The organism is Lihuaxuella thermophila, assembly GCF_900110165.1.
GTDB lineage: Bacteria > Bacillota > Bacilli > Thermoactinomycetales > Thermoactinomycetaceae > Lihuaxuella > Lihuaxuella thermophila.
Window position 1 is genome coordinate 1 of the sequence record NZ_FOCQ01000014.1, and the last position, 111,804, is coordinate 111,804.

General features: G+C 49.5%; 107 protein-coding genes and 1 other annotated feature. Of the genes, 81 read left to right on the forward strand and 26 right to left on the reverse strand.

From position 1 onward, the window contains the following. Positions 1-107, forward strand: a 107-nt coding sequence (locus tag BMW55_RS14600) for a zinc ribbon domain-containing protein (RefSeq protein ID WP_139179510.1), incomplete at its 5' end; no start/stop codon positions are given. A 68-nt stretch (positions 108-175) separates the two neighbouring features. Here BMW55_RS14600 and BMW55_RS14605 read toward each other — a convergent pair. Continuing rightward, positions 176-1,033, reverse strand: coding sequence for an AraC family transcriptional regulator (locus BMW55_RS14605; RefSeq protein ID WP_089970904.1), 858 nt, complete (start codon positions 1,031-1,033; stop codon positions 176-178). A gap of 201 nt (positions 1,034-1,234) precedes the next feature. Between BMW55_RS14605 and BMW55_RS14610 the strand changes: the two genes are divergently transcribed. The 30 genes from BMW55_RS14610 to BMW55_RS19980 all read left to right on the forward strand — a co-directional run bounded on the left by BMW55_RS14610 (position 1,235) and on the right by BMW55_RS19980 (position 35,590). Further along, entirely contained in the window at positions 1,235-1,501 is a 267-nt protein-coding gene (locus BMW55_RS14610) for a VOC family protein (RefSeq protein ID WP_089970908.1), read from the forward strand. 506 nt (positions 1,502-2,007) lie between these two features. Next, a complete protein-coding gene (locus BMW55_RS14615) occupies positions 2,008-4,296 on the forward strand; it encodes a DUF7408 domain-containing protein (protein WP_089970910.1) in 2,289 nt (762 codons plus the stop codon). Beyond that, on the forward strand, positions 4,293-5,255 hold the full coding sequence (locus BMW55_RS14620) for an ABC transporter ATP-binding protein (RefSeq protein ID WP_089970913.1): 963 nt from the start codon (positions 4,293-4,295) through the stop codon (positions 5,253-5,255). The genes BMW55_RS14615 and BMW55_RS14620 overlap by 4 nt, the downstream gene beginning before the upstream one ends. Continuing rightward, positions 5,227-6,117 carry an ABC transporter permease gene (locus BMW55_RS14625; protein ID WP_089970916.1) on the forward strand — a complete coding sequence of 297 codons (891 nt, stop codon included), beginning with the start codon at positions 5,227-5,229 and terminating at the stop codon, positions 6,115-6,117. The genes BMW55_RS14620 and BMW55_RS14625 overlap by 29 nt, the downstream gene beginning before the upstream one ends. A gap of 13 nt (positions 6,118-6,130) precedes the next feature. Continuing rightward, entirely contained in the window at positions 6,131-7,756 is a 1,626-nt protein-coding gene (locus BMW55_RS14630; protein ID WP_089970920.1) for a coiled-coil domain-containing protein, read from the forward strand. A 62-nt stretch (positions 7,757-7,818) separates the two neighbouring features. Next, positions 7,819-8,772: an AAA family ATPase gene (locus tag BMW55_RS14635; RefSeq protein WP_089971226.1), complete on the forward strand. Its 954-nt coding sequence runs from the start codon at positions 7,819-7,821 to the stop codon at positions 8,770-8,772. Then, positions 8,769-9,683, forward strand: a complete 915-nt coding sequence (locus BMW55_RS14640; protein ID WP_089971230.1) for a DUF58 domain-containing protein — start codon at positions 8,769-8,771, stop codon at positions 9,681-9,683. Before BMW55_RS14635 ends, BMW55_RS14640 begins: the two co-directional genes overlap by 4 nt. A 38-nt stretch (positions 9,684-9,721) precedes the next feature. Further along, a complete protein-coding gene (locus BMW55_RS14645; RefSeq protein ID WP_170839958.1) occupies positions 9,722-11,239 on the forward strand; it encodes a vWA domain-containing protein in 1,518 nt (505 codons plus the stop codon). Further along, positions 11,214-11,519, forward strand: a complete 306-nt coding sequence (locus tag BMW55_RS14650) for a hypothetical protein (protein ID WP_139179511.1) — start codon at positions 11,214-11,216, stop codon at positions 11,517-11,519. Before BMW55_RS14645 ends, BMW55_RS14650 begins: the two co-directional genes overlap by 26 nt. Beyond that, the gene (locus BMW55_RS14655) at positions 11,509-14,373 is read left to right on the forward strand and encodes a VWA domain-containing protein (protein ID WP_089970929.1); all 2,865 of its coding nucleotides are present in this window, start codon (positions 11,509-11,511) and stop codon (positions 14,371-14,373) included. Before BMW55_RS14650 ends, BMW55_RS14655 begins: the two co-directional genes overlap by 11 nt. 187 nt (positions 14,374-14,560) lie before the next feature. Then, positions 14,561-15,253, forward strand: a complete 693-nt coding sequence (locus BMW55_RS14660; protein WP_170839959.1) for a DUF3891 family protein — start codon at positions 14,561-14,563, stop codon at positions 15,251-15,253. Between the two features lie 373 nt (positions 15,254-15,626). Beyond that, positions 15,627-17,162: a spore germination protein gene (locus tag BMW55_RS14665; protein ID WP_425283869.1), complete on the forward strand. Its 1,536-nt coding sequence runs from the start codon at positions 15,627-15,629 to the stop codon at positions 17,160-17,162. Next, positions 17,143-18,267 (forward strand): GerAB/ArcD/ProY family transporter, encoded by a 1,125-nt coding sequence (locus BMW55_RS14670; protein WP_170839960.1) that lies wholly within the window; start codon positions 17,143-17,145, stop codon positions 18,265-18,267. Before BMW55_RS14665 ends, BMW55_RS14670 begins: the two co-directional genes overlap by 20 nt. 113 nt (positions 18,268-18,380) lie before the next feature. Continuing rightward, positions 18,381-19,352 (forward strand): Ger(x)C family spore germination protein, encoded by a 972-nt coding sequence (locus tag BMW55_RS14675; RefSeq protein WP_089970941.1) that lies wholly within the window; start codon positions 18,381-18,383, stop codon positions 19,350-19,352. Positions 19,353-19,858: 506 nt separating this feature from the next. Continuing rightward, on the forward strand, positions 19,859-20,251 hold the full coding sequence (locus BMW55_RS14680) for a VOC family protein (protein ID WP_089970944.1): 393 nt from the start codon (positions 19,859-19,861) through the stop codon (positions 20,249-20,251). Positions 20,252-20,355: 104 nt separating this feature from the next. Then, positions 20,356-21,264, forward strand: coding sequence for a TIGR01777 family oxidoreductase (locus BMW55_RS14685; protein ID WP_089970947.1), 909 nt, complete (start codon positions 20,356-20,358; stop codon positions 21,262-21,264). Between the two features lie 45 nt (positions 21,265-21,309). Next, on the forward strand, positions 21,310-21,783 hold the full coding sequence (locus tag BMW55_RS14690; RefSeq protein ID WP_089970950.1) for a GNAT family N-acetyltransferase: 474 nt from the start codon (positions 21,310-21,312) through the stop codon (positions 21,781-21,783). A gap of 947 nt (positions 21,784-22,730) precedes the next feature. Further along, positions 22,731-23,681, forward strand: coding sequence for a hypothetical protein (locus BMW55_RS14695; protein ID WP_089970953.1), 951 nt, complete (start codon positions 22,731-22,733; stop codon positions 23,679-23,681). Beyond that, positions 23,678-24,310, forward strand: a complete 633-nt coding sequence (locus BMW55_RS14700; protein ID WP_089970955.1) for a class D sortase — start codon at positions 23,678-23,680, stop codon at positions 24,308-24,310. Before BMW55_RS14695 ends, BMW55_RS14700 begins: the two co-directional genes overlap by 4 nt. Before the next feature lie 2 nt (positions 24,311-24,312). Further along, positions 24,313-25,215: a conjugal transfer protein gene (locus BMW55_RS14705; protein ID WP_170839962.1), complete on the forward strand. Its 903-nt coding sequence runs from the start codon at positions 24,313-24,315 to the stop codon at positions 25,213-25,215. Between the two features lie 3 nt (positions 25,216-25,218). Beyond that, entirely contained in the window at positions 25,219-25,479 is a 261-nt protein-coding gene (locus BMW55_RS14710; protein ID WP_089970959.1) for a hypothetical protein, read from the forward strand. Next, entirely contained in the window at positions 25,476-25,874 is a 399-nt protein-coding gene (locus BMW55_RS14715; protein WP_089970962.1) for a TcpE family conjugal transfer membrane protein, read from the forward strand. The genes BMW55_RS14710 and BMW55_RS14715 overlap by 4 nt, the downstream gene beginning before the upstream one ends. Next, positions 25,871-28,366 carry an ATP-binding protein gene (locus tag BMW55_RS14720; protein ID WP_089970965.1) on the forward strand — a complete coding sequence of 832 codons (2,496 nt, stop codon included), beginning with the start codon at positions 25,871-25,873 and terminating at the stop codon, positions 28,364-28,366. Before BMW55_RS14715 ends, BMW55_RS14720 begins: the two co-directional genes overlap by 4 nt. Positions 28,367-28,437: 71 nt before the next feature. Then, positions 28,438-29,916, forward strand: a complete 1,479-nt coding sequence (locus BMW55_RS14725) for a CD3337/EF1877 family mobilome membrane protein (RefSeq protein WP_089970967.1) — start codon at positions 28,438-28,440, stop codon at positions 29,914-29,916. 22 nt (positions 29,917-29,938) lie between these two features. Then, the gene (locus BMW55_RS14730) at positions 29,939-30,523 is read left to right on the forward strand and encodes a Tim44 domain-containing protein (RefSeq protein ID WP_089970971.1); all 585 of its coding nucleotides are present in this window, start codon (positions 29,939-29,941) and stop codon (positions 30,521-30,523) included. After that, positions 30,507-31,661, forward strand: coding sequence for a peptidoglycan DD-metalloendopeptidase family protein (locus BMW55_RS19845; protein ID WP_089970974.1), 1,155 nt, complete (start codon positions 30,507-30,509; stop codon positions 31,659-31,661). Before BMW55_RS14730 ends, BMW55_RS19845 begins: the two co-directional genes overlap by 17 nt. An 83-nt stretch (positions 31,662-31,744) precedes the next feature. Further along, the gene (locus BMW55_RS14740; protein ID WP_089970977.1) at positions 31,745-34,351 is read left to right on the forward strand and encodes a type IV secretory system conjugative DNA transfer family protein; all 2,607 of its coding nucleotides are present in this window, start codon (positions 31,745-31,747) and stop codon (positions 34,349-34,351) included. Between the two features lie 124 nt (positions 34,352-34,475). Next, positions 34,476-34,790, forward strand: a complete 315-nt coding sequence (locus BMW55_RS14745; RefSeq protein WP_089970980.1) for a hypothetical protein — start codon at positions 34,476-34,478, stop codon at positions 34,788-34,790. A 197-nt stretch (positions 34,791-34,987) separates the two neighbouring features. Continuing rightward, the gene (locus BMW55_RS14750; protein WP_089970984.1) at positions 34,988-35,305 is read left to right on the forward strand and encodes a hypothetical protein; all 318 of its coding nucleotides are present in this window, start codon (positions 34,988-34,990) and stop codon (positions 35,303-35,305) included. A gap of 99 nt (positions 35,306-35,404) precedes the next feature. Then, positions 35,405-35,590: a hypothetical protein gene (locus BMW55_RS19980; RefSeq protein ID WP_089970987.1), complete on the forward strand. Its 186-nt coding sequence runs from the start codon at positions 35,405-35,407 to the stop codon at positions 35,588-35,590. A 342-nt stretch (positions 35,591-35,932) separates the two neighbouring features. Here the strand turns inward: BMW55_RS19980 and BMW55_RS14760 are convergent, their stop codons facing one another. Then, on the reverse strand, positions 35,933-36,112 hold the full coding sequence (locus tag BMW55_RS14760; protein ID WP_089970988.1) for a hypothetical protein: 180 nt from the start codon (positions 36,110-36,112) through the stop codon (positions 35,933-35,935). A 255-nt stretch (positions 36,113-36,367) separates the two neighbouring features. Here BMW55_RS14760 and BMW55_RS14765 point away from each other — a divergent pair, with 255 nt between their 5' ends. From BMW55_RS14765 to BMW55_RS14800, 8 genes are all read left to right on the forward strand, one after another. Next, on the forward strand, positions 36,368-38,011 hold the full coding sequence (locus tag BMW55_RS14765; RefSeq protein ID WP_425283870.1) for an ATP-binding protein: 1,644 nt from the start codon (positions 36,368-36,370) through the stop codon (positions 38,009-38,011). Further along, positions 37,981-38,682 carry a response regulator gene (locus tag BMW55_RS14770; RefSeq protein ID WP_089971239.1) on the forward strand — a complete coding sequence of 234 codons (702 nt, stop codon included), beginning with the start codon at positions 37,981-37,983 and terminating at the stop codon, positions 38,680-38,682. The genes BMW55_RS14765 and BMW55_RS14770 overlap by 31 nt, the downstream gene beginning before the upstream one ends. Positions 38,683-38,836: 154 nt before the next feature. After that, positions 38,837-39,850 carry a tripartite tricarboxylate transporter substrate binding protein gene (locus BMW55_RS14775; RefSeq protein WP_089970991.1) on the forward strand — a complete coding sequence of 338 codons (1,014 nt, stop codon included), beginning with the start codon at positions 38,837-38,839 and terminating at the stop codon, positions 39,848-39,850. Between the two features lie 64 nt (positions 39,851-39,914). Then, the gene (locus BMW55_RS14780) at positions 39,915-40,361 is read left to right on the forward strand and encodes a tripartite tricarboxylate transporter TctB family protein (RefSeq protein WP_089970994.1); all 447 of its coding nucleotides are present in this window, start codon (positions 39,915-39,917) and stop codon (positions 40,359-40,361) included. A gap of 30 nt (positions 40,362-40,391) precedes the next feature. After that, positions 40,392-41,918, forward strand: a complete 1,527-nt coding sequence (locus BMW55_RS14785) for a tripartite tricarboxylate transporter permease (RefSeq protein WP_089970997.1) — start codon at positions 40,392-40,394, stop codon at positions 41,916-41,918. Between the two features lie 160 nt (positions 41,919-42,078). After that, positions 42,079-42,582 carry a hypothetical protein gene (locus BMW55_RS14790; protein ID WP_089971000.1) on the forward strand — a complete coding sequence of 168 codons (504 nt, stop codon included), beginning with the start codon at positions 42,079-42,081 and terminating at the stop codon, positions 42,580-42,582. 143 nt (positions 42,583-42,725) lie between these two features. After that, a complete protein-coding gene (locus BMW55_RS14795; RefSeq protein WP_089971003.1) occupies positions 42,726-43,877 on the forward strand; it encodes a type III polyketide synthase in 1,152 nt (383 codons plus the stop codon). Beyond that, the gene (locus BMW55_RS14800; protein WP_089971007.1) at positions 43,862-44,431 is read left to right on the forward strand and encodes an isoprenylcysteine carboxyl methyltransferase family protein; all 570 of its coding nucleotides are present in this window, start codon (positions 43,862-43,864) and stop codon (positions 44,429-44,431) included. Before BMW55_RS14795 ends, BMW55_RS14800 begins: the two co-directional genes overlap by 16 nt. 118 nt (positions 44,432-44,549) lie before the next feature. On the opposite strand, the gene BMW55_RS14805 is transcribed toward BMW55_RS14800, so the two are convergent. Then, positions 44,550-45,977, reverse strand: a complete 1,428-nt coding sequence (locus BMW55_RS14805) for an alanine/glycine:cation symporter family protein (protein ID WP_139179512.1) — start codon at positions 45,975-45,977, stop codon at positions 44,550-44,552. A gap of 311 nt (positions 45,978-46,288) precedes the next feature. Further along, positions 46,289-46,543, forward strand: a binding site (T-box leader). A gap of 82 nt (positions 46,544-46,625) precedes the next feature. Here BMW55_RS14805 and cimA point away from each other — a divergent pair. Both cimA and BMW55_RS14815 read left to right on the forward strand, forming a co-directional pair. Then, positions 46,626-48,209, forward strand: a complete 1,584-nt coding sequence (gene cimA / locus BMW55_RS14810) for a citramalate synthase (RefSeq protein WP_425283871.1) — start codon at positions 46,626-46,628, stop codon at positions 48,207-48,209. Positions 48,210-48,373: 164 nt separating this feature from the next. Further along, a complete protein-coding gene (locus tag BMW55_RS14815) occupies positions 48,374-49,210 on the forward strand; it encodes a YitT family protein (RefSeq protein ID WP_425283873.1) in 837 nt (278 codons plus the stop codon). 20 nt (positions 49,211-49,230) lie between these two features. On the opposite strand, the gene BMW55_RS14820 is transcribed toward BMW55_RS14815, so the two are convergent. The 3 genes from BMW55_RS14820 to BMW55_RS14835 all read right to left on the reverse strand — a co-directional run bounded on the left by BMW55_RS14820 (position 49,231) and on the right by BMW55_RS14835 (position 51,887). After that, positions 49,231-49,650, reverse strand: coding sequence for a hypothetical protein (locus BMW55_RS14820; protein ID WP_089971013.1), 420 nt, complete (start codon positions 49,648-49,650; stop codon positions 49,231-49,233). Then, entirely contained in the window at positions 49,647-49,982 is a 336-nt protein-coding gene (locus tag BMW55_RS14825; protein ID WP_089971016.1) for a hypothetical protein, read from the reverse strand. The genes BMW55_RS14820 and BMW55_RS14825 overlap by 4 nt, the downstream gene beginning before the upstream one ends. A gap of 420 nt (positions 49,983-50,402) precedes the next feature. After that, complete coding sequence (locus BMW55_RS14835; RefSeq protein ID WP_089971021.1) at positions 50,403-51,887, reverse strand: FAD-dependent thymidylate synthase; 1,485 nt, start codon at positions 51,885-51,887, stop codon at positions 50,403-50,405. Positions 51,888-52,053: 166 nt separating this feature from the next. On the opposite strand from BMW55_RS14835, the gene yunB reads away from it, so the two are divergent. From yunB to BMW55_RS14885, 8 genes are all read left to right on the forward strand, one after another. After that, a complete protein-coding gene (gene yunB / locus BMW55_RS14840) occupies positions 52,054-52,806 on the forward strand; it encodes a sporulation protein YunB (protein WP_170839963.1) in 753 nt (250 codons plus the stop codon). Between the two features lie 147 nt (positions 52,807-52,953). Further along, a complete protein-coding gene (locus BMW55_RS14845; RefSeq protein WP_089971027.1) occupies positions 52,954-53,973 on the forward strand; it encodes an ABC transporter ATP-binding protein in 1,020 nt (339 codons plus the stop codon). Further along, the gene (locus tag BMW55_RS14850; protein ID WP_089971031.1) at positions 53,939-54,919 is read left to right on the forward strand and encodes an ABC transporter ATP-binding protein; all 981 of its coding nucleotides are present in this window, start codon (positions 53,939-53,941) and stop codon (positions 54,917-54,919) included. Before BMW55_RS14845 ends, BMW55_RS14850 begins: the two co-directional genes overlap by 35 nt. 84 nt (positions 54,920-55,003) lie before the next feature. Then, complete coding sequence (locus tag BMW55_RS14855) at positions 55,004-56,611, forward strand: ABC transporter substrate-binding protein (RefSeq protein WP_089971034.1); 1,608 nt, start codon at positions 55,004-55,006, stop codon at positions 56,609-56,611. Between the two features lie 81 nt (positions 56,612-56,692). Beyond that, positions 56,693-57,703 (forward strand): ABC transporter permease, encoded by a 1,011-nt coding sequence (locus BMW55_RS14860; RefSeq protein ID WP_089971037.1) that lies wholly within the window; start codon positions 56,693-56,695, stop codon positions 57,701-57,703. Positions 57,704-57,709: 6 nt separating this feature from the next. Further along, complete coding sequence (nikC, locus tag BMW55_RS14865; protein ID WP_244527583.1) at positions 57,710-58,630, forward strand: nickel transporter permease; 921 nt, start codon at positions 57,710-57,712, stop codon at positions 58,628-58,630. A gap of 1,515 nt (positions 58,631-60,145) precedes the next feature. Then, a complete protein-coding gene (locus tag BMW55_RS14880; RefSeq protein WP_089971049.1) occupies positions 60,146-60,937 on the forward strand; it encodes a TIGR00266 family protein in 792 nt (263 codons plus the stop codon). A gap of 153 nt (positions 60,938-61,090) precedes the next feature. Further along, the gene (locus BMW55_RS14885) at positions 61,091-61,807 is read left to right on the forward strand and encodes an NAD-dependent deacylase (protein WP_280139789.1); all 717 of its coding nucleotides are present in this window, start codon (positions 61,091-61,093) and stop codon (positions 61,805-61,807) included. Between the two features lie 66 nt (positions 61,808-61,873). On the opposite strand, the gene BMW55_RS14890 is transcribed toward BMW55_RS14885, so the two are convergent. Together BMW55_RS14890 and BMW55_RS14895 are read right to left on the reverse strand one after the other, a co-directional pair. Continuing rightward, a complete protein-coding gene (locus BMW55_RS14890) occupies positions 61,874-63,652 on the reverse strand; it encodes a menaquinone biosynthesis decarboxylase (RefSeq protein WP_089971053.1) in 1,779 nt (592 codons plus the stop codon). A gap of 130 nt (positions 63,653-63,782) precedes the next feature. Then, a complete protein-coding gene (locus BMW55_RS14895) occupies positions 63,783-64,289 on the reverse strand; it encodes a GNAT family N-acetyltransferase (protein WP_170839969.1) in 507 nt (168 codons plus the stop codon). Between the two features lie 632 nt (positions 64,290-64,921). Between BMW55_RS14895 and BMW55_RS14900 the strand changes: the two genes are divergently transcribed. Together BMW55_RS14900 and bcaP are read left to right on the forward strand one after the other, a co-directional pair. Further along, entirely contained in the window at positions 64,922-65,158 is a 237-nt protein-coding gene (locus BMW55_RS14900; RefSeq protein WP_089971058.1) for a glutaredoxin family protein, read from the forward strand. 183 nt (positions 65,159-65,341) lie between these two features. Further along, positions 65,342-66,748: a branched-chain amino acid transporter BcaP gene (bcaP, locus tag BMW55_RS14905; protein ID WP_089971061.1), complete on the forward strand. Its 1,407-nt coding sequence runs from the start codon at positions 65,342-65,344 to the stop codon at positions 66,746-66,748. 126 nt (positions 66,749-66,874) lie between these two features. Here the strand turns inward: bcaP and BMW55_RS14910 are convergent, their stop codons facing one another. Continuing rightward, positions 66,875-67,924, reverse strand: coding sequence for a M23 family metallopeptidase (locus BMW55_RS14910; protein WP_425283872.1), 1,050 nt, complete (start codon positions 67,922-67,924; stop codon positions 66,875-66,877). A 108-nt stretch (positions 67,925-68,032) separates the two neighbouring features. Beyond that, positions 68,033-68,992: an ABC transporter substrate-binding protein gene (locus BMW55_RS14915; protein ID WP_089971064.1), complete on the reverse strand. Its 960-nt coding sequence runs from the start codon at positions 68,990-68,992 to the stop codon at positions 68,033-68,035. A 179-nt stretch (positions 68,993-69,171) separates the two neighbouring features. On the opposite strand from BMW55_RS14915, the gene BMW55_RS14920 reads away from it, so the two are divergent. The 3 genes from BMW55_RS14920 to lipA all read left to right on the forward strand — a co-directional run bounded on the left by BMW55_RS14920 (position 69,172) and on the right by lipA (position 72,296). Continuing rightward, complete coding sequence (locus BMW55_RS14920; RefSeq protein ID WP_089971068.1) at positions 69,172-70,185, forward strand: FecCD family ABC transporter permease; 1,014 nt, start codon at positions 69,172-69,174, stop codon at positions 70,183-70,185. Then, the gene (locus BMW55_RS14925) at positions 70,182-71,234 is read left to right on the forward strand and encodes a FecCD family ABC transporter permease (RefSeq protein WP_089971071.1); all 1,053 of its coding nucleotides are present in this window, start codon (positions 70,182-70,184) and stop codon (positions 71,232-71,234) included. The genes BMW55_RS14920 and BMW55_RS14925 overlap by 4 nt, the downstream gene beginning before the upstream one ends. 153 nt (positions 71,235-71,387) lie before the next feature. After that, a complete protein-coding gene (gene lipA / locus BMW55_RS14930) occupies positions 71,388-72,296 on the forward strand; it encodes a lipoyl synthase (RefSeq protein WP_244527584.1) in 909 nt (302 codons plus the stop codon). A gap of 43 nt (positions 72,297-72,339) precedes the next feature. Here the strand turns inward: lipA and BMW55_RS14935 are convergent, their stop codons facing one another. Continuing rightward, complete coding sequence (locus BMW55_RS14935; RefSeq protein ID WP_170839964.1) at positions 72,340-73,011, reverse strand: YhcN/YlaJ family sporulation lipoprotein; 672 nt, start codon at positions 73,009-73,011, stop codon at positions 72,340-72,342. A 132-nt stretch (positions 73,012-73,143) separates the two neighbouring features. Between BMW55_RS14935 and BMW55_RS14940 the strand changes: the two genes are divergently transcribed. Then, positions 73,144-73,419, forward strand: a complete 276-nt coding sequence (locus BMW55_RS14940; protein WP_089971080.1) for a YutD family protein — start codon at positions 73,144-73,146, stop codon at positions 73,417-73,419. 65 nt (positions 73,420-73,484) lie between these two features. Here the strand turns inward: BMW55_RS14940 and BMW55_RS14945 are convergent, their stop codons facing one another. From BMW55_RS14945 to BMW55_RS14965, 5 genes are all read right to left on the reverse strand, one after another. Next, positions 73,485-73,742, reverse strand: coding sequence for a hypothetical protein (locus BMW55_RS14945; RefSeq protein WP_342027763.1), 258 nt, complete (start codon positions 73,740-73,742; stop codon positions 73,485-73,487). A 51-nt stretch (positions 73,743-73,793) separates the two neighbouring features. Next, the gene (locus BMW55_RS14950; RefSeq protein WP_089971083.1) at positions 73,794-74,066 is read right to left on the reverse strand and encodes a DUF3055 domain-containing protein; all 273 of its coding nucleotides are present in this window, start codon (positions 74,064-74,066) and stop codon (positions 73,794-73,796) included. A gap of 173 nt (positions 74,067-74,239) precedes the next feature. Continuing rightward, on the reverse strand, positions 74,240-74,863 hold the full coding sequence (locus BMW55_RS14955) for a MerR family transcriptional regulator (protein WP_170839965.1): 624 nt from the start codon (positions 74,861-74,863) through the stop codon (positions 74,240-74,242). Between the two features lie 168 nt (positions 74,864-75,031). Beyond that, positions 75,032-75,601, reverse strand: a complete 570-nt coding sequence (locus tag BMW55_RS19870) for a spore coat protein (protein WP_342027764.1) — start codon at positions 75,599-75,601, stop codon at positions 75,032-75,034. A 56-nt stretch (positions 75,602-75,657) separates the two neighbouring features. Next, entirely contained in the window at positions 75,658-76,569 is a 912-nt protein-coding gene (locus BMW55_RS14965) for a DUF4349 domain-containing protein (protein ID WP_089971090.1), read from the reverse strand. Positions 76,570-76,661: 92 nt separating this feature from the next. Between BMW55_RS14965 and BMW55_RS14970 the strand changes: the two genes are divergently transcribed. The 8 genes from BMW55_RS14970 to BMW55_RS15005 all read left to right on the forward strand — a co-directional run bounded on the left by BMW55_RS14970 (position 76,662) and on the right by BMW55_RS15005 (position 83,459). Further along, positions 76,662-77,096, forward strand: coding sequence for a DUF86 domain-containing protein (locus tag BMW55_RS14970; RefSeq protein WP_089971093.1), 435 nt, complete (start codon positions 76,662-76,664; stop codon positions 77,094-77,096). 59 nt (positions 77,097-77,155) lie between these two features. Then, entirely contained in the window at positions 77,156-77,800 is a 645-nt protein-coding gene (locus BMW55_RS14975) for a helix-turn-helix transcriptional regulator (protein WP_089971097.1), read from the forward strand. Positions 77,801-77,857: 57 nt separating this feature from the next. After that, complete coding sequence (locus BMW55_RS14980; RefSeq protein WP_089971102.1) at positions 77,858-78,589, forward strand: class I SAM-dependent methyltransferase; 732 nt, start codon at positions 77,858-77,860, stop codon at positions 78,587-78,589. Further along, positions 78,586-79,350 (forward strand): TIGR01457 family HAD-type hydrolase, encoded by a 765-nt coding sequence (locus BMW55_RS14985; protein ID WP_089971106.1) that lies wholly within the window; start codon positions 78,586-78,588, stop codon positions 79,348-79,350. Before BMW55_RS14980 ends, BMW55_RS14985 begins: the two co-directional genes overlap by 4 nt. Before the next feature lie 14 nt (positions 79,351-79,364). Further along, positions 79,365-80,330: an MBL fold metallo-hydrolase gene (locus tag BMW55_RS14990; protein WP_089971110.1), complete on the forward strand. Its 966-nt coding sequence runs from the start codon at positions 79,365-79,367 to the stop codon at positions 80,328-80,330. Between the two features lie 316 nt (positions 80,331-80,646). Further along, positions 80,647-81,438 (forward strand): SDR family oxidoreductase, encoded by a 792-nt coding sequence (locus BMW55_RS14995; RefSeq protein ID WP_089971113.1) that lies wholly within the window; start codon positions 80,647-80,649, stop codon positions 81,436-81,438. Between the two features lie 56 nt (positions 81,439-81,494). After that, positions 81,495-82,577 carry a phosphotransferase gene (locus BMW55_RS15000; RefSeq protein WP_170839966.1) on the forward strand — a complete coding sequence of 361 codons (1,083 nt, stop codon included), beginning with the start codon at positions 81,495-81,497 and terminating at the stop codon, positions 82,575-82,577. A 606-nt stretch (positions 82,578-83,183) separates the two neighbouring features. Then, a complete protein-coding gene (locus tag BMW55_RS15005) occupies positions 83,184-83,459 on the forward strand; it encodes a DUF1450 domain-containing protein (protein WP_089971120.1) in 276 nt (91 codons plus the stop codon). Positions 83,460-83,490: 31 nt separating this feature from the next. Here the strand turns inward: BMW55_RS15005 and BMW55_RS15010 are convergent, their stop codons facing one another. Then, positions 83,491-83,874, reverse strand: coding sequence for a DUF3899 domain-containing protein (locus tag BMW55_RS15010; protein ID WP_089971124.1), 384 nt, complete (start codon positions 83,872-83,874; stop codon positions 83,491-83,493). A 182-nt stretch (positions 83,875-84,056) separates the two neighbouring features. Here BMW55_RS15010 and BMW55_RS15015 point away from each other — a divergent pair, with 182 nt between their 5' ends. The 11 genes from BMW55_RS15015 to opp4C all read left to right on the forward strand — a co-directional run bounded on the left by BMW55_RS15015 (position 84,057) and on the right by opp4C (position 97,834). Then, complete coding sequence (locus BMW55_RS15015; RefSeq protein ID WP_089971128.1) at positions 84,057-85,712, forward strand: peptide ABC transporter substrate-binding protein; 1,656 nt, start codon at positions 84,057-84,059, stop codon at positions 85,710-85,712. Between the two features lie 388 nt (positions 85,713-86,100). After that, entirely contained in the window at positions 86,101-87,717 is a 1,617-nt protein-coding gene (locus tag BMW55_RS15020; protein WP_089971131.1) for a peptide ABC transporter substrate-binding protein, read from the forward strand. 112 nt (positions 87,718-87,829) lie between these two features. Next, positions 87,830-88,756, forward strand: a complete 927-nt coding sequence (locus tag BMW55_RS15025) for an ABC transporter permease (RefSeq protein WP_089971137.1) — start codon at positions 87,830-87,832, stop codon at positions 88,754-88,756. 50 nt (positions 88,757-88,806) lie between these two features. Beyond that, positions 88,807-89,691: an ABC transporter permease gene (locus BMW55_RS15030; RefSeq protein ID WP_089971262.1), complete on the forward strand. Its 885-nt coding sequence runs from the start codon at positions 88,807-88,809 to the stop codon at positions 89,689-89,691. A gap of 13 nt (positions 89,692-89,704) precedes the next feature. Next, positions 89,705-90,721 (forward strand): ABC transporter ATP-binding protein, encoded by a 1,017-nt coding sequence (locus BMW55_RS15035; RefSeq protein WP_089971140.1) that lies wholly within the window; start codon positions 89,705-89,707, stop codon positions 90,719-90,721. A 25-nt stretch (positions 90,722-90,746) separates the two neighbouring features. Further along, positions 90,747-91,751, forward strand: coding sequence for an ABC transporter ATP-binding protein (locus tag BMW55_RS15040; protein WP_089971263.1), 1,005 nt, complete (start codon positions 90,747-90,749; stop codon positions 91,749-91,751). A 337-nt stretch (positions 91,752-92,088) separates the two neighbouring features. Next, positions 92,089-93,078: an ABC transporter ATP-binding protein gene (locus tag BMW55_RS15045; RefSeq protein ID WP_089971144.1), complete on the forward strand. Its 990-nt coding sequence runs from the start codon at positions 92,089-92,091 to the stop codon at positions 93,076-93,078. Further along, positions 93,075-94,073 (forward strand): ABC transporter ATP-binding protein, encoded by a 999-nt coding sequence (locus BMW55_RS15050; RefSeq protein WP_089971149.1) that lies wholly within the window; start codon positions 93,075-93,077, stop codon positions 94,071-94,073. The genes BMW55_RS15045 and BMW55_RS15050 overlap by 4 nt, the downstream gene beginning before the upstream one ends. Before the next feature lie 93 nt (positions 94,074-94,166). Next, entirely contained in the window at positions 94,167-95,834 is a 1,668-nt protein-coding gene (locus tag BMW55_RS15055; protein ID WP_170839967.1) for a peptide-binding protein, read from the forward strand. An 84-nt stretch (positions 95,835-95,918) separates the two neighbouring features. After that, a complete protein-coding gene (locus BMW55_RS15060; RefSeq protein WP_089971156.1) occupies positions 95,919-96,881 on the forward strand; it encodes an ABC transporter permease in 963 nt (320 codons plus the stop codon). A gap of 14 nt (positions 96,882-96,895) precedes the next feature. Continuing rightward, positions 96,896-97,834 carry an oligopeptide ABC transporter permease gene (gene opp4C / locus BMW55_RS15065; protein ID WP_089971159.1) on the forward strand — a complete coding sequence of 313 codons (939 nt, stop codon included), beginning with the start codon at positions 96,896-96,898 and terminating at the stop codon, positions 97,832-97,834. Positions 97,835-98,182: 348 nt separating this feature from the next. On the opposite strand, the gene BMW55_RS15070 is transcribed toward opp4C, so the two are convergent. Together BMW55_RS15070 and BMW55_RS15075 are read right to left on the reverse strand one after the other, a co-directional pair. Then, the gene (locus BMW55_RS15070) at positions 98,183-99,460 is read right to left on the reverse strand and encodes an Nramp family divalent metal transporter (RefSeq protein ID WP_089971163.1); all 1,278 of its coding nucleotides are present in this window, start codon (positions 99,458-99,460) and stop codon (positions 98,183-98,185) included. Positions 99,461-99,597: 137 nt separating this feature from the next. Continuing rightward, on the reverse strand, positions 99,598-99,819 hold the full coding sequence (locus BMW55_RS15075) for a NifU family protein (RefSeq protein WP_089971166.1): 222 nt from the start codon (positions 99,817-99,819) through the stop codon (positions 99,598-99,600). A 308-nt stretch (positions 99,820-100,127) separates the two neighbouring features. Here BMW55_RS15075 and cysK point away from each other — a divergent pair, with 308 nt between their 5' ends. The 4 genes from cysK to BMW55_RS15095 all read left to right on the forward strand — a co-directional run bounded on the left by cysK (position 100,128) and on the right by BMW55_RS15095 (position 102,935). Continuing rightward, on the forward strand, positions 100,128-101,054 hold the full coding sequence (gene cysK / locus BMW55_RS15080; RefSeq protein ID WP_089971170.1) for a cysteine synthase A: 927 nt from the start codon (positions 100,128-100,130) through the stop codon (positions 101,052-101,054). Positions 101,055-101,058: 4 nt separating this feature from the next. Beyond that, a complete protein-coding gene (locus BMW55_RS15085) occupies positions 101,059-102,192 on the forward strand; it encodes a bifunctional cystathionine gamma-lyase/homocysteine desulfhydrase (protein WP_089971173.1) in 1,134 nt (377 codons plus the stop codon). Between the two features lie 17 nt (positions 102,193-102,209). Continuing rightward, positions 102,210-102,530, forward strand: a complete 321-nt coding sequence (locus BMW55_RS15090) for a YuzD family protein (protein ID WP_089971176.1) — start codon at positions 102,210-102,212, stop codon at positions 102,528-102,530. A 165-nt stretch (positions 102,531-102,695) separates the two neighbouring features. Then, positions 102,696-102,935 (forward strand): DUF1450 domain-containing protein, encoded by a 240-nt coding sequence (locus tag BMW55_RS15095; protein ID WP_089971179.1) that lies wholly within the window; start codon positions 102,696-102,698, stop codon positions 102,933-102,935. 43 nt (positions 102,936-102,978) lie between these two features. On the opposite strand, the gene mqnE is transcribed toward BMW55_RS15095, so the two are convergent. Further along, on the reverse strand, positions 102,979-104,082 hold the full coding sequence (gene mqnE, locus BMW55_RS15100) for an aminofutalosine synthase MqnE (protein WP_089971183.1): 1,104 nt from the start codon (positions 104,080-104,082) through the stop codon (positions 102,979-102,981). 670 nt (positions 104,083-104,752) lie between these two features. On the opposite strand from mqnE, the gene BMW55_RS15105 reads away from it, so the two are divergent. Together BMW55_RS15105 and BMW55_RS15110 are read left to right on the forward strand one after the other, a co-directional pair. Next, positions 104,753-104,992, forward strand: coding sequence for an aspartyl-phosphate phosphatase Spo0E family protein (locus BMW55_RS15105; RefSeq protein WP_244527585.1), 240 nt, complete (start codon positions 104,753-104,755; stop codon positions 104,990-104,992). 89 nt (positions 104,993-105,081) lie between these two features. Next, positions 105,082-105,438, forward strand: coding sequence for a HesB/IscA family protein (locus tag BMW55_RS15110; protein WP_089971189.1), 357 nt, complete (start codon positions 105,082-105,084; stop codon positions 105,436-105,438). Between the two features lie 345 nt (positions 105,439-105,783). Here the strand turns inward: BMW55_RS15110 and BMW55_RS15115 are convergent, their stop codons facing one another. Both BMW55_RS15115 and BMW55_RS15120 read right to left on the reverse strand, forming a co-directional pair. Further along, positions 105,784-106,362 (reverse strand): Rossmann-fold NAD(P)-binding domain-containing protein, encoded by a 579-nt coding sequence (locus BMW55_RS15115; RefSeq protein WP_089971192.1) that lies wholly within the window; start codon positions 106,360-106,362, stop codon positions 105,784-105,786. Positions 106,363-106,560: 198 nt separating this feature from the next. After that, a complete protein-coding gene (locus BMW55_RS15120) occupies positions 106,561-106,980 on the reverse strand; it encodes a hypothetical protein (RefSeq protein WP_089971195.1) in 420 nt (139 codons plus the stop codon). An 801-nt stretch (positions 106,981-107,781) separates the two neighbouring features. Between BMW55_RS15120 and BMW55_RS19985 the strand changes: the two genes are divergently transcribed. Then, a complete protein-coding gene (locus tag BMW55_RS19985; RefSeq protein ID WP_139179514.1) occupies positions 107,782-108,054 on the forward strand; it encodes an IS3 family transposase in 273 nt (90 codons plus the stop codon). Between the two features lie 963 nt (positions 108,055-109,017). Here the strand turns inward: BMW55_RS19985 and BMW55_RS15140 are convergent. The 4 genes from BMW55_RS15140 to BMW55_RS15155 all read right to left on the reverse strand — a co-directional run bounded on the left by BMW55_RS15140 (position 109,018) and on the right by BMW55_RS15155 (position 111,367). Beyond that, on the reverse strand, positions 109,018-109,383 hold the full coding sequence (locus tag BMW55_RS15140) for an RHS repeat-associated core domain-containing protein (protein ID WP_089971211.1): 366 nt from the start codon (positions 109,381-109,383) through the stop codon (positions 109,018-109,020). A gap of 258 nt (positions 109,384-109,641) precedes the next feature. Then, positions 109,642-110,607, reverse strand: a complete 966-nt coding sequence (locus BMW55_RS15145) for an RHS repeat-associated core domain-containing protein (RefSeq protein ID WP_139179515.1) — start codon at positions 110,605-110,607, stop codon at positions 109,642-109,644. Beyond that, the gene (locus tag BMW55_RS20030) at positions 110,508-110,963 is read right to left on the reverse strand and encodes an RHS repeat domain-containing protein (protein WP_089971265.1); all 456 of its coding nucleotides are present in this window, start codon (positions 110,961-110,963) and stop codon (positions 110,508-110,510) included. Before BMW55_RS20030 ends, BMW55_RS15145 begins: the two co-directional genes overlap by 100 nt. A 65-nt stretch (positions 110,964-111,028) precedes the next feature. Next, the gene (locus BMW55_RS15155; protein WP_089971220.1) at positions 111,029-111,367 is read right to left on the reverse strand and encodes a hypothetical protein; all 339 of its coding nucleotides are present in this window, start codon (positions 111,365-111,367) and stop codon (positions 111,029-111,031) included. Between the last annotated feature and the right edge of the window lie 437 nt (positions 111,368-111,804).

Here is a 111,804-nt window from a genome sequence, read left to right on the forward strand (position 1 = left end):
ATTGGACATGCCCGGAATGTGGTGTTCATCACGATCGGGACATCAATGCCGCCAAAAACATTCTGCAAGAAGGTTTAAGATTCATCGCCGTGGGGCCCACGGCTTGAGCTTGGTCTATTTCTCCCGGTTGCGGGAGATTACCCAAGAATCCCCTGCCTTTAGGCATGGGGAGTGGTCAATTGACTGGAATCCAGATTTCAGAATAATAATCAGAGTGATAGGGATCTCCGTCAGGATATACTTCTAATTCAGGCGTACCTGCATGCTCATGTCCGCTTGATGGAAACCATTCTGAAAAAATTTGTTTCCATGCATTTGTCATCGCATGTGGCATCGGGCCATGAACTTCAAATACAGCCCACTTGGATGCAGGGATTTGCAAGGTTAACAATCCGTCAGGAGCTTCGCCGTCATATTCTGTGGCTACCCAATAATCGATGACTTTCTTCTCATCGTTATAATTGGCAGTGACTCCTAATACACCTTTGATTTGACCATTGTTCAATTGAAATAATAAATCACTGGTTCCATTGGCATTTACTTCATTCCATAGTTTCGGAATGTTCACATGGTTTTCTCCGTTGACGCAGGAAAACTCCCGCTTAATCCCGACTACTTGGAAACTGTCTCTCTCCACAATTTTGTATTGCATTGGATCTACTCCTTTCAAACTCACCTGGATCATCAGGCGGTTATAGGATTTCAGCTTTCCCATGTGTTTTCGTGCTTCACTGGGTGTCAATCCGTGTTGTCTGCGAAAAGCTTTTGAGAAAGCCTCGGGAGTGTCGTAACCATATTTGTAGGCAATATCGATTATTTTGCCATTTGTTCTGGATAGTTCCTGAGCGGCTAGGGTTAATCGCCGGCGTCGAATATATTCGCCAACAGATATGTCGGTTAAGATCGAAAATACACGCTGAAAGTGATATACCGACATATTCGCTTGTTTCGATATATCTTCGATCCTTATATCCTCCAGCAAATGTTCCTCTATATAATTGATGGCTCTTTGTAATGATTCCACCCAAGCCATGGTTCTCACTCCTCATATAGATCCTAACAATCTGGTCGATTAAAATCCTGTCTGTTTATGCTTTGTTTTGTCAAACGTTCATATGCAAAGATTGTTAGTGCAAAGAGTTGGGACGCTGAACCCGACTCTTTTTCTGATTACCGGAATAGATCGTGCGACGGATGCTCCTTCTACCTCAACCCGCGATGGGTAAGTTCAGAAATGAAAATTGGGGAAAGCACCATATTTTTTGCTGATACTTCCCATGACGGGAGCTGTGGTCCGGGTGTATGCGGTGAGTTAAAAAACGATGGTCTTGTACCGATCCAAATGTTTATTTATGTAGAAAATGTTGCTGATGTTTATAAAAGGGCAATGGAAGCGGGAGCGACCTCCATCATGGAGGTATCAGAAGAAGAGAGGAACGGACAAATGGCAGGCATCGTTGATCCATTCGGAAATCTTTGGTGGATGAAATCAATGAAATAAGAAAGTTTGTATGAGTCAAGCGATTTTTACTGAAACCAGATATCGTACACTTCTTCATTTACTCATTACACAATGGGGTGCACCTTTGGGAACAATGAAAGCCAGGCGTCGTGTGAAAACATAAAAAAGCATCTATCTTGTGGACCAGTAGATAGATGCTCGGTTTGGTACTTTTACACTTATTTTATCAAGCACAAGGATCTCCTTCCAGTGAAGGGGATCCCTTTTTCTTTGATTTTTATGCAGGACTGTTTTTGGGGCGGAGGGAAGCATAAAACTCATTGGTAGCTAACCGATCTGACCTGTTCCTGTCATGTGAGTTTTGATTGGTGGTACAAAAAGAGCGGCAAGTTTCGAATAATATAAATAAGTCTTCTAATATTTTGAGGGAAAATATTCTAATTCGTTGTGAAAAAATGATAGGATGAAAAATGCAGATATACCGGAAACTTTTAATAAATTTTTTCGTCCTAACTATGGGAAGGGTGTGGAAAAGGGTGATACATATGTTAAAAGTCCGGTCCTGCTTCCGGAACTGGTTGTTGTTGCTGATCGCAGGCTGGATGTTGGTCCTGCCTGCCGGACAGTTGGAAGCGGCACCGCAAAAAGTGGATATCCGAGTAGAGCCTGGCTGGAAAGGAGAGTACAAAGGGGAATTTGTACCGGTCAGAATTCAGCTTTCCGCAAGCGGAAATGTGAGCGGGGAAGTGTCTGTCGAACTTCCCAATCAAAAGTGGTCTCAGCAAAAGCCTGTCGCTTATCCGCTTGAAAAAGTGGAATTGCCGGCCGGATCGACGAAAGAAATCACCTTGATCGTTCCAAATCAACTGGCGCGGCCGGATGCCGTCATCGTCTTTAAGTCGGGGCAAGTGTTGATGGGCAGTCAAATCATGGGCGGCAAACGATTGGGAAACAATGATTTGACCATCGGCATTTTAAGCGACGATCCCCAGTCTGCTGCCCCATTCCACAAAGCGGTTGGAAGCGGAACGAAAAATAAGTCTATACATACGTATCCCTTGAATGCAAAGGAGATTCCGAGCCAGGGGCGGGCCCTGTCCGGGTTTGATGTACTCATCATCAACCGTTTGGCTTCCGAATCGCTGACTCCCGCCCAAATCAGGGCGATTCACTTGTGGGTCAGCCAAGGCGGGAAATTGTTGATCGGGGGCGGGAATCAGGCCTCAGCCAGTGTCAGAGGTCTGGAAAGCCTGCTGCCCGTGGAATTAACGGGAAAGACGGTTTCCGTCAGCGATTTGAGTTCCTTGTCCTTATGGGCAACTCCGCCTCAAGGGCCGCTGACCATCAGCCAGAGCAAACTGAAGGAAGGAAGCCGGTTGCTGGCGGCGGGCGGCGGTGAAGTTTTGCTGGCTCAGCGCGATCTTGGACAGGGCAAAATCTATTATGCCGGTTATGATTTGGCCACCGAATCCCTGATTGATTGGCCGGGTAATGAAAAACTGTGGGGGCAGGAAGTCCTGTTTGTAGGTTTGGGGCAGAACCATCCGCAAGGCCGAATCGGAGGAGCCTTTGAGGATCTGTGGGGGCTCAAAACGGCCCTCAACCAGATGCCCCATTTTCGATTGCCGAGTATCAGCACATTGATCGTTGTATTTGCCCTTTATCTTCTCCTGGTGGGTCCCGTCATCTATTGGATCTTTGCGCGCATGAAAAAGCATGAATGGAATTGGCTGGCTGTTCCGGTGATTGGAATTCTCACCGCCATGGGGCTTTTTCTCTATGGAAACCATTTGCGTGGTAATGCGGTACTCGTCCACAATATTGGGATTGTACATGCGGATGATCATGGCGGTGCTTCGATTCATGGGGCTACGGCGATGGTGTCGCAGGAAGCGGATGATTATGTGCTGCAGGCTGCAGACGGGTTTCTCTGGCCGTTGGAGCTTGAATCATTTTCCCCGAAAGCGGACGGCGGGCATGGGGTGAGTTTTCAAAACGGGGCCTCGATTCAATATAAGAATGTTCCCCAATGGAGCAAACGGGATGCCTATGTGGAGCAAGTGGCGCAGATTGGGGGAGAATTAACGGGAACCATCACCAGACAAAATCATCAGCTCATCGGTGAGGTGAAAAACGGAACCCGTCTGAAACTGAAACAGGTTCAGGTAATGATGGGAAGCAGAGCTTTGCTCATCGGGGATCTGGCGCCGGGAGCCGTCAAGCGCTTTACAGCCCCTGATTCGATGAACTGGCAGACCCGCTTGCGACCGGAACAGATGGGACTGAAAGACCGGGAGCTCGAGTTATACCGGCAATTCCTGTTCAACCCGGCTTTGATGCCGGTCTCCAATTTGGACGTAATCGGCTGGACGGAAGAACCTTTGCTTCATGTAAGGGTAAAAGGCCGGAAAATCAATGAGTCCAACCTCTATCTGGTCAAAGGCATCATGCGCATGGAAGCTGATGCTTCAGGCAAATTAATGTTGCCGTTCGGGGTGATTCCCTCCAGGGTGATTGAGTCCACGGATCGTATTTACGGAGATGGTTATACGGAAACGATCGCCATGGAGAACAGCGGAACGATCACCTTTGAATATGCCCTGGATTCGTATCGCTTTGCGCAAATCGATCGCCTCGATGTCCAATCCGCAGGCAGAACGGAGGAAATTTACGATTGGAAAAGCGGAGAGTGGAAACCGGTCAGCGCGATGAACCCGAAATCCCCCTCCAGCTATCTCTCTCCCGACCATCGTGTTCGCATTCGCATACAAATACAGGCACACCAGATGTCGGGCAAACCGATGATCGCAGTGGAAGGGAGGGTGAAAAAATGATCCGGACGGAAAACCTGTGCAAGAGCTACGGGAAGTTTGAAGCGTTAAAAAATTTGAATCTCACGGTTGATAAAGGAACGGTCTATGGATTTATCGGGCCCAATGGCGCCGGAAAATCGACGACGATGCAGATTTTGGCCACTCTGCTCAAACCGACTTCCGGGCGTGCCTGGGTGGGAAATCTCGATGTAGTCGAACAGGCGGATGAAGTTCGCCGCATCATCGGCTATATGCCCGATTTTTTCGGGGTGTACGATAACTTGACCTCTCTGGAGTATCTGGAGTTTTATGCGGCTTGCTACGGGATTCACAAGCATCTCCGGCGCAAAATCGGTTTGGAACTGCTGGAGCTCGTGGGGCTCGCAGAGAAGCAGGATACGTATGTCGACAGTTTGTCGCGGGGGATGAAGCAGCGATTGGGATTGGCCCGTACGCTAGTTCATGATCCCGAATTGCTCATCCTGGATGAACCCGCTTCGGGGCTCGACCCGCGTGCCCGGATTGAATTCCGCGAAATATTGAAAGAGCTGCGGGTGATGGGGAAAACGATTATGATCAGTTCGCACATTTTGCCGGAACTGGCCAGCTTGTGTGATGTGATCGGGGTGATGGACCAGGGGGAGCTGGTAGCCAGCGGTTCGGTGGAAGAGATCACGGCACATGCCCGGCAGGGGCGCACGTTGGAGATCCGGGTATTGGGCGGGTTGGAAGAGGCGAAGGAATATCTGGAAACATCCCCTCAAGTTCTCTCCGTTCACCTGGAGCAGGAAAAAATCCTGGCGAAAGTGAGCGGGGATGAATCCGTACAGGTGGAGCTGTTGAGCGGGCTGGTAAGCCGTAACATCCCGGTAGTGAGATTCTCGGAAACATCCATGAACATTGAAGATGTATTTTTGCAGGTGACAAGAGATTCCCAGGGAGGGAAGGAGCATGAATCGATTGCGGCAACTGTGGAGTAATCCGGTTCTCGCCAAGGAGTTTCAATGGCGGATGAGAGCGAAAAAAACTCCGTGGATCATCTTTTTCTATCTTTTCATCATGGGCGGGATTATCCTTTCCTTTCTGTTTTTATTTAAAAAGAGTCAGAACTGGTTTGATCCGAATGAGAGCATCTACCTCTTTACCGGGTTGTCGCTTGTTCAGCTGATGATGCTGGCGTTTGTGATTCCGGGCATCACGGCGGGACTGGTCAGCGGGGAAAGGGAGAGACAAACGTTGCCGATCTTGCTCACAACCACGTTGTCCTCCAGCAAAATCGTGCTCAGCAAGTGGGTGGCTTCACTCAGTTTTATGGTTCTTTTGATCATCGCCTCTTTACCTTTGTACATTATTGTCTTTCTGTTCGGGGGAATTTCGCCTGATCACGTGGTAAAGGTGTTTGGTCACTTTTTTGTGACGATGATCTTTTTGGGGAGCATGGGTATTTTCTTTTCTTCTCTCATCAAACGGACGGGACTCGCCACAGTGATGGCCTATGTCACCGTGGCGCTGATCGGGATCGGCCTGCTGATTGCTCTATACTTGATCCTCACCATTCACTACAGTTTGCACCCGCCTGTCCAATCGCCCGCGTCTGCTCCCGTCATCGCGGAAATACTGGCGGGTTTACACCCGGGAATCACATTGATCTACGCGATGTATTCGGACTTTGATTTTGGCGGATTGAAACCGGTGATCAATCTTTATGATTTTTACCTCGTCACCTATTCCGTTTTGTCGGTTCTTCTCCTGATCGGCAGTGTATATTTCCTGTCGCCGGTTCGCTTTAAAGTGTGGAAATGGGTCTTCAGACCCAAAAACAAAGAAATCAAGGCCTCATGAGGGGGCGGAGCGCATGAAACGAGATGACAGGCTGCCCGGGTGGTTAAACAAGCTCGTAAGCGGCCGGAATCGTATTTGGAAAGATCGGATCTGGCGCTGGGCAAAAAACGGAGCATGGGCGGGTTTAGCAGCGGGATGCGGCGTACTGTTGCTGGCCCGCGCAGTTCCGCTGGCTCATCCGGGCCTGATGGCTGGATGGCTGGGGTTGCTGGGAGTCGTGGGCGGATGCATGGTTGGCATATGGAAACGGCCAGGTTGGACAGAGACGGTTTCTATCCTCGACGATCGGCTGGATCTTGAAGACCGGCTGGTCACTGCCTGGCAGATGCGCAATGCTCCGGGGGATGTAGTCGCTCTGCAGAGGGAAGATGCTCTCCAGCATTTGCAGGAAAAGCTTCCCTCGTTAAAAGAACGGATGCCCTTTCGCTGGGGAACGAGAAAGGAAGGGATCAGTGCGCTCGGTTTAACCGCCCTGTGCACCCTTCTTCTCCTGTTGCCCAATCCGCTGACGGAAATCGCCCGGCAGCAGGAGAAAATCAGACTGGTCATCGAAAAAGAGCGGGATGCAGTGGAAAAACAACAAGAGAAAGCAGCCGAAGCAGCGAAGGTTAGTCCGGAAATGAAACGATCCTTGCAAAAAGAGCTTGCCCAACTCTTTGAACAGTTGGACAATAGCGAAACACTGGAACAAGCGGCTGAAAAAATGGCGGAAAGCCTCGAAAAGTTAAACCAATTAAAGCAAAAAATGGAACAGGAGAAAGCTCCCGCCGAAGAGATGCTTCAGCGGTGGATGGAAGAGGGCAAATTGGCAGCGCTCGGAAAAGAAATGGCGGAAGGAGGCGGAAAACCATCCGCTTCGACTGGGGAAGCAGTAAAAAAAGTGCTCTCGGACTTGACTCCTGACGAAAAAAAGAAGCTGGCCCAACAATTGAACGAGCTGGGGCAAAAGTGGGCACAGAGCGATTCAGCTTCCGCACGTGAAGCGGCCAGCCATCTCCGGCAGGCGGCCCGGGAACTGGCTGGCAACTCCCCGGCCGCGCCCCGGTCAGTCGCACAGGCGCTTTCCTCTGCCGGAAATGTGATGAGCCGGCAACAGGCGGATGAACAGATAATCAGTCAGAGCCAGCAGCTATTGCAAGCAGGCAAAACCGCCATCGCAGCCGCATCCGGAAATCGAGCGGCGTTGGGAGGAAATACAACGGACAACCGGCTAACCGGCGATGTCTCTACAGGCGGCTCCACCTCAAACAACGGTGCGGGGACAACTCCGTCCGGTACGGGTAATGGCTCGGGAACCGGAAATACGGGTGGTTCAGGTTCTGGCAATGGATCAGGGACGGGGTCCGGCATTGCCGGCAGCAACGGGCTAGGGGCCGGGCAAGGAGCAGGCAGCCGCCATGTGTTGGTTCCCTGGTCCAGAGTGAGCGGCGGAGGCCCGCGGGATACGGTGGGCGGCCCTCAAGGGGAAGGCACGGAAGAAGTGGGTCAGACATGGTCCACGTTGCCCGGAATCAGCCGACCTTATGAGGAAGTGTACAGAGAATATCAGTCAGAGGTCCGGCAGGCGTTAGAGCGGGGAGACCTACCTCCCGAATGGCAACAGATCATCCGCGATTATTTTTCATCGATTGAACCCTAGGGGGGATTCCATTGTCATCGGAAGTCAACTGGAAACAGAAATGGGAAGAACACCTGGAAGTGATGGACCAAGTAAGTGCGGCGGTCGGCCGGGTGATGATCGGCCAGCAGAATGTGGTTGAGCAGGTATTGATCGCCATGTTGGCAGGGGGACACGCTCTGCTGGAAGGCGTTCCCGGACTGGGCAAAACGTTGTTGGTGCGGACGATCGCCCAGTGCCTGGATCTTTCATTTTCCCGGATTCAATTTACTCCTGATTTGATGCCGGCAGATATTGTGGGGACCCAGATGATCACCGCAGATGAAACGGGGAAAACATCTTTCCGCTTCCAGCCGGGTCCCGTATTCGGAAATCTGGTCCTCGCCGATGAGATCAACCGGGCCACACCGAAAACACAGAGTGCCCTCCTGGAGGCGATGCAGGAGCATACGGTGACGGTGGCCGGAAAGACGCGCCCATTGCCGGAGCCTTTTTTTGTGTTGGCGACGCAAAACCCTCTGGAGATGGAAGGAACCTATGTGTTGCCGGAAGCGCAATTGGACCGCTTTCTGCTCAAGATCGTGGTCGGATTTCCATCCGAAGAGGAATTGAAACAGATTGTGACGCAAACTTCATCCAACCGGACGGTTGAGCCCGGCAAAGTGGCGGATGGCGCGCTCTTGCAGCAGATCCAAGCAACTGTTCGTGATCTGCTCGTCCCCGATGAAGTGGTGGATGAAGCGGTCCGCCTGCTCTTGATGACTCATCCGTCTCACCCCTCCGCACCCGCGCCGGTCCGACAGTATGTGCGTGCAGGGGCGGGACCGCGCGGTGTACAAGCCCTGGTCCAGGCGGCGAAAGCCAAAGCGTTTTTACACCGCCGCTTCAACGCATCCCGTGAAGATTTGGAGGCAGTCGCTCCCGCCGTGTTTCGCCACCGCATCCTGCTCAATTTTGAAGCGGAGGCGGTGGGGATTACGACAGATCAGCTGGTTAGTGAGATTTTGGAAGAGATGAAAAAGGGGAGCGCGCGATGAGCCGGTCGGCACACCTTGGGGACGGGCCGGCTTCATCTCTGTTGGACCCGGCTTTTTTGGCGAGGCTGGAGCGGTTAAAACTGGTCAGCCGGCAGTTGGTCCGCGGAACGCAAAGCGGGCAGAGGCGCTCCCGGATGTTGGGCAGCTCCCTCGAGTTCGCCGATTACCGTTCCTACTATCCCGGCGATGATATCCGGCAGGTGGATTGGGCGGCTTATGCGCGGCTGGGAAAATGGTTTCTTAAAACTTTTTTGGATGAACGGGAAACGGAAGTGCATCTGTATTTGGATACCAGTTTGTCGATGGGATGGAGAACTCCTCTGAAAAGCCGGCTGGCCGTCCAATTGATGGCGGCTTTGGGTTATCTGGCCTTGCATCACGGAGACCGGGTCAGTGCGTTTTCGTTTCGGGAGCGGGTGGAACAGCGGCTGAACTCCGTACAGGGCAGAACAGGGATGTTCAGGCTGCTCCGGTTTTTCGATGCTCTTACCTTTGAGGGCAAAGGAGATCTCAACCGGGCCCTGTCAGAACCGGGAGCCGTCCCGAAGCGGCCCGGTTTGTCGATCGTGTTGTCCGACGGATTTTCTCCCTCGGGTTATGAACAGGGGCTCGCAGATCTGCAAGGAGCAGGGCAACAGGTAAGTTTTATCCATCTCACTGCGCAGGAAGAGAGAGATCCGTCATACACGGGGGATATTCGTTTTCTTGATTGTGAAACAGGCCGGGAGAAGCAGGTATCGCTCTCCCCGCCCGTTCTCCGGGCGTACCGGGAAACTTACCGCCGTTTTTCCGCTCATGTACAAGAATGGTGCTTCCGGAGAGGGATCGTTTATGTAGCTGTTTCCGCCGAGGACCCGCTGGAAACCGTTTTATTTTCTTTGCTCCGCAGATCAGGACTGGTGCGGGCCTAATTGAATTGCACTTCACAGAAAAGGGAGGGGGTGGGAGCGTGTATTGGATTCAACCGGCGTATTTATGGTTGGCCGCCTGGTTGTTGCCGGCTATTTTGCTTCTTTACTTGCTGAAACGGAGATATCAAGACCAAACGATTTCCAGCACTTTGTTATGGGAGCATGCGCTGAAGAAGATGGAAGCCAACCGCCCGTGGCAAAAGTTGCGGCGTCATCTGTTGTTGTGGCTGCAACTGCTGGCAGCAGTTCTTCTTGTCCTCGGACTCAGCCGGCCCGCCATCCCCGCCGGGGGATTAAAAGCAAAACACACCATTCTCCTGATTGATGTATCGGGCAGCATGCAGGCCGTGGAAGGCAACCGTTCCCGTCTGGACAAAGCCAAAATGACAGCGCATCAGCTGATCGGGCAGCTCAGCCCCGATCAGACCATGACGCTGGTGGAGGCGGGAAAAACCCCCCGCGTGCTCCTGTCCCGGACGGGAGATGGAACGGCGTTAAAGGAGGCTGTGGACCGGATTCAGGGGCGAGCAGAGGCCAGCGATCTTTCATCGGCTCTGACACTGGCCCATGCGCTGGCTTCCAAAGAGAATTCTTCGGAGATTGTTTTACTCAGCGACGGAGCCGGTCTGCCGGCCGGTCAACGGCTGTTGCCCCACCGTTTCTTACAGATGGGGGCCACCGGACAAAATGTATCGATCGGTTCCATGAGCACCTTTGACCGCGGAAATCAATCCGGGGTCTTCGCCCGCCTGGATCATCATGGGAACCGTGAGGCTCAGGTGCTTTTGACTTTAAAAAATGACCGGGGACAGATCCTGGACACCCGGACCGTTTTTCTCCCAAAAAAGGCAAGCCAAACGGTTCGCTGGGATCAGCTGCCGGAGGCCGCGCTTTACCATCTTAAGATATCCTCCCCCGGCGATGCTCTTTCCTTGGACAATGAACAATGGGTCGGGTCGGACCGCGGGCGGAAAACACGGGTATTGTTATCGGGGAAAGAGAATCTTTTCTTAACCAGGGCTCTGGAGCTGACAAAAGAGGCGGAAGTGGTGCATGGTGACGCTTTGAATGCTTCCGGGGATGACTTCCCCGTCAAGATAATAAACGGAGAAAGCGGGAAACTTCCCCCGGAGGGGCATTTGCTCTTACTGAACCCTGATTCATCGCAACGGCTGGTCTCCGTCACCGGCACCGCTTCAGTCAGCGGGAATGTGTCCGTTGACACGCAGCATCCTTTGATGCAACAAGTGCCGTTGAAGGAGATTCATGTGGCCGGTGTGAAAAAAGTCAACGTTCCCGCATGGGCGAAAGTAGTGCTCCGGTCGGGAGATACTCCGCTGATTCTTGCCGGCGAGGTTAAGGGAAGGCGTGTGGTGATCTTTACCTTTGATCTTGAAAAATCAGATCTTCCTCTTTCCCGTCCTGATGGTTCAAGTGATCCATTGGCTGTCGCCCGCTTCCGGAGCCAGTGCCAGCCAGGCCAAAGCGGGGGAAGAGATTCAGCTGCCGCTTCCCCCGTGGGTTCAACAGGTGAAGATTCAAAACCCCTCCGCTGAGTCAGTGACCACACGGACAACAGGAGGGATCCTTCGCTTTATACCTGAACAGACGGGGTTGTATCAATTGACCGATGTGAAAAAAACGGAGTGGATTCATCATGTAGCGGTTCCTTTTCCCCAGGAGGAGTCGCCGATTGCCCCGCAGAAGGTTCCGACCGTTCCCTTTCACGGGAAGCAGGCTTCCGCGGAAGGTGAGCTGGAACTCTGGTGGTGGGCGGCCTTTCTCTCCTTAGCCGCAGTCGGTTTGGAATGGGTGGTGTTCAGCCGTGGCTATTAGTTGGGCAAACCCATGGATGCTTTTGCTTTTGCTTCCGATCGTCTGGGGCATGTGGATCTGGTGGAAACGGGAAGAAAGATTTGAACCGGTTAAAAAGAGACTGATTTTCGGCTCCCGTATCCTGATTTTTGTTCTGTTGGTGTTCAGCTTGGCGCGGACGCATCTCCTGTTTCCTGTCCATCATCAGTCAGTCGTATTCGTGGTCGACCGCTCGGCGTCTGTACAAAATCAGGAGCAAGTACAAAATCTGTTGCGACAGGCCGTGGCGGGCAAAAATCCTGACGACCAGGTCGCGGTCATTTCTGTCGGCGCTGAATCCATGGTGGAGCAGATGCTCACCACTGCGCGAGAAGTGGCCCCCATGTCTGCTGCTGTCAATCGGAATGCGACCGATCTGGCGGACGGGTTGCGTTTGGCCGGCGGTCTGATGCCGGCGGAGGCGAAAGGAAGAGTGGTCCTGATCACGGATGGAAAAGAGACTCAGGGATCGGCGGAAGCAGAGGCAAGGGCGCTCCGTGAACGGGGAATTCGCGTCGATGTCATCGCTCTCAGGCAAAAAGGCGGGCCGGAAGTATGGGTGACCGATTTGCAGGTTCCCAGACGCATGTATGCCAATGAACAAGCTGCACTGAAAGTCAACGTGAATGCGACGGCCGATACGGGGGCTGTGCTCCGGCTGTACGAGGGCAACCGCCTGCTTTCCGAACAGAGAGTGCGTGTTCATCAAGGGGAAAATGTGTATTCTTTTTCTTCCGCTGCACAGCAGACAGGATTTCTCCGTTACCGGGCGGAAATCCAGCCGGAACGGGATACCCTGCCAAACAACAACCAAGCGTACGGGTTCAGCCAGGTCAAAGGAAAGCCGGTGGTGTTGGTGGTAGAGGGACAGGAGGGAGAAGCGGACAATCTCATCTCCGCACTGACGGCAACCGGTATGGAAGTGGAGCGGATGACCCCTGCGGCTCTACCGTGGAGCCTGGAAGACTATAAGCGTTTCTCTTCCATCGTTCTGGTCAATATGCCGGCTTACCTGGTTCCGGAAGCGAAGATGGACGCCATCCGCATGGCTGTCAGAGATCTGGGGGTAGGCCTTGTCATGAGCGGCGGTGAGAATGGATATGGCCTGGGCGGCTGGTTTCAAACACCGATTGAAGAGGCGTTGCCTGTTCATATGGACATTCGGGATAAAAAACGGATGCCTTCGCTCGGGCTGATGCTGGTCATTGATAAATCCGGCAGCATGTCGGGTGAAAAGATCAATTTGGCCAAAGAGGCGGCCATCCGGGCCACGGAGATGCTTTCTCCCCAGGATCAGTTGGGGGTACTCGCATTTGATGACGGGAATGATTGGATTTTCAAACCGCAACCGGTCAAAAACCGCCGGGAGATGCAGGGCGCGATCGGCGGAATTCCGGCAGACGGCGGAACCAATATCTTTCCGGCGCTGGCCGACGCTTATGAAGAAATACGGAAACTCAAGGTAAAACGGAAACACATCATCTTGTTGACGGACGGGCAATCTCCGGGAGGGCAGTATCAAGAACTGACCGAAAAAATGAGCAAAGAGGGGATCACCCTGTCAACGGTGGCTGTAGGTGCCGATGCCGACCAAGGGCTCCTGGAGGCGCTCGCCCAGTGGGGGAAAGGGAGATATTACCTGGCTGATCAGGCCGACTCCATTCCCACCATCTTCAGTAAGGAAACGGCCATGGCCACACGCAGTTACATCGTGGATGCTCCCTTTGTGCCCAAGTGGACGGGAGGTTCTGATTGGTTTGCTTCTGTGAAAAAAGTTCCCCCTTTGGCCGCCTATGTGGCAACAACCCCGAAACAAACCGCGGAAACCGTGCTTGCCAGCCCCTATCCGGACCCTGTTCTCGCCAGGTGGCAATACGGACTGGGCAGAGCAGTGGCCTGGACGAGCGATTTAAATGGGAAATGGTCGAGAGCCTGGGTGGAGTGGGAGAGATTTTCTTCCTTTTGGAATCAGGTGGTCAGCTGGACGTTTCCGCAATTTGAAACGAGCGGATTGCATGTAGACAGCAGGCTGGAAGGAAATACGGTCCATCTGGAAGCCAAAGGTTCTCCCGATGCGTTTGCCTCAGTGGATCAATTGGAGATGACGGTGATCGATGACCAACTGAAGAATCAAAAAGTGATACTCCAAGCAACGGCTCCGGGGCAATTTACGGGCAGTTTTCCTGCAGGCCGGCCGGGTACCTATCTGCTTCAAGCTTCAGCAAAAGGCAAGAGCGGGCAAAGGGCATTGGGAACCTATGGAGTGGCAGTCCCCTATTCACCGGAGTACGGGTTGTTGACCGAGGGCACAGGACTGATCCGGCGAATGGCCGATGCGGGCGGCGGAGCGGTCCTGACAACCCTTTCCCATGCTTTTGCCGACAATCTGGACAGCAAATGGGGGAGACAGGATCTCTCTCTCTGGTTGTTGTTCATTGCCGCCCTTCTCTGGCCTGTGGATATTGCGGTCCGAAGAATTTCCGTCTCCAGGGAAGACTGGGATCTCTTGAAAAAGGGGTTGAACTTGTCCAGGTCCTCTTCGTTGTCCGCCTATACAGAACGGCTGGGAAATCTCCAGCAAAAAACCAGGGAGGTCGTTCAGCAGCGGACTGGCCAAAAGGTGGATCCGGCAAAACTATCAAAAGCGCTCAAGAAGGCACATCCGGAAAATACCGTCCGCTCGTCCCGTCTATCGGAAACTCCCGCAGACAAGCGGGCTTCCTCTGCCTCCCCGGGTGGGGAGACAGCTGGATCAAAGCCTTCTTCAGCCTCTGATGAAACCCACCTTTCCCGCCTGCTGGCAGCCAAACGAAAAAGGGAACAACATTTGCGTTGATGGGCTGAACAAAGGGGATAGAAGCGATAGCGGACCGGGAATACATGAAATAAAAGCAGGTGACGCAGTCTCACTTTTTTGAGGGAGACAACTGGTTTTTGAAAAGAAGGAGGACTTAGTACGCGGGGCGGCTGTCTCTTCTGTTTGATCGGGCGAACCCGGATTCATGGCGAAAGGGGAGAAAAGGATGATCGTTCGACGGAGGAAAAATCAGTTTGTCTTGATTGCCCAACATGACCACGCGCTTATTTCCGGAGAATTTGCCGCACATTTTGCCGAACCGTTTGAACACTTCGATTCCACGGTTTATGCCATTTCCCATCACGATGTCGCCTGGGTCGAACTGGATCAGGCCATTTTGTGGAACGAAGCGAAAAATCAGCCTTATTCTTTTGAAGATTATCCGCTTGCTCCTAAATTGGCCGCTTACACCAAGGGTATTTCACAGGTGGAAGAAACAGATCGGTACGCGGGTATGCTCTGCAGCAAACACTATGCTTCTTTTTTTGAGCATGCAAGCGATCCGGCAGGCCGCCGCTTCCGCGAGCAGGAGCTGGCCCGGCAAAACAACTTGTTACAACGGCTTTCTGCGCAGGAAAAAGAAAGTGTGGACAGCAACTTTCGCCTGTTGCAGTTTTGCGATGATCTCTCGTTGGCAATCTGTTTAAATGAACCGCAGCAAAACACGCATCCCTGGTATGCAGACGGGATTCGTTACCAGGGAGAGAGATACCGGTGGGTGTGGGAGGATGAACACCGTTTGCGGCTGACTCCCAACCTGTTCGCCAAGCCGTTTATCATCGAAATCCCCTGTCGAATTGTGGATGATTCACGAAACGTCATGAAGCGGGATGTTTTCCGCTATCAGATTCTCGTTTGACATGCGGCGGCTTCGTATCTCGGACAATCTCATCAGGCAGGGGTTTATACCATCCGTTCCATCACTTCTCCTGTAAAAAGTGCCCGATCGCCTTCCACACTGGAATGGCTTTCTCATGGAACAGGGAGATATCGAACAAGAAGGAGTGCCCGTTCATACGGATGATGACGGTCCAGGTCAAGATCGGGTTTTGTTTGTAAAGAATCTATCATCGAGAGTTACATAAAGACATTGGGGATCCCGGCCAAAAATGAGTCTGGGATCCTTTTTTCTTCTCCTTACCTTCATAGTGAACAGGTCAACTTGCTGGTGCATACTCAAATACACAATGGGGATAAACTAGGACAAATGAATGAGATCAGAGGAGATTTCTATGTCTTTCTTCAGATGGTTGTTAGGCAAAACGCGCCCGTCCAAACGGTCCCAGATGCCCGCAGATGCGCCTGTCCAAGTTTATCCGTCTCTGAATAAAAACTTTAAATATGTCGAAGAGATGTTTTTTCATGCCGGAGATTTGAAGAAGCGTTCCTTCCAATTCAATGAGCGCGAGGGGATGTTGATTTACCTGGAAACTGTGGCCGACGCGAAAAAAATCCAGAGGGAGATCCTCCGCCCTGTTTTGGAGACGCGAACCGGAAATTTGGAAGCGGTCATTTCTTCGCCGGGAATTCGTACGGTAAAAGATTTATCCCAAGTGGTCGAAGAGTTGGCCCGCGGCTGCACCGTGCTCTTCATGCAAGGGGAGCACCGGGCTGTGATAGTGGAGACTTCCGTTCTGTACAAACGGGGGATGAGCGAACCCGACAATGAAAGTGTGGTTCGCGGTTCGCACCAGGGGTTCATTGAAAACCTGTCGGTCAACTTGTATCAGATCCGCCGGTCCATTCCTGACCCCCATTTGACTGTCCGGTATTTCAAAATTGGAACCAAGACCAAAACCCGGATTGCCATGGTCTATATGCGCGACTTAGCCAATCCGGAGATGGTGCAGGAAGTGGAGAAGCGATTAAGGTCGATCCGGGCGGACACGATCATCTCTCCCGGGTTCTTGACCGAGTACATGGAAGATACTCCCTTTTCCCCGTTTCCCCAGACGTTATACACCGAGAGACCGGACCGGACAGTGTCCAACATTATGGAAGGACGGGTCGCCATTCTCTCGGAAGGGGATCCGACGGCGGTCATTGTCCCGGTCACTCTGTTTGCTTTTTATCAAAGCACGGATGATTATCACAGCCGCTGGATCATCGGGTCCTTTGTCCGGATCATCCGGTTGGTCAGTTTTATGATCGCTTTTCAGCTGCCGGCCGTTTACATCGGAGTCGTTTCGTTCCATCCGGAAGTGCTGCCCGTCAATCAGATCTTCACTGTCAAAGGAAGTTTGCAGCGTGTTCCTTTCCCGTCCATTCTGGAAGCCCTGTTTATGGAATTGACCATTGAGTTGATCCGGGAAGCGGGGATCCGGTTACCCAGCCGGGTCGGGCAAACCATCGGCATTGTCGGGGGTCTGGTCATTGGCGATGCAGTGGTACGGGCGGGGCTGGTTTCCTATCCCATGATCATCGTGGTTGCGGTCACCGCGATCTCCTCTTTTCTTGTTCCTTCCAACGAGATGAGTATCACGATCCGGATTCTGCGCTTTCCATTGATGGTCCTGGCAGCCACTTTCGGCTTTATCGGAATCAACCTCGGGATGATGTGGGTGTTAATGCACCTGTGTCAATTGGAATCCTTCGGAACCCCTTACTTTGCCCCTGTAATGCCGATGCGGATCAAGGATCTGAAGGATACCTTTATCCGGGTGCCGATCTGGAAACTGAACGAACGCCCCCATGATCCGCATCCGCAGCAGATGCAACAAGAACAATACTCTAGAGGATGGAAGTCACGTGGTCGACGAAAGAAGTAGGATCACTCAGGGACAACTGATGTATATGGTATTGCAGACCCAAATCGGAGTGGGAGTATTGTCGTTGCCCTTCGACGTCCAGCAGGTAGCCAAGGGCGGGGGGTGGATCTCCGTCCTGTTTGCGGGAGCGATTGTCCAGGTCATTATTGTCCTGTTGTGCGCTTTGGGCCGACGGTTTCCTTCCCGGACGTTGTATGATTATCTTCCCCGTTTGTTGGGCCGGGTTCTGGGGACAATCATGGGCTTGGCTTATACAGCTTACTTTTTAAACGTCTGTAGCGTGATTCTGGTCTTTTACCTCAACGTCATCAGTCGCTGGATCCTGACCGAAACTCCCAAGTGGGCTCTGTTGGCCATTACCGTGCTGACCGGTATGTATATGGTTCGAGGAAGCCTGCGTTCCATCGCCCGCTTTGCTGTGGCCATGGCCTTTCTGATTGTGATTTTGCTGACCATCAGCTTGTATTCCTACACGGTCAAACTTAACCCCACATACATTTTTCCCATCACAGAGGCAGGATGGATGAATATCATCAAAGGTTCCCATGAAGCCTTACTGTCCATGCTGGGTTTTGAATTGATCCTGGTCATCTACCCCTTTGTCGAAGGAAAAGCGAGCGGGAAGCTGAAAGCCCTGTCTGCCGGCAATCTCATCGCCACGATGCTGTATACCTTTCTGACGTTCACTGCCCTGATCATCTTTAGTCCTCAGGAGATCCAGCTGGTTCCGGAACCGGTCCTCTACATGTTAAAAGCCTTTTCCCTGCAAGTGGTCGAACGGCTGGACCTGATCTTTATGACTTTCTGGTCGGCCAAAGTGATCACCACTTTCACCGTGTATATGTTTTTGGTGTGCCAGGGATTAGGACAGTATTTTCATCAGGGCGACCATAAAAAAGCGGTTTTCTATGTAGGCGTGCTCATTTTTATCCTGTCCATGATCCCTCAAAATCAGGCAGATATCGAGTTGTACAACCAATTGATTTCTCTGTTAAGTTATGTCTTTATCGTGGGTCTTCCCCTCCTGTTTCTGCTTCTCTCTTACATTCTGAAACGAAAGGAAATCCCTGCCTATGAAGCCGGGCAAACCACATTGGATCGCTAGTCTGCTCATCTTGTGCCTGATATCGGGTTGTTGGGATCTGGATGATTTGAGGGATGTCCGCCTGATTTATGCGATTGCCTTAGACTCCGTTCCTGAGGGGAGATTAAAAATGACTGGGGTCATTCGGGAAACACGGTCCCGAAGAGCAACCCGTTAATGAAGTTTACTCGGCAGTGGGATACACGCCACGCAATACCCGGGATCAGCTGGGGAAGCAAATTTCGGGACGAGTTCGGACTTATAAAAACCGGATTCTGCTCTTCGGCGAAGCTCTGGCGAAAAAGAATATCTACCCTTACCTGGATGTCTTTTACCGGGATCCCAGAGCTTCGCTCAATGCGCGGATTGCTGTCGTACAAGGAAAGGCTGAGGATATTTTACATCTCGGAAAAGTGGGGAACACGTTAATTGGGCAGCATCTGGACGAATTGATTGAGAGCGCGGAAAATTTGACCATGGTTCCCCGTGAAAACGTGCAATTGATCTGCCCGGTGATGCTGGACCCGGGACAGGATTTTGCCCTCCCCTACCTGAAATTATCACCGGATAAAAATGGGGTGGCCATAGTCGGAACGGCCATGTTTCATGGTTCCCGGATGACCGGTTCGTTGAACGTCGACGAGTCGAGGTTATTTCTTTTAATGATGAATGGGATCGGTCAAGAGGCCCGGATGACCAAAATGATCCACCCCGGTGAAAGATCACCCGGCGGGTATATCACCATCGACGTACTCCGCCGCACCAAAAGGGATATGAAAGTCAAAATCAATCCGGATGGAGAGGTGGATGTGTGGGTTGATGTGTCCCTGCAAGCCGAGGTGGAGGAATATCCCCGGGATCAGCTGAACGAGCCGAATATGTTGGATAAGCTGGGGAAGCAATTGTCCGCCATCCTGACCGATGATGCCCGCAAACTGATCGCAAAAATGCAGCGTGCCCGGTTTGACGGATTTGGTGTGGGGCGGGAGTTGATTGCTTTTCACCCTGAGGTTTGGAAGAAGAAAAATTGGGACCGGGATTATCCCAAGGTCCGTTTTCATCCCCAGGTTGAAGTGGAACTGGTCCGCAGCGGGATCATCAATTAACAGACAGACGATTGGAAAGTGTCGGGTAGAGCAGGCCAATTTTGTCCCTGTCCTGTCAGGGCCTAACCCACGGGGTTTGAAATCGGTCTGCTCTGTCAATCGCAAGGCTATGGCCTCAACTCGACTATGTTCTACAAACTTGTCGACGTTTTCAATTAAATCGATATTTTTTCATGTAATCCCTTCTCTGTGCGGGTATTCAAAAGTATCATAAGGACGAGGGGGAAGAGATTGACAGACACAGGTGACCTTTAAGGCACGAATGAGGTCGAGCTTCACATCAGTGTTTGGGGGGAGAGTCCCAGTCCCAAAAAGCAGGTTTCCAAGGAGAAAAACCCGGGATTGCGAGCCGCCTGTCCTGCCGGCATCGATCTCCGAATCGTTCCGGGAGTACATGTCAGCAATTCGAAGGGCTCTCTGCCAATGGGATATTCCGGGGTGGAGTACACGAAGATTGGGCGTTTACACGGATTTTGTAATCTTGAAAACGCGGTAAGGTGAAAGCGATGAAGGTAACAGGATTCAATCATCTCACGATTCGTGTGAGTGATCTGAATAAGAGCCTGTCGTTCTACTGTGATGTGTTAGGGATGAAGCAGGTCCATCTCGGACGGACGGATGCCTACCTCGAGTGGGGGGATGCCTGGATCTGCCTCTTGGAAAAAGGGGGTCACAAGCAACCGGAGGAGTCATGGCTCGGAGTGGATCATGTCGCCTTCAGTATCCGGGAGGAACATTTTGCGGAAGCGGTGCAACTTCTCAAAGAAAACCAGGTTCCCGTCATCAGGGGGCCGTTGGAACGGGGCGGAGGGCTCTCGATCCAATTTCTCGATCCGGACGGAACGGTCCTGGAATTGTTTACGGGGAGCCTGGAAAGGAGGATGAAAGTCTGGAAATGATTTCATCTCCCCGTCCAGCACGCTCTTTTTGCAATATGAAGGCAATGGAACGGAAAGGATGATCCGTGGTTTCTATATTGTAAGGGCATTTGAGGAGGAGAAACATGCGAATCGCAATGACCGGTGCAACCGGATTGGTTGGAACGGAGCTGGCCGAAAAACTGTCCGCCAACGGACATCAAATCACAAATGTAACCCGTGGACAAAAAGGAGAAAAAGGGTTTGACCCTGTAGTGAGGTGGAACCCGGAGCGCGATGAAATCGACCCGGAAGGACTTGAGGGGCATGAGGTGGTGATTCACCTGGCAGGCGAAAATATCGCGAGCGGGCGCTGGACGGAGCGGAAAAAGAAACGCATCCTCTCCAGCCGGGTGGAGGGAACGGCTTTGTTATGCCAAACACTGGCCCGGCTCAAGCAACGGCCAAAGGTGCTTCTGTCGGCTTCCGCGATCGGCTATTACGGACTTCATCCGGCTGATGTTGACCTGGATGAGACCAGTCCTGCCGGAGATGACTTTTTGGCACGCGTTTGTGTGGAATGGGAAAAAGCGACACAGGTGGCAAAAGAAGCGGGCATTCGCGTCGTCAACATGCGCTTTGGCATGATCTTGAGCCGAAAAGGGGGCGCGATGGCCAAGATGCTGCCTGCTTTCCGCCTGGGAGCCGGCGGGAAAATCGGTGATGGCAAGCAGATCATCAGTTGGGTCGCGCTGGATGAGATCCCCCCCATCATCGAACATCTCATGAAAGAAGAATCGATCTCCGGACCGGTCAACGTGGTCAGCCCCCGGCCAGTTTCCAATGAAATGTTTACCAGCCTGTTGGGCGAGGTGCTGCACAGGCCTGCTTTCATCCCTTTGCCCGCCAGGGTCGCACGGATGTTGTTCGGGGAAATGGCGGACGCACTTTTACTGGGCGGGAGCCGGGTGCTGCCCCGGCGGTTGCTGGACAGCGGCTACCGGTTTGCCTATGCCGACTTAAAGGAAACGCTTCAACATCTTTTACAGAAATGACTTTTGCCGGGGAGTTGCAAATTACTGGAGAGAGGAGTCGTTTGCATGGAAAACCAACCAGGCGGTCTATCGTTCCGCCGGGCTCAACCGGCCGAGGCTCCCATACTGAGCGAAATTGCTTTCAGGTCGAAAGCCTATTGGGGGTATGATGCAGAGTTCATGGCAAAGGCCCGGGAGGAGCTGGTCATTACGGCAGAAGCGGTCCGGACCAATCTGATCTACACGGCTGTCTCCGATGAACAGCGGATTCTGGGCTTTTACGAATTGACGGGTCATCCGCCTGTTATCAAGTTGAGCGCGCTGTTTATAGATCCCGCCGTCATTCGGAGGGGGATCGGCCGGAAATTATTTGCACATGCGCTTAAGATAGCGCGAAAAATGGGAGCGAAAAAGTTGCTCATCGACAGTGACCCCAATGCCAAAGGGTTTTATGAGTCGATGGGAGCCGTACAGATGGGAGAAGTCCCCTCCGGTTCCATCCCCGGGAGAATGCTCCCTTTGCTGGAAATTGAAATTTGACGATTCCTCATCCGCAGGGGATTCTAGTGTAACCTCTTCTGCTGAAGAGAAAATGACCAAACAACCCCGGGGGACACGCGGTTCAAAAAGCTTTTTCGTTGCTGCGTCTCAAGTTAGACTTCCACCTAGCCGGATCGTACACATCATTTTTTGTGCATGTAAGATGATGGGCTAAGCGCGCAACCGACGACATCTTACCACCGGAACATATGTTTGTAAAGTGATTGAAAAAATAATCGGACTTGCGAGAGGGATGAACCCGCCCCCGTCCGACGGAAGTGCCAGTGGTACTTTAGCTCTCATCGATCGATAAAGCTGAGGGCTTTTCTCACTCGCAAAGTTATACAGAAGCTTCATTTACATGCCTATTTTTTTGTGATAAGGAAACATTTCTGTTTGCCAATAATATATTTAAATTTAATAAAAAGTATGTTCTGATTAACATCCTAAATCTTCTAATAATAAATATTTGAGAAGTGTTATATAAAATTTTAAATCTAACCCCCTTTGCTAACATGAGAATTACATCATGAGCAACAGGGTTTAAGAAACAAAACTATTTGTCGCAAACAACGGCTATTCATGTTTTTGGGAAAAGAAAAGTTATTTCAAGCAAATGAATGAGTTGATAAAAAAATTGAATCTGTGAAAAAGATTAAATCATATTGAAAATAAACGAGGATTATGTAATATTATAGGAAAAGAACCGCAAATAATGACAAGGCAGCTGTCGTATTCCAACGAAGAAATCGAACGGATCGCCCGTTTTTTATACTGTCACCTGCGATTTTTTGTCGATTCTCCGTCTCTCTTTTGAAGGATTTGCCGATGGGGACCCGGGTGTCAGGTTTAAAAAAACCGCAGCAAAATCGCTACTACATACCGAAAAAGATGAGAACAGCCATTAAGCGAGATGTTGAATCCCACCAAAGGAGGGCGCGGTCTTCATGAAAGACCCGAGACAGATTGTTGATGCCTTTCGCACGGATGTTCGGTCGAGAAATATATATAATGACCTGCTCAGGCAATTTGATTTGGAAAGGCCCAACCGGCGCCGCAACCGCAGAAAATTTCGGCCGCTCGGAAATCAGGGCCTCAGCAACACGGCGATCATGTCTCTTTGTTTGGTGACGGGATTGGCGGCCGGAGTCGGCACCGCTTCGGCGGATGATGAATTTATTCCGGAACAGGCACCTTTTGACCAGCCTCCCAGCAAGGTGAAAATAGACGAAGAAAAGCCCGCACCGAATGAGCGGAAAGTAGAAAGGAACCTGACCCGTTCCCCGCATCGGGAGTTGGAAAAGAAGGAGCCGGTAAGAGTCCCGAAAAGCAAAGATGTTCCTCCGGCCGAACGCGCAGACAGAACCGGGGAACTTGCTTCCGGCCATTCAGGTGGAAAAGCGGAGAAACCGCCGTCCCGAAAAGAAGAAACCAAACAGCCGGCCGGTGAGATCAAGCAGGAAGTGAAAAAAGAGAGACAACAGGCGGCTGAACATAAAGCGGAGTCCCGTGTTCCGCAGAGAAGCAGTCAGCGGGACGTTCAGCCTGAACATTCCTCTGTAAACGAAAATGTGAAGGAAGCATTTAAAGAAGTACGGAAGGGAACAAGAACCGGGAAACGGGCGGGTGAGGATATATCAGAACCTTCGAAAAATGCCGGGAGCCAAGGTTTGAAGCAAGCACCGGATTCAAATCCGGCTCATCTGGCCGTGTCGGGTGCAGCTGACAAATCCCAGTCCGTTAGCCATGCTCAAGGAACGGCGATACCCAAAACTGAGCAAGGAGGAAAGCTTCCGCAAACGGCTGGCAATGATCTGAACGGAGTGATTGTCGGCAGCGGGGCAGCCCTTTTGGGAGCTCTTTATGCTTTAAGGCGGGGCAAGGAGAAAAAATCTTGAAGCCGGACCGGATCATTGCGTTCGGATTGGTGACGCTCGGTGTGGCCTATGCGAGTTACTCCGGCGTCAACTATTATCAAAAGCTGCAAGTTGTCGAAGAAGCCCGGCCTGCGGGGCAGGCGACAGCTACCCATGCAGTACAAGCATCCTCGACAGCCGATCAGGCATGGGTCGTCGTGCCTCCGGAGAATCGTCCGAAACAAGGTGAGCATTTTGCCGATCTGATCATTCCGAGATTAAACGCCAAGATGCCCGTGATCGAAGGAACACATGAAGATGAACTGGCCCGGGGAGTCGGGCATTATGCGGGAAGCGTTCTGCCGGGCGAACCGGACAATGCGGTTTTGTCCGGCCACCGGGACACCGTTTTCCGCCGGATGGGTGAATTAAAAAAAGGTGATGAACTGCAGGTGGTCACCGGGCAAGGCACCTTTGTGTATGTCATCACCAAAATGTGGATAACCGAACCGGATGACCGCACGGTTATCGTTCCGCATGGCAAGCCTGTACTTACGCTGACGACCTGTTATCCGTTCTCATATCTCGGGCCGGCTCCAAAGAGGTATATAATCCAATCCGTACTCAAAGAAAAAATCAGCGAAGCGTCTGAGAAACAGCGAGGAGGATGAGAATGGAACGGTCGACAATTCGAAGGCGGGTCTTACGAATCGGGTTTTGGGGGTTGATCCTTTATACCGCTCTCAGCACAACACTGGTCTGGGCGATTCAGTTGGGGATGATTCCCATTCCCGAACGCCCGAAGGTGGTCGCGGAGCAACCGGAGCAGAAAACGGAGGGCTCTGCTTTAAGCGAGACGGCATTTACTGAACAATTCGTGCGGGAATACCTGTTGTGGACGCAGGGAATGGAAGAATCCCGTGCAGAACGATTAAAGCCGTTTTGGAAACCGCGCATGGATGTGCAGGGAGGACTCGATTTTAAGAGATCAGGGTGGAATTCCTATGCGCAACATGTGAATGTATGGGAGATCCGGGAGCGCAAGGACGGATCGGGCATTAAGGATGTCACCGTGTTTGCTGAAACCATCCTGACCAGAGCGGACAACCAGAAAGAGCAAAAACGGGTGGACCGTTATCTGATTGTACCGATCAAAAAAGCGGGTTCCTCGTATCTGGTCGTGGAAGTGCCGCACTTGATCGCTCCGCCGGTTGCCTCTGTCCCGGATGAACCGGAGACGGAAGAGAAGAAGGGCGAAAGCGTCAGTGAAGAAGTGCGGGGGCAAATCGAGCAGTTCATGAAATCTTTTTGGAAAGTATATACCACGGGAGAACCCCAGGAAATCGCCTACTTCCGCAAAGACAATCAGCCTCATTCGGGACTTGCCGGAATCTTGAGCTTCATGGAGATGAAAAATCTGTCCGTCTACCAGGAAGGACAAGAAGTGCGGGCAGAGTGTGATGTCTTGTTGGAAGATTTGGCATCCGGCGCGCACGTCACTTATCACTATACCTTTTATCTCGTGCAAGATGGTGACCGTTGGTATGTTGTGAGAATGGGACAAGGAGAGGAGTAACCGATGGATACTTACATGTTATGGATGTTGGCTGAAGGCCCGGGCAAAAAGCTGCAAGAAACCCTGGGCGGGGAGATTGGCTCCCTTTTCTTCCTGGCCGTTATTTTCATCAGCCTGACCTTGTTTTGGAAAAGAGCATTTACGGCCTTTTTGGGTTTTGCTCTCTTCGCGATGCTGGTCAGCGTGTTCATCTTCCAGCCTGAACTGGTGCAAAGGCTTGGTTCTGACGGATTTAGATGGTTGTTTGAGGCGTACCTGAGATGAAGCAGATCCGCGTTTACAACCAGGTTTTTCGCATTGAGAAAACGGTTTACTCCATTCAGGGAGTCAACCTTCCCCTGCCGGTTTCTTACCGTCAGTTGGCTTTTTTCGTCGGAACCTTGGTTCTTATGGTTGTGTTGAATAAATTCCCCCCCATCAGTTGGGTGGATTACTTCCTTATCAAGTTTGTGGGAATTCCGGCGGTTGTGGCCTGGTTTTTTACCAGAAAAACGCTGGATGGAAAAGCGCCGCACCGCTTTATCTTAAGATATGTGGAACATTTTTTCAGCCCGCATCACTTTGCGCGTTATCGGGAAATCGAAAAGCCCGGAGGCAACTGTTATCAATATGAAGGCGAAGTAGCATACCGACTGACACCCGGAGGTGATTCCAAGTGACGCGCATCCTCTTCCCGGTAAAATATTTTGAAAAGAATCTGGTTTTTGGCACGGATGGGTCGGTTTATGCCTATTATGAGCTTCAGCCATTCAACTATGATTATCGGTCTGTGGATGACCAACTGAGCCTCCATGGTAACCTGGAGGCTTTTTATTGGAATATCAATGCGGACACCCACGCTTTGGTCGTTCCGGAATTTCAAAGCCTGGAAGATCATCAAAAAGCGATGAACGAAAGACTGAGCGGTCCGCTGCTCGAAGCCGGCCGCCGGCACATTCAAGCCGCCATTGACCACCTGAAAGGAAAGGAGATCCACCAGCACCGCTTTTTTATGGGGATCAAGCTGAAACAAACGGAGGTCAAGGGCTTATCTTTTTTTAGCGAATTACAATACATTCTGAAAGACTTTAAACGCTATCTGCAGGGCCATTCCGGAACGGATGCCCCGGAGATCTTTGAAGAGGAAATCCAGGCGTACATGAGTCAGGAGGAGTTGATTTATTCCCGGATCAACGGTTACTTACGAGCGCGCCGGGTGGATGCGCCGGATCTGGAGTGGTTGATCCGAAGGGGGTTTTACCGGGGGATCGGCGAAACACCGCGCCGCAAGAATTGGACTCCTAAAACGATTCCCGTCGAAATCAGAGGAAAAAAAGCCAAACGCCCCACCCGGGACATCCTGACGCTGACGGAGGGCCGCTTCGACGATTCCCACGGCCGGCAGTTGATCGTCGAACAGCATGTAAACGGGAAACGGAAAAAAGGATACATGGCGTTTCTCACTCTTTCCCACATCCCGGACAAAGCTCCTTTTCCCGGAGTGGAATGGATCTATTGTCTGCAGCAGTTGTCGTTTCCGGTGGAAGCATCCATCCGGACGGAGACGATTGAATACGGGAAGGCCCTGACGCAAGTCATAAACAAGAAAAAAGAATTAAAAGCGGAAGATGAGCATGCCCTGGAAAGCGGAGAAGAAACTTCCTACCACATCCTGTCAAGCCGGCAAGAAGCCAACGAACTGGAAAGCAATCTGCGCACGGATAAATTTCCGCTCTTATATACCTCGATTGTGTTATGCGTGTCGGGTTCGACCCAGGAAGAGCTCAATCTGAGAATCCAGCTGGTGAAAGATTTGTACAGCGATTTGATGATTCAGATAGAAGTTCCCTATGGGGACCAGTGGCGGGGATTTAACGAATTTATCCCCGGTTCTAAAAAGTATATTACCGATTACGCCCACTATATGGATCCTGCAGCCGCTGCTGCCAGCATGATTGGAGCGACCCGTCAATTGGGGGACGGGCAGGGCCATTTTATCGGCATGTCGCAAAATCTCCCCGTCTTTTTTCAACATGATCGCGGGCCGAAGGACAAAAAGTTGAGCACCACCGCGTCGGCGGCCTTTATCGGGGCGCTGGGGGCAGGTAAGTCGCTGGGAGCCAATTTGCTCGCTTACCAGGCCCTTTTGAACGGGGCAAAAGTGCTGATCTTCGACCCCAAGGATGAACGCGGCCACTGGCCGGACGCGCTTCCTGAGCTCCGAGACCTTACCCGGATTGTCACCCTCAGGGCCAGCCTGGAAGACAGAGGAAAGCTTGATCCCCTGATGGGAGCGGTCTCTTCTTCGGACCAGATGGCTGCCGCCGAGACGGCCAAACGGATTTTACAATTCCTCGCCCGGGCGGCGGACGGGACCTACGAAGCGATTGTGATCGGCAAAGCGGTCGATTATGTGATCAAGCAAAATGAACCTTCGATGATGAAAGTGATCGACTGTTTAAAAGAAGGTTTGAAATCCGCGCCGGAAAAAAGATTGGATACGCTTGAAGAGATGGTGGATGTCCTTGAGTATCTGGCGACATCCGGGCAGGGGCAACTTCTGTTCGGCGACGGAACCCAGGAAGCGATCGATTTGTCGAAACCGCTCACCATCTTGCAAGTGGAAGACTTGAAATTGCCCGATGAAAGCCAGACCGATTACGGGCGCATGGCCATCGCCCTCTTGATGGCGATTTCCGACTTCTCGCGGCGTTTCTCCAACCAGTCTTCCCATGAGTTCAAGCTCGTATTGTTCGATGAATCCTGGCGCCTGGCCAAAGTGCGGGAAGGGCGGGCCATACTGGAAGAGTTGGTCCGGACTGGCCGAAGCAAAAACGCGGCGATCTACCTGATCAGCCAGAACGCCAAAGACATGCTGGGTGAAGAGATCCGTTCCAATCTGGGATGCCGGTTTGTCTTCCGCTGCCGCGATCAGAGGGAGGCGGAAGCAGCCTGTCAAATGCTCGGGATCGAACCGAACGAGATCAATGTGGAAAAAATTCGCAACCTGCCGACCGGCACCTGCTTGATGTCGGATTTGGAAAAACGGGTGAATGAAGTGGAAATACGGGTCATTGAAGAGCGCTTGTTCCGCGCGTTCGACACTCGCCCCGGTTCCAAAAACGCATTGCAGGCTGAACCGGACAAAGGAGTCGCTTTGCCATTCCGGTAAGCAGGTACATGAAGGGGGCCCTGTTTGTTGGAGAACGATAGAATGTATGGGAAGAGGGAGAACATTTTGCGATGAAAACACGAAAGTTTGGGCTGGTCTGTCTGTTCGTCCTGTTGATCACAACAGGGATCATTGGAAGCCATGCGGCAGCTTTTGCCGAAGACGCTCAACAACAATCTGAGGGATTTAATTTGCCGACCGACATATTGATCCTATTCCCGGAGGATCAGATTCAAGCAGCCAAAGCCAAAGGGTATGAGGTCAAGTTTAGTAAATATCCTCTGAGCAGATATAACTTGGAAATGGAGATTGAAGAGAGGCAGTTATGGGAAGTTAATGATTTATTAGCTGACTCTGCTTACGTGCTCATACACCGAATAAACAACTTTATATGGCAATCATTGCTGAAATGGGACTATATAGTGATTTTGCTTGTAGAAAGTGCATTTTCCCTAAACATGGTTAACCAATTTGCCGATGCGGTAGAAAAAGCAGTCCAACAATTAGCCGGTTTCAACGGATCCGGTTACGGAAGCTCAGGGATCATCGGCAACTTTCTTACCTTTATGATCATCGTGGCCGGTGCATGGATCGCCTATCAGGGAATGATCAAGAAAAAAACCACAGAAGCCTTGAACGGGATGTTAATCAGCGTTCTTACCCTGATTCTGGGATTAGCTTTTTTTGCGAATGCAGGTGGGGTGATGCGTTACTTAAATGATATCAGCAGCGGCTTAAGCCAGGAAGTGATGGGAGTAGGTATCGCTTTCCAAAATGAAATCAGCACGGAAAACTCAGTTTCTTACCCTTCGGATGTCTCTTCCATGGTGATTGCCGACAAGCTTTACAATATGTTTGTTTACGAACCCTATTTGATGTTGCAATATGGAAAAACATCAAGCGATCCAAAGCTGACAAAAGAGCGAATAGAGAAAATACTAGGCAATAAAGTCGGTAGTACGGCGAGAATGAACGCTGTAACGGAAGAGAAAAAAGGCAGTGAAGAACTAGGTTACGAGCCCAATCCGATGGTAACAACGTTCGGTACATTTGAGAGGCTCAGTTTGTTATTTCTTCTCTGTGTGTCGCATTTTGTGCTGGGGATGTTGTTTTTAGTCATTGCGGGGTCCATGATCTTGTATCAATTTCTGTTTGTATTAATCGCCTTGTTTGCGCCGTTCGCTTTTTTAATGGCGTTAAACCCCGCCTGGTCGTCCGTGGCAACCACCTGGTTCAGAAAGTTTGTGGGTTATCAGTTGATTAAACTCATCATCGGCGTGTTTTTCAGTATGCTGCTGACACTATCCCAATTTTTGTATGATGTCAATCCGCCTCAGAAGGTAGGCTATATTTGGACCATTGCCATGCAGTTAATCCTGGTCGTCGGCGTGGTTTGGAAAAGAAAAGATCTGCTGGAAATTTTGCAGGCTCCCATGGCTAAGGAAAAGAAACTGGACGGAAATATCAATATTGAAATGCCGATTAATTATGTGACCAAGTATACAGAAAAAATGGCATCCAGAGTGCAAAATCTGAGAATAAGGAAATAAGTGGTCAAGGAGGGGGCATTCATTGTTTGATACAAACTTACCCAGCGGGCGCCGCAAATTATTTTTCTTTATTTTGCTGGTTTTCACGATTGCGGGCTTTGGGACCAAGTACCTGTTATTCAAGTTTGGTTGGGTAGGTGGACAAACGAAAACACCCGAGGCTCCCCCTTCTGCACTGGAAGCCGGGCCGGCAGACCGGCAGAATGAGCAAGAACCGGCGGCTTTGACAACAGAAGATGTGGAGAAAGCCCGGCAAGCGGCCGAAATGTTCATTCGAAGTTATACAACCCGGGACGATCAAACTAAAAACGAACGGCTGCAAGCCTTAAAGCCGTTGACGACTCCTTCTTTCTATCAAATATTGCAGGAGGAAGCGGAATTATCAAGGCCGACCGGCGAGACACACTCCACCAGCTTTCAATCCTTAGGGAAAGTCGATTGCGGGGCGGTCGGCAAGTCCGTTGAGTGTTTGGTGGAAACGATTTTGCAGGAAATGCAAGGAGACCAACCGGCCATCCCGGTTGAACGGGTTTACCAGTTGACCTTAGTTGAAGAGAGTTCAGATTGGCTGGTGGAAGAGGTGGTGTTGCGTGGAAGTATCGACTAAATCCGCTGTCCGATCCCCAACCTTCATTTCGATCCCCCGGCGGACAGCGAAAGCGACTCGGAAATCTTCCCAAAGTTGGAAGGCTGCTCTGTTGTTTCTGTTGATCGCTGGATTTTTTTTCATTCTCTTTATCTTCATGTTATTCGGTACGGTGTTGATCGGCCTCTTCTCCGAACCACCGGCTCAGATCGATGCAGGCCAGTGGGAAGTGGCAACAGGATTTCCCCAGGCGGCTCAAAAATATCTGCCCATTTATCAGGAAGCCGGACGAAAATATGGTGTCCCGTGGCCGATTTTGGCTGCGATTCATAAAATCGAGACGGATTTTGGACGAAATCTCAGCGTCAGTTCGGTCGGAGCGAGAGGACATATGCAATTTATGGACAAGACATGGCTCGGATGGAGCTTTTCCGGAGGAACGAGGCTGGGAGACCTGCCGGATCACGTAAATATAACGGATCCCGACCGGATTGAAGAATACGGCGGTTATGGTGTGGACGCTGATGGGGACGGCCGGGCGGACCCCTACAATCCTGTGGATGCCATTCATGCGACGGCCAAATATCTCGCGGCCAATCATAAGCCGGGAGATGACTGGTTTAAGCGGGGAGGGGCCGTCTGGCAGTACAACCATGATTACGAAAACTATGTATTAAAGGTGAAACAATACGCGGAAGCTTTTGCCCGCCCTGTGCTTTCGGCAGCCGGTTCTGCGGCGGGAAGCGGGCAATTTTTATGGCCGGTTCCCGGCGGAAAAGTAACTTCTTCGTTCGGCTACCGTTTTCATCCGCTGAAGAAGGTGTATCGGATGCACGAAGGGATTGATATTGGAAAAGAGCTGGGTGCACCGATCCTGGCCAGCGACAGCGGTGTTGTGATTGAGTCGAGAAAGGCGGAGGGTTACGGATGGATGATTGTGATCGATCATGGAAACGGTTATCAAACTCTTTATGCTCATATGGAAGAAAAGGATGTACAAGTACACGCGGGACAAAAGGTTAAAAAAGGGCAGATGATTGCACGGGTGGGAAGCAATGGGTGGAGCACCGGTCCCCATTTGCATTTTGAAATCCGGCGAAACGGGCAGATCATCAACCCGGAGCAGGTCGTCAAGGTACATGAAACTTTACGAAAATAAAAGGATGAGCCTGGAAGAAAATAGAATCTTAAGATATCATCCATTCGTCATCCTCTTACTCCTTTTGGAAAGGTGGGGTTTGATTGTTTCCCTGGAACAATGTTCCGAAAGGCACTGACGAATCACTCAAAATGATCTTCAAAGTATTTTGCTATGTGGTGTTGATCGGCGGATTTCTATTTGGGATTTATAAGCTGTGGGTGTATCTTGAGCAGAAGCTGGACTCCGCCCCACCCGCTGAACAAGCATCCAAAGCAGTGGGCGAGAAGCTGGCTTCGTTCTGGGGTATGGTCGCCGTCTGGCTGCCCATTCTCTTGCTGATGGTCATACTCGGGGTTGTCCTGTATTATGCGGGGGTTTGGTTGTTCAGAAACCGCTATCGGAACCGGGCGGCGAAAGGGGTTAAATATTTGCGCATTCTGCCTTCCAATGATATTCGCCTGGAAATCGACAAGGTGATGACACTTTCCCGGACATTTGGCGGAATGATCCGGCCGATGCAGTTGCGCTGGAAGTTGGGTACTCCCTGGTTTCGCCTGCGTTTTGCCATCCCTCCCGACAGCCAGGAGATCGGAATTTATCTCGCCTACCCGGAAGATAAGGAAAACAGCGTTAAAGACACGATTCGGAGTGTGTATCCGACGGCAGAACTTCACGATTTGACGCCGGACAAGTTCCCCGAGCCGGAAAAAGGCGGATCGGGCGGCCATTTTATGTTCCAATTGGGACAGCGGAAAGGATTGCCGCTCGCCTCCTTGGAGCAGAAAAAACAAAGCCAGCTCGGAAATATTTTAAACTGTTTGCGACCGGGAACCTTCCTGGATATTCAGTTTGCCCCCGTCAGCTGGAGGGAATTGGAAGAGAGATCGGAAGATGTATTGGACAGTTTGAAAAACAAGCGGATGACGGATATGGACCCTGAAGAAAAAGCGAGACGAATCAGTTTGATGAAGCGGTTGACCGGACGGGAACTCACCTTCCACGTACGTCTCTCCCTCTGGTCCAACCACCCGAAAGCGGTGTCGGTGGTTCGCTCAACCGCAAATGCGATTGAAACGGCGATGAACTATGACGGGGCCATCTTTTTCTGGAAACACGACTGGTGGAATCCGATTGCGGACCGGAATCCGGTTCCGATCCCTTTTCCTTTTTCCGTGATGACATGGACCTGTGACGAGTTGGCTAATCTGTTTCACATTCCGCCGGGGGATCACTGGATCTATAAAGAGCCCGACAAAGAGGATGGAAGCGACTCGAGGGGATATATTGTCCATCTGGAGGCCAACCAACGGTCGATCAGTTCCGATGAATGGAAGGAAGGAATATTGATCGGCAAAATTAAGCATCCATTGGAAAAACGCGAAATGCGGGTCGGTTATGATCAGTTGAGCAAACATTTTGTTCTGACCGGCGCCAGCGGAATGGGCAAATCCAGTTGCGCGGTGGAGATGATCCAGTCCCTTCTGGATAATTGGTTTGAAAATCCGGACGAACATCCGGGATTTACGATCATCGATCCGGCGCGCGAGATCATCCCGATCATTGAAAACCGGCTCCGGATCGCTGAAAAGGTTGGTGTGAACATTCCGCGGGAAAAGATCCATCATTTTAATTTTTCCGATGACACCACGCATGTTCCCGCTTTAAATTTATTGCATAAAACCGAGGGGTATTCTTCCAACCATCTCGCCCAGCAGACGGCCACCGTGTTGTGTACGCTGGCCAATCCGGGAGAATCCATGCTTCGGACCCAGCGGCTGCTGGGGATGGCTGTCCAGAGTTTGCTCGAAGACAACCAACCGCATACGATTATCAGCATCGAAGACCTCTTTCGCAATGAAGCGTTTCGCAATAAAGTGATTCATAATGTCCAGGACCCTTATGTAAAAAGATTCTGGGCCAACCTGGAAGAAAAGGAATCAAAACAGGAATTGGAACACATTTTTCACCGGGTGGACCGGCTTCTGCAAAACCCCATCACCCGACGGCTCTTCTGTCAGTTGGGTATGACATTAAATATTCGGCAGTACATGGATGAAGGGCATATCGTTTTTGTTGACACCTATGGCCTGAAGGATTACCATCTCCGGGTCACGGTGGGCCATCTGATCAACCAGTATCACCAGATAGCGAAAAAACGTCCGTCCAGCGCCAAATTCCACCTCTTGATGGTGGATGAAGCCCAACTGGTCCAAATCCCCCTGATCACCGAAATTCTGCTTGAGGACAGAAAGCACGCATTTGGGATCGGACTGATTACGAGAGATATTGACCAGTTTAAAAATGAAGCGCTGCTGCAAGCGATCCGTTCCAATATCGGCATGATTATCAGCTGCGGGCAGACGGAAGGATCGGATGAGGTGGAGAGCCTGACCCGTCAGCATCTGAAAGCCAGTTTTTTGGAGCGGTTGCCTGAGCGGAATGCGGCTGTCTATATCCGGGCCAAACGCAGACAGCGGAGTGATGTAACCACTTGCGTGGTGGAAAATGATCCGCCTTACGTGTACCGTCCTGACGGAAAAGAAGCTGATCACCGAACAGCTGAAAAGGATGAGGCCCTGGAATGGGGACTGGAGTGGGGACTGGAGTTGATGCGAAACTCTTCCGAATCCCGTCCGATCAGCGAAGTGGATCAAGAAATCGGGGAGCATATGAATCAGACGTTAAATTTAAAAAAAATGGGTAATTAGTCACCAACGCAAATAAAATGTATCTGCAAAGGATGAGTAGCTTGTTCAAAAACAAAAACCGATCCCATATAAGGGATCGGTTTTATACAAAAATCTGTTTGAACAATATGGGGAGTGGGGTCACTTGTTAAAGTTGTTTTCAGCTGTTTTTAAACTGATTTCCTCATTGCTGCCATTTCTTGAAATCGTGTTTATATCTTTTTTTGTTAGTTACCCATTGCAATCTTCAGCTGTACCCATAATTGTTTTCATCGTTCTTTTTATAGGCACGTTTTTTTGGCTCTCCTTGAGTTTATCAGTCGGATGGGGTTTATTAGGTTTTTTATTGTTTTATGTAGATTTAAATGCAGGATGGATAACAGGAATTCTCATGGCCCTGGTTTTCGCGGCAGTAAGATTTTTGCTTTGGAAAGGGATGGGATGGATAAAAAAGCGTTAATCTAAGTGGAAAACAATATCTGAAAATACAATCGCTCATAAACGTACGTTTGGCGAAAAAAACGACGGATACTGGTTTAGGTAAAAAAACGGTTCCCCTTCTGCTTTTTAAAAATATTTCCATCATCTGATCTCATATCCAGCCTTCCGGTCTGTTATACTGTCATCGTAAAGATTTGGCCGGAAGGGGTTTCACCGTTGCAACGAAAATGGATGATCTATTATGTGATTGTGATTCTCGTATTTTTGCTCGGCAGATGGTTGCTTATCGAACAATTTCATTTTGATACAGGCAAGCCGTCTGAAACCGGGCGAGAGTTGTATCTTTACTGGGTGAACGGTTTTGCTGTCTTATTCTTGGGACCCGCTTTTTATTGGACCGTCCGGAAATGGACGAAAATGGTGAAAGAAAAGATTCCGTCTGCCGGATTACGGGTTTTGACCCTTTTCTACAGCATTGTATTTTTGGTCTTTCTGTTTCTGGTGGTTTATTATAGTTTGATCCTGTCTTTTTAGTCGGAAAAACATCCGGCCCCATGAGGTGTCCGGGTGTTTTTCAATCACTCCGAGATTTCTTTTTTTGGGAGTTTACAGCTCAGAGGGGAGAATCCTAACATGATCAAACTCCAACTTTTTACGAGGGATGATTTTGCCCGGATGATCGATTGGGCGGTTTCACCGGAATTTCTTGTGCAGTGGGCGGGAACCGAATTTACCTATCCGGGAAGGGCTTTTGCGCGATCAGCGAAGAGTGGGAGACGAGTATTGGAATCTGGTTGTGATGAGCATGTTGGAAGATGAATACAGGAAGCGAAATCGTGGCTAAAAAGCTGTGCGTGACTTCCCGGCTCAACGTATCGGCTGAAATTGCTCGAAAGCAGGCAGGGAGACTCTTATGATCCGCACCCGTCAGCTAACCTCGTAAGCGTTCGAAGAGAAGGGCTTCCTTCACACTAAAAGCCATGAGTGAGCGTGCTTCCTCATGGCTTTTTACTATTTTGGATCACGTGAATCGGGAACCATTTTTTCGTTTTCAGCTTCCTGGTTTTTTATTGGAATAGTGGCATCGGTTGCTGCAGTACCAGACTGCGTGAATGATTCCCGCTCGCATTTTCAAAAGCTGTGTCCCGCGAGTCACGTTCATCATCCGTTTGTTTTTGTGGGACCGTTGACAGGTTCGTCACCGCCGCCAAGCGCTTGCACTTCTTCGGAGGCCGGCGGGGCCAATATTTCTTTTTTTCTCTTCTTTGCCAAAGGAGTGGTTCCGGGGTTTGGCTCCAGTTCAAAACCGGGCCCAAATGGGGGTTGTTTTTCAAACGGCAAGTTCAACACCTCGAATGGAAAGTTTAAAATAGTATGCACAGGTTGTTATCTTTTTATAGATCCTTACAGGGGTTGCCGAAAAGGGAAGGTGAACCGGACGGCTCCATGATTCTGCCGGACCGGTTTTTTCTGATATAGGGGCGATCGGCTGGGCAGCCGGGACCATTTTTCATGACAGGTTTATCCGGTTGCGATCCAATGTCGGTTTTCTCTAACATAATGATAGGAAATTTTTTAACATAATGAGGGTTCGGGATGATGCGAATCAAATGGACATTGGAAGCTCGCATGATCGGATGGATCAGTCTGTTGCTCTTGGTAGTGGTCCTTTTGCTTGGCGGAACTTTTTATCTGTTTATGGTCAAATATATTGAAAACCAGGTGGGGAAGCGGGCGCTGAGTGTAGCGCAAACGATCGCGGAAATGCCTGAGATCCAAAGGGGATTTGCCGAGAAGGAACCGTGGAGGACGATTCAGCCACTGGTGGAAAAAGTTCGCAGTCAGACAGGGGCGGAGTTTATCGTTGTCGGGAACAGACAGGGGATCCGTTATTCCCATCCGTTTCCCGACCGGATCGGTAAAAGTATGGTTGGCGGGGATAACGACCGGGCGCTTCTCCGGGGAGAGTCGTACATTTCCAAAGCAATTGGAAGCCTGGGACCGTCGCTCAGGGGGAAGGCTCCCATCACGAATGAGCGGGGAGAAATCATCGGCATTGTGTCGGTCGGCTTTTTGTTAAGTGACATTGATCAATTGGCTCATGCCTATTTTACAAGCATCTTCTTCGTTTTAATGCTGGTATTTTTCATCGGCTTTTTGGGAGCGGCCTGGCTGGCCAAACGGGTGAAGCGTTCCATCTTTGGCCTGGAACCGGAGGAAATCTCTGCCCTCTATCAAGAGCGGCATGCGGTGCTTGAATCGGTGCGGGAGGGGATTATTGTGGTGAACGCCACAGGGAACGTTTCGCTGATTAACCGGTCGGCCGTGAAGATCCTGGAATTGCCTCCTCCGCCAAAGATCGTGGGCAGGCCGGTTCAGGACTTCCTTCCCCATACGCGTATGCTGGACGTATTGGAAACAGGACAGGCGGAGTTGGATCGCGAGGTGAATCTGAATGGAAAGGAACTGGTGGTCAGCCGCCTGCCCATTCGTGACCAGTCCCGCGTGATCGGCGCGGTTGCCAGCTTTCGCTTAAAATCGGAAATCGACCAGGTCGGCCGTGAGCTTTCACAGGTGAAGCAGTATGTGGAGGCACTCCGGGCACAAACCCATGAGTTTAAAAATACGCTTTACACGATTTCCGGACTGATCCAGCTGGAGTCTTATCAGGAGGCGATTGAGCTGATTCATCGGGAAAGCGAAGCCCATCAGGACCATGTGGTGTGGGTGATGCAAAAATTTCCCGACCCGCGGCTCGGAGCTATTTTGATCGGCTTTTACAACCGGGCGCGGGAGCTGAAAATTGATTTTATGATCGGGAAGGAGAGCTGTCTGCAAAAAATCCCCCCTTCGATCAGCCATTCCGCGTTGGTTTCCATCCTCGGAAATTTGATCACCAATGCTTTTGAAGCGGTCCTGGACGAGGAAGAATCCCGCCGCAAAGTAAGGCTCTTTGTGTCGGATCTCGGAGATTCCTTGTGGTTTGAAGTGGAAGATGCGGGTCCCGGAGTTCCGGATGACATCATTCCCGCTATATTTGAACGGGGCTTTTCGACAAAGAAAGCTCCTTCAGGAGAACGGCGCGGATTTGGACTGGCGAAAGTTAAAGAACTCGTTTCCGAACTGGGCGGCAGGATCACGATTGACACAGGTGAATGGGGCGGAGCTGTTTTCGCTGTTTCTTTGCCAAAGGAAAGGGGGTCTCAATCATGCAGGGAACAGAAACCGTTGATGTGTTGATTGTAGAAGACGATCTTCGCGTGGCTGAGATCAACAGGCGCTTTTTGGAAAAGTTGGAAGGCTTTCAGGTCGTGGGCATGGCCGCTTCCGGGGAAGAAGCCAAAGAGTGGATGGAAGTGATGCAACCTCAGCTGGTCTTGTTGGATGTTTATCTGCCGGACATGAAAGGAGTTGAACTGGTCTGGCATATCCGTCAGCATTACAGACAGACAGATATCATCATGGTCACGGCAGCCGGAGAGATCGAAGTGGTCCGGGAGGCGCTCCGCGGCGGTGTTTTCGACTATCTGGTAAAGCCGATTTTATTCGACCGGTTTAAAAGAAGCATGGAGAATTACCGCAACCATCTTCGCACGTTATCCCATCAGGGCCGGTTGGATCAGCATCAGGTGGACCGCCTGCTCCGACACACGCGGGATGAGCTTCCTCGCACGTCCTCTTCCGCCGATTTGCCGAAGGGAATTGATCCGGTGACGCTGGAAAAGGTGGTGCAAATCGTCAATGAGGATGGAGAAACAGGCCTGACCGCCGAACAGGTGGGACAACTCATGGGAGCAAGCCGAACCACCGCACGCAGATATTTGGAATACCTGGTTTCCATCCGCCGGTTAAAAGCCGATCTGGCCTACGGGACCATCGGGCGTCCGGAGCGAAAGTACTTTGCCGTCTGAATGGTGAACAAAATGAACAAAATGTTAGTTATGCATTTTATCTCTTATAAAATCATAAACTATCTTTTTATACCGGATTCTCTTACATTTAAGACAGAAATCGATTTCTGTCTTTTTCTTTTTTGTAAGCGTTATCAGTCGGGAGGGAAGTCCTTTGAAACGATTATCTGTCATCCTGCTGTCAGGAATCATTGCCGTCAGTGCAGCGGCATGCAGCCAAAAGCCAACCTTTTCGGAGCAGGGTTCGGGAACTTATCCCGATAAACCGATCACTCTGGTGGCTCCGTCGGGAGCGGGCGGAGGCTGGGATCAAACCGCCCGTTCCATCACCAATGTGTTACGGAATACGAAGCTGGTCACCCAGCCCGTCACTGTAGAAAACAAACCCGGGGGCGGGGGAGCTGTTTTCCTGGCGGAATATGCTACCCAGGAAAAAAACAACCCGTATAAACTCTTTGTCAATTCGCCTCCGATTTTGATCAACCATCTGAAAAAAGAAGGGAACAGCCCGTTTGGTTACCAAGATACCACACCGCTCGCCCAGCTGGCCATCGATTACGGTGCCTATGTCGTCAAAGCAGACTCTCCGATCAAAGATCTGCCGGGCCTTTTGCATGAATTGAAAGCCAATCCGGCCAAATATACGTTGGCAGGCGGATCGGCTCCCGGATCGATGGATCATTTGATTGCCATTTTGCCCGCTTTTAATGCCGGGGTCAATCCGAAAACGCTCAAATATGTTTCGTATGACGGCGGAGGAGAGGCGATGGCCGCTTTGCTGGGTGGAAATGTGGACATGATCGCCACTGACGCTTCCTCTGTAGGGGAATACAAAAAATCGGGCAAAGTCAGGGTACTGGCGGTTACTTCACCGGAACGCCTGGGCGGGGAATTGAAGGATGTCCCGACTCTGAACGAATTGGGAATCCGGGAGGCCGAATTTACGATCTGGCGCGGCGTATTTGGCCCGAAAGAAATGCCGGCGGATGCCAAAAAGTTTTGGGATGAAAAATTAAAAGCATTGTCCGAAAGCGAAGCCTGGAAAAAGGAGACGGAGTCCAAAGGCTGGATCGGCGAATACAAAAACTCTTCAGAGTTCACTGCTTTTCTGAAGCAGCAAGAACAGCAGATTGGCGAATTGCTGAAGGCATTGAACATGAACAAGTAACGGAAAACGCCGACAGGAAGAGGGGATGGTTTCCCTTCTTCTACTCTTTGAAGGAGGGTTGGAAGTGAGCCGGACATTTGACCGAATCGCCAGTGTTTTGTTTTTGCTGGTGGGAATTTTCTTCATCATGGAAAGCCGCAAATTGTCTGCGAGCGCTTATGGAAGCGAAGTAGGCCCGGATCTGTTCCCGCTTGGTCTTGGTATCCTCCTTGTCTTGCTCAGTCTCCGGTTGATGGTGGAAACGTTTCGTTATCCGTCGGCAGAGATGAAAACAACCAAACTGGATGTAAAGCGGTTTGGCATCATTTTGCTTGCTGCGATTCTCTATGCCGTTCTGCTGGAACCGCTCGGTTATGTCCTGTCTACTTTCCTGTTCTTAGTCGTTGCTTTTCAGACGATGGAGAAGGGAAAGTGGTTATCTACCATCGTATTCAGCGGTCTTTTTTCGTCCGGTGTCTATTATTTGTATGTGGGATTGTTGAAGGGAACCTTGCCGGGATTCCCATTATGAAATGGTAATCGGGAAGGGCGGTGAACCAAGATGAGCACATGGGAGTTTTTATATAACGGATTTTTGGTTGCCTTGCAACCGGAGAATCTGATTTATGCCTTTATCGGAGTACTGATCGGAACGGCTGTCGGCGTATTGCCGGGGATCGGACCCATGAGCGGGGTGGCTCTCCTGATTCCGGTCACCTCCACCTTGACAGCCGGAGCACCTCCCGAAGAAGCGGCGGCAAGTGCCATCATCTTATTGGCAGGAGTTTACTACGGAGCGATGTACGGAGGGTCCACAACCTCCATTTTATTGAATACACCGGGCGAGTCTTCTTCGGTGGTAACCGCTCTGGACGGATACCAGATGGCGAAACAAGGACGAGCCGGTGCAGCTCTGTCCATTGCGGCTGTCGGTTCCTTTTTCGCCGGTGTCGTCGCTTTGATCGCCCTGGTTTTTTTAGCCCAACCGCTGTCTGAACTGGCGCTGAAATTCGGACCGGCCGAATATTTCTCCCTGATGATCTTGGGCTTGTGCGCCGTTAGCGGACTGGCCGGAAGATCGATGACCAAAGCCCTGATCATGACCGTTTTTGGGCTTCTGCTGGCCACGATCGGCATCGATAATGTTTCCGGTGTTGCCAGATTTACCTACGATATTCCCGAGTTGTACCAGGGACTGGAGTTTTTGACCATTGCCGTCGGATTGTTTGCGCTTGGAGAAGTGTTTAAAAGCATCCTGGAAAGAGAGCAAAACGAGGGAGCCATCGCCAGGATCGACCGGATCTATCCGACCAAAAAAGATTTACAAGAGAGTGCTGGCCCGATTGTGCGGGGTTCGCTGCTGGGGTTTTTCATCGGGGTGTTACCCGGTGCGGGTGCGACGTTGGCTTCGTTCTTTTCGTATATCATGGAGAAAAAGATCAGCCGGCAACCGGAGAAGTTTGGAAAAGGCGCGATTGAAGGAGTGGCCGCACCGGAATCGGCCAACAACGGGGCTTCCGGGGGAGCCATGATTCCCCTGCTGACGCTGGGGATTCCGGGTTCCGGAACGACGGCGATTTTAATGGGGGCGCTGATCATGTACAATGTCCAGCCGGGACCTCTCTTGTTTGACGAGCATCCGCAAGTGGCCTGGGGACTGATCGCCAGCATGTTTATCGGGAACCTGATGCTTCTCATATTAAATATGCCCCTGGTCAAGGTATTTGCCAAAATTATTCAGACGCCGCCAAAATACCTGATTCCGATCATCATTGCCATCTCCTTTTTCGGGGTTTATGCGGTTCAGGTCCATACTTTTGATTTATTTCTGTTGATCGCCTGCGGGGTTTGCGGCTATTTTCTCGCCAAAAACGACTTCCCGCTCGCCCCGCTGGTACTGGGTCTCGTGCTGGGGCCGATGATCGAAAACAACTTGCGCCGAGCCCTTACCGCCTCCAATGGAGATTGGAGTATATTTGTGACCCATCCCATCTCACTTCTCTTTCTGGTCATCGCTATCTTATGGCTGCTGGTGCCAATCCTGTTGAAACTGCGCGGAAAAAAAGTGGTTGTCAACGAAGAGGGCTAAACGTTGATGTCATGTTCTGTTCGTCTGTGATCCATCGTTGTCGACCAGCCTATTCTTCATTGGATGGGCTGGTTTTTATTATTTTGATTTATTTGTATAGTTTAACAATTAGCTTTATACTTATATGAGAGCAAGAAATTGTCTAACCGGAGGGAAGGCTATGATCTTCAGGCCTCAGCCATTTAAGCTGTATAACGTCATTTTTCCCTTGTGGATCGCTGTTTTTTTACCTCCTTACACGCTTATACCTCTACTGGGAAATCTAATCATCGATGGACTGGTCATCACTTTCACCTTAAAGTGGAACAGAGTTTCGCTGGAACGCAAAAAGTTGTGGGGACTTATATTTAAAGCATGGGGGTTTGGCTTTTTGGCGGATTTGGTTGGAGTGATGATCGTGCTTACCACTTCTGTATTGCTGGATCGTTTGACGGGTTATGTTCTCGATTATTACTTCATTTGGGATGATCCGGTCTCGGTTGTGTTCAGTTTGCTGGTTGTAGCCGCCTGCGGTTTTCTCATCTTTCTCTTCAATCGCAGATTGGCCAAAAATGCTGGTTTGGAAGAAGGAATTGCACTCCGTATGGGTTTGGCGATGGGGATCATCACAGCCCCATGGTTGTTTTTGATCCCTTCTTCACTGATCTACTCGCAGATCAGTTAGACATGACCTTCATCAGCTTTCTAAGAGCGCCAAGATCGGGTGGCGCTGTTTTGTTTTCTTTAAAAAATGGATTTTGCATGGTGAAAGGGTGATTTGGGAAACATAGGAAAATCATAGAGTGAACCTTTGGGTGGTGGGAGAATATGCCCCGAATTATTTCCATCGGGACTGCCGTGCCTCCGTATGAGATCAAGCAAGACGAAGTGCGCAGTTTTGCGAGGCAGCTGTTTGGGCCGGCCTATTCTGATATAGACAGGAGGTTGACGATTTTTGAAAACACGTCGATTCAAAAGAGAAGATTCAGTCAGCCCCAGGTCTGGTTTGAAACGGAGCGGTCTTTTTCTGAACGGAACCGGGCTTACATAGAAACGGCTTGCCGACTGGGGGAAGAAGCCATTCTCCGGTGTTTGGATCGAACGGGTTTAATGCCGGATGACATGGACCACATTATTTTCGTATCCACCACGGGAATGGCCACTCCGAGTATTGATGCCCATTTGGTCAACCGCCTGTCCATGGACATACATGTAAAACGAACGCCCATCTGGGGACTGGGCTGTGCGGGCGGGGTTGCCGGCTTGTCCCGTGCGTATGAGTATGCCCGCGCTTTTCCGAAAAGCCGGGTGTTGCTGCTGGCTTTGGAACTTTGCGGGCTTACATTCCGGAGAAATGACATGTCCAAGAGCAATCTGGTCGCTTCCTCACTTTTTGGTGACGGTGCCGCAGCCGTACTCGTGGCCGGGCTGGAAGCGGAGATTCCCTGTCCGGTCGAAGGGCCGCAGATCGTTTCCTCGATGAGTACGACTTGGCCGGATTCTCTGGATGTGATGGGATGGGAGGTGGAGGATGACGGGTTAAAAGTGATCTTTTCCAAAGATATTCCGAGCCTTGTTCGCAATCAGGTCAGACCCGTAGTGAACGAATTTTTGGCAAGGGAGCAGCTGGATCTGGATCACGTGGACCATTACATTACCCATCCGGGGGGCATTAAAGTCATCCAGGCTTATCAAGAAGCGCTGGGGCTCCCGCCGGATAAAATGAAACACGCCTGTTGGGTGCTTGAAAACTTTGGCAACATGTCATCCGCCACCGTTTTGTTTGTCTTGGAAAAGGAATTGGAGGACAGTCATGCCTATGGGAGTTATGGATTAATGGCCGCACTGGGACCGGGATTCAGTTCCGAATTGCTGCTCATCCGTTGGGGAGAAGAGACTGCCCGTCGATCCGGAGGATGGGGCACTTGCAATCGCCGATCGGTGACAGAGGAAGGAATTCGCACATGTCCGGCTGGATGATTTTCTTGTGGATCGGGATGATCGGGCAGCGCTTGGCCGAGTTGCGGTTGGCTGACAAAAATGCCCGTTGGATGAGGCAAAAGGGCGGGTATGAATCGGGGCACGAACATTATCGATATATCGTCGGTCTCCACGTGTTGTTTTTTGCCGGGATTTTGACAGAAGTTGTCTGGTTGGGTGCAGCCCCGCCGGCAGTATGGCCGGTTCTTCTCCTTTTATTCCTGATGGTGCAGGGGGTCAGAGTCTGGTGCATTCGCTCCCTGGGGCGATACTGGAATACGAGAATCTGGATCGTTCCCGGTCATGCCCCGCAGGTGCGCGGTCCTTATCGATATTTGCGCCACCCCAATTATGCCGTCGTCCTGGCGGAATTTATTCTCTTTCCGTCGCTGTTTGGCGCGTACGGGACGGCGGTTGTCGGCACGTTCCTCAACTGGCTCCTCCTGGTTTTTGTACGTATTCCCGCAGAAGAAAAAGCTTTATCGGAAGCGACTCCTTATGAGATTCAGATGGGAGAGAAAAAGAGATTTTTTCCCTCATTCAGGCCGAGATAGAAACATGACCGCAGGCGAATCATTTCTTCGATCAAACAAAAACTTCCCATATCTTGTCCAACAGAGAAAAAACGGCCGTCCAACCTATGGTTGGACGGCCGGGTGGTATAGCGTTTTATTAACTTGCTTTTTGTTTGTTCTTGGTGTCTTCACTTTCTTCCCAGCACTCCACATTTTTTAAGCCCGGGATCCGGCTCGTATAGAAGACGGGATTTTTGCCTTCTTTTCGCTGTTTTTCATAATCGTTCAGAGCGGCAAAGGCGATTTTGCCGAGCAGTGCAATGGCAATCAGGTTGGTGATGGCCATCAGGCCCATGAAGAGGTCAGCCATATCCCAGACGATTTGCACCTGGGTGACAGATCCCCAGATCAGCATGCCAAGAACGGCGACACGGTAGATGAAGAGCCATGTCTTGCTGCTTTTAATGAACTCGATATTGGTTTCACCGTAGTAATAGTTCCCGATCAACGTAGTGAAGGCAAACAGGAAGATCGAAATGGTCAGGAAATGCTGAGCCCATACACCCAGCTCAAGGTCGAGCGCTTTTTGGGCGATTTCAATGCCGGCGAGCCCTTCTATGGTATGCGCACCGGAAATCAGAACGAAAAAGGCAGTAGAAGAACAGATGAGCAGTGTATCTACAAATACACCCAGCGATTGAATCAGGCCTTGTTTCACCGGATGGCTCACATCTGCGGTGGCAGCGGCGTTGGGGGCGCTCCCCATTCCGGCTTCGTTGGAGAAAAGACCCCGTTTGATTCCTTGCATCATTGCGGCTCCCAGCCCGCCGCCCACTGCTTCTTGCCAACCGAACGCGCTGGTGAAAATCTCTTTTATCACTCCGGGAACCACGCTGATATTCGTCAAGATCACATATAAGGCCAGCAGGATATATCCGCCTGCCATGATTGGTACAATAATCTCGGAAACTTTAGCGATTCGTTTAACTCCGCCGAAGATAATAATGCCAAGGGCAACGGTGATTATGAGACCGAGAGTCATCCGATCCATTCCGTAGGCGGATTTAAAGGCAACCGTGATCGTATTCGCTTGGACGGAGTTAAAGACAAGACCGAAACACAGCGTGATCAGAATCGAAAAGAGAATGCCCATCCAGCGCTGGCCAAGCGCTTTTTCCATATAGTAGGCGGGGCCGCCTCTGAACGTACTGCCGTCTTTTACTTTATAGATCTGGGCCAGAGTGGCTTCAACAAAAGCCGATGCGCTGCCGATCAGGGCGATCAGCCACATCCAGAAGACAGCACCTGGTCCGCCGAGTGAAATAGCCATCGCTACGCCGGCAATGTTCCCCATCCCCACCCGGGATGCGGTGCTGATGCAAAAAGCTTGAAATGAAGAGATTCCTTTAGAACCGGCAGCGGCTCCTTCTCCCAATAATCGAATCATCTCACCGATTGATCTGAACTGGACCAGCTTCATGCGAAAAGTAAAATAAAGTCCCAAACCAATCAGCATGGCGATGAGAATATAAGACCACAGCACATCATTGATTTCTGTCACATATTTTCCTAAAATTTCAACCATGTTGTCACCTCGGTTCTGCATTTGATTGGCATGTTTGTTATAACAAAATCATTTATAGCATATAAAATTGCTGTTCGTCATCATATGAAATTTACCAGAGAACCGAATGTGACATACGATTAAATATTCGGATGTATGAATATTTATTAGTTAAAAATCTATTCGTTTTAAAAATGACGGCCGCCTTGGGATTGCAATTTGTAAAATAATATTCAAAAAAAGAATCATTGACAGAGAAAGGCACAGTATCTATAATCGTTTTTAATTAATTGGGAACATTTATAAAGGTGACAATAAGACAGCAGAAGAAGAGAAAAGTGATGAAGAGGACGAGTAGAGGAGAGCGCTGAAGTACAGAGATCCGTCCCGCAGGCTGAGAGGACGGTCGTCATCTTTCTTTGAATATCCCCTTGGAGCTGTGTTTCCGAAAGGGCAGCAAGGGCCTGAGTAGGGAATGACGGTCGTCCCCGTTATCGGACGGAAGTCTGTCCATGACTTCTTGAGTCTGTTTTTCGTGAGGAAAACGGAGAAGCTGAGTGGTACCGCGGGAGATCCTCGCCTCAGCAATCATACGGATCGCAAAGGAATTGCCGGTCCGTAGATTGCGAGGCGGGTTTTTTTATTGAAGAAAATGAGGAGGCATGATGGGTGATGGAAAAAGTGTATATCTATGACACGACTTTGCGTGACGGAACCCAGGGGGAAGGAATCAGTCTGTCCGTGGATGACAAGCTCAAAATTGCCCGGCTGCTCGACCGGTTCGGCATCCATTATATCGAAGGGGGATGGCCGGGCAGCAATCCCAAAGACATGGAATTCTTTCAAAAGGTGAAAAAGCTTTCCCTGAAAACCTCCAAGATCACCGCGTTCGGAAGTACAAGAAGGCCGGGGGTGCCCGCAGAGAAGGATGAGAATTTGCAGAAGATCCTGGAATCCGGGGTCGAAACGGTGGCTATTTTCGGGAAAACATGGGATTTCCAAGTGACGCATGCGCTGAACACCACATTGGACAACAACCTGGATATGATTGAAGATTCTGTCCGCTATCTGAAATCGCACGGACTGGAAGTGATGTTTGATGCCGAACATTTTTTCGACGGTTTTAAATCCAATCCGGAGTATGCCCTCCATGCATTAAAAAGGGCCGAACAGGCGGGAGCTGACTGGATTGTTCTCTGTGATACCAACGGGGGAACGCTTCCCGACGAGCTGGCCGCCATCGTGAAAACAGTGAAGGAAAAACTCCAAACTCCCATCGGTGTCCATTGTCATAATGATTCCGAGTGTGCAGTGGCCAATTCGCTTGCCGCGGTCAGAGCCGGGGCCACACAAGTACAGGGAACGATCAACGGATATGGGGAGCGGTGCGGCAATACCAACTTGATTTCTTTGATTCCGAATTTGCAGATTAAACAGGGATATGTTTGTGTTCCAGAAGAAAAGCTCCGCTTGCTCACCTCCTTGTCACGACAGGTCCATGAGATCGCCAATGTGAGTCCGCCAAACAACCAGCCTTTTGTCGGATTGAGTGCCTTTGCCCACAAAGGCGGGATGCATGTCAGCGCTGTTTTAAAATCGCCGGAAACTTATGAACATTTGCCTCCCGATCAAGTGGGCAATGCCCGCAGGGTGCTCGTATCGGAATTATCCGGGCAAAGCAACTTGCTGTACAAAGCAAGGGAATTAAACATCGAGCTGGACAAGTCGAATCCTGCTTGTAAAAGCCTGATTCAAAAGATCAAGCAAATGGAGCATGAAGGGTATCAATATGAAGGGGCGGAAGCTTCTTTTGAGTTGATGCTCAGGCAAGGGCTGGGTGAAACGGAAGAAGTATTCTCGCTGGAATCCATTCAAATCCTTGTGGAAAAAACGGCGGATGCGCCGGTCAAGATGGTGGCTGTGATCAAAATGCGTGTATATGATGAAGTGGTTCATACCGCTGCGGAGGGGAACGGTCCTGTCCACGCTTTGGACAATGCCTTGCGCAAAGCACTCTCCTCTTTTTTCCCCGAGATTCGGAAGATGCAACTGACCGATTATAAAGTCCGGGTTCTGAATGGTGAAGAAGCCACGGCAGCCAAAGTGAGGGTATGGATTGAGTCATCGGACGGAAAAAACCGGTGGAGCACGGTGGGGGTGTCGGCCAATATCATTGAGGCCAGCTGGCAGGCGTTAAGCGACAGCATGCGTTATTTTTTGCTCTATGGTAAAGAGCCTGTCGCCATGAAGTGAGTAGGCAGGGGAACAGTTGGAAAAGATGAAAGATGAGCAAAAAGGGGATGACCTTACCGTTATCCTCTTTTTGTGATGCCTGTTTTTGCGGGTAAAGATGAGAAATTGTAACGATTTGTTCTTTGCTTTTAACGGTTATCTTTGATATAGAAGATATGTTGAAAATGAAAGGCGGTGAAACCGTGGTTCGGATTCTCAGTATTTTTCTGGCATCCATCCTTGTTGCCTTCGCCTACAATGCGTTTTTATTGCCTCACAAGGTTTTAAGCAGCGGGATTTCCGGAATCGCCATGATGATCGGCCTGTTGACTCCCGTCAACACAGGGATCGTAAACCTTGCTTTAAATCTGCCCCTCCTGATTATCGGATTTTACAAGCTGGGAAAAAGGTTTATGTTTTATACGATTTTTTCTGTCGCCGTCACCTCGGTGGCCCTGCTCTATATACCGATCAGGCCGCTCGTAACAGATCCCATTCTCTCTTCCGTTTTCGGCGGAGTGCTCGTCGGAGTGGGAACCGGCTTCATCTTTCGTGCCGAAGGTTCCGGCGGGGGATTTGATATCATCGCGTTTTTATTGACGCGAAAAAAAGAGTTTCCGCTCGGCACTCTGATGTTCGGCCTGAACGCGGCGGTTTTGTTGTTCGCCGGATTTCTCTTTACCTGGGATGCGGCGCTTTACACCCTGCTCTCCATCTATGTGACGGGCAAGATCATCGATGCGATCCATACCATCCATGTCAAATTGACGCTGATGATTATTACCAGTAAAGGCGAAGAAGTGAAAAACCGGCTGCTCAGCAATTTGGTTCGCGGAATTACCGTTGTCGATGGTGAAGGAGCCTTTACCAAAGAGAAACGAAAAGTTTTGTTTATGATCATTTCCCGCTATGAACTAGTTACAGTCAAGCGGCTCATTAAGGAGACCGATCCCCATGCGTTTGTGAATATTATGGAAACGGTTGAAGTGATGGGGTACTTTCGCAGGAATGATTCGAACTGATCCATTCAACCCGGAACTGGCTACGATTGTTCAGGTTCCGGGTCTTTTTTACCCGTATCCTTTTGTTTTGGTTGCCTCCGTTCAGGAAAATCTCTTTTTCTCGCCCGCTGATAAACATCATTGGGGTTGTGCGGCCGGGTGGCGATCCGCAAACCGACGGCTAAAAAATAAATGGCATTCTCCCCGGGTACATAGCGGTAGATCAGCCGCATATTGGGACGTTGCCTCTTGTGGGGCCGGGGCTGGGAAAAAAACTTTTTCTTGCGGTAGTCCTGGAGAGGAGGGTATTTGAGGATGGCTGCTTTATAGGGATTGCGGAGAACTTGTTCGATGGCTTTATCGATCTGGAGCAGGCATTCATGTAATCTCTTTTTTCCCAGTCTTTGAGCTAAAAAGGCGAGATCATCGCTAAACTGGGGATGGTAAACCTCATGAATCATGAAGGATTGCTCTTTTCCTTCATCGTTTGTCTCAGAAAGCGGATACGGGAGACATCGGCCGGTTTTTTGATCCACTCGTCAGCGGAAAGTTGAACCCGTTCTTTAAACTCTTCGACCAATTCGAGATCTTCATGCAGATTTTCCAGTTCATCCAGGCGATGAATCAGTTTCTCATATGTTTTAATGTCCAGGATCACGGCCCGCAGTTCATTATTGTGAATCAGCCCCAACTTTTTGCAAACGGCCAACATTTCATCAAACAGCTTCTTTTTGCTGATCTCCTTCAACTCATTGGACGAGATCAGCTCTCCCCTGTCAAATGCTTTAAACATCAGAGAAACTCCTCTCGGTTTTCCGGGATTTGTTCTGAATCATTCTGGTATTTCCATGAATGAGGAATCTTTGACCCCTTGGTTTACATCGATCCGGTTTGCTGAAAGGCCATTCACATCATCGATCGCGATTGAAGAGGCATGAGCCCCTGTTTGTTCATTCATATTCAAAAAAACAGCCCCGAATGCACGAGCATTCGGGGTCTGTCGGCTGGTCCGTGAGCAGATGTGCTGTGCACCCGGAGCGAACCAGTGTGTTATTCGTTCGTATAATTTTTTTCGGCGCCTCCCAGGTCCGAACGAAGTCGGTCCGGGTTGATATTGGCGTTGTCCAAAACGGAACGGAATGCGGACGCTACGATCCAAGAATCCCATTGCGAAGCCTTTTGGAAGGGCGGCTTCTGCCGTGTGGAGTCTCGATTACAATCGCCGCTGAGCGAATTTGGCCAGTGCGGGTTGTTTCTCTTTCAGTTCCCGATGCAGCTGTTCAAATGTTTCCCGGATATCCCACTGCGCTTCCGGCGAGGTGCGCAGGTTGATGAGGTGATACAATTCCCACAGGCTGGCCGTTGCCGTCACCTGGCGGTGATGGGCATTGGTGACGCAGTAACGGGCCGCAAGCGGATTCCATGCTTCGATCTCCCGGTGAATGTGCGCTGCTTCTTCGATATAGGACTGGAAGAGTTCCGTTAATCCGGCTTCTTTCACATGGGGCGGGATGGTGTACCCCAGGTGAATCGCAGGTGATCCGTAGCTGAAATGAGTGCGGCGGTTATGGCGGAGCAATTGATGCCAGTTGGCTTCAGAGATTTTCATTTCCATCCGGCAGGTGAGATGCTCCAGTTCACCCACGGGATTATCAAAGAAACGCAGGGAGGAAAGGGCTTCTTCCCCGATAGTTTCCAGTTCGCGCAGATCCATTTGCCGCGCTGCATGTTCCGCCTCTTCATGGGAGAGGCAGCGTTCTTTGATCAATAAGTTGACCGTAAGAGTTTCCAATGCCTCCCGGTAGCCCGGCAGATGGGTAAAGCGGGCGTGCGGACCGTTGACCGGATTTGGAGAGGGGCGGAGATGGCTCCATCTTCGCTGCAATTTTTCTCTTGTTTGCAAGAGATAATCGTTCGGTTGTACGTATTTGAGCAAAGTGGGGATCACCTTGCCGATTTCCCGTTCCATGGCCCGGGCCAACCGGCGGCACTCTTCATGTTCGCTGGATAGGAGGCGGACCAATGTGTCACGAAGAGCGCGCCCGTTACCGGTCATGCCCAGGTTGGTGAGTGTAGCCAGGGTCAGCACGTAGCGAGCGTCCTCAAACGCGATTTTCTCCACACGCAGCCGAAAAGACCGGTCGGATTCATGTTCATCTTTGGCCAGGGTTTGGAGCAGATATTCATGTAAACCCTTCATCAGCGCTTCGTACACATCAAACGCCTTTTCATTCAAGGCGAGGAATTTTGCTTTGAGCTCAGGGTGGTCGTCAAGCTCTGCCGGTATGTAGATATCTCCCCGTTTCGGCCGCTGGTAACGCTGGCTGTATTCGGTGAAGCTGTTGAAGGAATTGGCCAGCTCCAGCTCCGCGGAGGCCAGGCGGCTGATCTTTTCGATCCCGATATGAGCAACGGCATGTTCCGCCACACTGCTGTGACCGTAACCCACTACCCACTTTTCATGAAAACGGGCCGCTTTGTCCGAGTAAGCTGTTGCCATCCCCCCGCTTTGACCGGTGACTCCCAGTTCTTCATCGGCCAGCAGCTTGGCCAGATTTTCGCGAAAGCTGGCCGAACTGCGGCTCACATAAGCAAAGATAACCGCAATCACTTCTTCAGGAAGATTGTAGATCGTGTATACATTCTGATCGAGATTGGACACATACCGTGTCAAATCCACGCTTGCCTTCGTATTCATCGTTTCATCCCTCCCATCTTTTCATTTTACCAGACCGATGTGGCCGGATTGCATTTTCAAATGTTGACATTTTACCACAGGATTGAATCCTTTCGTAGATGAGAGCGGACTCCTTCTGCAAATGGACAAACCGTCCGGCATACACTTGGGACGAGGAGGGAGCCGTATGTTGTTTCGACGGAGATTGATTCGCCGTAAGCCCCGGTCTTTTCGCGTACGCAAACGGGGGAGTTTCTTATTTTTCGCCCTGGTGATGTTGCTGGCTGTCATCATTCAAATCGTGTGGATGATTGAAAGGAATCTGGAGCCCATGTTGCTTGCTTACGCGAAGACAACAGTGAAAGGGATTGCGATGGAAGCGGTCCGTCAAGGAGTTCATGATATGCAGCGTTCCCTTGGAAACGAACTGGATCAGATCATGGCTGTGGATAAGGATGCAAACGGGAGAATTACCGGTGTAAAAATCAATCAAAATATCCAGGCCCAAATTTATAACCAAATGACAGAAAGCGTGATGAAAGAGCTGAATCACTTAAAAGATCATCCGGTTGAAATCTCGGTCGGGCAAATGTTGCAAAGCAATATCTTTGCCGGGTATGGCCCGGATATTCCGGTCGAGATGTGGCTCAAGGGAGCTCCGAAGGTTTCCCTCATCCCGAAGCTGGAATCGCATGGGATTAACATGGTCATGGTGACGTTAAATCTCCATATTCACAATGAGATGGGGGTGATGGTACCGTTCAGCAAGGAGAGTATTCTCGTGGATGTTCAGTATCCGATTGCCCAGAGTCTGGTGGTCGGAGAGGTTCCTGAATACTATTTTTACAATGATCAGGGCCAGATGAAAAAAGGGGAGGTCGGGAGCCCGGCTCCTCCGCCGCCAGCCCCGGCGTTGCCGGCCACGAAACACAAAGATTGACCCAATGGGACAGAGATCGAAGACGGAAAAGGATTTATATTAAAAATATAGAATAGTGTATAATGAATTATTTTTTTGTTATTAAAATCATACGGTAATGGTTACTCCTTCGTTTTCATTCAGTCATCATCATTCGAGGTGATCCGTTTGGCCCAACCAGTGCTTGAGATTTCGCAACTGAAACTGCACTTCTTTACGGATAAAGGAAGGGTGAAAGCAGTAGACGGGGTCGATCTCGCTGTTCATGAAGGGGAGATTGTGGGTCTGGTGGGAGAGTCAGGCTGCGGGAAGAGTGTCACGTCTCTTGCCGTGATGGGACTGATTCCGCAACCGCCCGGAAAAGTGGTAGCGGGCACGATTCGCTTTCAAGGGAAAGATCTGACCAAGGCCAGTCCCAGGGAGATGCGCCGGATTCGGGGCAATGAGATGGCCATGATCTTTCAGGAACCGATGACTTCCCTCAATCCTTTGTTCTCCATTGGCAATCAGTTGGTGGAAGCGATTCGCACTCACCGTTCATGTTCCAAGCAAGAAGCGAAAAACATGGCTTTGGAGATGTTGAAAAAAGTAGGCATCAGCCGGTCGGGGATTCTGGATGAGTACCCCCATCAGTTGTCCGGGGGAATGAGGCAACGGGTGATGATCGCCATGGCCATGGTGTTAAATCCCCGTCTCCTGATCGCGGATGAGCCGACAACCGCGCTGGATGTGACGATTCAAGCCCAAATCCTGGACTTGATGAAAGCGCTTAATCAGGAGTTTGGAACTGCCATTTTGCTGATCACGCATGATCTCGGCGTGGTGGCGGAAATGTGTGACCGGGTGGTTGTCATGTATGCCGGGCAGGTGGTGGAAGAAACGGACCGGCGCCGTTTGTTCCGTAACCCCAAACATCCTTACACCCAGGGGCTCCTCAAATCCATTCCCAAACTGGAGGAGCAGAAAAAACGGTTATACTCCATTCCCGGACAAGTTCCCAATCCGCTCGGCATGCCCAAAGGGTGTCGGTTTGCTCCGCGCTGTGAATTCGCGTTCGATGTTTGCGGAAGAGCGGAACCACAGCTTCTTCCGGTCGAAGACGGCCATCTGAGCCGGTGTTGGCTGCATCAGGAACGGGAGGAGGGACGAGGCCATGAGCCAGACCACGCCATTGCTCAAAGTCAGTAACCTGAAAAAGACGTTTCCGGTCCGCGGCGGCATCTTTGGTAAGAAAGTCGGGGAAATCACGGCTGTAGATGATGTCACCTTTTCGGTGAAAAAAGGCGAGACACTGGGCATCGTCGGCGAAAGCGGATGCGGAAAGTCCACTACGGGCAGAACCGTACTCCGTCTGTATGAACCTGATTCCGGACAGGTGGAGTTTGAAGGGAAATCGCTTCTCGCGCTGGGAGATGAGGAGATGCGCCGGGCGAGAAAGGATTTGCAGATGATCTTCCAGGATCCTTTTGCATCGCTCAACCCCAGGCAAAAAGTGGCGGAAATTTTGGAAGAGCCGCTGATTGTACATAAGATGGGAGACGCCAAGGAACGAAAAGCACAGGTACAGGAGCTCCTCCGGGTTGTGGGCTTGGACAAGTCCCATGCCGGGCGGTATCCCCACCAGTTCAGCGGAGGGCAACGGCAACGGATTGGAATTGCACGGGCTTTGTCCACCCGGCCGAAGCTGATCGTCGCGGATGAGCCGGTTTCGGCCCTTGATGTATCGATTCAATCCCAGGTGCTCAACCTGATGGCCGATTTGCAGGAACAGTTTGAATTGACCTATCTGTTTATTTCCCACGATCTCAGTGTGGTCAAGCATATCAGCGACCGGGTCGGGGTGATGTACCTGGGACGGATGGTCGAACTGGCAGACCGGGATGAACTTTACCGGCAGCCGCTTCATCCTTACACACAGGCTCTGTTGTCAGCAGTACCCGTTCCCGACCCGGAGGTGAAAAAAGAACGCATCATCCTGCAGGGGGACGTGCCCAGCCCGGCTGACCCTCCGAAAGGGTGTGCCTTTCATCCGCGCTGTCCCCATGTGATGGAGATTTGCAAAGTGGAGAGACCGGCTTTTGCAGATCAAGGAGGCGGCCATTTTGTCGCCTGCCACTTGATGGACCGATCTTAAGCATAGGGCGCTTTTGAAGGAGGTGGTGATCCGAGGAATTTAGCGGAGCCCATCCTGAAAATTTGATACCAAGGGGGTAGACAAATGAAAAGGAAAGCATGGATTCTCGCATTTGCTCTTGTATTTGCCTTATCATCCATCCTGGTCGGCTGTGCAGGAAACAACACAGCCGGTTCGAAAGCCAAAACGTTCATCTATGGCCGCGGTGCGGATTCCAAAGCATTGGACCCGATCCAGGTGACGGATGGAGAATCGATCAAGGTAGCTGAACAGATTTTTGAAACGCTGGTCAAATATAAAAAGGAAAACACCGAAGTTGAGCCGGGTCTCGCCGAAAGCTGGGAAACCAGCAAGGACGGGCTCGTCTGGACGTTTAAGCTTCGTCAAGGAATTAAATTTCATGACGGCACGCCGTTTAACGCGGAAGCGGTGGCCTACAACTTCAACCGCTGGATGGACAAAAGCCACCCCGAGCATAAAGGCGGGGAATTCCCTTACTACGGCTACATGTTTGGCGGATACAAAGGGGACAAAGGACATGTCATCAAAAGTGTAACCGCGGTGGATGAGTACACGGTGAAATTTGAGCTCAACTTCCCGCAAGGTCCCTTTTTGAGCAATCTGGCGATGCCCGTATTTGGAATCGCCTCCCCGACCGCCGTCAAAAAAGATCCTGTCCAATTCAACCAGAATCCGGTTGGAACAGGGCCGTTTAAATTTAAAAATTGGAAGAAAAATGATTCCATCACCCTGGAGAAAAACAAGGATTACTGGCAAAAAGGGTATCCAAAGCTGGATCGGCTCATCTTCAAGTCGATTCCCGACAACTCGGCCCGCTTCACGGCCTTGCAGTCCGGGGATATCGACATGATGGACGGTTTAAATCCGGATGATGTGAAGTTGGTGGAGTCCAACAAGCAATTGCAATTGTTTAAGCAAGCAGGGATGAATGTCGCCTACCTGGCGCTCAACACCGAGAAAAAACCGCTGGACCATCCGAAAGTGCGCCAGGCGCTGAACCACGCGGTCAATAAAGAGGGGATTATCAAGAGCTTCTACGCGGATCTGGCCGTGCCGGCCGTCAATCCGATGCCCGACATCATCTGGGGTTACAACAAAGAGATCAAGGACTATGAATATGACCTGGACAAAGCGAAACAATTGCTCGCGGAAGCCGGTTACCCCAACGGTTTTGAAATTGAATTTTATGCCATGACCGAACCTCGTCCCTACATGCCGAACGGCAAGAAAGTGGCCGAGTATATGGCTGCGGACTTTGAAAAAATCGGGGTCAAGACCAAAATCGTCACTTATGACTGGCAAACCTATCTGGACCGTACGGGTAAAGGGGAACACGCGATGGCCCTGTTTGGCTGGAACGGAGATAACGGGGACCCGGATAACTTCCTCTATGTCCTGCTGGACAAAGACAACACCCGTACGCCGGATGCCGGAAACATCGCCTTTTATAAGAGTGATGAACTGCATGAAGTCTTAATCCAGGCCCAGCGTGAAAGCGATCAGTCCAAACGAAGTGAGTTGTATATGAAAGCGCAGGAAATCATCAAAAAAGACGCTCCATGGGTCCCGCTGGTTCATGCCACGGTTCCGTTCGCGGCCAAGGCAGGGGTAAGGGGATTTGTTCCGCATCCCACCGGCAGCCTCAATCTGCACGAAGTAGACTTGAAATAAACACAACCAAATAGAAGTGGCATTGCGCATCCGTTTGGCAATGCCACTTTTTACGGATTTCGATGGGTGGTGAAAACCGAAATGCTGGCGTATACGATTCGCAGAATTCTTATGCTCATTCCCGTCCTCATCGGAATGTCGATCATCACCTTTGCCATTGTCCATGCCATTCCCGGTGACCCTGCCAAAACCATCGCCGGGGAAAAAGCGACTCCCGAGCAGCTGCAGGAAATCAGAGAGAGCCTGGGTCTGGACAAGCCGGCATATATTCAATACTTTCACTATCTGGGTGATTTGTTGCGGGGCGATCTCGGCACCTCGCTCATTACCAAAGTGCCGATCTCCGAAGAAATCGGCCCCTTTTTGGCGGCGACTGCGGAACTTACCGCAGCCAGTATGCTGATTGCCGTCTTCTTTGGCGTCAACCTGGGGATTTTGTCCGCCTGGCGGCAAAATTCCTGGTGGGATTACAGTGCCATGTTGATCGCTCTGATCGGCGTATCGATGCCCGTCTTTTGGCTGGGCTTGATGGAACAATGGTTTTTTGCCCAGGAACTGGGGTGGTTTCCTTCCAACGGCAGAATCGATGCCCGGATGGAATTTGAAGGGATCACTCATTTTTATGTCATAGATTCTCTTCTGCGGGGTGACTATGCCGCTCTTTCCGATGTTCTCATGCACCTGATCCTGCCGGCAGCGGCACTCGGAACGATTCCGATGGCGATCATCGCCCGCATGACCCGTTCCAGCATGCTGGAAGTGATGAGGTCGGACTATATTCGGACGGCCCGCGCCAAAGGTTTGTCGGAGTTTTGGGTGATTTATAAGCATACGCTGAAAAATGCCTGTATTCCCGTCTTGACCGTCGTGGGTCTGCAGTTGGGGCTGTTGTTGGGCGGAGCCGTGCTGACGGAGACGATTTTCAGCTGGCCGGGTGTCGGCAGGTATATTTACGATGCGATCAACTCACGAAACTACCCGGTGATTCAGTCGGGAATTCTGGTGCTGGCTACGATCTTTGTCGTGATTAATCTGATTGTGGACCTGCTGTACGCCTGGATTGACCCGCGGATTCAATATGGAAAGGAGTGATCAAGGATGGCATCAGAGTCCAACATGGTTGCAGTTCCGTCGCAAAACATTCCGTCCGGCCCGCCCCTGACCGGCGGTTCCCCCGACAAAGCAGAGGCGATCAAAGATTTTTTAAGGGCTTTTTTGCGCCACAAGTCTGCGCTCATCGGCAGTATCATCGTTCTTATGTTCCTCTTGATGGCTGTGATTGCACCGCTGATCACTCCTTACGAATACACGGAGCGGAGTCAGGAATTGCTTGCCCCCCCGTCAGCCGACCATTGGTTTGGAACCGACGAAATGGGACGCGATCTTTTTACCCGCGTCGTTTATGGTTCACGGATCTCCTTGTGGGTCGGATTTGTGGCGATCTCCGGTTCGATCATCATCGGCAGTTTGCTGGGGCTGATCGCCGGTTTTTATGGTGGATGGAGAGATTCCCTCATTTCCCGTTTCTTTGATATCCTGCTCGCCTTTCCGGGCATTTTGCTGGCGATTGCGATTGTGGCCATGTTGGGGCCGGGCTTAAATAATGCGCTGATCGCCATTGCCATCATTAATATTCCTACCTTTGGCAGATTGATGCGATCCAGAGTTTTAAGCGTGAAAGAGGAAGACTACATTTTGGCCGCCCGGGCGATGGGGATGAAAAACAGCCGCATCTTGTGGAAGCACATTCTTCCCAACAGCTGGACGCCCATCATGGTTCAGGGCACGCTCGGGTTCGCCACCGCTGTGATCGAAGCGGCCGCTCTCGGATTTCTCGGCCTGGGAGCACAGCCGCCGGAGCCGGAGTGGGGAACCATGCTGTCCGATGCCCGGCAATATATCCAGCTGGCCCCGTGGACCATGATTTTTCCCGGACTCGCCATCATGCTGACGGTATTGGGCTTTAACCTGCTGGGCGACGGGCTCCGCGACCTTTTCGACCCGCGCATGAAACGTTAGACGAACATGGATTGCTCAGAACAACCCTGACAGGGCAGGAGATGGAAAGTGCCGAAATTTGGCTGCAAGAGGATCAGGTGTGGTCCACACGAAAACGAGAGGGATAGGAAGGGATTGTTGAGAAAGAGGCGGACGATGAATCCGCCTCTACATGTGCAGACTTGGTACCTGCCAGAACGGGAACCTTGAAGAATATACAAATTTCAATGGCCCTCACTCACGGATTTTCCTTCGTTTTTTTCGTAGCTAAAACAGGGCTCCAGCAATTACAGAAGTCGGCACATTTCATCATGATTGACATGAGTATGCTATTTCACGATGAAGTTTTCTTTTTTACATTTACGACAATGCTTCCAAAGCGCTTATCATCTACATAAACCTCCATTCTCCATAGCCCCGGTTTGGAAAAGCCAATCGTAGACGGCTGGCTGAAATCCGCCCCTCTGACACCCGAGAAAGGGGATAAAACTGTATGAACAATGTGTACAGATTCACTTGTTTCTTTATGAATGCCTTTGATTTTCAGTGATGCGTTTTCCATTGTGGATCGATCTCCCCAGAAATGCCATAAACATTTGGCCGGCTTGCCTTCAATAAAAGCATCGTCGCTACAAATGATTCCTAATTTCTGTGGAACCCCGATCATCTTCGAGTGATCTTTATCGTTTAATCGAAAAGTAGAACTCGGCACCCAGGCTGATTCGCTCTGATCTGTGTCAGGAGCTGACTCTTTTTTTGATTTGCAGAAGTAGTGATATCCTGACAACCGGAGACAATCAGGGATAGAATGAACAAAATAGCAATCAATCGTTTCTAAGGATTCGCCCTCCAGGAAAAGGTTTCATAATCTCCCATTCGTTAAAGGAGATTCCTTTTCCTTGATATCACGATCCAGATCATTGTTAAGAAAACAGTTGGGAGAGATTCTCCATATGAATGTTGTTCGGACTATTCCAATCGCAAGTGGGCTACTGGCGATTTCTCTTGGGTCTCTGTATGCTTTTGGGTTCTTCGGTCCCACGGAGGCAGAGGTTCGCGCGTGGGGAAAACTGTGTGCGGCCGGAGGATTAACCGTTCTTTTTATCGGTTGGAACGTGAGAAAATTGGCACCCGTCTTACGGTGGATCGCGGTATGATATTTTCGTTGTTATTGTTGGCACAACTTCCGCCGATCGCTTTATGGATGGTTTTTCACGGAAGCGGGATTAGTGATGGCACCCCGCCAAGCGATTTTGTTGCCCATTGGGCATGGGCCTTGCCTCATCTGTTATTGGCGGTCACGACCCTGCTTTCAATCAGGATGGTCTTATCGAAAAGTAGTTTCCCTAAATCACGGGATTGATGTTGGCTGGTTACTTGGGCTTCATCCACTTTAGAAACCGCAGGAAAGGTGACATGAAAAGGCGACCTATTCTCGGCCTGGTGGGTGCATTCGATTTTGCAGAAATTTTAGTATAAACCTTGTGGGGAATGATAAAATAACAGTAGTATCTGCTCTTGAGAGGATGTCGAGTGATGGCAAATGCGCACGAGATGGATTACAGGATTTACGGCGATGATATGCAGTTTGTGGAAATTGAGCTGGACCCGGGAGAGAGTGTGATCGCTGAAGCGGGCAGCCTGATGATGATGGAAGATGGCATTCGCATGGAAACCATCTTCGGGGACGGCAGCGATTCCGGAAAAGGGTTGATGGGCAAATTATTCGGGGCAGGGAAGCGTCTTCTGACCGGGGAAAGCTTATTTATGACCATTTTCAGTCATACGGGGCAGGGAAAAAAGCATGTCTCGTTTGCCGCACCTTATCCGGGGAAAATCATTCCTCTCAATCTGGCCGAATTGGGCGGGAAAGTGATATGTCAGAAGGACTCTTTTCTCTGTGCGGCTAAAGGGGTTTCGGTGGGGATTGAATTCCAGCGAAAATTGAGTACCGGTTTCTTTGGCGGCGAAGGGTTTATCATGCAAAAGTTGGAGGGGGACGGACTGGCTTTCGTCCATGCGGGCGGAACCATCCATGAAAAAGCGTTGCAGCCCGGTGAACTGATTCGTATTGACACCGGATGTCTGGTGGCGATGACCCGGCATGTGCAATATGACATTGAATTTGTCGGCGGCGTCAAAACAGCCTTATTCGGCGGGGAAGGGTTATTCTTTGCCTCGTTGCGGGGCCCCGGTAAAGTATGGGTGCAGTCCCTGCCGTTCAGCCGTCTGGCCAGCCGCGTATTTGCGGCCGCGCCCCAGGCCGGGGGGAGCAGTAAAGGAGAAGGAAGCATCTTAGGCGGCCTCGGAAACTTATTTGAGGATTAGTGATCTACAAGCGTTAAACCCTCCGTTCTTTCAAAAGAATGGTGGGTTTTCTGTTTGTTTGGGGTCCCTATCGGAAAAGAAACGGTATAATCGTTGTAGGTACTTCGTTTTGATATGTTTTTGCCTCATCTTGTGATCCGGAGGATGATGATCATGTTTGCCAATTGGTTGCGGGAATCCCGATCTACCGTTGTTTTTACCGGTGCCGGAATGTCGACGGAAAGCGGTTTGCCCGACTTTCGTTCCCAGAACGGATTATGGTGCGGAAAAGATCCCATGCTGATTGCCAGTACATATGCGCTGGAGAATAACAGAGATGAGTTTGTCGAGTTTTATCAAATGAGGATTAAGGAGATTTCCAAACACAAGCCGCATATCGGGCATCGGATTTTGGCGGAGTGGGAGAAGCGGGGACTGATTCACGGGATTATTACGCAAAATGTCGACGGTTATCATCAGGAGGCAGGCAATGAGCAGGTAGCCGAACTTCATGGGTCGCTGCGGACAGTCCATTGCACCCGATGCGGGCAAAAATATGATGCCAAACGATATGTGGAGCCTCACGGGACGGATTGTGAATGCGGCGGCTTTGTAAGACCCTCCATCGTTTTATTCGGAGAAATGCTGCCGGATGAAGCATTGACCAAAGCGGATGAGCTGATCCGACGAGCGGAACTCTGTCTGGTGTTGGGCTCTTCTCTCCAAGTGAGTCCCGCTAATTTATATCCGCAGATGGCCAAGGAAAACGGCGCCAAATTGGTGATTGTCAATCTGGAGCCGACGGAGCTCGACACCCTCGCCGATTTGGTGGTTCACGGAGAGAGGATCGGCGCATGGTTACAGCAGGTGGAAGAAGAAATGAATCGTTGATTTATTGATCAATGATAATAATAAAAAAAGCCCCGAATTGACGAGGCTTTATACATTGAATGCTTACTATTTCCCAAAATACTCCTTCCACCGTTCATCCACTAACTTCTTCACAGACGGGTCGGTTTCCAGCTCATCCGGGTAGCCGGGTTTCATCCGTGCATCCACCACGATCGGGAAACAGTAGCTGGGATGGTGGCGGATCAGTTCAGTACGGGCATAGATGTCATATGCCGGGTCGAAACGGGTAAACACCGTCCACAGGAAAGGAGTCTGCCCGGAAGCGGCCTGGATGTCATCCACCAGGAAGATAAACGGCCATTCCGAGAGTGCCTCCCCATGGTGTTCGAGCAGGCGGTCGGCCAGTTCGGGGGAGCTTTCAAATGATTCGGCTTCCAGTACCAATGCTCCTTTGCAATAGACGGCGGCGCTGCGGATGCCCGGCAGATCGGGTCCGTGATATTCTGCGGGCAGCCGGCGTTTCACCTCTCCCGTTCCGATGAGAACCGCTTTGCTTCCATGGTTGAAGCGGCGTCCGGTATAATCCAGCGTATCCATGGAGGTGTGGCCGAAAATAAACAGGTCCGTCGCCGGATCGAAGCGTTCCATGACCGTTTCAAACAGGCGCGGGAAATCGTCGAGCGGTGTGAGCTGATCGGTGACAATCAGGAACTTGGTGAGGGTGAGTTGGCCTTCCCCCAGGATGCGGAAAGCATTGGCGAGTGCTTCCCTGCTGTAGCTTTCCCTCACCACTGCGGCCGCCAGCGGATGGAAACCTGTTTCCGCGTAAGTCCACAGGTCGCGGACTCCGGGCATGGCCATCGGAAAAGCGGGCGACAACAGCCGTTGCAAAAATTCACCCATGTAGTAATCTTCCTGCCTGGGCTTGCCCACAACGGTTGCCGGGTAAATGGCATCTTTGCGGTGGCGAACTTCTTTAACATGGAAAACAGGGAACTCATGCGCCAGGGAGTAGTAGCCGTAGTGGTCACCAAACGGCCCCTCCAGACGGCGTTCATGGGCGGGAACCATTCCCGACAAGATAAATTCCGCTTCGGCGATATAGGGGTACCCGCCGCCTTCGGGCCGGACCACGGGAAGTTTTTGCCCGATGATCAGCGAAGTCAAGAGCAGCTCCGGCAAAAATTCCGGTACGGGTGCAATCGCGGATGCGATCAAGGCAGGCGGACCACCCAGATGGACCCGAACCGGCAAGTCCTGATTCCGCTTCTCTGCCTCATGGTGGTGGAATCCCCCGCCCTTGTGGATTTGCCAGTGCATGCCGGTCGTTTGTTTGTCAAAAATCTGCATCCGGTACATACCGAGGTTGTGCTGCCCGGTCACCGGATGTTGCGTATAGACAAGCGGCAACGTAATAAACGGCCCCCCGTCTTCCTGCCAGGAAGTGATCACCGGCAGCCGGGTGAGGTCCACTTCTTCCTGTCTGCATTCCAGGGCGGGTGCCTGGTGTGCGGGAACCGTTTTCAACCCCACTTTGAGCAGGTCGGCAATCAGTTTCCGTTCACTCCACAATGCCTTGGGAGTAGGGGGCATTAATTTGTGCATCAATTCAACGATCTGTTTCATCAATTGTTCCGGACGGGGGCCAAAAGCGAGATCGACCCGCTTCGAGGTTCCAAACAGGTTGGTGATGACCGGAAAGGAACTTCCTTTTACATTGGTAAAGAGAAGGGCCGGGCCTTCCTCGGCAATGACGCGCCGGTGGATTTCCGCCAGTTCCAGATGAGGGTCTACGGGAGCATGTATTTCCACCAGGTCATTTTCTCTTCTCAATTGCTCGATAAAAGTGCGTAAGTTGGTATGCAATCGACATCTCTCCTGCATTAAATTCTAAAGCCTATTATACCGGAAACTCGGGTTAAGTCCTGTATGATCCGGTTGAGTTCATAAATATGACGGAATTCAAAATAAAAAGCAGGCCCTCATCGGATTCCTGCTTTTTATGCGAACAAACCTAGATTTGTTTATAATAAAACACCGTTTCGTGAAGATCTCCGTCAGCGGACCGGGCGTAATGGGGAATTCGCCCTGCTTCCACATAACCGCATGAACGATACAGAGCGTTGGAGGGATCGCCTGCGCGTGTATCTAATACGAGTAATCTGCGATTTTCACTCTTTGCTTTCTCTTCGGCAAACTGCATCAGGATCCGACCCATTCCCTTGCGTCTGGCCTGAGGATGGACCATCAGCTTGGCAATTTCCGCACGATGATTTCCGTTTTGTCGGGTACATAAATGCAATTGGATACTGCCCACAATCATTCCATTCAAACGGGCCACCCATAAAATCACATCGGGGCTTAAGACATTGGTCCAATATTGGATGGCTTCTTCCTGGGTCACCGGCGGCAAAAAACCGATCGAAGCTCCATCGGCAACCACTTCCACCAAGAGCTGAGCCAGTTCTTTTAAGTCATTTGGCATCAGTTCTGCCACTTCTTCCACCTTTAAGCCATTCAGCAAGGGAACATCCCCTTTCATGTTCAATTAACGTCAGGTGCCAACTATTCCCTGTTCTCATTGATCCATGATATTTTGTATGGAGTCGATGGAAATCTTAGAGAATCTACTTGTGAAAAGATTGAAAACAACCTTTCATTTTAAAATAACACATCGGTTTTATCTGTCACAAGGAGTCGTGGGCATCGGAAGCGGCGGATTCAGCCCTCATCACTTCTGCCTTAGCACAGGAGTTTGCCGGGAATCACCATACACGTGTACCTGAACAGGGTGTTTGAACATCCGTTGTGTGCTTCCTGCCAATAATCCTGTGAAATGGCTGCCCAATTTACCGTATCCTGGAGTACCCTGTTTTGACCATGCTCGTTGCCTGACCCAGTTGAGAACAGGAGATTTTTCATTAAAATCATAAAAGAAGGAAGGAGTCGCCCGATCCGTTTCACTCAATATAAAAGAGGAGGCATTCAAAGATTTTTGAAAAAATACATGGAGGTCATATCACATTTCAAGGTAGTGAGTGAAACCATGCTCTTCCCATACCGGGCGATCCGTTTGTACTTGTAAATTCTCACAGAAATGATGAATATCGAAAACCGGGTTCATGATATTATTATCTGTAGAGGAGTGATCGGATGCCAGTCATTGTCTATTCCAAACCCCATTGCATTGAGTGCAATGTATTAAAGCGATTTTTAAACGATTACAAGATCGAATATGAAGTAAGAGATTGCGGAGCCCACCCGGAGTATCTGGAAGAAGTGAAGCAAATGGGATTTCTCGGAGTCCCGGTTACGGTGGTGGGCGGCAAAGCCATCCAGGGATTGCAGCCGGACGCCATCTTGGAGGCGTTAAAAGAACATCCATCTTAATGCAAAGCCTGCCTTAAATTGGCAGGCTTTTTTTATTTGTCCGGAGAAGGAAAACATATCTCTTTGTCAAATTTATAACTTTAGTAAAAATGAAAGGGGGAATCTGTTGAGAATTAAGTAAATATTTTCATCAATCCTTCTGTGATAATTTTCGAAAAAATCAAGTATCAAGGGGGTTTAACTGTGAGCCTGTGGAGAAAGAAGAGTATCGACGCACTCATTGCCAGCAGCCAACAAGGTCGAACACTTAAAAAAGAACTGAGCGCTCTGGATCTCACTTTTCTCGGAATCGGTGCGATTATCGGGACGGGGATTTTCGTTCTCACCGGTGTGGGTGCTTTAAAAGCCGGGCCGGGATTAATTCTTTCTTTTATCATCGCTGGATTGGCCTGTGCCTTCGCCGCCTTCACCTATGCGGAATTCGCCTCGCTCGTGCCGGTATCGGGGTCTGTTTACACTTACAGCTACGCGACTCTGGGTGAATTTGTCGCCTGGATTATCGGTTGGGATTTGATGCTGGAATATATACTGGCTGTAAGTGCGGTTTCCGTCGGGTGGTCCGGCTATTTCACCTCTTTCCTCGAGGGAGTCGGCATTACCATCCCAGCCGCGTTGACCGGCGCGCCGGGAGCAGGAGGCGTATTTAACTTACCTGCATTTCTGATTGTTCTGGTTATTACATTCTTGCTCTCCATCGGTGTGAAAGAATCCAAGTGGGTCAACAACGTCATGGTGGTTTTAAAACTCGTTGTTGTAGCGCTCGTAATTATTGCCGGCGTTTTCTATGTAAAACCTGAAAACTGGACACCGTTTATGCCAATGGGATTTGGAGGAGTCAGTGCGGCTGCAGCGATCGTGTTCTTTGCGTATTTAGGTTTTGATGCGGTCAGCACCGCTGCGGAAGAAACCCGTGATCCAGGCCGCGATCTGCCGAAAGGGATTCTGTGGTCTTTGGGAGTTTGTACCCTGCTCTATGTGATCGTATCTGCAATTGTCGTGGGCATTGTACCGTATCAACAATTTGAAGATCATCAAAGTGCTCCCGTCGCTTATGCCCTGAAAGTCGCCGGCCAGGACTGGGCTGCCGGGATTATCAGCGTGGGAGCCGTTGTCGGGATGATCACGGTGATGCTCGTGATGCTGTACGGGCAAACGCGGATCGGTTTCGCCATGTCCAGAGACGGATTGTTGCCCAAATGGATGTCCAGTGTGCATGAAAAATATCGCACTCCGTTTGGTTCCACCTGGTTTTACGGGTTGTTTTGCGCTTTCCTGGGGGCGTTGGTCCCGCTGGATAAGTTGGCTGAACTGGTCAATATGGGAACGATGGCTGCGTTTGTATTAATCTCGGTGGCGGTGATTGTCCTCCGCAGAACCCAGCCGGATCTGCCGCGCAAGTTCCGTTGCCCATGGGTACCGGTTATTCCTGGTCTGGCCATCATCTTCTGCCTGTATCTCATGTTGCAGTTGCCGGGTGACACCTGGGTCCGCTTCGGCATCTGGTTGCTGATCGGTCTGGTTGTTTACTTCACTTATTCGAGAAAGCATTCCAACTTAAATTCTGCCTCAGAAGCAGGAAAAGCAAGCTAAGTATGGCATGAATCAGAGAGTTGTTGTTCATCAACAACTCTCTTTTTATTGCAGAAGTACCCGTGCTGAGCCCGGCCTGCCCTTTCCTTTTATCCCGGTGCTGTACGTGACCAAATTATCGCGTGATCAGTCCACCCCCTGCATGGCGGTTTTGCTGCTCGTTTGTTTTCGCTTCTGTTTCATTTCTTTGCGCTTTTGATAGGCTTCGCGTTCCCATTTTTTCAGAAACGGATAGGGATCGTAAGAGAAAGTATTGCGTCCGTTAAATTTGTAAATGCCGTAGTGCAAATGGGGAGGGAACTTGCCGGCGGTACCCGGGGGACCGTAACCGGAAGAGCCGACCGATCCGATCACTTCTCCCGGTTTTACGATGTCACCCTTTTTCAATCCCTTGCGAAAGCCGTTTAAATGGGCAAAGTAGTGATAGTTATTGTTGGTGTCCCGAATTCCGATCCGCCAGCCTCCAAACGGGTTCCAACCGATCAGCTCCACATATCCGTAGCAAGTGCTGAGCACTGGTGTTCCGTATCCGGCAAAGATGTCGGCTCCTTCATGAATGCGCGGGCCGCCCCAACCGCGTCGGGCTCCCCAAGAGTTATGGTATGTGTAGTTGTATTGCAAAGGGATGGGGAAAGCGCGTTCCTGGAGGTCAATGGTTTGAAACTTATCAAAAACTCTCGCGATGTGTGTGATTACATCGACGGCTGTGGGATGTTGGTAATATTTCCAGATTCGTTCACGGACATCGGTTTCCGAGAGCCCGTTTTGCGTCAGATAACAGGCGATGGAATAAAGAACATCCGCATCATCGGTCGGATCTGCTTTCCCGTCTCCATTGGCATCTCGTCCAATTCCCTGAAAAAATTGAATCGAAACGGGTATCTGGTCATCCGGATCCGGATTGGCAAGTCCGGCCCACACATGGGAAGGAACCCGGATGGAAACCACTCCTTTGGGTTTGGGGGCAGAAGACATCCGTATGTTCCGTTCATATTGATCCATGGCAGCCAGATAAGTCCATGGGACACCCGTCAGTGTTTGCATGGTTTCATACAGGTATTGTCTCAGCGTTTCAGGCGCTAACGGTTGGGCCTGAGACGCTTGGCAGGGGTATGTAAACATGAACAGTGAAGAGATGATGATCATCCAACAACCCAGTTTTTTTCCCATTCCCATCACCAAATTTCCTGAACATCTGTCATTTTTTGTTATTATGCCGAATGGATGGGAAAAGTATTTTGGAAATTACAGGAATAAAAATAAGGACTGCCGTCACAGCAGTCCTTATTTTTGGTTTTTCAATTGGTTGATATAACCGTTTAATTGGTCAAGCATCAAGTTGGCCGCTTTTACACCGCCGGCGGTATTCCAGATGACATCATCCACTTTGAAAGCGCGGTTGTTTTTCACGGCATTCAGGTTTTTCCACAGCGGATCTTGTGTCCACTCTTGTTCTTGTTTGTTTCCTTTATTGTCGCCTTGGTCATAGGTGAAGTAGAACAGAATGTCTCCGTCCATCTCCGGGATGCGTTCTCTGGTAATTTCGATGGCAAAATCGTTTTTGTTCTGAATTTCCGGCCGGGCAAATCCCACATCTTTGAGGATCACGCCGGAGAAGCTGTCCAATTGATAGATTCTGGTTTTACCCGCCATAAACCGAACCATGGATACTTTTTGTTTTAAGAGATCACCGGCGTTTTTCCGTACTTCCTCCACTTTTTGCTGATAAGCGGCCAGTACTTTTTCTCCTTCGGCTTCTTTATTGAGAGCTTTGGCATACAACTTGAAGTTGATTTTCCAATCCCCGCGCAATTCATCCGCAAAAACGGTTGGTGCGATGGCGGACAACTGGTTGTATATTTTTTCCTGGCGCATTTTGTTGCCGATAATCAAGTCAGGCTTTAAGCTGGAGATCGTTTCCAGACTGGGCTGGTGTTCGATTCCGACTTCTTTCACGCCCTGGAGATCTTGTTCCAAGTGTTTGTACCAGGGGTTTCCGGTAAATGCCTTCACAGCTCCGACCGGTTTGACGCCCAGAGCGAGGGCGGCTTCAACGCCTTCATTGGTCAGAACAACGACCCGTTTCGGATGTTCGGGAACTTGCGTTTTGCCCATGGCATGTTCGATGGTCCGGGTTTTTCCTGTTTGTTCCGAAGATTGGGAGGCGGACGGTTGGCTGCATCCGACTGCGGCCAATGCAAACACAGTGAATAGGCATAACAAGGAGATGAGTTTCTTCTTCATTATGTAGTTCCTCCGTATCAAATTGATAATGATTATCATTCCATTACAAATATATGGGACAGGGCTGAAAAAGTCAACTCTTTTTTGATAATGATTTTCAAAATCGTTGACACCTCTGAGGGCATCGCATAGACTGAAGTTGGTTTTAAACGGAACGGAAAGAAGGAAAGGTGACATCATTGAATTCAGTATTAAGGAACAGATCGCAGAAGTGGTTGGGCTTGTTAGCCGGCATCATCATTGTTGTTTTATTCGCCGGGATCAGCATCAGTGTCGGTGTGACCAAGATCCCGCTCAGCAAAGTGGTCGAATCCTTTATGGAATATAACGGTTCCAATGAACACCTGATTATCCGGACGACCCGTGTCCCGCGAGCTTTGATCGCAGTGGTTGTCGGGGCCAGCCTGAGTATCGCCGGAGCGGTGATGCAGGCCTTAACGCGGAATCCTTTGGCTTCCCCGGCTACGCTTGGCGTCAATGCGGGTGCGAGTCTGTTTATCGTGTCAGCGGTCTCCTTTTTCTCCATCACTTCATTAACTTCATTAATGGCGATTGGATTTGCGGGAGCCGCCGTTGCCTCCTTCACGGTGTACTTTTTGGGATCTGTCGGCAGGGAAGGGTTGACTCCCATTAAATTAACGTTGGCCGGTGCTGCGATCGCGGCATTGTTTTCCTCCCTTACTCAGGGTTTGTTGGTGATGAATGAAAAAGGTTTGGATGAGGTGATGTTCTGGCTGACAGGTTCAGTGGAAGGACGGAAACTGGAGATGGTCCAGCCTGTTTTTCCTTATGTCATGTTCGGATGGGTACTGGCTCTATTGCTGGCCGGAAAAATCAATGTGTTGACGATGGGGGAAGATGTGGCGAAGGGATTGGGCCAGCGGACGGGATGGACGAAGCTGATGGGGGCACTTGTGGTCATTTTGCTCGCCGGAGGCTCGGTAGCCATCGCCGGGCCGATTGTCTTTGTCGGTCTGGTGGTTCCGCATGTGGCCCGGACACTGGTGGGGATTGACCACCGGTGGCTGTTGCCGTATTGCGGTGTGTTGGGAGCGCTGTTCCTGTTGGCGGCGGATATCGGAGGCCGCTTTATCATGAATGAACAGGAAATTCCGGTTGGGGTGATGACCGCCATCATCGGAACTCCATTCTTCATCTATATCGCGCGTAGAAAGGTGAGCGAACGAGCATGAAGAGGTTTATGCCCATCCGTATAGGCGGGGACCGGTTCAGTTTTCTGATGGATAAAAAAGCTGCCGGGGTGATCGGTCTGTTGAGCCTGGCTGTTTTTGCCGCCGTGGTGATCAGTGTCGGAGTGGGGGAAGTTTATATTGCTCCGCTTGATGTCATCAAGGTCTTTTTGGGGACGGGTTCTCCGTCGGACGCTCTGGTTGTGAATACGTTTCGCCTTCCCCGGATCTGCATCGCCTTTCTATCCGGTGCGGCTCTCGCGGTTTCCGGGGCTCTTTTGCAAGCAGTTGTGCGCAATCCGCTGGCCTCTCCCGATATCATCGGGATTACGGGCGGGGCATCGGTGGCGGCCGTGTCTGTCATCACTTTTTTCGCTGACAGCACCACATCTTTATCGGTAAGCATTCACTGGGTTCCTGCGGCCGCTTTTCTGGGAGCCACCGTTATTGCGATACTGATCTATCTTTTTTCATGGAAAGACGGTGTTTCTCCCTTCCGGCTGGTGTTGATCGGGATTGGCTTCTATACAGCCACCCAGGCGGCCGTCAACTTGATCATTTTACTGGGTCCCGTTTTTCGTGCCGTTGAGTCGAAAACGTGGCTGACGGGAAGCGTGTATGGAAGTACATGGGAGCAGGTGTTGACGCTCCTTCCCTGGGTCGGGATCTTAATTCCCCTGTCCATTCTGCTCGGACGCCATGTCAATGTTCAGCAGTTCGGCGATTCATTGGCGACAGGACTTGGAAACCCGGTACAAAAGCACAGGATGATGCTGTTGTTCATCAGCACCGGACTGGCCGGTTCAGCGATCGCCTTTGCCGGAGGAATTGGTTTCGTCGGACTGATCGCCCCCCATGCGGCCAGAAGATTGGTTGGCGCTTCATTTGGAGCCCTGCTTCCGGCATCCGCTCTTTTAGGAGCGCTGTTTGTGATGCTGGCCGATCTGGCGGGGAGAACGGTAATGGCCCCGACTGAAATCCCGGCGGGTGTATTTACGGCTGTCATCGGGGCCCCGTATTTTATCTATCTTTTGTTCCGCAGCCGGATGTGAGTGAGCGAATCCGAAAGAGCGCGTTCGGCTCGATGAATGGACAAATGAGGGTAGGGCTGCCGTTTTTGTGGTAATATAAACAGGGAATGAAAGGGGCATTGTCGGAAAAACGGGACAGAGCTGTCCTAAATCTGTGATACAGGAGGAATGATTGTGGCGACAGAGCGCACAAATGGGACCAGAGAGCGCAAGCCTGAATGGCTCAAGGTCCGGCTGACCACCAACGAAAACTATCAGGAACTCAAAAAAATGATGCGCAGCAAGACGTTACACACGGTCTGTGAAGAAGCGCGTTGTCCCAACATTTATGAGTGCTGGGCCAACCGGACGGCCACCTTTATGATTCTGGGGGATATTTGCACGCGGGCCTGCCGGTTTTGTGCGGTAAAAACCGGATTGCCGACAGAACTGGATTGGGCGGAGCCGGAACGTGTGGCTGAAGCCGTGGAACAAATGGGTGTTCGCCATGCCGTGGTTACGTCTGTTGCCCGTGATGATCTCCAGGATGGAGGTGCAGCCATTTTTGCAGCCACCATTCGGGCGATCCGCAAACGCAATCCCTTTACCAGTGTGGAGGTCTTGATTCCCGACTTCATGGGTAACTGGGATGCGCTCAAAGTAGTCATGGATGCGAAACCCGATATCCTTAATCATAATATCGAAACGGTTCGCCGCCGCTCGGACCGCGTCCGTTCCAAGGCCAAATATGACCGATCCCTGGAGCTTTTGAAAAAGGCGAAAGAGTTTCAGCCGCAAATTCCGACGAAATCCAGCATCATGGTCGGGGTTGGAGAAACGTTTGATGAAGTGGTGGAAGCGATGCAGGATCTGCGTGCCCATGATGTCAACATCGTGACCATCGGTCAATACCTGCAACCGACCAAGAAGCATCTCAAAATTGAGCGTTACTATACACCGGATGAGTTTGCCAAGTTGAAAGAGATCGGTTTGGCCATGGGTTTCTCCCATGTGGAATCCGGGCCGCTGGTACGCAGTTCTTATCATGCTCATGAACAAGTGAAATCCGCCGAGCGGAATGAACAACAAAAAATGGCTCAATAAAAAAAGACGGCTTCTGCTGAGAGGCCGCCTTTTTTTTTGGAAATCAATCTTCATTCGGGTTTACTTGCCTGCGTTGTTGGGGATAAATGGATTCATTTACATCCGGTGGGGTTTCATCTCCCATTTTCCGGAGCAATTGTTCCAGATCGCCCCGCACCCCCTCCACATCCGAGGCTCCGTTTAACCTCATTCCGACGCGTTGGATCTGGGAATTGAGGTTCCGGTCCGTGGTCACGTGGACTTTAAAATAGCGGGGAGTAATGCTTTCAGCGGTCCGTTTTGCCTCTTTGACGGTTTTGGTGTCCATTTTTCCGTTTTTGGTGTTGACGCCTACAAAAACATGGTCATCAGTCACGAGTGCTGTGGCTTCCTTGACATTGGGCAATACGGTCACCATCTGGGCGATATGCCGTGCCAGCAGGGAGCGGTCTACAAAAACATTGGGCCCCGCCGCCCGTCCGTCTCCGGTTTTATAGTTTTCGGGAATATATTTAAAATATCCGATTTCGTTTTGTCCCCCGCCATAAGCCGATTCTTCACCGTTGATCACATCATTGCGCACCATGCCGAAGCGGGTGTCATTGTGATGTTCCCGGTAGAGAGGCTCCTGCGCTTCGCCGGGTTTTGCTGGCTCCGGGGAAGTACAGGCGGCTGTGGACAGGATGAACAAGAACACAAGAAAACCTGTGCAAATTCGTATCATCGCTTTCGGCACACCTCCTGATGTTAGCTTTGCCTTGTGCCCGCGACCTTACGCTTCCAGTTTTTTACCGGATAATTGATGGCAGATGGATGGGCGGACATTGTGGTAACATATAAGTGACAAACTCTGTAAAGGTTGATTTAAATGGATCGGATTTACATTCAAGGAAATGAATATGTAGTTTTGACAAATTATCGCAACGGATGGAATCCGGATGCTTTCAAAAAAAGGTATTGCGATATCTTAAATAAATACGATTACATCGTCGGAGACTGGGGGTATGGCCAGTTAAGGTTAAAAGGTTTCTTTTCCGATGATCATGCCCGGGCCACGCCGGAGACAAAAATCAGTTATTTGCAGGAATACTTAAATGAATATTGTAATTTTGGCTGCGCTTACTTCGTTTTGAAGCGCGTATAAAGAACACAAAAAAGGCCTGTTCCCTCCGGAAGCGGGAGAACAAGGCCTCTTTATTATATTACCTGCTATTTGGTTTCCTCGTCGTCATCATGGGTAGGGTGGCTTCCCGGGCTTACCCGGGGCAATCCTTCATGAAATTCGCGCATCTCATACGTAAAATTCGAAGTCATATGTTGACCGGGACGCCAAGGGGATGATTTCCCCAATTTTTTTTCATGCGTGGCCGCTTCGTAGGGGCCTTCGGGAAATTCTTCGGGAATCAAATCGTTATGTAAGGATTTAACCGTAGAAAGTTCTTGATGCATCTCTTTGTTATTTTCCACCTTGATCACCCCTCATCCTTAACATGAGCGGTGAAAGGATTAATTATTCCTTCAGACAAGAGTGTACAGAAACTGTTTCAGCTCTGCCGCCTCCGCTTCCGACAGTTGAAAGGCATATTCCAAATAACCCGGTTCTTCCAAGTCATCCGGGCCGATGATGGCGAAGCGGTTGGATTGTATATTGAGGACGAGTAATTTTCCATAAAAGCGGTCGGTGAGAGTGATCGCCAAATCGAAGCGGTTGGTCTCCCCCATAAAGCTGACATATCGGGTACGGGTATTTTCGGTTTCATCATATAAAAACATCCACTCTTTGTTTGTCATCTTACTAGCCCCTTCATGTTCATTTCTACATCATTATACATGACAAACACCCGTCCCGAAACAGAACCCGGAGCATGGAGGTGGCTTCGGATGCGAAATGAACACCGCTTCCATTCTGACCCGCAGGTCTGGTCATTCGCCTGTCGTGCATCGCTTCCCACATGCAATCAGTTCTAGAACATGCCAAAAAAGCGGGTTTTCTTTTGCCTGCGCGGAAGGAGTCCCTGTTCGCTGGTGGCCGAAGTCAGGCGTTGCGTGAAGTTGACATTTCTCAGTTCGATTCTGAGCTGATCTTGTTTTTTGCGTATTTCATCAAACATTTGCTGCACCTCATTGGAGGAGACAGCGTCGTAGCTGACAGCCACCAGTTTTTGCTCCATATCTTCAAGCGTATCAAATAATCCATACATATGATCTTCCAACCGCTCCATGCGATCAAAGAGATCTTCCATCATTTCCCCGAAGTTTTCCATTGTTTCCATCAGATGATTTAATGTTTGCTCTGTTTCTGCCTTGGTTTCATTTTCTGCATGGGGATAATGACGGTCGGTTCCAATTTTTCCTTCCCGCAGGAGGTCATCCTTTACCTGCTTCATGGACTTGTGGGGTTCCTGCAGGCGGTTTTTTATTTCCGCCAATCTGAGCAAACTCTCTTCCGTCAGTACATAATGGCCTCTTTCGTTCCAGTCAGGACAAATGTATTCTTCAAAAGTATCGATCCACTTTCGAATGGTCCGCGCATGAACTTGGAGGCGTTCGGCGGCTTCGCGCGTGGTGATGTAGGCCGCTTTACTCATATTGGATCGTCCTCCTAAATACTGGTTTTTTATAGGATTTCGCGAAATTTGCATTGATTCCTTCTTTCATGCCAAAGGAAGTCAACGGTTGACAAAATTAGAGAAAAAAACAAACAATGGAACAGAAAAATACCCTCCCGAACAAGCCGGTTCGGGAGGGTAAGCAGATCAAGCATAGGGAAACTGCGTGCGATAGTTCGCAAATTGTTCCGCTTTTTTGCTGACTTGAATGGCATCGGCCGTGTCGAGTTTGTACCATCCTTTTTGATGCATCAGGTTATACAAATTTCGCTGGGCCTGGTGCACTTCATTGAGCAGCCGGAGTTGGGTCTGAAACAAGGGCTCTGTGCTCGCTTCATTCACCGCCGTGTTGTAGCCGTTGGCCAGGTATTTTTCCATGGCCAGCACATCGTTGATGAGATCCCGGTCATTCATTTCCGGCCCTTTGACCTGGGGCAAACCGGGTGACGGCTGAGTTCCCGCCGTTTGCTGCGGCGGCTGGGGCTGGTTGCCGCCTGCCTGTGGTTGGTTCATACCGGCTGTGGCGCCGGCGGCCGATTGAAGCTGTGACAACAGCGTTTCATAATGCTGCTGGTGCATTTGTCCCGTTTGATTGATCAGTTGCCGAATCTGCGGGTCCTGGCACTCTCCGGCATAATGATGGCATTTCTTCATCGCCAGCAGTTCCCAGGAGAGCTCATCGGTGAGATAATTGAGATCTTTGGTAGAAATGAGCATGAAAGTCCCCCTTCTTGGATGGATTCTTCACATAATTTCTGCCTGCGGAAGGGGAGTTATACGTCTTTTTTTTGCAAGACCTTGCGGACGGCCATGTAAATCGGAACACCCAATGCGCCCAGCAAAACGAGGATGGGAACAGCCCCGGCCATAAAGATCAGAAAGCGTTCCCCGGCCACACCTAAACCGGTCAGGCTGGCTGAAAAGGAATCGGCCATTTGTTTCGCCAGCGGTTGTTCTGCCGAAGACGGTGAAACAAAAAGCTGGGTGATCTCCACATGGACAGTGGAAAAATCCACTTTATTATTTAAATATTGCAGTCTTCCCTTTATTTGTTCGATTTCTGCCTGCGTCTGATCCAGTTGTCTGGAAATATCCAGAAGATCATCTGTTTTCGTGGCCTTATTCATCAAATCCAACAGCCGTTTTTCCATCGCCTGTTTCGCTTTCAGACGAGATTCCAAATCGACCAGCTCTTCGGTCACATCTGTACCTTGAATGTTGATTTCCGGACTGGACGTATCCAGCTTTTGGATTCCTTTGAGAAAGGGATCAAATTCGGCTTGCGGAACGCGGAAGGTGAAATTTCCGCGCTGGTATTGGTTCGTTTTTGATTCCGAACTGTTCACCAGATACCCTTGGTGCTTGGCGACCAGTTGCTCCAATTGGGTACGGATCTCTTTATAATCTTTTACGGTTAACTTCACGTTGGCGGTATAAATCACTTTTTTGTTCATTTCCGCTGACGGCAACGAGAGCCGGCTCCTGGCATCGTTCGCCTTGGCCTCCGTTGCCATTTCCCCGGTCGCACGGTCTCCGCTGCTCCCGGCCATCATTTTATCCGTCACTTTTGCCGTCTTGGAATGAAAGTGTTCGGGAGCCTGCTCTTGTGAGCTGCACCCCCAAAGCAGAAGGCTCAAGTTGAAAAGTACAACGAGAGAGAATAACCTTGGTTTATAATAGTTCATATAGCAACCCCCTGAGATGTTTTCCACAATCTGTTGACGCAAAACTACGAAGGAAAGTTGCGGGGTTGGATCAAAGCCGGAGGGACATCAAGATGGTATACGATGTGAATGTGAAGAGAATTAACAGCCAGTTAACATATCTCGGCCGATGTGCTGATGTGATAGAGAGGACGGCTCTTAAAAGCGGGGAGCCAGTCCCCAGATTTGCATTGGAAAGAGCGCTGCATCTCGCGGTTGAGTGCATGATCGATGTGGGCAGCGTGATGATTGACGGGTTTGTCATGCGCGATCCGGGCGGCTATCTGGACATTGTCGACATTCTGGAAGATGAACAAGTCATCTCTTCCGAGCTGGCTGTGAAGATGAAAGAACTTGTCCATCTTCGTGAGAGACTGGTTCGTTACTATGACGACCTTTCAGAAGACGAGATTCGTCCTTATGCCGGTGAAACCGGAGTCTATCGTGCGTTTGCTGACCAGGTGAGGAAATATCTTCAACGGGAATTGGGAGAAGAATCGGTCGAATAAACGGGTATAGAAAAGAAAGGATCTTTTACTGAAACCAAAAAGAAAGGAAGGTGAGAAGGATGAATGAAACGGGTTCCACGAGGAAACAGATTCTGTTGATGCTCAAAACCAACGGCCCCCTGACGGTAAGTGAAATGGCGGAACAGCTCGGAGTGACGGAAATGGCTGTGCGCCGCCATCTCAATACGTTGGAGCGGGACGGGCTGATCGGTTCCAAATTGCTCCGGCAGGCGATGGGACGGCCTACCAGCCAATATTTTTTAACCGACAAATCGGAAGATTATTTCCCCAAGAGTTATCACACGTTTACATTAGATCTGTTAAACGACCTCGAACAGAGTCACGGATCATCCATCATCAACCAGTTGTTTAATAGCCGGGAAAAACGAATGACGGAAACGTACCGGCCGGAATTTGAAGGCAAAGATCTTCGGGAGCGGGTGAAGACGCTGGCTGAACTGCAAGATGCAAAAGGATATATGGTGGAATGGGAAGAGCTGGAAGACGGCAGTTTTAAGCTGATCGAATTTAATTGCCCCATTTCCAGGGTCGCCCACCGGTACAATCAAGCCTGCTCCTGTGAGATCAACTGGTTTCAAAACCTGCTGGATGCCGAGGTGGAGCGTACCGAATGCAAAGCCAAAGGCGGACAAAATTGCGTTTACTATATTCGGGCCAAGAATGAGGTACGGCAAAAGCTGTGATACAATCAGGGAATCAGGGATGGAGTGCCGCCTGATGTTCTTACGGGAGGGAATCGGATGCCGCAATGGTATGAAGAAAGTTTTGGAGAAGATTATGTACTCGTATATAAACATCGCAGCCGCGAAAATGCTTCGAGAGAAGTGAACCAAATCATTGAATGGCTTGGCCTTTCCGAACGGGATCTCATTTTGGATCTGTGTTGCGGGACGGGACGCCATACCATCTCCCTGGCCGGCAGGGGATTCCGCGTTGTCGGCTTGGATCTGTCGAAAACCCTCCTTACCCGTGCGGTATCAGATGCGGAAGGACTTGCCGTTCCGTTTGTGCACGGGGATATGCGGAAGCTGCCGTTTATGGACGGCTCGTTTGATGCAGTGGTCAATTTATTTACTTCTTTTGGTTATTTCGCAAAAGATGAAGAAAATGAACAGGTGCTGCGGGAGATCGCCAGGGTTCTGAGACGGGGCGGTCGTGTGCTCATCGACTATATGAACCGGGAAGCGGTAAAGGAAAAGTTGGTTCCGGAGAGTGTTCGGGAGGAACAGGGGGCGCGCATTCTTGAGAAAAGGCAAATCGACGGAGATTTTGTGCGTAAACAAATCCGGGTGAAAGACGAAAGAGGGGAACGCACCTACCAAGAATGTGTCAAAATGTACACGCATGAGCAAATGGCCGCAATGATGGAGAAAGCCGGACTTATCATCGATCATACGTATGGCAATTTTCGCGGGGAGCCTTACCATATGCTGAGTGAGCGAATGATCTTGGTGGGTCGTGTGGAAAAATGAAAAGATACAGAGGATATTTAATTGATCTGGATGGGACGCTGTTTCGCGGGACGGAGCTGATCCCCGGCGCGCTGTCGTTTATCGAAAAATTGGCCGGTGCAAACATTCCCTTTCTCTATCTGACCAACAATTCTTCCAGACCGCCGGAACAGGTGGCGGAGAAGCTCAGAGGGTTTGGTTTCCCGGCTGAGCCCGATCAGGTCTATACATCGGCCCTGGCCACCGCCCAGTATTTGAAGGAAGAGATGGATTCCCCTTCTGTCTTCGTCATCGGTGAAGAAGGGCTGAAGCGGGCCATTCGTGAAGCGGGAATTTGTATCAACGAAGAGCAGCCGGAAGCGGTGGTCGTGGGGATCGACCGGCAGTTTACCTATGAAAAGATGAAACGAGCGTGCCTCGCGATCCGAAACGGTGCAACATTGATCGGCACCAATGCGGACCGGGCTCTACCGACAGAAGAGGGGCTTTTGCCCGGCAGCGGTTCGCTCTCGATCGGGATCGCCGCAGCTTCGGGTGTAGAACCTCTGTTTATCGGAAAACCTGAACCGATCATCATGAAATATGCGCTGGAAAAACTGGGAACATCTCCTGAAGAAACACTCGTGGTAGGCGATAATCTGGAAACCGACATCCTGGCCGGAATCCGTGGTGGTATGGATACCCTCCTTGTTTTCAGCGGGATCACGACGCACGAAATGGCCAATAAATCCCGGATTCGCGCTACTTATTATCTGGACAGCCTAAGAGACTGGAGCATCTGAGAGGAGAATCAAACATGAACCGCTGGGAAGATATCGTACAAGTTCCGTTGCCGTTGCCCTTTGCCCTGAAGATCATCCATGCCTATTTGATCAAAGGCGAGCAGGGGTACACCATTATCGATACCGGGCTCCATACGGAAGAAGATCTTTCAACGTGGAAACAGGCTCAGAAAGAAGTGGGGTGGAGTTGGCAGGATGTTGAAAAAATCGTGCTGACCCATTATCATCCCGACCACTACGGCTTGGCAGGCAAGCTGCAACAGTTAACGGGGGCTCCCGTTTATATGTCCGAAACCGATTATCAGCAGGCCAAACTGTTTCTGGACCGAGAGAGCGATATGCCTGAAATCATGGCTGATTTTTATCGCAAGCACGGGATGGGTGAAGAACGGGCCAGCCAGATTCCCGGCCATCTGCGCAGCTTTTGCCGCTGGGTAGAGCCGCATCCCGAGCCGACTTTTATCAAGGATGGAACTTCCATCCGGCTGGGGGACCGCGACTATGTGATTTACCATACACCGGGACATGCTGACGGCCATCTCAGCTTCTTCGATCCGGAGCGAGGCTGGCTGATCGGCGGGGATTTCCTCCTGCCCAAAATTTCCCCCAATATCAGTTTGTGGCCGAAGTGTAACCCGAATCCGCTGGGGACTTACCTCCAAACACTGACAGAAATGAAGAGCCTGCCGGTCAAAAAGGTGTTCCCTTCCCATGGCCCTGTCTTTGACCATTATGTCGAACGCATCGGGCAATTACAGCAACATCATGCCGAACGCCTGCAAAAAATGGAAGATTTTTTGATCCAAACGGGCGGAGCGACAGCTTTTGAGGTATGCACGTATCTGTTTGGAGCCGACTTATCGATTCATAACCTTCGCTTTGCCATGGCGGAAACCCTGGCGCATCTGGAGTATCTGCGTCTGGCTGATGAAATCACCAGGCTGGAGAAAGAGAATCGGTACATTTACTCTGTTGTTTGACCCTATTTCGAAAGTATGAAAGACCTGAGCTGCTCAGGTCTTTTCTTTCGCCTGCTTCATGATACGAAAATTGCAGGATGCACCTTTTCATCCAAGGTAGTGGACTTTAGGCTGTGGGGTTTTCTTTGAAAGTGTGCTGTGTAGAAAGCATGTTTCTGTGATTGTGCTTCCGGGCGGTCGGCCGTGTTGGACCCGTGCTTGTGAGGCCGTCGAGGAAGTAAAAGCCGGCCGCCCGGCCTACTCACTACGGGCGCAGATTTTCCATCCGGTCAGGGAACAAGAAGTGGTGACAGTCTGAGACGAAAGGGTGAAATAAATGTCGGAGAGAAGGGTAGCCCTCCTGACAGGGAGTTCGGGAGGTTTGGGAAAAATGGCGGCCATCTACCTGGCTGAACAAAAGTGGAACGTCGCGTTAAACGGTCGCCGTTCGGATGAAAGTGTGGAACAATTGGTGACCCGTTTGCGCCAATACGGCGGGGAAGCCCACTTTTTTGCCGGGGATGTCAGCTGCCGGGAGCAGGCGGTTCGCGTTGTCCGCAATGTGACTGAGCAGTTGGGGCGGATCGATTTGCTCGTGCATGCGGTGGGTCCGTTTATCCGTGAACGCAAATGGTTTGTGGACCATTCCCCGGAAGAAATTGAACAGATGATTTCGGGCAATTTGCTCAGTGCCATGTGGATGGCTCATGCGGTTTTACCCAAGATGAGAGAACAAAAGTGGGGTCGTATCATCTTCTTTGGATTTGGCCGGGCGGGCGAAGCTCCTGCTTGGCCGGACCGCTCAGTGTATGCCGCTGCCAAAACCGGACTGGTTTCATTTACCAAGACGTTGGCGGTGGAAGAAGCGCCCTACGGGATTACGGTCAACATGATTTGTCCGGGAGATATTGTCGGCGAGAAAAAAGAGATGCGCAGATCCGAAGTGGCTGGTCTGGAGGATCCTGAAACCCCGCGCGGACGACCCGGTTCGGGGGAAGATGTGGCCAGGGTTATTCATTTTCTCGCTGCAGACGCTTCCGACTTTGTAACCGGCAATATGATTCATGTTACAGGGGGCCTGGATGTGATCCATCCGGTCTCCAAAAAGCATGCCCGTTCCCCTCTCTAGGCACATGCCTCTTTTCCCCGGCATAACATATGGCAAAGAAAAAGGGGGGAGAGGCAGTGTCGAATGGGTTGAAAGAAGTGGCCGCGTGGACCGGAGAAGAAAACTTGTCCGATTTATTACATCATCATTACGGAATTCGGTTAAAAGGAGCGGAGCCGGTACGCGGCGTTCTCAAATTACAGACGGACGAAGGGCCATTTGTCCTCAAACGCGTCCGCAGCGGGGAAAAAGATCGTTGGAAATGGGTGGCCGAACTGGCCCGGCATGTAGAAATGTCCGGGTGTGAAGAGATCCGAATCCCACAGCCGCTGTTTACCGCTTCCGGCCGTCTTTATTTTCACGGTTATCGTTTCCCCTATGTCCTGCTTCCTTGGTTGGAAGGAAAACCTCTCTCTTTCAATCGGGCGGATGACTGGAGACGCGCATCCCGGGCTCTCGCTCGCTTTCATCAGAGTACGGTCGGCTTTAAGCCCGGTTCATCCGGCCGCCGATATGATTGTACAGGTAAGTGGCTGGCTGAATGGGAACATGTATGTCAGCAATTGGACATCTTCCGGCTGGCCGCCAAATGGACCCCGAATCCCACTGAAGCCGATCAATCCTGGTTGCAAACAGCTTCTTATATCAGCGGGCTCATGGAAAATTTGCTTGAATATTATCAGAAAATCGACGGAGATGAGCCGTGCCAAAAATCGATACCATCCGGCAAATGCTGCCACAATCGCTTACACCGGCATAATCTGCTGGCAGATGACGAAGGATGGATTCAGTTTGTCGACTGGAACCAGGCTGTGTTGGACATCCGACTCCGCGACCTGGCCCAATGGCTCACCTATGCCTACGGCAGAACGGGAAGTCAGCAAATTTTAACGGATGTTTTGAAATCCTATCAGGAGGTGGCCCCTCTGGAGGAGGGTGAGTATTCCCTGCTGTATGCCCGTATGCTATTTCCCGAGAAATTATTCCACTTGCTCAGACGTGTCTATCAAAAGCAGGACATTTCGATTCACTCGGCGGCACCGGACATTCAAAAAGCCGTACAAACGGAAGAAAAGAAAGCCGGACTGCTTCGCGGGTATACAGCTGCCGTCAAAGAAGAGTTTCACATCACGATTCCCAAGCTGGATTGGCTGCATTAGAAGGTGTTCATTCTCACAGGCCTTGGCGGCCTTTTTTTCTTGAAAGGGTGCAGAAGACGTTTTCCGTGCACGTTTTAGCAGCCGAAGACGCGACACTCACTGCCGGGTTCCGGCTTCGGTCCGGTGTCGCCGTCTTTTCGGATTCGATTGAATGGATGTATAATAGATGAAAACGAATATTTTAAAAATTCGCATGTATTGTCCGTTTCATCCTCTCCGGACTTTCTGGTCAAGAATGCCCTTCTCTCCATAGAAGAACAAAAGTGATCATAGAAAAAACATCTGACTCTCTGTTACGATAGTATGAAGGGAAGAGAACCAGCAGTTCCTGTGACCAGGACTTTACCAGATGATGCTTCGTTAGGGCCGTAGAATCTTCGACAAAGATGGCGGCTTAGAGTTGAGTCAACGAGAGCCGCAGTTCGACAAGTGCTGCTGTTCCCGTTTCCCGGATATGCATCAAGGATCGTTTTATGTAAAATATACCCGGATATACATATGAAAAGCAGCTCGTCAGACTTGTTTGGCCCAAAGCGAATGTAGCCGACAATAGAAAAAAATGCTAATCTTGGAACAGAGCCCACTGTGATGAGGGGGAGGATAGATGTGAGACAAATCACGATCGAATTTTGCATTTCCAATCTGGTGAACGGTTCGTTATCAGTTTATTACCGCTTAAAAGAAGATTTTCCCCAGCTGGAAATCAGAGCAGAAAGATGTTTGGGATATTGCGGGCGCTGTGTCAATACATTCTTCGCACTCGTTGACAATGAACTGGTGGAAGCGGAAACGCCTGATGAGCTGTGCGAAAATATCATATATACAATCGCTGAGAAAACTTTCACTCCCAACAGTTACAGCGGGGGAAGATCCACGTTTTAACCTTCTCCCCGCTGACGGGCCGCTGTGATGATCATGTCAGGAAGACGAGAACGAACGAGCCTAAGCAGCAGAATATACCGGCAACTAAACTGGCAAATTGAATCTGCAGCCAGAAGGATCTTGTTCTGTCTTTTTCCTCGGAGTCCTCTTCTGTGAAAGGATCATCCGTCAGTTCGTCATCGATGCCCGTATATTTCTCCCGGTTTTTCATCATGTTTTTCATACTTTTGGCAAAAACGGTGAAAAAACCGCCTTTGACTACATAAATAAGGGCTGCAATCATCAGACAAGCAAGTCCGGCTATAAACAGATGGTTAATGAACGGGATCAACTGAAATTGAGAGGTAAGCGCAGACAGACTCAGCGATGAGACCATAAATATGAAAGTATAAACGAAATACCTGTTTTTCAGCATAGCAGGCCTCCAATTATGAAGAAGTTGAATGAGGGGAACCGGTATGAAGGGGGAGGGTTAGCCCTTTTCTATTACACCCGATTCATTTATAATTAACAAGTCATTACGAATATGTGCGCTCCCTGCCATGACCTGTTAATCCGGAAAGATTTTAATTATTTGGATAAGGAGGGATCCACCGAATGAACCAAAAAAAGTGGAGAGCACTTCTGGGGATCGTTCTTTCAGCCGGATTGCTGCTGAGCGGATGTAACAGTTTTACTCCGGCCGGCAGCTCGGGTGAAAGTGTCTTAAGCGACAACCAAACACTGAGGATGGCGGAAAGCCAGGAACTTATTTCATTGGACAGCGCAAAGGCTGCTGATGTTGCTTCATTCAATATTTTGAATAATGTGCAAGAAGGCTTGATGAGAATAGGCAAGGAAAAGAAACCGGAGTATGGGATCGCCCAAGAGGTGGAAATCAGTCCGGATAAAAAAACCTATACCTTTAAACTGCGTGAGGATGCAGTATGGAGTGACGGGAAGCCGGTGACGGCCCACGACTTTGAATACGCATGGAAACGGGCGCTCGATCCTGCCACCAAGTCGGAATATGCTTACATCCTGTATCCGATCGTCAATGCGGAAGAATACAATACAGGAAAAGCCAAAGCCGATCAAGTCGGAATCAAGGCGACTGATAATTACACATTGGTGGTAAAACTGAAGGAGCCGAAGATCAACTTCCTGAGCATGACGACATTGTCTGTTTTCTATCCGCAACGCAAAGATATTGTGGAAAAATTTAAGGATCAATACGGAATGAAGCCGGACCGTTTGGTTTATAACGGCCCATTTACGGTGAAGGAATGGAAGCCGCAAAAAGTTGTTTTGGTGAAAAATGAAAAATACTGGGACCGGAATGCAGTCAGTTTGAAACAAGTGGATGTTCATATCGTCAAAGATGCCGCTACAGGGATCAACTTATATAATAGCGGACAGATTGACACGGCACCCCTGACACAGGCTTTTGTGGATGCCTACAAACAAACGCCTGATTATGTGGACGTCGAATTGGCAACCACAACCTATATTTTGTTTAATCATGAAAAAGCGTTTTTCAAAAACGATAAAATCCGCAAAGCGATCAGTTTGGCCATTGACCGCGATGAGATCGCCGAATCGATCATGAAAGACGGTTCGAAGCCGGCAGGATCTCTCATCCCCCATTCGCTCAACGGCTATGGAAACAAGTCGTTCCGGAATGGGGAAGTGGTTAAGCGGGATGTGGCAAAAGCCAAAGAATTATTCAATCAGGGTCTTGCCGAACTGGGACTCAGCAAACCGCCAACCGATATTACGATGATCAGTTACGACTCCACCGCGAGAAAAGACGTCGCCTTGTATGTGAAAGAACAGCTCCGCACCACGTTGGGACTGGAAATCAAACTGGATGCCCCCACATGGAAAGTCCATCTGGACAAATTGAAAACGGGCAATTTTCAGATGGGAATGCTTTCCTGGTCAGCCGACTATAATGACCCGATCGGACATTTTGAGATCTGGCAGACCAGCAACCCGTTCAACTGGTCCAAATTCAGCAATGCAAAGTATGATCAACTGGTAAATCAAGCAAAGAAGGAAACCAACCAGAAGAAGCAATATGAGCTGTTGCTGGAGGCTGAAAAAATTTTAGCAGGGACTGAAGGCGAAGGACAAGCCGGCTTTGTTCCGCTGTTCTATCAGTCCAAAGCATATGTGCAGAAGCCCTATGTCAAAGATCTGTACCGCCATGCGTACGGTGCCGAGTACAGTCTGAAGTGGGCATACATCGCCAAAGCGCAAGAGAAAAATTAAATGTGTTTTTTTGTATAATTTATAAAAAAAAGCGGACCCGGCAAGGGTTCGCTTTTTTTGTTTCGTCAGGATCGGTCAATTCCTGGTGGGTTCTATAACATAACTCTTTACAAACGAATCTTTTAAGGGTTAAATATATTATGTAGCAGCGAATTACTTATTAAAATGTTTGAAATTTAAGCTGATTTCCATAATCTGTTCGCCTGTTGTCCGTTTCTGGCAAACATTTTTGAACAAGCCTTGTTATTTTTTTGATATGAATTGTTTTAATTTGCTGAGAGGCATTTTATGTCCGCCATGACAACTTATTCCACCATGCTTCGGGTTAAGGGCCAAGTTTGGCCTTAACTATAAAAATATATATGTTTAAAAAAGGGGGCAAAAACGAATGAACAAGAGATGGAAACTCTCTTCCTTGTTGGCCATCATGCTAGTGGCTTCATTGGTATTGTCTGCTTGTAACTTTGGCGGTGGCCAACAGGGCGGCGAAGGGCAAGTCTTGAACTTGATTGAGAGCAGCGAGCCGCCGGGCCTTGACAGTGCCAAAACCACTGACAACGTTTCTTTCAAAATCCTCAACAACGTGATGGAAGGGCTTATGCGTGCCGGTAAAGACGGCAACCCGGTACTGGGCATGGCTGCCGAAGAACCCAAAGTAAGTGACGACAAAAAGACGTATACCTTTAAAATCCGTGACGCCAAGTGGAGTGACGGAAAACCGGTAACCGCCCATGACTTTGAATACGCATGGAAACGTTCGCTGGATCCGAAGACGGCTTCTGAATACGCTTACATTCTCTACCCGATCCTGAATGCCGAGAAATACAACACGGGTAAAGCCTCAGCCGATGAGGTCGGCGTCAAAGCGCTTGACGACAAAACCCTGGAAGTGAAGCTGGAAGCTCCGATTCCGTACTTTAAGGATCTGCTCGGCTTCCCGACTTACTTGCCGCAACGCAAGGACATCGTTGAAAAATACGGGGACAAATACGCATTGGAAGCCAAAAACCTCGTATACAACGGACCGTTTATTCTGTCTGACTGGAAGCACAATCAAAGCTTCCAATTCAAAAAGAACCCCGACTATTGGGATGCCAAATCCGTCAAACTGGATACGGTCAACTATCAGATTGTAAAAGAATCCGCCACCCAGGTAAACCTTTATAAAACCGGAAAAGTGGACTTCACCGAAATCGGACCTGAGCTTGTGGATACCTATAAAAACGACAAGGATCATTTCATCATCAACGAATCCACCTCCGTATATGCGGAAGTGAACCAAACGAAACCGCTTTTTGCCAACAAGAAGATCCGCCAGGCGCTTGCCATGGCCATCGACAAAAAGACTTTGACTGAAAATATCCTGAAAATCGGTGTTCCGGCCGATGCGGTCGTACCTCCGACCATCAAAGCGAATGAAACGAAGAAGTTCCGCGAACTGGCTAAAGCCGGCATTCCGTACGACAAGGATAAAGCGAAACAGCTCTGGGAAGAAGGCTTGAAAGAGCTGGGCATGTCTGCTCCGGCCGAGCTGGAAATCGTCGGGGATGATCTCCCGCGTGCCAAAGCGGCGATGGAATTCATGAAAGAGCAGTACCGCGTCAATCTGGGGCTGAACCTGAAAATCACCTCCGTACCGTTCAAGCAGCGTTTGGAAAGAGGAAAAACCGGTCAATTTGATATTCTCCTGTCCGGTTGGGGCGCGGACTACAACGATCCGATGACGTTCCTGGATCTGTTTGTGACCGGAAACAGCTTCAACCGCGGAAAATGGAGCAACAAAGAATTTGATGCCCTCATTCAGAAATCGAAAACCAACCCGAACTTTGAGGAGCGTCTGCAAGACCTGATCAAAGCTGAACAAATCATGATGGAAGATGCGGGTCTCATCCCGATCTACTACAGAAGCCGCCACGCCGTGGTCAAAGATTATGTGAAAGACTGGGTATGGCATTCTGTCGGCCCGGATTACACCCTGAAATGGGCTTACATTGAAGGTAAATAATCACTCTCACCCTAAGATGGGATCAAGCTTGGCTGAAGGTATATGCCGGCAAAAGGCATATACCTTCTCCATGTCTTTTTTTCGCCTGTTAGGAGAAAGGATGTGAATCAATGTGCTAAGGTATACGCTTAAACGGCTCGGGTATATGGTGGTCACCTTATGGGTCATCATCACGGCCACCTTCGTGATGATGAAAATGTTGCCGGGGGACCCGCTGAAAAGCGAAAAAGTTCCTCCCGAAGTTCGCGCGCAAATCCTGAAACAATATGGTTTGGATCAGCCACTGCCTGTTCAATATGTCAAGTATCTCGGCAATGTGGTGCAAGGCGATCTGGGCAAGTCGCTCTCGTTTGATGGTCGCAGTGTGACGGATATGATTTTGGAGGGATTTGGTCCTTCTGCCTTTATCGGTATTCAGGGGCTTTTGTTCGGAACCGTCATCGGATTGATTCTGGGATCTGTGTCGGCATTGAAGAGAGGTTCCCTGATCGATAATGCTTCCACCTTTTTTGCCGTGTTGGGAGTTTCGATTCCCAACTTTGTGATGGCTGCATTGCTCTCTTACTATGTCGGTGTGGTATGGGGAATTTTGCCTCCCGGCCTCTGGGAGTCTTATGAATATTCGATTTTGCCCTCATTAGCGTTGTCATTCCCCGTGATTGCCCAAATCTCCCGCTATACCAGGACCGAGATGGTCGAGGTGCTGGATCAGGATTATATGAAAACAGCCAAAGCCAAAGGGCTGGAGCGTTCGGCCATCATCATCCGCCATGCGCTCCGTAACGCGTTGATCCCTGCCGTAACCATCCTCGGACCGCTCGCGATCAACATTATTACCGGTTCGCTGGTTGTGGAACAGATTTTTGCCATCCCCGGCATGGGAGAACTGTTTGTCACGTCCGTTATCAATAATGACTACACATTGATCATGGGCGTTACCATCTTCTACAGCGTGTTGATCGTTGGGGTCATCTTCCTGGTCGACCTGTTATACGGAGTGATTGATCCGCGAATCCGCCTGTCCGGAGCAAAGGAGTGAGATGAGTGAGCGCAAGCAAAAATTTGACACCGGAACTGTTTCAACCTGCAATGATTGCTGACAGCGCCAAAAACCAGCTCGCCCGGGAACGGGTAGGTTTCTGGAAGGACGCATGGCGCCGGTATTGTTCCAACAAAGGGGCTTTGATCGGACTCATCATTATTATTGCCATCGGTTTGCTGGCTTTCATCGCCCCGGCGGTCAGTTCTTATGACTATCAAACGCAAAATGTAAAGATACAAAACAAAGAAAGCTTTTACGGAGACCATATTTTCGGAACCGACAAATTCGGCCGCGATTTGTGGACGCGTACCTGGTACGGGGCCAAGATCTCGTTGTTGATCGCTTTTTTGGCCGCTTTCCTCGATCTGGTCATCGGCGTCACCTTTGGCGGGATTTCGGGTTACTTCGGGGGCCGCGTCGATATGATTTTGCAGCGGATTATTGAGATTCTCTACTCGATTCCCAATTTGATCGTGGTGATCTTGTTGATGTTGATCTTTGAACCCGGAATCGTTCCGATCGCTGTCGCGATGGCGGTTGCCGGCTGGGTTCCCATGGCCCGCGTCGTTCGGGCGCAGATGTTGAAATTGAAATCGCAGGAGTTCGTGTTGGCTGCCCGCACGCTCGGAGCCAGCCATGGCCGCATTCTGACGAAACACATGATTCCAAACGTAATGGGACCGATCATCATCGCGGTTACCTTTGCCATCCCGACCGCGATTTTCTTTGAGGCCTTTTTAAGCTTTATCGGATTGGGAATCCGTCCGCCGGAAGCGAGTCTGGGAGTGCTGTTGAGCGAAGGAGCAGATGTCTTCCAGCTGTTCCCGTACCAGTTGTTCTGGCCGGCAGTTGTGATCAGCTTGATCATGCTCAGCTTCAACCTGATCGGTGACGGACTCAGAGACGCACTGGATCCGAGAATGCGCAAATAAGGGGGGAACCGGAATGGCCAAAGTGTTGGAAGTTCGTGATTTGCACGTATCTTTTAAAACGTATAACGGTGAAGTGCAAGCGGTGCGCGGCGTGAGCTTTGATGTGAACAAAGGGGAAACAGTGGCCGTCGTAGGGGAATCCGGCTGCGGGAAAAGCGTGACTTCCCAAACGATCATGCGCTTGCTTCCAAGCCCGCCGAGCATGATTAAGTCCGGTGAAATCATGTTTGACGGCAAAGACCTGACCAAATTGGATGAAAAGCAGTTGGAGAAAATCCGCGGGGCGGAAATCGCGATGATTTTCCAGGACCCGATGACCTCTTTGAACCCGACGATGACCGTTGGGGGACAAATCACCGAAGGCTTGATGAAACACCAAAAAATGAGCAAAGAGGAAGCGAAAAAGAAAGCCATTGAGATGCTTCGCCTGGTAGGAATTCCAAGTCCGGAGTCCCGCATCAGCCAGTATCCGCACCAGTTCAGCGGCGGGATGAGACAACGGGCCATGATCGCGATCGCCTTGTCTTGCGCGCCGAAACTGCTGATCGCCGATGAGCCGACCACCGCTCTCGACGTGACCATTCAGGCGCAAATTATTGACTTGATGAAAGAGTTGCAGGAAAAAGTTGGAACCTCAATTATCTTGATTACCCACGATCTGGGTGTCGTTGCTGACATCGCTGACCGCGTGGTTGTCATGTATGCAGGAAAAGTAGTGGAATCAGGCAGTCTGGATGAAGTTTTCTATCAACCCAAACATCCTTACACCTGGGGGCTGTTGGCATCGATGCCCCGTTTGGACCAGTCGAGCGATCAGGATCTTCAGCCCATTCCGGGAAGTCCGCCTAACTTGCTCAATCCGCCGAAAGGCTGCCCGTTTGCCGCCCGCTGCAAATACGCCATGAAAATTTGCACCCAGGAAATGCCGGAAACCAGTGATGTTTCGTCCACGCATCGAGTGGCTTGCTGGTTGCAACATCCGATGGCTCCCAAAGTAGAGCCACCAGCCATGGCGGTAGGAGGGGAATAAGATGAGTCAACTGCAAACAGTTAAAATGGAGACCCGGACAACCAGCCAAGCGAAAAAAGATGTGATTCTGGAAGTAAGAAACCTGAAAAAACATTTTATCCTGGGGAAGAACCAAGTGGTGCAGGCGGTGGACGGAGTCTCGTTCGATGTGTACCGCGGTGAAACACTCGGGCTTGTCGGCGAATCGGGTTGCGGCAAATCCACCATCGGGCGGACACTGATCCGTTTGTACAATGCGACCAGCGGATCGGTCAAATTTGACGGAAAAGATATCTACAGTCTCAAAGGAAAAGAACTGAAAAAATTTAACCAAAAAATGCAGATGATATTCCAGGATCCGTATGCTTCGCTCAACCCGCGGATGACGGTGATGGATATCATTGCCGAGGGGATTGATATCCATGGGCTCGCCAAAGGGGAAGAGCGCCGCAGACGGGTCATCGAACTTCTGGAGACCGTCGGATTAAATGAAGAACATGCGGACCGTTTCCCCCATGAATTCAGCGGCGGGCAGCGCCAGCGGATCGGGATTGCCCGCGCCCTGGCTGTCGAACCTGATTTCATCATCGCCGATGAGCCCATTTCGGCCCTTGATGTTTCGATTCAGGCCCAAGTGGTCAACTTGATGAAAAGGTTGCAAAGGGAAAGAGGTCTCACTTATCTCTTCATCGCCCATGACCTGTCGATGGTGAAATATATCTCTGACCGGGTCGGAGTCATGTACCTCGGGAATCTGGTTGAATTGGCTGAAAGTGATGAGCTGTACGACAACCCGCTTCATCCCTATACCGAAGCCCTGCTTTCCGCTGTGCCGATTCCGGACCCGGAGACGGCCCGCACCCGGGAGCGGATTATTCTGGAAGGAGACGTCCCCAGCCCGATCAATCCCCCCAGCGGATGCCGCTTCCGCACCCGTTGCCCGAAAGCGATGGACATCTGCAGCCAGGTGGTTCCAACCTGGCAGGAAGCCGCACCGAACCACTGGGTGGCGTGCCATTTATATAACGATGAAGCGAAACGTGAATCCTAAACATGTAGAAGGCGGTTGCTACCGCCTTTTTTTGTATTGTAAAAAAATCTTCGCCCGAATCCGCTGAGCCTGTCGTTTTTTGGAAGAGGGGATAAATGTGTTGTTTTTCCTAATTTTGTGTAAGCAAGAGGCAGTATATATTTTTTTAAATAAAAATCATCCTCCATCAGAAGGAAATTAAACAAGGCAGATCGAATACTTACCGATGGACAAGTCATGCTCTTTTTTCATTTTATGAATATTTACTTATGTGCGAGTTTTTAATCTGGATTAATTTCTATAACTATTTACCTATTTGCATTCATCCATATGTTGTCATTTTGTAGGGGGTAACAGGGTGTCTCAAGAACTTTTACAAATTCATAATCTTAAAACTTACTTTTTTTCAGATTCCGGCAAGATCCCCGCAGTAGACGGGATTACGCTCAGCGTCAAGCGGAGGGAAACGGTTGCGCTGGTGGGCGAATCCGGATGCGGAAAAAGTATTACCTCCTTATCCATCATGGGTTTGCTCCCGGAATCGGGGAAGATCGTCGATGGTGAAATCATCTTTAACGGTGAAAACCTGGTCAAAAAAACGGATGCTGAGATGGAGCGCCTCCGCGGCAATGAGATCTCGATGATTTTTCAGGAGCCGATGACTTCTCTCAATCCGGTGCTCACCATTGGTGAACAGATTATGGAAGGGATCATTCTCCACCGGAAAGTGAGCAAGCAGGAAGCGAGAGAGCGGGCGGTTCAAATGTTGAAGCTGGTCGGTTTTCCCCGCGCGGAGGAAATCTTGTCCGAATATCCGCACCAACTGTCCGGGGGAATGAGGCAAAGAGTGATGATCGCGATGGCGATGGCGACCAATCCCAAGCTGTTGATCGCCGACGAGCCGACCACTGCCCTGGATGTGACGATTCAGGCCCAAATTTTGGAATTGATGAGAGAAGTAAAAGAAAAATTTGAAACCTCGATCCTGCTGATTACCCATGATCTCGGCGTCGTTGCCGAAATGGCCGACCGGGTGATCGTGATGTATGCGGGAAAAGTGGTGGAAGAGGCCGGTGTGGAAGAACTGTTTGAAAAGCCGTCCCATCCGTACACCGAAGGGTTGATGAAATCCGTGCCCAGTCTGGAAGAGTCACAACAGCGCCTGTATTCCATCCGCGGCAATGTTCCGTCTCCGGATGAACTTCCGAAGGGATGCCGCTTTGCCCCGCGCTGTGACAAGGCCTGGGACCGGTGTTTTGCCTCGGAGCCGGATCTGAAGGAAATCGCACCCGGACACGCTGTCCGTTGTTTTTTGTATCAGTCTGAAGAAGGGAACGAACCGCGATGAGCCAGTATATACTCGAAGTGAAGAACCTGTCAAAGCATTTTCCGATCAAGGGAGGACTGATGAGGCGGACGGTTGGGTATGTAAAAGCGGTCGACAATGTCAGCTTCAGTGTCAAAAAAGGCGAAACCTTTGGATTAGTGGGAGAATCGGGTTGCGGCAAATCGACGACCGGGCGCACGATCCTGCGCCTGATGGAACCGACTTCCGGAGAAGTGATCTTTGACGGAAAAAATATCGCGGCTCTCACCAGAAAAGAACTGAGAAAAGCCCGCCGGGACTTGCAGATGGTGTTTCAGGACCCTTACGCTTCCCTGAATCCGCAGATGACCGTGGGGGAAATCATCGAAGAGCCGCTGCGGGTTCACGGGATTTATTCCCCGGCCGAACGGAAAGTAAAAGTCAAAGAATTGATGGAAACGGTAGGCTTAAACCAAAGTTACATCGACCGTTATCCCCATGAATTTTCCGGCGGGCAGAGACAGCGGATCGGGATCGCCCGGGCACTTTCTTTGCAACCCAAACTCATCGTTGCCGACGAACCCGTTTCCGCTCTGGACGTCTCCATTCAATCGCAGGTCGTCAACTTGATGGAAGACCTGCAGGAGCAATTTGGACTTACGTATATTTTTATCGCGCATGACCTCAGCGTGGTGAAGCACATCTCGGACCGTGTGGGCGTGATGTATCTCGGGCGCATGGTGGAAGTGGGACCCAAGCAGAAATTATACGAACAGCCCGCCCATCCGTATACGGAGGCCCTGTTATCCGCTGTACCGATTCCCAATCCAAAGGCCAGACGGGAGCGGATCGTGCTCAAGGGAGATGTGCCCAGTCCGGCCAATCCCCCGCAGGGATGCGCTTTTCATCCCCGCTGCCCGAAGGCGTTCGACAGATGCAAAGCGGAGCGGCCGGAGCTGATTCATCTGGGCGGCGAGCATTATGTCGCTTGTCACCTGTATGACGAGCAGGAGAAAAGCGCAGTGTTGACGATGTAAAGGGGGGATGCAGCAGGAGTTTTAAGATCATTTTCAAGATTGAAGCCATAATCATGGCAGATCTTTATCTTTTCAAGGGGGCCAAAAATGAACATGAAAAGGAAATTATTTTTAGTTAGTCTGGCACTGGTGATGGTGCTTTCGGTGTTTGCCGCGGCCTGTTCCGGCAACCAGCAGGAAGCTGGCAGTGGAGGCAATAAAATCACCATGGCGATGGTCAGTGCGTTTGAAGGCATGTTTAACCCGATTTTCTATGGCAGCCAGTATGACGACTACATTCTTGACTTTGCTTTTGATTCCCTGTGGTCAGAGGATAAGAACCTTGAGGTAACTGTCCCGGGACTGGCGGAGAAATGGGAAGTATCCGAAGACGGCAAATTCGTCACCATCCATATGCGTAAAGATGCCAAATGGCATGACGGTAAACCGATCACCGCAGATGACATGATCTTTACCTGGGAAACGATTGCCGACCCCGCTTATACCGAAGCAGGCGGTTCCCGCGCTTCTTATGTTGACTCCATCAAAGGCGCAAAGGAAAAGATGGAGAAAAAGGCGGACAAAATCTCCGGAATCACCAAAGTGGATGATTATACCATCAAAGTCGAGTTTGCCCAACCGGATGCAAGATCTCTGGGCAGCAAACTGTGGTCCACTCCGATCCCCAAACATATCTTTGAAAAATATTCGGTTAAAGAGATGGCCGGCAACATTGATGAAAATGGCAAAGCCGGGAAAATTGTCGGCAGCGGACCGTATAAAATTAAGGAAATCAGGCCCAACCAATACGTGGTTCTGGAGAAGAACAAAGATTACTATCAAAAAGGCAAACCGCGTATCGACCAGATCGTCTGGAAAGTACTCGACAAAGATGTAGCGATCGGCGCGCTGAAAAACGGGGAGATCGATTTCCTGTCCGACCTGGATCCGAGCGATTATGACACCGTAAAAGCCATGTCCAATGTCAACATCAATGAAACTCAGGATTTTGGCTATCAATATCTGGGCTTGAAAACCAACAATCCGAAACTGGCCGATAAACGGGTGCGCCAGGCCATCGCCTATGCGATCAACCGCCAGGCCCTGGTGGATGGATTGCTGAAAGGGCACGGCACGGTGCTGAACCAGGGAATTCCTGCCGTAAGTCCTTTCTACAACAAAGACCTGGAAAAAGCTTATCCCCATGATGTAAACAAAGCGAAACAACTGTTGGCCGAAGCAGGGTATAAAGACGTGAACGGGGACGGTTTCGTCGAAGATCCGCAGGGCAAACCCTATGTCCTGAAACTGGACTACCCGGTTGGAAACAAAACACGGGAAAAATCGGCGCCGATTATCGCGGAAGACCTGAAAAAAGCGGGTATTAAAGTTGACCTGCGCCAACCGAGAGACTTTGCGGTTCACTCGGATGCCGTGGAAAAAGACCAGGGAATTGAAATGTGGCTGATGGGTTGGAGCCTGGATGTCGATCCGGACCCGTCGGGCATTTGGAGAAGCAATGACCTGTGGAACTATCCGCGCTGGAAAAACGCCGAGAGCGACAAATTGATCGATGAGGCAAAATTCAGCAAAGACGCCTTTGACAAAGAAAAGCGCAAAGCGATGTACAAAAAATGGACCGAGCTGGTGGCCGATGAACAGCCGCTGGTCTTCCTGTACAGCCAAAACGTGATCCAGGCCTGGAGCAAACGCCTGAAAGGCACTTCCTGGGATTTCCGCGGGATCTTAAACCCGGATAAAGTCAACTGGTATGTAGAATAGGCGTAGACAAAAAGCATGTAAGGCGTGTAACGGATACACGCCTTACATGCCCTTTATATGAAAACGGGACAAGGAGGGATGTGGATGACAACCTATCTCATTCGCCGCATTTTAACCATGATACCGATGATGGTGTTGATTTCGGTCATCCTGTTTACGATGGTCCAGCTCGCACCCGGAGATGCTTTTTCAGGCCAATTCGACCCCCGAGTCGACGCATCTTATTATGAAAAAATGCGTGAAAAATTCGGCCTTAATAAAAGCCCTGTCGAGCAATACTTCATCTGGGCCAAAAATTTCGTCCAGGGAGAGTTCGGTCTGTCTTTCCGGCATCGGATGCCTGTCAGCGATCTCATCTCCGACCGGATTGGCAATACCGTTTTTCTGGGGGTTTGCTCTTTGATCTTAACCTATTCATTGGCCATTCCGCTCGGCATCTTTTCTGCCAACAAGCCTTACAGCAAACTGGATTATACGCTGACCGGCTTCTCGTTTGTGGGGTATTCCATGCCCAGTTTTTTAGCCGGGCTGTTGCTGATCTACCTGTTTTCGTTCAACTTGAAAATCTTCCCGTTCAGCGGCACCGAAACAGCCGGTGGAGGCTATGAAGGAATCTCTTTGCTGCTCGACCGTTTGTATCATGTCATTTTGCCGGCGTTTACTTTATCCCTGATTACCATTGCCGGATATAACCGCTTTGTCCGGTCCAGTATTCTGGAGGCCAAACAACAAGATTATGTACGCACGGCCCGGGCAAAAGGGTTGTCGAAGTCGGTCGTGATGCGCAAACATGTGTTGAGAAACGCACTGATTCCCCTTATTACCCTTTTTGGATTGGATCTTGGGCTGTTGTTGGGCGGGGCTGTGATTACCGAAACCATATTTACCTATCCCGGCATTGGTCAACTGTATTTCGAGGGGATTGTCAACCGGGATTATCCGATTATTATGGCCGTCTCCATGATTTCGGCTCTTACCGTTTTGCTCGGCAACTTGTTGGCAGATATACTGTATGCGGTTGTGGACCCGCGAATTCGTTATGAATAGGAGGTGGATGCCAGATGCAACAACCTGCCGCCAATCTGCACACCATCGAGCCCCAACCTGGGGAACCGACGACAGAAGCCAAAAATGCGCCGAAGAAAGGGCAATCGCCGTTTCAGATGGCCTTCAGGCGGTTTCGGAAAAATAAAATGGCGCTCGTGGGAATTGTGATTCTGATCCTGGTTACGTTATTGTCGGTCTGTGCGCCGCTGATCGCCTCCCATGACCCTTCCCAAGCGGATTTGTACAATGTGGACGCAAAGCCGGACAGCAAACACTGGCTGGGTACGGATGATACAGGGCGCGACCATTTTTCAAGGTTGGTCTACGGAGGACGCATCTCACTGCTCATCGGTTTTTTCACCATGCTCTTTACCGTGTTGATCGGAGTCACCTTCGGGGCGGTTGCCGGTTACTACGGCGGGTGGATCGACAACCTGTTGATGCGCTTGACGGACTTGATGTTGAATTTCCCCTTTTTGCTGTTTGTTTTGTTTTTGATCTCCATCTTTGAAAAGACGACCATTCCTTTATTGGTGTCCGCTCTGGCTTTGACTTCATGGCCGACGACAGCGCGGATCGTGCGCGGGGTGTTCCTCTCCTTGCGGGAAATGGAATATGTGCAAAGCGCCAAGGCGATCGGCTGTTCCGATTGGCGCATCATCATCCGCCACATGCTGCCAAACGCGCTCGGGCCCATCATTGTCAACGCGACTCTGCTGATGGCAACGATGATTTCGATCGAATCCGCCCTGAGCTTTCTGGGCTTCGGTGTTCCGGAAGTAACGCCGACCTGGGGAAATATGCTGAACGGAGCGGCCAATATCCGGATTCTGACGCAGCAGCCGTGGATCTGGATTCCGCCGGGGGCGATGATTATATTAACCGTTCTGGCCATCAACTTTATCGGTGACGGTTTGCGCGACGCTTTTGATACGAAATCAACCCGGCGTTAACCCGATTCGTATTAAAAAAGAAGCCGCAACCAGTCGGTCATGCTACTTCCATTACGGGTAGAAACAGCAATTCCATGACGAAACGCATAAAACATAGAAAAAGAACCGATTTTTTGAGGAGATCGGTTCTTTTTTATTTCATAAATATATAAATCGAAAGCATTGATCAATAAGCTTTGTTACTTCCGTGAGACAGCCAATGGCAGCAGAGACTTCTAAGACTCATGGGCACGGTACATATTGTATCCCGTTACTTCCGCTAAATGACAAGTTGGTATCACATCTTTGCCTCCGTGTTAACCTCAACTTTTGCCACTGAATAATGCCTGAAAGCGGGTATCATACATTTTATTTAGAAAGCGTCTTGATAATCTCCTGCACGGCCAATACGGCGAAGAGGAGGATGTTGATCACTAAAATCGAGTTGGAAAGCCAGCGGTTTCGATACTTTTCGTCGACCCGTTTGGAGTTGAGCAGCCAGAAAAGGGTGAAGGCCAAAAACGGCATGAACAAGGCGCCCAAAACTCCGTATAAAATGACCAGGCTGACCGGTTTGTCCAGGAACAGGAGCAGCATCGGCGGGAAGGTCAGCCACAGCAAGTAAGCGCGATACGCGGGGGCTTTTTCAGAGATCGGCTCCGGATCCTGATAAGAGGCATCCTTGTTCCAGTGGCGGACCAGATCGGCAAACAGATACGGAACCCCGTTCCACACCCCCAACAGCGATGTGAAGGAGGTCGCCCAGAATCCGATCAGGAAGAGCCAGCGGGCAGCTTCGCCAAACCGGTCTCCCAGAAGTCCGGCCAACTGCACAAGCCCTTGTTCCCCTTCAAAAGTCATGCCTGTTCCGAACAGGAATTCAGCTCCGACGATCATCAGCGAAAGAGTGAAAATGCCTGTCACTACATACGCGATGGCTGAATCGAAGCGGATGAATGGAATCCAGGAGGGGCCGACCCAATTTTTTTCGCGGATCCAATATCCGTAGGAAGCCAGGGTGAGGGAACCCCCTACCCCTCCGACGAGACCCAATGCATAAAATAATGAACCGTCCGGCACACTGGGAACAACGCCTTCAAACAGATGAATCACGTCGGGAAAGACGAGAACGGCCGTCCCGACAACCGTGACGAACATGATCCCGACCAGTGCGGTCATCACTTTTTCAAACAATTGATACTTTCCGGTCCATACCAGGAGAAAGCCGACCAGTCCGTGAAGGATGGCCCAAACCCACAGATCGATCTGGGGAAACAAGGCAGAAGTGGCCAGAGCGCAGGAAGACATAATGGCCGCCCCGTAAATAAATCCCCAAATAATGGAATAAATGCCGAAGTAAGCGCTTGTCCATTTTCCTAAGGACCGCCATCCCTGAAAAATCGTCTGGCCGGTAGCCAATTGCCATCTGCCTACCCCTTCATTGAGGGAAAATTTGAGGATGGCTCCAAGGATCACCGCCCAGACAAACGTGTAGCCGTATTTGGTTCCGGCCACCAGCGCCGCTACCAAATCACCGGCACCCACTCCTGTAGCAGCTACGATCAGTCCGGGACCAACCAGGGTGAGCCGCTTGGCCCAGGATGACGGCGGTGTCGTCTGCGATGAGGAATTCGTCGATGACTGCATGGATATGTACCTCCTCTAATATTTACTCATGGATGACATGTACATTATAGTCCTATTTAAAATAACTTTCAAAATACAAATTCTATATAAAAAAGGAAAAACCTCCTTTTCATTTAAAAGGAGGTTGGGTCAAACGATTAAAGAACTTGTTCTACTTCTTTCACTTCCGGAATTTCTTCCATCAGAGCGCGCTCAATCCCGGCTTTGAGGGTAATGGTGGAACTCGGGCAGCTGCCGCATGCGCCCAGCAGGCGGACACGAACGACTCCGTCTACGACTTCCACTAATTCCACATCCCCGCCGTCGCGCTGGATGAACGGACGCAATTTATCCAATACTTCTTGTACGCGTTCTTCCATGTTTTGATCTCCTTTCCATTTTGATCAGAAAGCTTTCGCCTGATCAGCTGGCTAACCATAATATATATCATACCACAAAATCTGTTCTGCATCTGCATCGAAAAGACCGGCTACATCAAGTTCATTGTAGTTTTTTTCAAAAATAAATTCAACAGGAGTTTCGACGTGGGGAAAATAACACCATCTATTGGATCAAAAGGTTTTCTGCGTCCGGCCTTTGACAGGAAAAAGAAAACTGTTAAGATGAAACTGTGTCCGTCCGCCGGAGACATACACTCCTGAGATTTGTTTGAGAAGGAGAACACTCCATGAGAAACATATTTGAAGATGTCAAAGATTTGATTGGTCATACACCGATGGTTCGCTTAAAAAGGCTGGGCATTCCCGAGCACGTGAAGGTATATGCCAAGCTGGAGTTTTACAATCCCGGGGGCAGTGTTAAAGACCGGTTGGGTTTAGCCCTGATCCGGGATGGAGAGCGTTCCGGCAAGCTGAAGCCCGGAGGCACCATTATTGAACCGACAGCGGGCAATACCGGGATCGGCCTCGCTTTAGCTGCTGTCGGAACGGATTATCGCGTTATTTTCGTCGTTCCGGAAAAGTTTTCCGAGGAGAAACAGGAGCTGATGAGAGCGCTGGGGGCGGAAGTGATCAATACCCCGACGGAAGAAGGGATGAAAGGGGCGATCAGGAAAGCCGAAGAGCTGGCCCGGGAGATTCCGGGTGCGTTCTGCCCGCAGCAATTTGCCAACCCCGCCAACCCGATGGCCCACTATGAAATGACAGGGCCGGAAATCTGGGAACAGATGGACGGGAAGGTAGACGTCTTTGTGGCCGGTGCCGGTTCGAGCGGGACGTTTATGGGGGTGGCCCGTTATCTGAAAGAGAAAAATCCCAAGGTGAAAACGGTGATCGTGGAGCCGGAAGGGTCGATTATCGCCGGGGGAGAGCCCGGTCCGCATAAAACAGAGGGAATCGGCATGGAGTTTTTCCCGGGCTATTTTGACCGCTCCTTGATCGATGAGGTTTATACCGTGATGGATGATGACGCGTTTCGGCTGGTGAAAGAATTGGCCGCCCGGGAAGGGCTCCTGGTGGGAAGCTCTTCCGGAGCCGCCTGTTATGCTGCTTTGAGGGAAGCGGAAAAAGCACCGGCCGGAACAAGAATCGCTGTCATATTCCCGGACAGCAGTGAGCGATATTTGAGCAAAAAGATCTACCAGGGAGGAATCTGAAGAGATGAAGATGGATACCAGACTGATTCACGGCGGCGTATTTGGAGATCCGCATACGGGCGCGGTCAGCGTTCCCATTTATCAAGTCTCCACCTATAAGCAAAAAAGAGTAGGTGAACACGCCGGCTATGAATATTCCCGAACCGGGAATCCGACGCGTGCCGCCCTGGAACAACTGATCGCAGAACTGGAAAACGGGGCGAGAGGGTTGGCCTTTTCTTCAGGAATGGCAGCGATTTCAACCATTCTTTCCCTGTTTAATAAAGGGGATCATCTCGTGGTCGGGGATGATGTATACGGGGGAACTTACCGTGTCGTCAACCGTGTTTTTACCCGCATGGGAATCGAAGCAACCTTTGTCGATACAAGTGACCCTGCTGCCGTGAAGGAAGCCATTCGCGAAAATACCCGTGCCGTTTATATGGAAACTCCCAGCAATCCGCTGTTAAAAGTGACCGATATTGAGGAGCTGTCTGCCATCTGCAAAGAGGCGGGAATCTTGCTGATCGTTGACAATACATTTTTGACTCCATACTGGCAAAACCCTCTGGACCTGGGCGCGGATATCGTCGTTCACAGTGCCACCAAATACCTGGGCGGACACAGCGATGTCGTCGCCGGACTCATCGTGACCAAAGATCCGGCCCTGGGTGAAGAGCTTCATTTCCTGCAAAACTCCATCGGCGGTATTCTTGGTCCGCAAGACTCCTGGCTGTTGATCCGCGGCATTCGCACACTGGGTCTTCGCATGAAACAACATGAGGCCAATGCCCGCCGGATTGCGGATTGGCTGCGGGAAGAAGGCAGGGTGGGAAAAGTATATTATCCCGGCCTGAAAGACCATCCCGGCCATGAAGTCGCGGCAAGGCAAGCGAGAGGATTTGGCGGGATCATCTCCTTCGATGCAGGCAGCGCGAAACGGGCGGATCAAGTGTTGGAGAGGGTCAAATTGTTTATTCTGGCTGAAAGCCTGGGGGCAGTGGAAAGCCTCATCTCCGTCCCCGCCCGCATGACCCATGCCTCCATCCCCGCCGAACGCAGAGCCGAGCTCGGCATTACCGACGGGCTGATCCGGATTTCGGTCGGTGTGGAAGATATTGATGATCTGTTGTATGATTTAAAACAAGCATTATCTTAATCAAAGAGGGAGACAAAATGGAGGATCTTCAGGTGGAAATTTGCGTGTACGGTGCGGAACAAATATGCCCCAGCTGTGTAAACCTGCCTTCTTCGCGTGAAACGGCTGAATGGCTGCAGGCAGCTTTAGACAGAAAATACGGCAGCCGGATTATCCGCGTGCGCTATATCGATATTCATCAACCGGAAGGGGAAAAGGAGAAATCTTTTTCCAAGCGGGTGATCGAAGAGGATCTGTGGTATCCGGTTGTTGTCATACAAGATCAAATTGTGGCGGAAGGAAATCCAAAGCTGAAGGATATTTATGCCGCTCTGGAAAAGATCGGGATTGCGGGTTAGCCATTGGATTTGAATGTATACAAAGAGCTGGATGCTGGTCATCCGGTTCTTTTGTATGTGCCAAATATAACAGAGGCCCATCTTGTTGTATAATAACATTATCGTAGCATCCCGGATATCCGGGAAATAGTTTGGCAGCTGTGACATAGGACGGAGTGAATAAAGGTGAGACCTCTGATTGAGTTTTGCATAAATAATCTAACTCCGGAGGTATTGGAGATCAAGAAGAAGCTGGAAACGGACCCGTCTCTGGATGTGATTGAATACGGTTGTCTGGGAAACTGCGGGATTTGTGCCGAACAACCCTATGCTCTCGTCAACGGGGAACTGATCATGGCAGAAACCGCTGAGGAATTGCTGGACAATATCTACAAAGCGATCGAAGAGATGGAGATCCGTTTCTGAAAAAGACATGGAGCGATCCGATATTGGGATCGCTCCACTTCTTTTATTCGTAAACCTTAATCTCATTGTAGAAGGTATCGCGCTCGACGGGAACCCGGTTGGCTCCTTTGATCAGCCAGATGAGTTCGTCTTTGGTCAGGGCCTTTTGACTCAGCGCTCCAGCCGCGTGGCTGATCCGTTCTTCCACCAGCGTACCGTGAAGGTCGGAAGCGCCGAAGTGGGTGGAGAGTTGTGCCAACTGGGTGCCGATGTTGATGAAATAAGCCTTGATGTGCGGGAAGTTATCCAACATCAAGCGGCTGATGGCAATCGTGCGCATATCGTCCATCGCGGACGTCCGGCGCTTAATCGATGCATTGACACTGCGGGGCTGCATGGCCAGCGGGATAAAGACCATAAAGCCGCCGGTCTCATCTTGCAATTCCCGGACGCGAATCATATGGATCAACCGCTCTTCAAGAGTCTCGATCGAGCCGTACAACATGGTGGCATGCGTCTTAAGCCCGAGGTTGTGCGCAATCCGGTGTGCCTCCAGCCACTGGTCTGTGCTCGCCTTATCCGGACTCATTTTGAGGCGGTAGCGCTCGGTCAGGATTTCGGCCCCGCCGCCCGGGAGTGTATCCAGCCCCGCATCGATCAATTCTTTCAGGATCTCTTCCATCGAACGGCCGGTGATGCGGGAGAAAAATTCGATCTCCGCAGCGGTATAAGCTTTTATGGTGACGTTTGGGTAATGCTTTTTCAGGGTGGAGATGGTGTTCAGATAATAGTCAAAAGGAACGGTGTGGTTGTGCCCGCCTACGATGTGAAATTCGCGGATGCCCTCGGTAAAACGGCTTCCCACATACTCGAGGAGCTCATCTTCCGACATGGTATACGCTCCCTCTTCATCCGGGTCGCGGCGGAAACCGCAGAAGGCGCATTTGGCTTCACAGACGTTGGTCGGATTGATGTACATATTCTGGATGAAATAAACGCGGTCTCCATTCTTTTGCAAGTTGACTTCGTTGGCCAGCTGGGCAATGGTGATCAGGTCCGGTGAATGGTAAAGAGCCAAACCATCTTCAAGGGTGAGACGTTCTCCTTGCCGGACTTTTTCTGCGATCGGTGCCAGGTTTTGATCCAAGGTTGTCATCGGAAAAGACATGGGGGGTTCCTCCTCCGAAATTAGTACCTGCTTATGTCTATATCCTGTCTCTTTCCACGGGGATGCGGCCTGCTTCGCGTCAATTGGTTTCTCCGCGCTCCTTCGCAGGAGTGAGCCAAAAAACTGTGAAAGCTTGCACATAAATGTTCGGATTCTTTCAATGACATGCCGGATGGAAGGCGATCAACTACAGACTTCCACCTTCGGAAATTCGTTCATCCAGTTCCCGGAGTGTCTGTCGTGTTTGTTGTCGTCATCAAAACAGACTTCCTTTCTCGCTGATCATACAATTATTACGAAACCCTAAATAAATAACTTTTGACCTTTTCTATTTTATCATAATGGTAAGGTGAAATAAATCAGAAGGAAATATTAGGATATGTAAACCGATCCAGTGATCTCATAGATGAAGATCATCTTAACATCCCTTTATTATGGGGGTTTTGCCGGGAATTGAATTACATTATTTTACAATTCATCCGTCCATTGTTTCAAAATGTCCAGAAAATGATCGAATTTGTGTCTAAAGAAGAGATCTAATCGGATAATTTGTAAAATATCCGCCTTTTCTTCTAGTTATTGTCAGTGTATACTTAAAGTAACAAGGATGTTCGAACAAATGTACCTATTTTTTTATCTAAGCGTGGGTCAAATAAAGGAGGGGGGTCCTTTGTGGACTCGGACTTTGGAGGAGAGAATGGAAGCGGTGAGAAAGAAGATGGAGGATACGGCGATGATTTTGGGCCTGGGTCACCCAAAGGTTTATCAGTTGAGCCGTGAATTGGATCACCTCCACAACCAATGGGAGAGAGAATGCGCCAAGAAGAAAGGAGACAAAATTTATCGCATTCATTGCAATGCTTCAAAGGTAAAAGAGAGAGAAAGCATCCAAATATACAAGGTTGTCTGAACATAACGGGAACGTAGCACGTCAACTGCTCAGTTGTATAGAAGGGATGTTCACCTGTATACTGTAAAGTAGAAGGAAGGTGACAACAATTGATTACACTGACTGAGCAGGCAGCCTTAAAAGTGAAGGACATGATTGCTGAACAAGACCAGCCGGAGCTGACCTATCTCCGGGTAGGAGTGCAGCATGGCGGTTGCAGCGGGTTTTCATATAGTCTTGGTTTTGATACCGAGAAAAACGAGAATGATGAAGAACTGATCCAACACGGTATCAAAGTGTTGGTAAACAAAGAGGATGAGCCCTTGATCAAAGGAACCGTCATCGACTACAAAGAATCGATGATGGGCGGCGGTTTCAGCATCCATAATCCCAATGCGATCCTGACCTGCGGATGCGGTTCTTCCTTCCGCACGGCGACAGCAGAAGGAAAACCGGAAGAGTGTTAAGTTTTCAAGCCCAGCCATTCGGTAAGCGGCAGAGCGGCACGGACAAGTGAACGTTAACATGTTTTTTAGAGTGTACACCCGTCTCTTTATGCGTTGTCATTGCGCATAATCAGGCGGGTTTTTGTATGTTCTTGATCTCCCGCCGGGCCCGCTTGGTGTCAATCTCTCATAAAGAACAAGCCGGGGTCAGGAGATGTCATTCTCCTTCCCGGCTCTTTTGGTGAGTGTATGCATCTTCCAGCATGAATACAAGCTTTTCCCGGTACAATGTCAAGTTGACTAAGAATCGAAAATGTTTGACATTGTTTAATAAAGAAGTTAAGCTTCGTGCTCTGGTTTTATTACTTAAGGCCGCAATGACCACGGAGAAACGGTACCGATGATTGCACGCTCTAGAGGTTGATGGATCACGTTAAGAATTCCTGTACAAATTTCTTCTCTTGACAACCACCGTGATCGGTTTTGTTCAACCACAAAACCCAAAATAATTTCATGATACGATAAGTTTGAATAGTTATTTTTAAAGAAATCCCGATCATCAAAAGATTTTTCAGGATGAGCAGCCGCACTGCCCAATACGCGGAAATATTTACAACGAGGGGATGATGCGTTCAGTAACCTGGCCAAAGCATAAGGGGCATCCGGAGCGGTACTGTGAATCCAAACAACTGCTTTAGAGATTGCACCGTGCAGAACAACCGAATGATGTATAACATCTATAAATTTATTCGTATCTCTGTAGTCGACAGCGACCTTATGTATATTACCGGACAAATCACGGACTTTTTCTGCAAGCATATTTAATTTTGAAACATTTCTTGCCACTACAGACACTGTACTTCCAACCCCTGCAAAATATTGAACCACTCCTTGAAGCATGCCAGTCCCGCCGACGACTAATACGTGATCTGATTGCTGGGACATGGCTGAACTTCCACCCTTCAAATCTAAAGTCTAACAGCTCTGATATATCTTTGAATAGGAAAACAACGTCACTTGTTATCCTCAGCATGCTTCCTAGTCTAATATAATTTTAAACATTTTTTCTACGTTAATAGTTACCTTCTCCTACTATTCTTGACAGGCTCATTGATATTTTTTTTGCGTGTCAACACGATCATTTCAATGTGCACCCTTTTTTATAATAAACCTTTTCGGTGAACCAAACTCTTGTTCAGATTCAAAATACCCAAGTTCATCGGGTATACAGATCAATAAAGATGGCAAACCGTAACCAACCGCTTTCTTTAAAGCATCACTCAATGGCAAATGCTTTCCATCAATGTCTTTATTGAAAGATATTGCATAACAAAAGTTCCCCGCCCCATATTTCTTTAACAAACTCACAATTTCAGCATAATTCGAATTTGGTTTTGGTACTTCAATTAGGTATTTTTCATCAAGAGTGTCTTTATAATTATGGCATAGACGATTTAAAGCATGGATTCGTCTTTTTGGGGAAGATAATTCATACAGAATCCGATCTCGAATTCTGTTAATAAAAAAGTTCTTTACTATGATTTCTTCATATTTTGGATCCATGTCCATGCTCCTTTTTGCAGTGTCGATGAACCAAAATTTAAATGGTGTGGTACATGTCCATTATTAAATCTATTACTTTGTAGTGAGATACGAAAAAATAATTACGTAAATAAAAAAGAAAGGATAGTCTATCATTTTTCTATACATCGTACCTTTTAATTTTTTATTTACCTTCCACTTATGTTCCAGCCAAACAATGAATAGTAAATGAATGCTAACTGTAATTAACCCGTATGTAATATTATTAAAATATATGCATAATATATAAATTAACGAAATAATATAATTCACCATATATAATGAAATTGCCTTTCTATAATTATGATTAAACCGTTTTTTCAATTCATTCATAATCATATAAAATTTCCCTGCCTATCTTTAGGATTTGCACCCTGGTTCACCTCGTAACGATATATAATCAATAATAATATCGCAACTCCTATTAGAATAAATAATGCTTTTGTAACATACCAAGGAAAAAAAGACAAAACTATTACAAACAATTCCCTAAAGGATTACCATAGACTTCTGGTCTTTCAGAGCTTGTATTGAATTTAATCCCAACATATATAAATAATATCCCTATTACCGTCAAAAAAATATACACCCAAATCATAAAACAACAGTCCTTTCAGTTTTTCTTAAGTAATCTAAAAAAGTTTATATAGTGGGAAATTTATTCTTTGTTAAGGGAAGCAATTCTAAATAGCTCTCTTTTTCACCATTTAAGGAGAGCTATTACAGAAATGCTTTCCTTATGAATCTTGTATTCCTCTAGATCTTAACTGCACGCAAATACCTGTGTACTGCTCTCATTCTCTGAACTTCCTTAATGATTTAGCCCTTTTCATCATTTTAAGCCCTTGTGAAAATGCACCTGATAATACTGACATCACATTGGGGATTACTCCGATTCGGCCATCCTATCGTCATCCACAAAGCAATGGTAAGTGGTACCGCACTCTGAAAGAAGAAGAGATCTGGCTCAATGAATACCGTACACTGGAAGAGGCTCGTGCTTCCATTGAACAATACATTCACTTTTACAACCATGAACGGCTCATTCTTCGCTAGGCTATCTAACACCGATGGAGGTCTATTCTGGAGAGCTCTCCACTCATTTTGCTTGACCTCCGTCGCATTCTGAGGGTAGCATTACACTGGAATATGAGTGTATTCCACTTAAAACGCCAAACAAGAATGCCCATATCGAATCTTTTCATATTGCTCTTGAAAAAGAATGTTTGACTCGGCATGAGCTGAGGCTGTAACCGATCACATCGATTTTTATAATAAACACCGGATTCATGGCAGTTTGTTTGACCGCTTGAATTTATTAAAGGTCAAACAACAAAAAATCAGGCCAGTGATCGTGAGAATTTGCCCGTTTCAAGTAAATGAAATTAAAAAATAGCGATCGAGTGAGGATAAGGAAGTTTAACTCGAATTTTATGGGATTAAACCGTGTATGTCACTCTAAAATAAAATGAACTAATAAGATAATAAGTAGAATAAAAGAGCCGATGAAATAAAATAACATTTCGTTAGATTTCCCAAATCGATATAAATGTATAAAAGAAATTACAAAAAGAACTCCAAATAATAAAGTCATCCAATAAATCCATCCATCAATTTTTGATACACTAACAATAAATAAAATAATAATAATTAATCGCCTTGTGCTTATCATTACTTTTTCCATAACTATCCCACCTTTCCTTTTTATTGAAAATAGTAGCACACTCTTCATCTAACAAATTCTAAGAGAGTGTGCTACGTCAAAAAAGACTTCTTACACTAATTACAATAAAGCAAGAAGTACATTCTACCCGATCATTCTGAGTATTCCATTCTTAAGACGAGTCATCCGATATACATAAATTCGACCATACTTTGTCCTAAGCAAGTAGTAATCAGGACTAAAATATTTATTTGCGGCTGTTATGGCATTTACACCAATACTGCCCAAAAAACTCCCTAAGACCTGCTTTTATACTCCGTCAAACTCTTCGACCAATCTTTGCTCGACTTAATTTATTAAATTGGTGGCCGAAGTGCCCTTAGTCCTCTCATAGTAGTAAACCATGGAACGAAAAATGACAGAGCAACTGTAACAGGCTTCATTATAAACTCTCTAAATATGACATTAACAAGCCACCTCATTACCCGTTTTGCATAGCCCTTTAATATTTTAAAAAAGTTACCATCTGGGTCTATATTCATTACAGGATTATTTCCAGCATAAATGTACTTGTTGAGAGTTAATGGCTCCATCTCTTCACCTGAGTCAGGATCCCTCGTCAAAAATCTACCCGTATCAGGATTATAATACCTGTTCTGCAGGTAATACAATCCCGTCACCTTATCATACCGATAAGGATTCTCCAACGTTCCTGTTTCCATTTCCAAGTTTCCATAAATAAACCTGGCAAATCTTTGCCAGATTTATCAATAAATTAACAAATTCCCTTTAATCCATTTTTCCCTTCAACCATGAACAAAATAACATTAAAAAAACACACAACCCAAATATTAAATCAAAAATAATATTCATTTTAACATCAAAGTAATATTTTGAAATCAGATAAGACAAAACATAAATAATAATCAAAGCTTGAGTAACACTTAATATTTTACTTAGCATACTCCTTCTCCTCAAAATCAATAGTAGTATCCATAGCTCGAATAACTATATTGCTTATTCGACCTTGACCTAAATGTTTTGCCTGGTCTAATAGAAACTTTTGGATATGCAATCCAGAAAAGTGACCCCCACCAATACTTGCCTGTTCGATAATTTTTATATTTTGCGTACCAATGCTTGTACACCAAGGAAATAGAAATCGTTACACCTTTGTAACCATGATAATCACTATAGGTCCAAAGCACCGCTATTGAAATTACTAATACAGATAGCACTCTTGAAGCAAGCTTTCCAAAAAATCTCTTTATTTGACCTTTCAATGCGCCTCCAATTGTACCAAATCCCATCATCATATCTAACCATCTATGTGATAGGTAAATTTTCATACTACGCCGAGAAATACTTACATATCTTCTGTATTGACCATCATTATCAACAAATTTTACAGGATTGTTGTTTACATAAATATACCTATTTTGGCTCAGCGGTTCGTCATCGAATCCTTCAAAAGTATCTCTTGACAAGAATCTGCCTACTTCTGGATTATAATACCTGCTCTGCAAGTAATACAATCCCGTCACCTTATCATACCGATACCCCGCATACCGATAAGGATTCTCCACCGTTCCTGTTTCTTTAATCAGATTACCATACGCATCATACTCATAGGTAGCCACTACAGCTCCATTAGCATCCGTTAAAGCCACGACACCGTCGCGATAGTTGAGCTGATAGTAATACGTTTTTCCTCCACGGGTCATGCTGACGGGCTGGTTATTGGAATTGTAGGTGTATCTGGCTACGACGTTGTTGCTTGCATCTGACTCATACGTGACATTGTTGTCCTCATCGTAATGGAACGTAATCGTACCAGATGAAGTCGTCATCGTTTTCCGCATTCCGTCCGCCCGGTAGGTGAAGGAAGCGATGGTCGCTCCACTGCTGTCCTTGACTGCGGTGAGACGGTTCTCGGCATCATACACGTAGGTGCGGTTTCCGTCATTGGTGAAGTTTCCGTTGGCGTCATAGAGCTGGTCCCGTTAACAGCGGTCAGTTGATCGGCATCGTCGTAGGTATAGGTGGTTGTGGTTGCTGTTCCCCCGGGAGGAGTGACTTTCTTGGTGAGACGGTTTCCGACGGCGTCATAGGTGTATTCATAGATGGTGTCATCGGGTCTGGTTTCTTTGATGAGCTGGTCAAGTTCGTCATAGACATAGGAAGTGACGACCGCATTGAAGACAACACTCGTGATGTTTCCTTTTGCATCACAGGTGTATTGGAACGATTTAGCATCATAAATTGTCGATCCACACCATTTTGACTTTAACTTTTCTACAATTTTAGCACTGACAGAACACTAGGACCAAATTCACCAATACCCCCACCTGAATAGATCTGTCCTCATTAAAAAATATAGTAGAATACACCAAAAATAACTGTACCTGCTCCTACCAAAATCAAAAATACACTCACCCAAAAACCTATTGTTTCACTATGAATTTTAGTAGACCCTTCCCGATCAATATACTTTTCACCTACAGCATTAAAACTTACTTTTTGAAAGCATAAATCAACTTTTTGATTAGTTTCAAATTGATCATCTTTCCTCCAAATAAATTGATCACCAAAAAACTTTAATTCAGTCAAAAGAGTCATTAGTTCTTCAATTTCTTCATCCGTCAATTGAACATATACTCTAGACTTATCACCTTCGCTCTTTATAAATAATTGATCGTCCTTCACTTGCTCATCCCCCTATTTTTGATATAATTCAAAACAAAAAATACTGCTGTCACAAGTAAAGGAATAAGAAGTATACCTAAAAAGTCAATTTCGAACACTCCAACTATATAGCCTGTAGTAATTAATGATAATTGGAATAAATAGAAGTATAAGCATTTAATAACTAGTTTTTTCATCACTTGTGCCCTCTCTTATGACTAATGATACTAAGCGAGAAGGTGAATAGAACTGTCCACCTTCTCGCTGTATACTACCATCTCCTGAACCAGTTAATAACTGTTCTTTTAAGTCGCCACATATAATAGTTCTTATTAATCCGGCCTGCAACATAATAAGCTGCGGCTTAATGCCCCCCATAAGTCCAGACAATTATGCAACTTTTTGAGTTAGCATTTGTCTAAATTCTCTTGGAGACCTGTAATTCAAAGCGGAGTGAG

Bases quoted from the DNA above. Each gene is read 5' to 3' on its own strand.
- BMW55_RS14605 (WP_089970904.1), bottom strand. From the start codon at position 1,033: ATGGCTTGGGTGGAATCATTACAAAGAGCCATCAATTATATAGAGGAA.
- BMW55_RS14610 (WP_089970908.1), top strand. From the start codon at position 1,235: ATGAAAATTGGGGAAAGCACCATATTTTTTGCTGATACTTCCCATGAC.
- BMW55_RS14615 (WP_089970910.1), top strand. From the start codon at position 2,008: ATGTTAAAAGTCCGGTCCTGCTTCCGGAACTGGTTGTTGTTGCTGATC.
- BMW55_RS14620 (WP_089970913.1), top strand. From the start codon at position 4,293: ATGATCCGGACGGAAAACCTGTGCAAGAGCTACGGGAAGTTTGAAGCG.
- BMW55_RS14625 (WP_089970916.1), top strand. From the start codon at position 5,227: ATGAATCGATTGCGGCAACTGTGGAGTAATCCGGTTCTCGCCAAGGAG.
- BMW55_RS14630 (WP_089970920.1), top strand. From the start codon at position 6,131: ATGAAACGAGATGACAGGCTGCCCGGGTGGTTAAACAAGCTCGTAAGC.
- BMW55_RS14635 (WP_089971226.1), top strand. From the start codon at position 7,819: ATGGACCAAGTAAGTGCGGCGGTCGGCCGGGTGATGATCGGCCAGCAG.
- BMW55_RS14640 (WP_089971230.1), top strand. From the start codon at position 8,769: ATGAGCCGGTCGGCACACCTTGGGGACGGGCCGGCTTCATCTCTGTTG.
- BMW55_RS14660 (WP_170839959.1), top strand. From the start codon at position 14,561: ATGATCGTTCGACGGAGGAAAAATCAGTTTGTCTTGATTGCCCAACAT.
- BMW55_RS14665 (WP_425283869.1), top strand. From the start codon at position 15,627: ATGTCTTTCTTCAGATGGTTGTTAGGCAAAACGCGCCCGTCCAAACGG.
- BMW55_RS14680 (WP_089970944.1), top strand. From the start codon at position 19,859: ATGAAGGTAACAGGATTCAATCATCTCACGATTCGTGTGAGTGATCTG.
- BMW55_RS14685 (WP_089970947.1), top strand. From the start codon at position 20,356: ATGCGAATCGCAATGACCGGTGCAACCGGATTGGTTGGAACGGAGCTG.
- BMW55_RS14690 (WP_089970950.1), top strand. From the start codon at position 21,310: ATGGAAAACCAACCAGGCGGTCTATCGTTCCGCCGGGCTCAACCGGCC.
- BMW55_RS14695 (WP_089970953.1), top strand. From the start codon at position 22,731: ATGAAAGACCCGAGACAGATTGTTGATGCCTTTCGCACGGATGTTCGG.
- BMW55_RS14705 (WP_170839962.1), top strand. From the start codon at position 24,313: ATGGAACGGTCGACAATTCGAAGGCGGGTCTTACGAATCGGGTTTTGG.
- BMW55_RS14710 (WP_089970959.1), top strand. From the start codon at position 25,219: ATGGATACTTACATGTTATGGATGTTGGCTGAAGGCCCGGGCAAAAAG.
- BMW55_RS14715 (WP_089970962.1), top strand. From the start codon at position 25,476: ATGAAGCAGATCCGCGTTTACAACCAGGTTTTTCGCATTGAGAAAACG.
- BMW55_RS14725 (WP_089970967.1), top strand. From the start codon at position 28,438: ATGAAAACACGAAAGTTTGGGCTGGTCTGTCTGTTCGTCCTGTTGATC.
- BMW55_RS19980 (WP_089970987.1), top strand. From the start codon at position 35,405: ATGATCAAACTCCAACTTTTTACGAGGGATGATTTTGCCCGGATGATC.
- BMW55_RS14765 (WP_425283870.1), top strand. From the start codon at position 36,368: ATGATGCGAATCAAATGGACATTGGAAGCTCGCATGATCGGATGGATC.
- BMW55_RS14770 (WP_089971239.1), top strand. From the start codon at position 37,981: ATGCAGGGAACAGAAACCGTTGATGTGTTGATTGTAGAAGACGATCTT.
- BMW55_RS14785 (WP_089970997.1), top strand. From the start codon at position 40,392: ATGAGCACATGGGAGTTTTTATATAACGGATTTTTGGTTGCCTTGCAA.
- BMW55_RS14790 (WP_089971000.1), top strand. From the start codon at position 42,079: ATGATCTTCAGGCCTCAGCCATTTAAGCTGTATAACGTCATTTTTCCC.
- BMW55_RS14795 (WP_089971003.1), top strand. From the start codon at position 42,726: ATGCCCCGAATTATTTCCATCGGGACTGCCGTGCCTCCGTATGAGATC.
- BMW55_RS14800 (WP_089971007.1), top strand. From the start codon at position 43,862: ATGTCCGGCTGGATGATTTTCTTGTGGATCGGGATGATCGGGCAGCGC.
- BMW55_RS14805 (WP_139179512.1), bottom strand. From the start codon at position 45,977: ATGGTTGAAATTTTAGGAAAATATGTGACAGAAATCAATGATGTGCTG.
- BMW55_RS14815 (WP_425283873.1), top strand. From the start codon at position 48,374: ATGAAAGGCGGTGAAACCGTGGTTCGGATTCTCAGTATTTTTCTGGCA.
- BMW55_RS14820 (WP_089971013.1), bottom strand. From the start codon at position 49,650: ATGATTCATGAGGTTTACCATCCCCAGTTTAGCGATGATCTCGCCTTT.
- BMW55_RS14825 (WP_089971016.1), bottom strand. From the start codon at position 49,982: ATGTTTAAAGCATTTGACAGGGGAGAGCTGATCTCGTCCAATGAGTTG.
- BMW55_RS14835 (WP_089971021.1), bottom strand. From the start codon at position 51,887: ATGAATACGAAGGCAAGCGTGGATTTGACACGGTATGTGTCCAATCTC.
- yunB (WP_170839963.1), top strand. From the start codon at position 52,054: ATGTTGTTTCGACGGAGATTGATTCGCCGTAAGCCCCGGTCTTTTCGC.
- BMW55_RS14850 (WP_089971031.1), top strand. From the start codon at position 53,939: ATGAGCCAGACCACGCCATTGCTCAAAGTCAGTAACCTGAAAAAGACG.
- BMW55_RS14855 (WP_089971034.1), top strand. From the start codon at position 55,004: ATGAAAAGGAAAGCATGGATTCTCGCATTTGCTCTTGTATTTGCCTTA.
- BMW55_RS14860 (WP_089971037.1), top strand. From the start codon at position 56,693: ATGCTGGCGTATACGATTCGCAGAATTCTTATGCTCATTCCCGTCCTC.
- nikC (WP_244527583.1), top strand. From the start codon at position 57,710: ATGGCATCAGAGTCCAACATGGTTGCAGTTCCGTCGCAAAACATTCCG.
- BMW55_RS14880 (WP_089971049.1), top strand. From the start codon at position 60,146: ATGGCAAATGCGCACGAGATGGATTACAGGATTTACGGCGATGATATG.
- BMW55_RS14885 (WP_280139789.1), top strand. From the start codon at position 61,091: ATGTTTGCCAATTGGTTGCGGGAATCCCGATCTACCGTTGTTTTTACC.
- BMW55_RS14890 (WP_089971053.1), bottom strand. From the start codon at position 63,652: ATGCAGGAGAGATGTCGATTGCATACCAACTTACGCACTTTTATCGAG.
- BMW55_RS14900 (WP_089971058.1), top strand. From the start codon at position 64,922: ATGCCAGTCATTGTCTATTCCAAACCCCATTGCATTGAGTGCAATGTA.
- BMW55_RS14910 (WP_425283872.1), bottom strand. From the start codon at position 67,924: ATGGGAATGGGAAAAAAACTGGGTTGTTGGATGATCATCATCTCTTCA.
- BMW55_RS14915 (WP_089971064.1), bottom strand. From the start codon at position 68,992: ATGAAGAAGAAACTCATCTCCTTGTTATGCCTATTCACTGTGTTTGCA.
- BMW55_RS14925 (WP_089971071.1), top strand. From the start codon at position 70,182: ATGAAGAGGTTTATGCCCATCCGTATAGGCGGGGACCGGTTCAGTTTT.
- BMW55_RS14940 (WP_089971080.1), top strand. From the start codon at position 73,144: ATGGATCGGATTTACATTCAAGGAAATGAATATGTAGTTTTGACAAAT.
- BMW55_RS14950 (WP_089971083.1), bottom strand. From the start codon at position 74,066: ATGACAAACAAAGAGTGGATGTTTTTATATGATGAAACCGAAAATACC.
- BMW55_RS14955 (WP_170839965.1), bottom strand. From the start codon at position 74,863: ATGAGTAAAGCGGCCTACATCACCACGCGCGAAGCCGCCGAACGCCTC.
- BMW55_RS19870 (WP_342027764.1), bottom strand. From the start codon at position 75,601: ATGCTCATTTCTACCAAAGATCTCAATTATCTCACCGATGAGCTCTCC.
- BMW55_RS14965 (WP_089971090.1), bottom strand. From the start codon at position 76,569: ATGAACTATTATAAACCAAGGTTATTCTCTCTCGTTGTACTTTTCAAC.
- BMW55_RS14970 (WP_089971093.1), top strand. From the start codon at position 76,662: ATGGTATACGATGTGAATGTGAAGAGAATTAACAGCCAGTTAACATAT.
- BMW55_RS14975 (WP_089971097.1), top strand. From the start codon at position 77,156: ATGAATGAAACGGGTTCCACGAGGAAACAGATTCTGTTGATGCTCAAA.
- BMW55_RS14980 (WP_089971102.1), top strand. From the start codon at position 77,858: ATGCCGCAATGGTATGAAGAAAGTTTTGGAGAAGATTATGTACTCGTA.
- BMW55_RS14985 (WP_089971106.1), top strand. From the start codon at position 78,586: ATGAAAAGATACAGAGGATATTTAATTGATCTGGATGGGACGCTGTTT.
- BMW55_RS14990 (WP_089971110.1), top strand. From the start codon at position 79,365: ATGAACCGCTGGGAAGATATCGTACAAGTTCCGTTGCCGTTGCCCTTT.
- BMW55_RS14995 (WP_089971113.1), top strand. From the start codon at position 80,647: ATGTCGGAGAGAAGGGTAGCCCTCCTGACAGGGAGTTCGGGAGGTTTG.
- BMW55_RS15010 (WP_089971124.1), bottom strand. From the start codon at position 83,874: ATGCTGAAAAACAGGTATTTCGTTTATACTTTCATATTTATGGTCTCA.
- BMW55_RS15015 (WP_089971128.1), top strand. From the start codon at position 84,057: ATGAACCAAAAAAAGTGGAGAGCACTTCTGGGGATCGTTCTTTCAGCC.
- BMW55_RS15020 (WP_089971131.1), top strand. From the start codon at position 86,101: ATGAACAAGAGATGGAAACTCTCTTCCTTGTTGGCCATCATGCTAGTG.
- BMW55_RS15030 (WP_089971262.1), top strand. From the start codon at position 88,807: ATGATTGCTGACAGCGCCAAAAACCAGCTCGCCCGGGAACGGGTAGGT.
- BMW55_RS15035 (WP_089971140.1), top strand. From the start codon at position 89,705: ATGGCCAAAGTGTTGGAAGTTCGTGATTTGCACGTATCTTTTAAAACG.
- BMW55_RS15040 (WP_089971263.1), top strand. From the start codon at position 90,747: ATGGAGACCCGGACAACCAGCCAAGCGAAAAAAGATGTGATTCTGGAA.
- BMW55_RS15050 (WP_089971149.1), top strand. From the start codon at position 93,075: ATGAGCCAGTATATACTCGAAGTGAAGAACCTGTCAAAGCATTTTCCG.
- BMW55_RS15055 (WP_170839967.1), top strand. From the start codon at position 94,167: ATGAAAAGGAAATTATTTTTAGTTAGTCTGGCACTGGTGATGGTGCTT.
- BMW55_RS15060 (WP_089971156.1), top strand. From the start codon at position 95,919: ATGACAACCTATCTCATTCGCCGCATTTTAACCATGATACCGATGATG.
- opp4C (WP_089971159.1), top strand. From the start codon at position 96,896: ATGCAACAACCTGCCGCCAATCTGCACACCATCGAGCCCCAACCTGGG.
- BMW55_RS15070 (WP_089971163.1), bottom strand. From the start codon at position 99,460: ATGCAGTCATCGACGAATTCCTCATCGCAGACGACACCGCCGTCATCC.
- BMW55_RS15075 (WP_089971166.1), bottom strand. From the start codon at position 99,819: ATGGAAGAACGCGTACAAGAAGTATTGGATAAATTGCGTCCGTTCATC.
- cysK (WP_089971170.1), top strand. From the start codon at position 100,128: ATGAGAAACATATTTGAAGATGTCAAAGATTTGATTGGTCATACACCG.
- BMW55_RS15085 (WP_089971173.1), top strand. From the start codon at position 101,059: ATGAAGATGGATACCAGACTGATTCACGGCGGCGTATTTGGAGATCCG.
- BMW55_RS15090 (WP_089971176.1), top strand. From the start codon at position 102,210: ATGGAGGATCTTCAGGTGGAAATTTGCGTGTACGGTGCGGAACAAATA.
- mqnE (WP_089971183.1), bottom strand. From the start codon at position 104,082: ATGTCTTTTCCGATGACAACCTTGGATCAAAACCTGGCACCGATCGCA.
- BMW55_RS15115 (WP_089971192.1), bottom strand. From the start codon at position 106,362: ATGTCCCAGCAATCAGATCACGTATTAGTCGTCGGCGGGACTGGCATG.
- BMW55_RS15120 (WP_089971195.1), bottom strand. From the start codon at position 106,980: ATGGATCCAAAATATGAAGAAATCATAGTAAAGAACTTTTTTATTAAC.
- BMW55_RS15140 (WP_089971211.1), bottom strand. From the start codon at position 109,383: ATGGAAACAGGAACGTTGGAGAATCCTTATCGGTATGATAAGGTGACG.